Source organism: Mycobacterium europaeum, assembly GCF_002102155.1.
GTDB classification, from domain to species: domain Bacteria; phylum Actinomycetota; class Actinomycetes; order Mycobacteriales; family Mycobacteriaceae; genus Mycobacterium; species Mycobacterium europaeum.
This window is the reverse complement of the sequence record NZ_LQOU01000025.1, coordinates 1-114890: the sequence shown is the minus strand read 5'-3', so window position 1 is coordinate 114890 and position 114890 is coordinate 1. Positions and strand designations below refer to the sequence as shown.

The window sequence follows — 114890 nt, the reverse complement described above, 5'->3', positions numbered from 1 at the left end:
TGATGGACAAGTGGGTGGGCAGCTCGGAAAGGGCTGTGCGGGAACTGTTTCGGCGCGCCCGCGACTCGGCCCCGTCGCTGGTGTTCCTGGACGAGATCGACGCGCTGGCGCCCCGGCGGGGGCAGAGCTTCGACTCGGGCGTGACCGACCGGGTGGTGGCGGCGCTGCTGACCGAACTCGACGGCGTCAATCCGCTGCGTGACGTCGTCGTGCTGGGTGCCACCAACCGCCCGGACCTGATCGACCCGGCGCTGCTGCGCCCGGGCCGGCTGGAGCGGCGCGTGTTCGTCGAACCGCCCGACGCCGCCGCCCGTCGCGAAATCCTGCGCACCGCGGGCAAATCCGTCCCGCTGAGCGACGACGTCGATCTCGACGAGGTGGCCGCCGGGCTCGGCGGCTACAGCGCCGCGGACTGCGTGGCGCTGCTGCGGGAGGCGGCGCTGACGGCGATGCGGCGATCCATCGACGCCACCGACGTGACGGCCGCCGACATCGCGGCGGCGCGCCAAATCGTGCGCCCGTCACTGGATCCCGCCCAGGTCCAGGCGCTACGCGCCTTCGCCGAAGCTCCCTAGCACCGCCCGCGCGGACGCCGCGACATCGCGTTCCAGCCAGCCGGGCATCGGGTCGTCGTGGGCGTGGCGCCGGACCACGGCATACGGCAGGTCCGCGACCGCCCGCGCGACGGCGTCGACGGACCGGGGCCGGCTGTTCCCGTACAGCCGGCGGGCCAACACCCCGATCCGCTCCGTCAGCGGGGCGTTCATCGCGGCCAGCGTCTCGCGGAACGCCGCGTCGGGTTCCTCGTCGAGCAGGTCACCGGGCCGGATCGTCAGCAACAGCCGGGCGTCGTCGGGCAGCTCGCGCGCGAAGCTGACGGCGGCCACGGCCATCGCTATCGCCGTTTCCATGGCGCTGTCCGCGGGGTTCTCGCCGTCGGCCGCCAGCGCCCGCGCCTGGAACCGCTCCAGCGCCCGCAGCCACGCCGCCGTCAGGATGCCGTCGCGGTTGCCGAACCGGTGATACAGCGTGCCCGCGGGGGCGCCGCTGGCCTTGGCGATCGCCGCGACGCTCGCCGCGCGCGGCCCGCCGCCGAGCACCAGCGCCCGGGCGGCGTCGAGGATCACATCGGTTTCGTGCTTCCGCGGAGGTGCCACGATCTAGTACATTCCTTCTATATGGAACGATTACCCTATATCGATGAGCATGCCATAACCGTCGACGCGAATCGTGACGACACGTGGTCGGCGCTGCTTCAGGTGCTGTGCCGGGACCCGGGCGATCCGTCGACCGTGCCGGCCGGCTTCACGCTGGACGAGGCGCGCGCGCCGGAGCGGTTCGCGCTGAAGGGCCGGCACCCCTTCGCCGTGTACCGGTGGGTGTTCGAGCTGGAGGGAGCCGGCGCGGGCCGCAGCCGGGTGCGCGCGGCCACCTGGGCGGCCTTCCCGGGCGTGTACGGCAACGCCTACCGGGCGCTGGTCATCGGCACGGGCGGTCACCGCGTCGTCACGCGGTGGACGCTCAACCGCATCGCGAGGGCCGCCCAGCGGGCCGACTACACCGACGTCTTCGAAGTCCCCCTCCCGCAAGGAGACTCACGCACCGCCGAGGAGACCTTCCGCGACGCCCTCAGGGATGCGCCGGGCGGGGGCGCGGTCTGGTGGATCCACCGCCACGTGCTGAGGTTTGACCTCGGGCCAGCTTCGTCGGCGGATCACCTCATCGGCTGGACGATCGTGCGCTCGGATCACGACGAACTCGTGCTGACCGCGCGGGGGCCGCTGATGCGCGGCGAGCTGACGCTGCGGCGCGAGCACGATCGGCGGGCCAGCCTCACCACTCGCGTGCAGTACCGCCACCGGGTCACCGCCCGCACGGTCTGGGCCGTCGTCGGCCCGCTGCACAGGGTGGTGGCGCCGCGGCTGCTGGCCCGGGCCGCGGTGTGGCAACGTATTCCGGCATGAGCGAGCATCCGACCGCGCTGGACATCGTCGAGGGAATCGGCCTGTCCGGCAAGGTCTGCGTGATCACCGGCGCGTCGTCCGGGCTGGGGCGCGAGTCGGCCCGGGCGCTGGCCGCCGCGGGCGCCCACGTCGTCCTGGCCGCGCGCAACCCGGCGGCGCTGGCCGAGGCGGCCCAGTGGATCGCCGCGGAAGTGCCGCGCGCACACACCTCGACCGTCGGGCTCGACCTGACCTCGCTGGCGGCCGTGCGGGCGGCGGCGGCCGCCATCCGCGAGATCGCCCCGGCGGTCGACGTGCTGATGAACAACGCCGGGGTGATGTTCACCCCGTTCGGCAGGACGCGCGACGGCTTCGAGATGCAGACCGGCACCAACCATTTCGGGCACTTCGAGCTCACCCGGCTGCTGGTTCCGCAACTCGCCGCCGCCGGCGGGGCCCGCATCGTCAACCTGTCGTCCGCGGGCCACGTGCTCGGCGACGTCGACTTCGACGATCCCCACTGGGAGCGCCGCGAATACGACAAGTTCGCCGCGTACGGCGCCTCGAAAACGGCGAACATCCTGCACGCCGTGGCGGCCGACCGCCGCCTGCGCGACAAGGGAGTTCGCACGTATGCGGTCCATCCCGGCACGGTGGCGACGTCGCTGGCGCGGCACATGTCGCGTGCGGATTTCTCGCGGCTGCGCACACCGACCGGCGAGCGGCTCGACGTCACCACGCCCGACCGCGGTGCGGCGACCCAGGTGTGGGCCGCCGTGAGCCCGGAGCTCGCCGACCGCGGCGGGCTGTATCTCGAAGACTGCGGGGTCAGCGACAGGGCGGCGCCCTACGCCCGCGACGAGCAGCGGGCGGCGCGGTGGTGGGAGCTCTCCGAGGAGTTCACGGCTCGGGCAGCGGGGTCCACTCGCGGGACAGCCGCGACGTGAACAACGGGGGCCGGCGCTCGAGGAACGCGGCCACCCCCTCGCGCGCGTCGGCGCTGCCCATCACGCGATGGTGCAGCCGCGTTTCCAGCGCGGCGACCTGCCGCGGGCTGTAGTTGTTGATCGCGGTGTCCCACAGCAGCCGCTTGCTCAGCGCCGCCGACATCGGCGCGACGTTGACCGCGATGTCGCGGGCCACCCCGACCGCGTGGTCGAGCACCTGCCCGGCGGGCAGCGCCCGGTTGGCGATGCCGAGCGCCACCGCCTCGGCCCCGCCGAAGGTACGCCCGGTCAGCAAGATGTCCGCGGCCACCCCCAGCGTGGTCAGCTGCGCCAACGTCCAGTGCGACATGCAATCGGGCAGCACGCCCCGGCGCACCTGCACCACACCGTATTTCGCGTCTTCGGCGACGATGCGCAGGTCGGCCTGCAACGCGATGGTCAGCCCGATGCCGATCGCGTGCCCGTTGACGGCCGCGATCACCGGCTTGCGCAACTCGAACGCGGCCGGGGTGATCGGTGACGCCGAGAACCCGTCGGCCGGGGTGTCGAACGGGCCGGCATCGCCGGAGAAGTCCGCGCCGGCGCAGAAGGCGTCGCCCGCCCCGGTCACGACGACGGCCCGGACCTCGTCGTCGCCGTCGCAGTCGGAGTACGCCCGGCTCAGCAGCGCGCCCATCTCGGCGGTGTAGGCGTTGAGCCGCTCGGGCCGATTGAGCGTGAGCACCGCCACGCCCGCGTCGACGTCGACCGCCACGTCGGGGCTCATCGCAGGACGGGTGCCCGGTGCAGGGCGCCGATCAGGTCGGCGACGTCCGCCGCGCGCGGCGTGTAGCCCGGGAAGTAGCAGCACACCTCCGCCGCGTGCTCGCCGAACCGTTCGGCGATCTGCCGCGCGCACTCCTCGGGGGTGCCGACGATCCCGATCCGCGCCACCACCTCGTCGCCGATCAGCCGCCGCATCTCGGCGAACCGGCCCTGTTTGGACAGCGCGTTGAGCTCGGGCTGGATGTCGGCCCACCCCTCGGCCTCCAGCACGGGCAGGTAGGCCGGGGTGGAGCCGTAGAACGAAATCAGCGCCGCCACACCGTCGATCGCGGCCGCCAGGTCGGCCTGGTCGCGGCCGACGGCGACCATCGCCTGGGCGATGATCTGGAATCCGTCGGGGGTCCGGCCCGCGCGGCGCAGCCCCTCGGCGACCGCCGGGACGGTGCGTTCGGCGAAGTGGCGGGCGCTGTTGAACGGCATCACCAGCAGCCCGTCGGCCACCTCCGCGGCGGTGCGCGTCATCACCGGGCCCAGTGCGCCCAGCAGCACCGGCGGCGGCCCGAACGGGTTGGGCCCGGGGTTGAAGTTCGGCGCCATGATGGTGTGGGTGAAGAACTCGCCGCGAAAGTCCAGGCGGTCCTGCCCTTCCCAGGCGGCGAAGATGGCCTTGATCGCGCGCACGGTTTCGGCCATCAGCTTGGCCGGCTTCGCCCACCTACTGCCGTAACGCTTTTCGATGTGGGCCTGCACCTGCGAGCCGAGCCCCAGCCGGAACCGGCCACCGCTGTACAGTTGCAGGTCGTAGGCGGCGTGGGCCAGGTGCAGCGGGCTGCGCGGCGGGGCGACCGCCACGTTGGTCATCAGCCCGAGGTCGGTCGCGCCGGCGGCGATGAGCAGGGGGAAGAAGACGTCGTGCTGGCCCTCGAAGGTGAACAGGCCGTCGGCGCCCGTCGCGGCGATGTCGGCGGCACTGGCCGCGGCATCCACCGGTGAACCATTGACCTGCAGCTGTACCTTCATCTGAACCCCTGTCGCACAGTCCTATTCGGAGAGCTGGAACTCAACCACCTCGGCGACCGCGGCCACGGCATCGCGGACCGCGGCCAGGCGCGCGGCGGCCGACGGCGCCGCCAGCACCGAGTACCGGTCGGCCGTGCCGATGGGGATGCGAGAAGCCAAGTCCCACAAACGTTGCCCGGGATCACCGCCGGCGTGCTCGCCCAGCAGCGCCGCGCGGTCGGGCAGGCTCACCCCGCGCGCGTCGGCGATCCGCTCGAACAGGGCCATCACCCGGTCCTCGACCTCGAGCAGCTGGGCGGGGGTGACCGGATCGCCCGGCTCGTCGGGCCACAGCGTCACGGCGGCCCGCGGGTAGGGATCGTCGGGCAGCCATTCGGAGACCTTGATCCGCTCCCCGGTCCGGCAGCGCATCGAGTACCGGCCCGCGCCGTGCTCGACGCATTCGGTGATCCGGGACAACACCCCGACATCACAACGGGATTCGCCGCCGCCGACCTCGCGGCCCCGGGCGATCAGCACCACGCCGAACGGGTCCCCGGTGTCCAGGCAGTGCCGCACCAGCGCGCCGTAGCGCGGCTCGAAGATGCGCAACGGCAGCTCCTGGTCGGGCAGCAGCGCCGACTCCAGCGGAAACATCGCCAACTCGAGGGGTTCGAACATCAGATTTCCAACTCGGCCACCAGCGCGTCGACGACGGCCCCCAGGTCGCCGTCGTGTTCCTCGGCGACCCGGCGCTGCCGCTGATAGGACGCGCCGAGCCTGGGGATCTCGGCCACCGCGGCCAGCTCGTCGACGCAACCGAGCGACTTGGCGACGGGCTCCAGCCGGTTCAGCACGTCGTCGAGATCCTCGGTGACCAGCCGCTCGTTGCTATCGGCGTCCTGGATGATGATCGCGTCCAGCCCGTAGCGGGCGGCGCGCCACTTGTTCTCCTGGTTGTGCCACGGCGGCATGGTCGGCAACGTCTCGCCGGCCTCCAGCCTGCGGTCCAGGTCCACCACCAGGCAATGCGTCAACGCGACCAGCGCGCCCAGCTCGCGCAGGTTGGACACGCCGTCGCAGACCCGCACCTCGAGGGTGCCCAGGTGCGGCGAAGGCCTGATGTCCCAACGGACTTCGTCGACGTGATCGATGATGCCGGTCTTCTTCTGGTCGTAGACGAACCCTTCGAACTCCGCCCAGGTCTGGAACTGGAACGGCAGGCCGGCGGTGGGCAACTGCTGGAACATCATCGCGCGGTTGCTGGCGTAGCCGGTGTCCACACCGGTCCACCACGGCGAGGATGCCGACAGCGCCAGCAGGTGCGGGTAGTACTTCAGCAGCGACGTCATGATCGGCATCACCTTGTGCGCCGAGGAGATTCCGACGTGCACGTGCACGCCCCAGATCAACATCTGCCGGCCCCACCACTGGGTGCGCTTGATCAGTTCGGCGTAGCGGGGCGCGTCGGTGAGCTTCTGGGTCGACCACTGCGCGAACGGGTGGGCGCCGGCACTGAACAGCTCCATGCCCCGGTCCCGGACGATCCGGTGCGCGGGCCCCAGCGTCTGCCGCAGATCGTCCATCGCCTCCCCGGTGGAAGCGCACACCCCGCTGACCACCTCGACCGTGTTGCGCAGCAACTCCTTGTGCACGCGCGGGTTTTCGCCGATCTCGGCGATCACCGCCGTGGCCTCGTTGCTCAGGTCGCGGGTCTGCGCGTCGACGAGCGCGAACTCCCACTCCACGCCCAGGGTCGGCCGCGGAGAACGGGCGAAGTCGATGCGCGCGTTATCTCGGTTAGCCGGCACCGATCACACCGCACGCGACCCGCTTGCCGGCGTCACCGGTGCTCATCGTCGTCTGGTCGGGGCCCGGGGTTCCGTTGCTCTGGTTGTACCGCTCCGGCGGGATGTTGGCGAAGTTGTCGGCACCGGCGTGGATGATGATCGCGGTCTTCTCACCGGTCAGCAGGTCGTCCATGCCGAACGCGTCGGTGGTGGTCATCATCATCCCGGACCCGTCCTTGCGCACCTGCAGCGACGTCAGGTCACCGCTGGCGGGTTCGGCGGTGTGACCGGGCGTTTGGAAGTGCCCGCCGGCGGACAGGAAATCGCCCGGCGCGCCACCGGTCGGGGCGACGGAGTTGGGCTCACACTTGCCGGTTTTGTGGATGTGCACCCCGTGGAAGCCGGGCGTCAGCACCCCGTTGGCGGTCGTCTCGATGGTGACGGTGGCGTAGCCGTTGTTGAACTGGAACGTCGCGGTCGCGACCTCGGTGCCGTCGGGCGCCTTCAGGTGGGTGGTGATGTTCTTGCCCGACGGCGCGGCGACGGGCCCGCCCTCGGGTATCGGGGTGCCGGTCGGTGCCGGCGATCCGGTCCACACGGCCGGCGTGGTGCCCGGTGAGGTCGACGCGTGCTGAGGCGACGAGCACGCGCCCAGCAGTACGGCGCACGTGGCTGCGGAGAGCGCGGAAACGGTGACGGCGACTGTGCGGTGACCAGCGAGCGGAGGCATAGCGGAAGCCTAGCCGCTGACGGCTCACCCCGTAACGAGGACGATGACCCCGGGCGGTTCGCCGCTCAGCGCGGGGATGCGCGGTTCGACCGGCGCCCCCAGGCTCTTGCCAACCGCGTCGGCGGTCGCGTGCTCGTCGTCGGCGTCGGTGTAGTACACCGTCGTCGCCGTGACGTCCGGCACGGTCATGTTGTCGACCTTGGTGACGTTGAAACCGGCGGCGGTGAGCTGGTCCTTGGTCTTGGCGGCCACGCCCTCTTTCGAGGAGATGTTGTAGACCTGCACTTCGGCGCGGTTCGCCGCGGGCTTAGCGCTCGTCGGCGTGGGCGACGAGCTGGTGGCCGAGGACGTGGAGGCCGCCGACGCCGAGTCGTCGTCGGAGCTGCCGGACGAGCCCAGCGCCTGCCAGCCGAGCAACAGGAAAATGACCCCCAGGAACAACAGCACCATCACCATCGCCCGCAGGGGAAGCCCGGTGGAGTCGGGGACTCGCTCTTTCATCGAGCCCACTGTAGCGAGTCAGGTCACCTCGAAGCCCAGGCGCCGCGCCGCCCGCGCCTTCTGGCGGCTGGCGCGCAGCCGCCGCAACCGCTTCACCAGCATCGGGTCGGCGGCCAGCGCCTCGGGGCGGTCGACCAGCGCGTTGAGCACCTGGTAGTAGCGCGTCGCCGACATCGAGAACAACTCTTTGATCGCTTCTTCTTTTACGCCCGCAAATTTCCACCACTGACGTTCAAAGGCGAGGATGTCGTGTTCGCGGCGGGTGAGCCCATCTGCGATCTCGGCATCGTCCCCCGATCGATTTGCCCGCGCCATGGCGCTGTCCATATAGCTTCCCCTGGACCCTTCCGGCGAATTCTCGGCTGCACTAATGACTTGACTTACCTAAGGGCGTGTTTCGGCGAATATTGAACCACGGCCCAAACCCTCAAGCCGTCATCCAGACCCGCGAGTCGGCCGATTGGCTCAGATTGCCCGCACCGCGATCGCCGGCCCGGGCGCGCACGCGCGTGCGGTAGCTTAGCCGACCATGGCAGTCGTACCGATCCGGATCGTCGGCGATCCGGTCCTGCACACCCCGACCCAGCCGGTGCCCGTGGGCGCCGACGGTTCGCTGCCGGCGGACCTGCGTGAGCTGATCGCCGACATGTACGACACCATGGACGCCGCGCACGGAGTGGGCCTGGCCGCCAACCAGATCGGGGTCGGGCTGCGGGTCTTCGTCTACGACTGCGCCGACGACCGCGGCAGGACCGACCGCCGCCGCGGCGTGGTCGTCAACCCGGTGCTGGAAACCTCCGAAGTGCCCGAGACGATGCCCGATCCCGACACCGACGACGAGGGTTGCCTGTCGGTCCCGGGCGAGTCCTTTCCCACCGGCCGCGCCACCTGGGCGCGGGTCAGGGGTCTGGACGCCGACGGCCGGCCGGTCGAACTCGAGGGCACCGGCCTGTTCGCGCGCATGCTGCAACACGAGACCGGCCACCTGGATGGCTTCCTGTACCTGGACCGCCTCGTCGGCCGCCACGCGCGCAGCGCCAAGCGCGCCGTCAAGGCGCACGGGTGGGGCGTTCCCGGCCTGTCGTGGATGCCCGGCGAAGGACCGGACCCCTTCGGTCACTGATGATCTCGTGGCCGGACCCGGGCACGCGGGTGACGCTTCGCTACCGGCGCCCCGCCGGTTCGGTGCCCCCGCTGACCGACGCGGTGGGACACCTGCTGGCGGTCGAGCCGTCGGTGCGGGTGCGGACCAAGACGGGCGCGGTCGTCGAGGTGGCGGCCGGCGACGTGGTCGCACTGCGGGTGCTGACCGACGCGCCGGTCCGCACGTCCGAGATCCGGGCACTCGAGCACGCGGCCGCCGCGGCCGCGCCCGGCGCGGAACGGGCCTGGCTCGAGGGCTGGCTGCTGCGCGCCGGTGGCGGCGTCGATTACGCCGTGCCGCTTGATGTTTCGGCGCACGCCGGAACCGTCGCGGCCATCGCGGCCTGGTATGAGGCGCGCGGGTTGACCGCGCGGCTGATGATTCCGGATCGCCTGTTGCCGACGCCGGCGGGGCTGAACGCCGAACACACCGAGCGCGTCTGGGTGCGCGACCTGTCCGCTGCGGCCCCGCCCGAAGCCGACCCCGAGGACACGGCGCTCGCGCGCGCGGCCGTGACCGACGCGCCCGACGGCACGCGCTGGGTGGGCCTGACGGCGACGGGCCCCGCCGACGACCACGCCACCACGGCCGCGTGCGAAGCGCTGTTGGCGTGGGCCGCCGCGCGCGGCGCGACCCGCGGCTACCTGGTCGCGCCCGGCACCGGGTCGATGGCGCTGGCCGAGGCGCTCGGCTTCCGCGCGCATCATCGCCGCCGCTATTTCCCGGCGCGCTCGCCGGCCTGGGATACCGTCTAGCGATGACTGATGGCGGCGACCCGCAGCGCCCGGCTTCGCCGCGCTTGCGATCGCCGCTGACTGATGGCGGCGACCCGCAGCGCCCGGCTTCGCCGCGCTTGCGATCGCCGCTGCGGCTGGCCACCTGGAACGTGAATTCGATTCGCAGCCGCCTGCCCCGTGTCGTCGACTGGCTGGCCCGCGCCGACGTCGACGTGCTGGCCATGCAGGAGACCAAATGCTCCGACAGCCAATTTCCCGCGCTGCCGTTCTTCGAACTCGGCTACGAGGTGGCGCACGTCGGCTTCAACCAATGGAACGGCGTGGCGATCGCCTCCCGGGTGGGCCTCGACGACGTGCAGGTCGGCTTCGACGGCCAGCCCAGCTGGAGCAGCAAGCCGGAGGTGGCCGCGACGGCCGAGGCCCGCGCGCTCGGCGCCACCTGCGACGGGGTCCGGGTCTGGAGCCTTTACGTGCCCAACGGCCGCGCGGTGGGCGATCCGCATTACTTCTACAAGCTGGAGTGGCTTGCCGCGCTGCGTGATACGGCCGCCGGGTGGCTGCGCGACGATCCCACCGCCCAGATCGCGCTGGCCGGCGACTGGAACATCGCCCCGACCGACGATGACGTGTGGAGCACCGAATTCTATGCCGGCGCCACGCATGTCTCCGAGCCGGAGCGCCGCGCGTTCGACGCCATCGTCGACGCCCAATTCTCGGACGTGGTAAGGCCTTTCGCGCCCGGGCCCGGCGTCTACACCTACTGGGACTACACCCAGCTGCGCTTCCCGAAACGGCAGGGCATGCGCATCGACTTCATCCTCGCCTCCCCGGAATTGGCCCACCGCGTCACGGATGCCCAGATCGTCCGCGACGAGCGCAAGGGCAAGGCCGCCAGCGATCACGCACCTGTGCTGATCGACATAAGGCCTGCCTAATTCAAATTGCATCCGGTGGTGCGTTGTCTGCGCGTTTGCAAGATGGCAGGCTTTCTTCTGTTAGAAGCAGATACAATGTTTTTTTGCTGTTAACGATGCGTTCAGGCGGGTACACCTCGCGCGCGACGCGGAATTCGCGGCATGGACAGGAAGTCAGGGAGTCAGCATGAGTGTCATCGGCGGAGCGGTTCGGGGCGTGGGTCAGGCGGTGAGTCGCGTGGCGACCACGACGACCGCGGCCGCCGGCGCAGTGGGTGGCGCGGCGGTCAACGGGGTCATCGGAGGCGTCACCGGCGCCGCCGAGGGCATCAAGAAGGGCATGAGCAGCGGCAGCCATTCGGCGCCCGCGGCCGCGGTGGCCTTCGGCGCGCTTGGCGTCGCGGGGCTGGTCGAGTGGCCGGTGGTGCTCGCGGTCGGTGGCAGCGCCCTGTTGTTGCAGCGGCTGAGCCGCAAGCACGAACCCGCCAAGTCCACCAAGGCCAGCCTCAAGGCGGTGCCGGTGGAACCGGCGCCACAGAAGGCGGCGCCGCAAAAGGCGGCCGCCAAGTCGACCGCCAAGAAGGCAGCGGGGAGACGGGCCGGCAGCGCCGAGTTGCGTAGCACCAACTGACGCGACCCCTCGACAACGCTTTGGCCATTGCGACCGCAATACGGCAATCCTTGCCGTTGCGCGCCGTCGCGACCGGCATCCAGGCGACCACCTCGCTGGTCGAGTCCGGCATCACCATCGCCGCGATTCCGCTGCGCGAGGGCGCGCGGGCGATCTCGGGCGAGCTGCCCGGGGGCACGCCGGCGACACTGACCCGACGGTGCTGGCGCGGCCGGGACCGCGCCTGGATCGAGGTGCGCGGGCTGGACGGCGCTGGCGGCGACGACTTGGGGCGCACGGTCCTGCACGCGGTGCTGGCCCAGCCCGGGGTGGCGTCGGCCGCCCTGAACTACCCGCTGTCGCGGGTGGTGATCACCATCGGCGACGCGGAGACGTCGCTGCGCGACCTGTGCCGCGTCGTCGATGCCGCCGAGAAGCGTTGCGGGGCAAGGGCCCCCGCGAAGCCGTCGGCGCCCCCGACGAGCCTGCCGGGCGACGGCGTGGTGCTGGCCACCCGCGCCGCCACCGCGGCCGCCAGCGCGGCCGGGCTGGGCGTCGCCCTCACCGGCCGGGCCCTGCGCTGGCCGCGCATGCCCATCGGCGTCCTGGCGGGCGTGGTGGCCCTCGACTACCAGCCGTGGCTGCGCCGCCTGCTGGAGGACCGCATCGGCCGGCCCGCCACCGACACCGTGCTGGCGCTGGCGGTGACGGCCGCGGAAACCGTCACCCTGTCCCCCGCGTCGTTGTCGGTCGGCCTGCTGATGCAGTCGCTGAAAGCCGCCGAATGCCGCGCGGAGGCGCGCGCGTGGGTCCGCCACGAGCCGCAGCTCGCCGGCCACGCCGATCACCCGCACACCGACCCGTCCGCGGCGTCGAAGCCGCCGCGCGGCCGGCCCGCCGACCACTATGGACATCGATTCGCACTGGTTCAGGCCGTCAGTGCCGGGATCGTCGGCGCCACCACCCGCAACCTGCACCAGGCGGCCCTGGCCGTCCTGGTGACCACCCCGGCGGCCAACCGCACCACCCCGGAGGCCTTCGCCGCCGCGCTCGGCCAGGGGCTGGCCGAGCGGCACGCGGTGCTGTCGTTGCGCCCGGAGGCGCTGCGCCGCCTGGACCGGGTGGACGCGATCGTCGTCGACCCCCGGGTGTTGTGCACCCGCAGCCTGCGGGTGTCGATCATCCGCGGCGCGAAGGAGGCCGAGCTGCCCGCGGCGTGGTCGCGCGCCCAGCTGATGCTGGAAAACCAGCGCCTACGTCCCGGCTGGCACCCGGTGCCCGGGATCTCGGCCAGTAAGCCGAATGGCGAAGTGGAGGCGCTGTTCTGCTTCACGCATGACCCGTTGGCGTCGGCCGTCGTCGCCGAGGCGCACCGGACGAAGGCCGAACTGGTTTCCGTCGAGGACGACTCGCTGGGCGAATTGCGGCCGGCGTTCGACGACATCAGGCCGCTGGAGCGGGGCTCCATCGACGACGCGCTGGCCGGTGCCGTCACGGCTCTGCAGGAGGCGGGCCGCACGGTCGCGGTGCTGTCTTCGGCCGGCGCGCAAGCGGTTTGGTCGGCCGACGTGGCGCTGGGCATGATGCCCGAGCCGGGGGACGGCCCGCCGCCGTGGTACGCCGACCTGATGCTGCCCGACCTCGCGGCGGCCTGGCGGGTGCTGCACGCGCTCCCGGCGGCGCGGGCCGCCGCCCAACGCGGCGTCGGGATCTCCGCCGGCGCAACGGCGATGGGTTCGCTGCTGATGATCCCCGGCGTCCGCGGTATCGGGCGCGGACCGGTGACCAGCGGGGCGGCGGCCGGCCTGTTGTCGGGATATCTGCTGGCGCGCGGCATCATCCGGGCGGACGCGCCGCGCCCGGCTCCCGTTCAGGAATGGCACGCGATGGCGGCCGAGCATGTCCGCAGGGCGTTGCCGCCGCCCGACTCGGAGCCCGCCGGCGATCCCAGGGCGCTCGCGCTGGCCACCCTGGGGGCGGCGCAGCCCGAAACCCGCGCGCACGCCGTGCTGCAGTTCCTGGGCGCCGTGCGCGCCGAGTTGACCGACCCGCTGACCCCGGTGCTGGCGCTCGGCTCGGCGGCCAGCGCGGTGCTCGGCTCGCCGGTCGACGCCGTCCTGGTGTTCTCGGTGCTGACCGGCAACTCCATGCTCGCCGCGAGCCAGCGGCTGCGCGCCGAGAACCGGCTCAATCATCTTCTGGCACAACAGATCCCACCCGCCCGCAAGGTGGTGTCCGACGTGGACGGGGAGCGGGTGTACACCGAGGTCATCGCGGCGCAGCTGCAGCCCGGTGACGTCATCGAGGTGCGCACCCACGAGGTGGTGCCCGCCGACGCCCGGATCATCGAGGAAGTCGACGTCGAGGTCGACGAGTCGACGCTGACCGGTGAGTCGCTGTCGGTGGAGAAGCAGGTCGAGCCGACGCCCGGCGCCACCCTCGCCGAACGCCGCTGCATGCTGTACGCCGGGACGACCATGGTGGCGGGCACCGCGGTGGCGGTGGTGACCGCGGTCGGGGCCGACACGCAGGAACGCCGTGCCGCCGAACTGGTGTCGGGCGACCTGTCCTCCGACGTCGGTCTGCAGCACCAGCTCAGCCAGCTCACCAACCGGGCCTTCCCGGTCAGCATGACCGGCGGCACGCTGGTCGGCGCGCTGGGGCTGTTGCGAGGGTCGGTCCTGCGTCAGGCGGTCGCCAGCGGGATCGCCATCGCCGTCGCGGCGGTTCCCGAGGGGATGCCGCTGGTGGCGACCCTGGCGCAGGCCGCGTCGGCACGGCGGCTGACCCGGTTCGGCGCGCTGGTCCGCGTCCCGCGTTCGGTGGAGGCGCTCGGCCGCATCGACGTGGTCTGCTTCGACAAGACCGGGACGCTCAGCCAGAACCGGCTGCGGGTGGTCGAAGTGGTTGCGGTGCAAGGAAGTTCGTGCGACGAGGTGTTGCTCTGCGCCGCGCACGCCGCGCCGCCGTCCAACGGCGAGCCGCACGTGCACGCCACCGACGTCGCCATCGTGGAGGCCGCCTCGGCCGCATTGGGGGCCGCTTCGGCCGTCAATGGCCACAACGCGACCGCACCCGTCGCGCACCTGCCGTTCCGCTCCGGCCGATCCTTCTCCGCCTCCGTGACGGACACCGAGCTGGCCGTCAAGGGTGCCCCCGAAGTGGTGTTGGCCGCCTGCGGGGACGTGAGCCCCGCCATGGAGGAGACCGTCGCTCACATGGCAAGCAGCGGCCTGCGGGTGATCGCGGTGGCGCGCCGGCAGCTGAGCCCCGCCCAGGCGCGGGCCATCCGGCACGAGCCCGACGACATCGCCGACTTCGCCGGCGACGGGCTGACCCTCACCGGGTTCCTGGGCTTGTCCGACACCCCCCGCGCCGAGGCGGCCGGGCTGCTGGCGGATCTGCGCCGGCTTTCGGTGGGCGTCAAGCTGATCACCGGCGACCATCCGATCACCGCGAAGGCCATCGCCGAGGAACTCGGGATGAGCGTGCCCGCCGGACAGGTGATCAGCGGCGCCGAATGGGACGCGTTGTCGCGCAAGGATCAAGAGCGCGTCGTGACCGAGCGGGTGATCTTCGCCCGGATGACGCCGGAGAACAAGGTCCAGGTCGTTCAGACGCTGGAGAGCGCGGGCGTGCGCACCGCGATGGTCGGCGACGGGGCGAACGATGCGGCGGCCATCCGGGCCGCCACGGTCGGCATCGGCGTCGTCGCCGGCGGGAGCGACCCGGCGCACATGGCGGCCGACGTGGTGCTGGTCGACGCCCGCATCGAGGGCCTGCGCAACGCCATCGAGGAGGGCCGCCAGCTCTGGCAGCGGGTGCAGGCGGCCGTGTCGGTGCTGCTGGGCGGCAATGCCGGCGAGGTGTTGTTCGCCATCGTCGGCAGCGCGATCACCGGGACCTCGCCGCTGAACACGCGGCAGCTGCTGTTGGTGAACATGATGACCGACGCGCTGCCGGCGGCGGCGCTGGCGGTGAGCAAGCCCAGCGGCCCGGTCGACCCCGGCATCCGGGGCCCCGACCAGCCCGCGCTGTGGCGTGCCGTCGCCATCCGCGGCGTCACGACGGCCGCCGCGACCACGGCGGCATGGGCGATGGGCAGCGTCACCGGCCGCCCGCAACGGGCGTCCACCGTCGCGCTGGTCGCCCTGGTGGGCGCCGAGCTGGGTCAGACGCTGCTGGACTCACATGCCCCGTTGGTGGTGGTCACCGCGGCGGGCTCGCTGGCCGCAATGGGGACGCTGATCAGTATCCCGGCGGTCAGCCAACTGCTGGGATGCACACCGCTGGGTCCGGTCGGCTGGGCGCAGGGGCTGGGATCCGCTGCCGCGGCGACCGTGGCGATCGGTGTGCTGAATCGTGCGCTGACGGGTCCGGACAGACCTGCCGATGCACCCGCCCCGGCGGGCGAACCTCGACGACCCCGACCCGCCACAGCAGCGCATAGAGTTCCAGTAACGGCACCTTCAGCACCACAGCAATAGATGAAACCAGCGGATCGCCCCCGGTGTCTGTCATCGTCGACATAGGTCCGACGGTGGCCGGAGTACCCGGCGGGTCGGCAAACCCTCCGTTACTGAAAGGCAAATGATGGCGGAAAAGAAGTCGCGCAGAGGGACGACGCAGCGCGAGGCGGTGCAGAAGATCCGCGAGGGCGAAACCTTTCACGTGAACCTGCCGGTGCTCGGGCAGATGGAGATTCCCCGGCCCGAACAGCTGGCCTATTTCGGGGGCCTGGCCGCCCTGGCGGCACTGGAACTCATCGACTGGCCGGTGGCCGTCGTCATCGCCGCCGGACACCTGCTGGCCAGCAACCACCACAACAAGGTCTTGGAGGAGCTCGGCGAGGCCATGGAGGAGGCCTAGCGAACCTGGTCGAAGCGCAGCGTGACCCGGGTGCCGGCGAGCGTGCGGAGGGTGTCGACGTGGTCGGCCAGCCCGCCGATCAGGGAAAGACCGCGGCCGCGGCGCCGGCTGCGCAGGCTGGCCGAGGAATCGCCCGCCCACCGCCCGGTGTCGCTGACCGTGACCGCGACCGTCCGCTGGTGCGCAAAGGCCTCGACGGAGACGGTCCGGCGGGGCTCGCCGTCACTGCCGTGCTCGATCGCGTTGGTCACGGCTTCGCCGGTCGCCAGCAGGATGTCCAGCTCGCGTTTCGGGGCGACGCCGATTCGGGACAGCCATGCGCGTAGCCGCTCGCGCACGACGGGAATCTGACCCGAAGCGGCCGTCACCACGGTGGCGAAGCTGCCCGGGGCCTCGTGACTCGTACGCAGCGCCAGCACGACGACGTCGTCACGGTAGCCGGTGGGCGGCGCCAGCCGGGACAGCAGCTCTTTGCAGATGGTCTCGACCGGCAGGTCGGCGCATTCGGCGGCCGCGGCCCTGAGCCGGGCCAGCCCCCGGTCGAGCGTCTCGCCGGCGCGCTCGACCAGTCCATCGGTGTAGAGCAGGATCAGGCTGCCCGGCGGCATGTTCGCCGTCGCGGTGGCGTCGGCCGGATAGCTTTGCGCATCGTGTTCCTTGATGGCGACCGGGAGACGCCGGCCGGCCGTCAGGAAGATCGCGCGACGATCGGGCAAGACCAGCAAGGGATAGGGGTGTCCGGCGCAGCTGTAGTTGACGGTGGCGCAGCCGGTGTCCGGCTCGGCCTCGATCAGGGCGTAGGCCACCGTCGCGCAGCGCGCCCCGGCGACGCTGGCCCCGTACCGGTCCAGCGCGCCCAGCACCGCGCCCGGTTCGCCCGCGGTGAGGGCCGAGGCCGCCACCGCGGCGCGCAGCCGGCTCATCACGATCGCCGCGGGCAACCCGTGGCCGACGACGTCGCCGACCGAGATCGCGACCCGGCCGCCGCGGTCCAGCGGCGTGACCGAATACCAGTCGCCGCCGACCCGCATCGCCTCACCGGCGGGCTCGTACACGGCGGCCACCACCGCGGCCGTCGATCCCCGATCCAGATCCAGCAGGTGCTCCTGGAAGTCGACGGCGATGCGGTGCTCGCGCTCCATCACGCGGACCCGGTCCAGGGCCGAGGACGTCAGCTCCGCCATGCGACCGAACACGTCGAGTTCGGCGGCATCGAACTGGCGCGGCGTGGACCACAGCAGGCCCAGCATTCCGACGACGCGGCCCGAGGGGTCCCGCAACGGGTGGGCGACGCACGCGCGGACGCTGGCGGCGGTGTCGTGCACCGCGTGCTCGTAGCGCGGGGGCAGGTCGAAGGTGTCGGTGATGACCATCGACTCGCCGGTGCGCACGACGTCGGCGCCCACCACCGGGGAGTCCAGCCCGGTCACGTGGTAGCGGTCGCGCAGTTCCCCGGGCAGGTGGCCGGCGTACTCGAACCGGATGTGGCGTTCGCCGTCGAGGACGCCGATGGTGACGGTGGCGGCATCGGCCGAGCCGAACGAGGATTCCAGCAACGCGTCCAGGATCCCGGCGACCGAGTCGGAGGCCTGCAGCGCGGAGTCGAGCTGCACCAGGTCCGAGGCCGCCGCGCGGCGCTGGCGATCGCGCTCGCGGGCCACCGCGGACAGCCGCGACTTCACCCGGTCGACGAGCTCCTGGGACCGGAACGGCTTGGGCAGGTAGTCGTCGGCCCCGGCGGCGTAGCCCTCGTCGACCGCCTCCACCCCGGCCCGCGCGGACAGCATCAGGACCGGTGTGGCCGCCAGTTCCGGGTCGGCGCGGATGGCCGCCACCAGTCCGAAGCCGTCGATGCCCGGCATCATGACGTCGGTGACGATCGCGTCGGGGCGCAAGGTCCTGGCCGCCGCGAGCGCCGACTCCCCGTCCGCGGCCAGGACGGTCTCCCATTGGGCCGACAGCACCCGGTCGAGATGGTCCCGCATGTCGGCGTTGTCGTCCGCGATCAACACCAGCGGGCGCGACCTCTCGGGAACCGCCGTCGCCCCGTCGGGTTGGTCGACCGGCGTCAGCCACTGCCGGGCCTCCGCCACGTAGGGGTTGGTCTCGTCCAGCAGGCCGGCGGGTGACTGGCCGGCCGGCGTGCCGATCGATTGCGGCAGCCGGATGGTCACCGTCGTCCCGCGGTCCAGTTCGCTGGAGATGCCGACGGTCCCGTCGTGCAGCTCGACGAGCCCGCGCACCAGCGAGAGGCCGATCCCGGTGCCCTCGACGCTGCGGCCGCGGTAGTTGTCGGCCCGGTAGAAGCGGTCGAACAGGCGGTCCAGGTCCTCGGCGGCGATCCCCACCCCGGTGTCGCGCATGGTGACGACGCAGTGGCCCGGCTCGGCGCGCACCTCGACCGAGATCGAGCCGCGCAGCGTGTATTTGACCGCGTTCGACAGGAGGTTGAGGATGATCGTCTCCCACATGCCCGGGTCGACATCGGCCAGCACCGGCGCGCAGTCCACCACGAGGTCGAGCCCGGCCCGGTGGCACAGCTCCGTGAAGGACGACGCGATGTGGGCGGTCAGCGCGCCGACGTCGGTGCACGCCAGTTTCGCGTTGGCGCGGCCGGCCTCGATCCGGGAGAAGTCGAGCAACGAGTCGACCAGGCGCTGCAGGCGGCGCGCGTTGCGGCCCGCGGTGCTCAGCCGGTCGGCCAGCACGCTCGCCGGCGCCGCCTCGGACAGCGCATCGTCGAGCGGCCCGAGCAGCAGCGTCAGTGGGGTGCGGAACTCGTGGCTGACGTTGGTCAGGAACGCGGTCTTCGCCCGGTCCATCTCGGCCAGCGCATCGGCCCGCTGCCGCTGTTGTTCGTAGGAGACCGCCGAGGCGAACGCCGCGGAAAGCTGGTCGGCGAGCAGTTGGCAGAACCCGCGGTACATCGCATCGAGGGGGCGCCGCGGATTCACCCCGATCACCACCGCCCCGCCGCCCAGGGTTTCCCCGAGCGGCAACACCAGGGCCTGCCGGGGGCAGTTCTCGCCGAAAAGCGCCGTGATGCCGGGGATTACGTCCTCGAGCCGGCCGATGACGCGCGCGGCGCGGGCCCGTGGCGCCGTGTCCCAATCCGTGAGCTCGGCCAGCGAACCGGGCAGCAGCGAACGAACGGCGGGCGTGGCCCCGCGCAGCGCACTGTCGCGTGCCCCCTTCCCGGGGCCCGCCACGTAGACGGCGATGAACGGCAAATCCGGTGGCTGCGCGTCGCACACGGCGACGGCGCTGCTCACCGCGTCGTCGATGGTGTGCGCGTCCATCACGGCGGCCGCCACCGAGTTGAGCAGGTGGAGCCGCCGCTCGCTCAGCACCCGGTCGGTCGTTTCGATCACCGCGCAGAAGACGGCGGTGACCGCGCCCTCGCCGCCGATGATGGGGCTGTAGGTGAACGTGAAGTACCGCTCCTGAGACTGGCCGCCGGTCATCAGCGGCAACATCAGGTCGTCGGACCAGGTCGCGACGCCGGTGTCGATCACGCTGGTCAGCATCGGCGAGATCTGCGGCCAGATCTCCCACCAGACCTGCTGCGCCGGGCGGCCCAGGGCGGCCGGATGTTTGTCCGCCAGGATCTGGGCGTAGGCGTCGTTGTACATCAAGAACAGATCCCCCGGCCCCAACCAGAGCACGATGGGGAACCGCGAGGTCAAGGCGACGGCCACGGCCACCCGCACCTCGGCCGGCCAGTCCCGCGGCGCGCCCAATGGGTGGGCGTCCCAGTCGAATTCGGCGAACCGGCGCCCCATCTCGCCGCCCAACCCGACCGCAGCCGCAAGATCGGCCGGCAGCGCCGGGTTCATTGCCGTCGCTTGTGTTGCAACGCCTCGGGCAGCGTGGGGTAGATGTCGAGGATGCGATCGAGTTCGGTCACCTCGATCGGGCGGAGCACTTGGTCGTGGTCCGCGATCAGCCGGACCGCCGTCCCGGCTTCCTTGCCCGCGTCGTGACAGTCGAGCACGGCGTTCAGCGCCGCGCTGCCGAAGAAGTCGACCGCTTGCAGGTCGACCAGGACCAGCCGGGACGGGTGGGTCTCGGCCAGCTTGAGCGCGGCGGTCAGGTGGGCGGTTACCTCATCGACGGTACTGGAGTCGACGCCGCCCTTAACGCGTACGACCACAGCGTCCTCGAGTGCCTCGTGTTCGACCGCCAACACCTTCGATGCCTTTCGCCGCTCGCCCGGATGCGCGGCGATCGCCGCCCCGAGTGTCTAGGAACACTAACGGTTTGCGGGCCGCCGCGCCCACGTATCACGCTGGTTACCCAGCAGACTCGGCGGATATCCGTTCGTGCACCGTGAGCAGCACGTGATCAAACTGACTTTGCAGGGCCGCGGTCGAACCGTCTAGGGTTGTCACCTCGGCGAGCAGTTGCCTGGCCAGCGCCCGCAGCTTCACGTTGGTCTCCTGCGACCGCCACTGCAGCACGCGAAATGCCTGCTCGGCGTTGACCCGGTAGACGTACATCAGCACGCCCTTGGCCTGTTCGATCGCCGCCCGGTTTTCCAAGAGGTCCGGCAGCGCCTCGTCGAGCACCTCCTGCCGGGCCTCGTCGAAGGTATCGGTGAGGTCGATGTAATACCCCGCGGTGCCGACCACGGCGCCCGACTCGTCGTGCATGCGGTCGGCCACGACAATTGCGTCGTGCACCTTGCCGGCGGTGTCGATGAACCGGTGCCGGCTGGAGAACGACTCCGCCGACTGCAGCGCGTAGTCGAGCACCTCCTGAACGTGCGCGCGGTCGTCGGGGTGCTTGTGCGACAACAACAACTTCGTCGTCGGCTCCACGGTGCCCGGTTCGTAGCCGTGCATTCTGGCCACCTCGTCGGACCACTCCCAGCGCTCACCGATGAACCAGAAGCGGAACGTTCCCACGTTCAGATGCCGGGCCACCGCCTCCACCGGGCTGAGCTGCCGGCCGCGGGGTCCGGCGGGCGTCGCCCCGTCCGCTTCCCCTTGCTCGTGCACGTTTGCATCCTCGCACCCGGGGGATACCACCGGCTACCACCCTGGCCAAATGGGGGTAACGTCGCGTGCGGACCATCCACAACGCGGGAGCGCACGTCCAATGCGCTGAGAGGACGGCTCGGGGCCGTCGACCGTACGAACCTGACCGGGTAATGCCGGCGTAGGGAGATGAGCAATGACCTTGGAACAAACCCCCGTCCTGTCCACAGCCGTCGAGGCCGCCGTGACCACCGGACCCATCGCGGGCAGCAGCAAGGCCTACCGCGAGGTGGAGGCACCCGGCACCGGTGCCCGCCTTCAGGTTCCGTTCCGGCGCGTGCACCTGTCCACCGGCGACCACTTCGACCTGTACGACACCTCCGGCCCCTACACCGATCCGGACGCGGTGATCGACCTGACGGCCGGGCTGCCGGCTCGGGCCGGCGTGGTCCGCGACCGCGGCACCCAGCTGCAGCGGGCCCGGGCCGGGGAGATCACCGCCGAGATGGCGTTCATCTCCGCCCGCGAGGGCGTGCCCGCCGAGCTGGTGCGCGACGAGGTCGCCCGCGGCCGCGCGGTGATCCCGGCCAACCACAACCACCCCGAGAGCGAGCCGATGATCATCGGCAAGGCCTTCGCGGTCAAGGTCAACGCCAACATCGGCAACTCGGCGGTGACCAGCTCGATCGCCGAGGAGGTCGACAAGATGGTGTGGGCCACCCGCTGGGGCGCGGACACCATCATGGACCTGTCCACCGGGAAGAACATTCACGAGACGCGCGAGTGGATCCTGCGCAACTCCCCCGTGCCGGTCGGCACGGTGCCGATCTACCAGGCGCTGGAAAAGGTCAAGGGCGATCCCACGGAGCTGACCTGGGAGATCTACCGCGACACCGTGATCGAGCAGTGCGAGCAGGGCGTGGACTACATGACCGTGCACGCCGGCGTGCTGCTGCGCTACGTCCCCCTGACCGCCAAACGGGTCACCGGCATCGTGTCCCGCGGCGGTTCCATCATGGCGGCATGGTGCCTGGCGCATCACCGGGAGTCGTTCCTCTACACCAACTTCGAGGAGCTCTGCGACATCTTCGCGCGCTACGACGTCACCTTCTCCCTCGGTGACGGCCTGCGGCCCGGCTCGATCGCCGACGCCAACGACGCCGCCCAGTTCGCCGAGCTGCGCACCCTGGGCGAGCTCACGAAGATCGCGAAATCCCATGGCGCGCAGGTGATGATCGAGGGCCCCGGGCACGTCCCGATGCACAAGATCGTCGAGAACGTGCGGCTGGAAGAGGAGCTGTGCGAGGAGGCGCCGTTCTACACGCTGGGCCCGCTCGCCACTGACATCGCGCCGGCCTACGACCACATCACCTCGGCGATCGGCGCGGCGATCATCGCCCAGGCCGGCACCGCGATGCTGTGCTACGTGACCCCCAAGGAGCACCTGGGGCTGCCGGACCGCAAGGACGTCAAGGACGGGGTGATCGCGTACAAGATCGCCGCCCACTCCGCCGACCTGGCCAAGGGGCATCCACACGCCCAGGAGCGGGACAACGCACTTTCGCAGGCGCGCTTCGAGTTCCGCTGGAACGACCAGTTCGCATTGTCGCTGGACCCGGACACCGCCAAGGAATTCCACGACGAGACGCTGCCCGCGGAGCCCGCCAAGACCGCGCACTTCTGCTCGATGTGCGGGCCCAAGTTCTGCTCGATGCGGATCACCGCCGACGTCCGGGCCTACGCCGCCGAGCACGGGCTGGACAGCGAGGAGGCGATCGAGGCCGCCATGCAGGCCGGGATGGCCGAGAAGTCACAGGAGTTCGCCGAGCACGGCAACCGGGTGTACCTGCCCATCACCCAGTGAGCTACCTGCCGCTGCCTGCGCCCGGCACCACGCCGCTGCGCGTGCTGACGATCGCCGGGTCCGACTCGGGCGGCGGCGCGGGCATCGAGGCCGACATGCGCACCATGGCGCTGCTGGGGGTGCATGCCTGCGTCGCGGTCTCCGCGGTGACCGTGCAGAACACGCTGGGCGTCAACGGCTTTCACGAGGTACCCGGCGAGGTCGTCGCCGGCCAGATCGACGCGGTGGTCACCGACATCGGCGTCCATGCCGCCAAGACCGGGATGCTGGCGTCGTCGGCCATCGTCGACACGGTCGCGGCCACCTGGCGGCGGTTGCGGCTGACGGTGCCGCTCGTCGTCGATCCGGTCTGCGCGTCCATGCACGGTGACGCGCTGCTGGAGGCGTCCGCGTTGGATTCCCTTCGCGACCAACTGTTTCCGTTGGCCACGCTGGTGACGCCCAACCTCGACGAGGTCCGGTTGCTGGTCGGCATCGACGTCGTGGACGTGGAGTCGCAGCGGGCGGCCGCCAAGGCGCTGCACGCGCTGGGACCGCGCTGGGTGCTGGTCAAGGGCGGGCACCTCCGATCGTCCGACCGCAGTTGCGACCTGCTCTATGACGGCGCCGGGTTCCACGAGTTCGACTCGGAGCGCCTGCCCGGCGGCAATGACCACGGCGGCGGCGACACGCTGGCCTCCGCCGTGGCGTGCGCGTTGGCGCACGGGTACTCGGTTCCCGACGCGGTCGGGTTCGGGAAGCGATGGGTGACCGAATGCCTGCGCGCCGCCTATCCGCTGGGCCACGGCCACGGCCCCGTCTCCCCCCTGTTCCGGCTGACATGATCGCCCGCTTCTCCCCCGCAAGCGGGCGGTGCCCCCACCTCGATCCGATCGCCGGTGTCGCGCACCAACCCGACGGGCAACCCGCCGGAGTGGTGGTGCTGACCCACGGGGCCGGTGGCAACCGGGATTCGCCGTTGCTGCAGCAGGTTTGCGACGAATGGGCGCGCCGCGGCTGGCTCGCGGTCCGCTACAACCTGCCGTACCGGCGACGCCGGCCCACCGGCCCACCTTCAGGCTCGGCGGCCGCCGACCGCGCCGGGATCGTCGAGGCGATCACGCTGTGCCGCGGCCTGGCCGACGGTCCGTTGATCGCCGGCGGGCACTCCTACGGCGGGCGGCAGACGTCGATGGTGGTGGCCGCCCGCGAAGCTTTTCCTGTTGAAGTCGACATGCTGACACTGTTCTCCTACCCGGTGCATCCGCCGGGGAAGCCGGAGCGGACCCGCACCGAGCACCTGCCCGACATCAGGGTGCCGACGGTGTTTACGCACGGGACGTCGGACCCCTTCGGCACGCCCGACGAGTTGCGCGCCGCCGCCGCGCTGGTCACCGGCACGACCGCCGTTGTCGAGATCGCCGGCGCGCGACACGATCTGCGGTCCAAGACCCTGAACGTGCCCGCACTGGCGGTCGATGCCGCGCTGCAGCTGCTCGGCCGCAATTAGACAGCCTGGACTGGACAGTTTCAGCTGTCTAATTTAGGCTGGTGTGGTGGACGGCATCACCGAATCGGCAGCCGCGGCGGCCCGCGATCTGCGGGTGGTTGTCAGCCGGCTGCGACGCCGACTGAAGGACCTCGCCACCGACGACGACCTGAGTCCGTCGCAGACGGCGGTGCTCAACCGGCTCTGGAAAGAGGGCGCCTCATCGGCGAGCGTCCTGGCTTCGGCCGAGCGGGTACGTCCACAGTCCATGGCCACGATAGTGGCCGCCCTCGAGCAGCGCGGGCTCATCGCGCGCACACCCGACCCGGAAGACCGTCGGCGACAACTGATTTCGTTGACGGCGGCGGGCCGGCGGCGCGCCGAGAGCAACCGGCAGGTCCGGGAGGAGTGGCTGGCGCGCGCCATTCACGAGCGGTATTCCGAACGCGAGCGTCGCGTCATCCTCGACGCGTTGGCGCTGCTCGAGCGCTTGACCGATTGACGAGAAGGGCAAGGGCCGCAATGGAACTGGCAATACACTTCATCGACTTTCTACCCGGCGACCCCGCGGCGCTGGGCCCCACGCTGGCCGACGCGGCGAAGGCCGCCGAGCAGGGCGGGGCGACGCTGTTCACGCTGGCCGACCATTTCTTTCAGATGGAGGCCGTGGGACGCGCCGAGGACCCGTTCCTCGAGGGCTACACGTCGCTGGGTTTCCTGGCGGGGCAGACCGCCAGCATCGACCTGAGCCTGCTGGTCACCGGGGTCACCTACCGCTATCCGGGGATGCTGGCCAAGGCGGTCACCACGCTCGACGTCCTGTCGCAGGGCCGCTCGATGCTGGGGCTCGGCGCGGCCTGGTACGACCGCGAGCACGCCGCCCTCGGCTTCCCCTATCCCCCGGTGAGCCAGCGCTTCGAGATGCTCGAAGAGACGCTGCAGATCTGCCGGCAGATGTGGAGCGACGACGACGGGCCCTACCACGGCAAGCATTACCAGCTGGCCGAGACGATCTGTTCACCCCAACCGATTCGGCGCCCGCCGATCCTGATCGGTGGGAACGGCGAGAAGAAGACGCTGCGCCTGGTGGCCCAGTACGCCGACGTCTGGAACAGCACCACGAGCGACGCCGACGAACTCGGGCACAAGATCGAGGTGCTGCACCGCCATTGCGAGACGGTCGGCCGGGACCCGAGCGAAATCCGCAAGACCGTGGGCCATTTCGTGAATCCCTTCGAGGACCCCGACGGCTACCTCAAGACCGCCGAGCGCTACGCCGAACTGGGCGTCGAGATGGTCAACGGCGGCCCGTTCCCGGGTAACCCGGATCCGGTCGGCTTCATCCGCCGCCTCGGCGACGAGGTGATACCCAGGCTCGCGGAAATCGGCTGACAGGGCGGCCGTTCGCTCACCCCGGATAGCGGGAGTAGCACGCGTCCATGTTGCCGGCCACGCCGCCGCGAAAGGCCGCTATCCGGGTGAAACCGGCCGGCACGCTGGTGCCGTCGGCGTCACTGGCGACGACGGGGTTGGTGAGCAAGCCCGCCACCGCCTCGTCGAGATCGCCGGCCGTGAGCAGCAACTGCTTCTGCGACGACAACTCGATGGGTTCGGCCATCTTGCGGTGCACCACGCCGGTCAGGCACGCGGTGCGCAGCGCGGTCCACGGGCTCTGCATGGCCAGCCCGCGTTCGTGCTGCACGGCCAGCGCGTACCGCGACATCACGATCGAGAGCGCGGTGTCGTCGCCCTGCGGCAGGGTCTGTTCGTTCTCGTCGGCGACCTTGCCCATCGCCGCCAGCTTGGGCAGGTCGACGACGATCGTGTTGCTGGCCGGGCAGTAGGACGCCGGCGGGCTGGCCTTGGCGTCCGGGCAGCCGGCCGCCCGGTAGGACAACGCGGGCGGATTCTTCGGGGAGAACACCTTTCCCAGGAGTTCCATCAGGGTGGACAGGGTGTCCCGGTCGAGCGGGACTTCACCGGTCTCCGGGTTCCCGGTGCTGGTGTCGACCCGCAGCGCGTTGGGCAGGTCGCCGCGGCGCTGCTCGATTTCCGCCTTGTCGATCCCCGCGCAGGCCTGGGCGCCGTCGATGAAGCCCATCTGGAAGGCGCTGACGCGGTCCAGGGCCGACCCATGTTCGTCGTCGTTGTCGATGTCGTTGTCCAGGACGGGGTCCCGGGTGGTGATGATGCCCGCCAGCACGTGGTCGAGCCCGTCGGCGGTGCTCAGCGTGAACCGCGGCGACTTGCCGTCGGCCACCCAGAACAGGTAGACACCCGCGAAGCAGTCGGCCTGCTGCTCGCGCACGATCGTCGGGTCACGCCTGGTCACCAGCTTCGCCATGGCCTGCAGGGCGTGGCCGAATTCGTGGGCCAGCACACCGTTGACGGACATGTCGCCGAAATACCGCTGCGCGACGGGCATGAACACCCCGCGGTCCCAGGCGATCAGGTTGCACCGCGACGTGTAGAAGGCGTTGACGAGTTCGTAAGTGTCGTTGTGGCAAACGATGGGGCTGGCCGGATCCTTGGAGTTGTACGAGACCATCTTGCCGACCGGAACGAAACGCCCTTTCAGCGATTGGCCGTACACCGACTTCCAGTATTCCTCGATATCGTTGACCGACAGCAACGACAATTTGTCGATCTCGCCGTTGTCGGTGTTGACCACCGTGCCGGTCGGGTCGGGCGCGTTGGTGCGGATCCCACTGGGGCCGTTCGTCGCGGGCAGGCCGCCCACCCGGAACGGGTCGTTGAGCATCGACAACGCGCGCCCGTCGACGAAGGATGTGCAGCCCGCCAGCACGATCGCCGCCGCCGCGCAGCTCCACGCCGCCCGCAGCAAGGCGGCCGCCCGGTGGGGGCGGCGGCCGTCCGGCCGACGTCGACTGCGCGCGCGGCTGTTCATACCAACCCCATCCCGACCGGCTGCAGGGCAGCACCAAAGGGATTCATTCTAGAGCGGTTGGCTAACTACGACAGCACGAATGCGTACGCCAGTGAATGCCGGCCCCGCAGCGGATGCCCGCCGTCGCGCGCCGGTGACCACCGAGGAACGGGCAATCTTCCGGCGGGCGGTCCCGGCGCAGACAGCGAACTCTCCTACGGGCGCGGCGTGGGCGTCTGCTGGGGTCCCATCGGGCCGCCCGGACCCATGCCGCCCGGGCCCATCATGCCGCCCGGACCCATCATTCCGCCGGGGCCCATCATCGGGCAGGTGCCGGCACGGCCGGGGCCGTACCCGTGGTGCCACCCGTCGTGGTGGGCCGAGGACCAGCCCAGGAGCAGCCCCGAGAAGAAGATCACCGCGACGACGAACACGATGCCGGCGACGATGACCACCCACGCGGCCACTTGACCCAGCCGACTGTGCGCGCCCAAGCGATGTTCAACACTGGTTTCAGGAGTTTGTGTCATATCCCGAACGATGTCACACGCATACCCACCGGGGGTAGGGACCATTGGCCCTAGAAGGGCGGCGGTTCATCGTCGTCCGGTGGTGCTGGGCCGGCGGGTGACGGTTGGGTGGCCAGTCGGCGCCGACGGTTGCGCCGGCGTTCGGCGGCGACGTGGTGGGCCCGGTTCTGGGCGCGGGTGCGGACGCGGAGGGGCATCCTCGCGGTGCGCTGGCCGCAGCGCTCGCGCGGTGTCGGGGCGGGCACGTCGCCGGTGGGCGCGCACAAGCCGGGGAACAGCAACGCGCTACCGGGTGTGGTGACGTAGCCGTGCCCGTCGGGGAGCCGCCAGATGACGGTGCCGTCGGGCAGCTGTTCGTCGTGCCAGCCCCAGAACGTCTTGAGTAAATGATGTTGGCGGCAAAGGGCTTTCAGGTTGGATGGATGAGTCAAGCCGCCCTCGGCGTACGGGATCGTGTGGTCGATGTCGCAGTCGGCGGCGGGCCGGTCACACCCCGGCGCCCGGCAGGTCAGGTCGCGGCAGCGTACGAAGTCGGCCAGCCGGGTCGAGGGGGTGTAGCGCTGTTCGGGCTGGGTGGGGATGCTCAGCGGGACCAGCTTGGCCGAGCGCGCCAGTTCGACGATCAGCTCGGCAGAGATCAGTCCGTCGGCACCCAACTCCGAGCCCGGAGCCGACCCGTGTCCCCGGATGCTGGCCTGCTCGGCGATGACATGGATGACGACCGGCGTTGCCGGGGGCCGCTTTCCGGCCGCACAGTCGAGGCGGCCGCAGCGGCAGCCCAGCCGATCGGCTGCGGCCGCCAGCGCCCCCAGCGCGTCGGCGCGCCGCTGGTCGCGGCTGCGCGGGTCATGCGCGCACACCGTGTCCGCGACCGCGTCCAACCGCCGCTCCAGGGCATGGGCGTCCGGGCTGGACAGGCTGCCGTGAATCTCGGACATGCCCCCCTCGAGATCGTCGATCCACACCCCGCGCTCGGTCTGGCACTGCTCGCGACGGCGCACCGCATCGACATCGGCCTTCGTCACGACCTTGTCGACCTCGCCCGCCAGCCGGCCCCGGGTCATCGAGGGCCACCGCGCCGCGCGCGCCGCCAGCTCGGCGTCCACCGCGGCCAGCACCTCGGCATCGGTGATCAGATCGGTGCGATACACGATGGTCTGAAACAGGCGGAAACCAATGTCGCCGGCCCGAAACACCGCCGCCACCCGCGGCAGCCGCTCGCGCATGGCCAGCGCATAGCGCATGAAGCTGCCGGCCATCGCCAAGCTGACCCGGAACGCCGCGGCCACCTCGGCCCCCACCGCCGCCCAGGTGTCCACCGCCCAGTCCGCTTCCTCGCCCCGCTGAGCGCGGCGCAGCTCGAACAGATCCCCGATGGCGTCCAACCGATCCGCCACCGCCTGGGCCTCCAAGCGCCATGACGCACACATCCGGTCCACCAGCGCGCGCGACCGCTCGCAGCGCGGTGGCTCCCAGTACTCATGCGTCCGGCTATCGAACATGTGTTCGAGCGTAACCGATGCCACTGACGGTCAGATCGGGAAAGCCGCGGGTTGTGGATAACCCCGCCGATCACATCCCCGCGCCGAAGCCCATCGCGACGAGCGCCGCGGCCACCAACGCGACCAGCATCAGGATTTCAGGCCACGGTCGCCACGGCCGGGCTTCGATGGCGTACGACATGACCTTGATCGGCCCGGCCGGCGACGGGGGTTCCTGCTCGCGGGTCAACGGTGCGTAGAACTGGTGAAAGTACAGCTGGATCAGCGTCGCGCCGACCCAAAGCCCGATGAGGAAACTCACCGGCTTCACCCCCGCGAGGAACAGCACGATCACCATCGCGGCGGCGAGCATGAGTGACGCCGCATCCGATTTCGCCGTCGCCCGGACCTTACCGCCGTAAGCCTTGTCCAGCGCGGCGCGGCGACGCCGGTACGGCAGCATGAAGAAGGTGAACTTACCGAGAATGTGCGCACCGGCCAGGACGGCGAGCACGGTAGCCGCGATGGTCACCGACACAGTCTCACAAAACGGGAGTCCGATTGCGCTACGGCACCCGGGTCCGATGCCGTTTGTCGTGCGGGGGCACGCCGTTGACGCCGCCGATCGACTGGGCGTAGCTGCCCACCGCGTATGCGACGCCGGAACCCATGACGGCCAACGCATCCCGGTTGATGTTGTCGACGGTCTCGCGGGGGCCCTGGTAGTTGGGATCGAACGGGACGCCGGCCTGACCGCCCCATAGCCGGGCCTGCACCGTGGTCTTCTGCTGCGTGGCGCCCGCGGTCATGCCTCCGATCGGCACCCCCGCGACCATGAAGGGGTGATAGTCGGCACGAGTGCTCAGCGGCATGTCAGCGGGTCGCTTCCCGGCCAGGTTCAGATAGGCGGCCAGGGTGCGCTCGATGCCGGCCGACCCGTCGGGCACGTCCGCGTAGGTCACCCCCGGCGCAGGCGGGCCGGACTGGTCACCGTCTTCGGTGAAGAAGCCCGCGTTGGGTGAACCCAGCGTGGTGAAGTTCAGGTACAGCGCGATGTCGTTGAGCTGGTCGCTGTTCATGCCGAACACGTAGTCCATCACGCCGTTGAGCCCGTCCTCGTCGGCACCCCAGAACGCGAACCTGACCGCGTTGTTCACCGGCGCCAGCGGGCCCAGCTGCAACGCCGTCTCCAGCACCGCGGCCACACCGGTCCCGTCGTCGTTGATGCCGGGACCGCCGCGGGGGCCGTCGAGATGCGCGCCGACCATGACCACTTCGTGCGGCGATCCGGTCTTGGTCTGCGCCAACACGTTTCGCGATGTGATCGTCATGTTGCGGGCGTCGAGCACCAGGCGGATGGGAGCGCTTGCGCCGGCGAGCGAACTCGCGGCGTACGGACCGGCGACGGCGACCGGCACGGTCAGCTGCTTGAAGTAACCCGGGGTGAACAACGTGGGCGGGGCGCCCTGGCCGGCCGGGGCGCTGAGCACGACCAGCGCGGCCGCCCCCTTGGCCACCGCGACGTTCTGCTTGTCCACCACCGAGCAACGCGCGTCGTCGACGACGGCGATCGAGCCCTTGGGCAGCCCGGAAGGGTAATCGCCGGCCGCACAGCCCGAGGGCTGGCTGGGCCGGACCGGTTGGCCGCTCAGGCCGCCGGGCGGGGTCTGCACCAGCAGCGAGGCCTGGTCGACGGCATAACTGCGGCCGGCCACGGTCATCGCCGGCCTGCCCGGGGAAACGGTGTACACCCGGTCGAACTGGGGCGTCACCACCTCGAAACCCCTGTCGCGCAAGGCCTTCGCCACGTAGTCGACGCTGGCGTCGTAGCCGGGTGTGTCGTCCGCGCGGTTCCCCTTGTTGGCGTCGGCGATGTTCTGCAACGCGTGCAGGTGGGCGAGCATCCGGTCGGCGGTCACCTTCTCCGCCAGCGCCCGACCCAGGTCCGGTGCGGCCGCGGGCGCCCCCGGCCGGTGCGACGAGCAGCCGGCCAGCAGCGCGGCCACCAGCAGCAGTGTCACCCCCAGGCGGCGGGTCATGGCTTGCTCAGCGTGTGACGTGTGCGGTCCTCCCGCACGGGAACCCCGTTGCGACCGTTGACGTCCTGGGCGTACAGACCCACGGCGTAGGCGACCCCGCCGCCGTTGACCCCCAGTGCCGACCGGTCGATGTGCTCGAGGGTGTCGGTCTTCTGGTGATAGTTGGGGTCGAACGGCTGGTCGGCCGCCCCGCCCCACAGCTTGGCCTGGTCGGCGGACATCTTCGCCTCGGCGCCGGAGAACAGGCCGCCGGCGGGGACGCCCGCAAGGGTGAATCCGTCGTAGTCGGAGCGTCCGTCGAACGCGGTGTCCTGGGCGGTCTTCCCGGCGGACTTCAGGTAGGCCACCAGCGTGCGCTCGATGCCGGCCGACCCCTCCGGTACCACCGGCTGGCCACGGGCGTCGGCCGGCAGCGATTGGTCCCCGTCATAGGTGAAGTAGCCGGGATTCGGGGACGCGAGCATGTCGAAATTCAGGTAGAGCGCAATGCTTTTGAGCGCGGCCAGGTCCAGCGACTCGACGTAGTTGCGCGAGCCGATCAGGCCGAGTTCCTCCGCGCCCCAGAACCCGAACCGTACCGCGTTGCGCACCTGTGGCGAACTCCCCAGCCGAAGCGCGGTTTCCAGCACCGCGGCCACCCCCGAACCGTCGTCGTTGATGCCCGGCCCGTCGGGCACGCTGTCCAGGTGCGCGCCCGCCATGACGACGTTGGCCGTCGACCCCGTCTTGGTCTGCGCAATCACGTTGCGGGCCTTGAAGCTCTGGACGCTCGCGTTCAGTTTGATGGTGGCGGGCCCGGGCCGGGTGCGCAATTGCACGCCCACGGACTTGGTCACGCCCACCACCGGGATCTTGACGTACGTGTCCGGCCCCAGGGTGCCACCCATCTGTTGTTCGTCGACGTTGTCGGCGACGATCATCGCGGCCACCCCGTGTTGCGCCGCGACGTCCTCCTTCTGGGCGAAGGGGCAGGTGCCGCGGTCCACGAGCACCACGGCCCCCTGCACCGGGAGGTTGCCGTAATCCGATGCCGCGCACCCGAGGGCGTTGCTGGCGGGCAGGGCCACCAGCGGCCCGCTCACCCCCTCCGGGGGGGTGCCGAGGCTGAAGTCGAGCGCGCGCGCCTCCACCTCCAGGCCACCGACGGTCACCACCGGCTTGTCCCCGTGGAACACCCGCGCCGAGAACTCGGGGGTGGCCACGTCGAAACCGCTGCCGCGCAACGCGTTTACCACGTAGTCGACGCTCGCCTCGTAGCCGGGGGTGCCCACCGCCCGGGTCCCGTTGTTGGCGTTGGCAATGTCCTGGAGCTTTGCCAGGTGGGCCATCATCGCGTCGGTCGTGACTTTGTCGTGCAGGGCGCCGGCGAACTTGACCGCGTCGGGGTCACCGGTCGCCGGTTGCGAGGTCCGATGGAAGCAGCCGGCCGAGAATGCGGTCACGGCGACCATGACGAGCGCCGCCGGGATCGTCGCGCGTTTCTTCACCATCGCGCCCCAGGTTAGACCGCGTCACCAGCGGCCGGGTTCAGGACACGGCGGTGTCAGACGTAGAGCGCATTGAAAGGCGCAACGGGAACGTTGCGCGCCACAAACCACGCCGCGACCAGCGCCAGCGTCACGGCCGCGGCCCAGCGGCGGTGTTGCCAGCTGCGGACCCGCCGGCCCGCCAGGCGTCCATAGGTCCAGGCGAGGTACGCCCACACCAACAGCACGACGGCCGCCAGGCCCAACGCGTTGAACCTGGCGGCCGCCATCACATTGCCGTGCATCAGGGAATACAGCATGCGCAGGCTGCCGCATCCCGGGCAGTCGATTCCCAACAGCGCCTTGGTGGGACACACGGGCAGCGGTCCGTTGGGGGTGGTCGGGTCACCCGCCCAGATGGCGGCGCACATCAACGTCGTGGAAGCCGCCACCACCAGTGGCGCGCCCAGACTCTGCGGCACCGATACCGGGCGGGTCACCATGGTCGCGAGCCGGGCCTAGAACATCGCGGCCAGCGCCGCATTGGTGTTCGTGTTCAGCGCGCCGACCGCCATCAAGATGCCGTAGATGATGCCGACGACGACGCCGATGACCGCCGACCAGATCACCCACTTCTTGGCGCTGTCGGCGGATGCCTGCGCCTCGGCATAACGGCCTTGTGCCCAAAGACCGTTGACCTGGCTGGACTTGACGATCGCCACGATCCCGAACGGGAGACAGCAGAACAGGGTCACCAGGATGGACCACACCAAGTAGTTGTTCGGTGCTTGTCCGGCGGGCTGCGGCGGCGGATAACCAGGCGGCGGTGGGGGTGGTGCCGGCGGCTGTGTCATGGATTCTCCAGTCCCGAGAAGTTAGCTGGCGTGAAGCGGTGCTAACCATACCCGAGCACACTCACGGCGGCACTGGCAATTTGAAAATCTCCCCTGCACGCGCCGGCGCGCGGCACAACGCTCTCGAGGGGCTCAAGCCCCGGCCGGCCCCGCCGCCTTCCCGGCGATCGCCGGAAGCACACGTGAGACACGTGCATTAGCAAGGCTTTTGGTGACCAACGATTCGTCGGCACCGCGCCGCGGTGTCGAGAAGGATGCCCAGACAGACAATTTCCGGCGGAATGTGTTGCTTTGTCACGACATAGCTCTACGATCCCTACATAGCGGACGCGTGTTTCTCCGGTGAGCGACGCCGGTTCGACAACCGCCTAGGAGTCACAGGATGGTGCATTCCAGCAACGCGCTGCGGGCCGCGACGGCCGCGGTGCTGGCGGGCGGTTTCGCCTTAGCGGGCGCGGCCACCGCAACCGCGGATCCCGCCAATACGGGTAGTACGTCGGACATCAACACGCTCGCGGCATCGCTGTCGAAGGGCTACGGCCTGAACAACTGCACCACCCAGAGCATCACCACCGGCGAACTGGCTTCGCTGACCTGCGGGCAGAGCCCCGACCCGAGCGGACCGGTCCAGGCCAAGTACATCCTGTTCAACAACGCCGACAACCTGGCCGGCTCGTTCAAGGCGAGCATCAATGACGACGTGCTGGGCGCCTGCGGGGACAGCGGCCAATCGCCCACCAACTGGCACCAGGGCAGCAACAGCGGCAACGCCGGGCGGGTGGCGTGTGGGACGTATCGAAACGCCGCCGAGATCATCTGGACCACCGAAGCCAAGAACATCTTGAGCTACATCCGCGGATCCAACGCCGACGCCGCGGCGCTGTACCAGTGGTGGCGGGCCAACGGCTGAGATTTTCGTTGGGGGGCAACGGTTTTCTGCACCACCCATCCAACAACCGCAAGGAGTCAACCACATGTCACATCCCACCACCGCGCTGCGCGCCGTGTCCGCCGCAGTGCTCACCGGCAGCCTGGCCCTGGCGGGTAGCGCACCCGCGGCCGCCGAACCCAACACCGGCAGCGCCGCCGACATGAACACGCTGGCCGCCAACCTCTCGAAGGGTTACGGCCTGAACAACTGCAAGCCGCAGGAGCTGACCGAATCGGGCGAACTGGCCGAACTGCTGTGCGGTCAGAGCCCCGACCCGAGCGGACCGGGCTCCGGTGTCTACGCCCTCTTCTCCAACGGCACGAACCTGGCCTCCGCGTTCAGCTCCACCATCAAGGACGTGTCGCTGGCCGCGTGCGGGGACGCCGGGCAGTCACCGGGGACCTGGAAGCAGAACGGCCAGACGGGCGGGCAGATCGCCTGCGGCACCTACAAGAACTACGCGACGTTGACCTGGACCACCGACGCCAAGAACGTGCTGGGCCACCTCACCTCGTCCAGCTCCGACGTCAACGCGCTCTACCAGTGGTGGCGCACGAACGGCTGACCCGTCACCACAGCGCGGCCACCAGTCCGGCGACGGCGCGCATCCCGGCGGCGTTCGGGTGCAGCGGCGCCGCCCGACCCGGCAGCGGTACACCGGGTCTGGTGGTCCACGGCTCGGCCGACCACGCGTGGTGTTCGCGGCTGGCCGCCGCGGCGCGGACCACCTCGCACCCCGTTGCGCTCGCCGCGTCGGCCGTGAGCCCTTCCAGCGTCGCGGCCACGTGGCGACCGAGGTCGGCGTCCGCGCCCGAAAGCGGGGCGGCCGGCGTGCCCGCGGGCGGCAGGACGGTCAGGTAGTCGACGAACATCACCCGGGCCCGCGGGGCACGCCCGCGCGCCGCGTGACCGACCGTGCACAGCGATTCGAACACCGCGTCCAGGGCCCGATTCCGCGCGTCGGTGTCCAGCAACTCGGAGATGCGCGCACCCAGCAGCGGCAGCCGCCGGAACGGGCGCGGCAGGGCGGCGGCCATCAGCAGCGGGATGTAGCCGACGTCGTTGCCGCCGATCGTGATGGTCACCAGGCTTTCCGAACCGTTCAGGGCGGTGATCTGTGGCGGCGCGCCGCGCTGGCGGTCGGCGAGGACGTGGGCGGTGGTCGCGCCGGAAAAGGTGACGTCTACCAGTTCGAGGCCGCACCGGCGCGCGACCAGGTGCGGATAGTTGCGCGCGGACCGGCCCGAGCCCCAGGGAGCGCCCGTGGCCCTGGGCCGGATGCCGGGACCGGCCGCCATCGAACTCCCCAGCGCCACATACCGTTTCATCGTTGCGGGCTGGAGGCCTGCGCCCAGAAGCGTTTGGGAATCCGCCCGGCCCGGCGGGCCAGGTAGCCGGCGGTGACGGCGGCGGCCATCGCGGCCGCCATCGCCGCCGGGTCGGCTGCCCGGGTCACGGCGGTGGCCAAAAGCACGGCGTCGCAACCCAGTTCCATCGCCAGCGCGGCGTCGCTGGCGGTGCCGATGCCGGCGTCGAGCACCACCGGGACGCCGGCCCGGGCGACGATCATCTCGATGTTGTGCGGGTTGGTGATGCCCAGCCCGGTGCCGATCGGCGAACCGAGCGGCATGACCGCCGCGCACCCGGCGTCTTCGAGCCGGCGCGCCAACACCGGGTCGTCGTTGGTGTAGGGCAGCACGACGAACCCGTCATCGACCAATTGCTCTGCCGCCCGGACCAATTCGACCGCATCGGGCAGCAGCGTGCGTTCGTCGGCGATGACCTCCAGCTTGACCCAGTTCGTGTTCAGCGCCTCGCGGGCCAGTTGCGCGGTGAGCACCGCCTCGGCCGCGCCGCGGCACCCCGCGGTATTGGGCAGCGGCGTGATGCCAAGCCGGTTGAGCAGGTCCAGCAGCCCCGTCCCGCCGTCGGCGTCGACGCGCCGCATCGCGACGGTGGTCAACTCGGTGCCCGAGGCGACCAGCGCCTCTTCCAGCGCCGCCAGGCTGCTCGCTCCCCCGGTGCCCATGATGAGCCGCGAGGCGAAGCTGCGGTCGCCGATCGTGAGTTTCGCTTCAGCCACCCTGCACCGCCGTCACCACCTCGAGTCGAGCGCCATCGAAAAGTGTTGTTGTCCAGCTGGATCGGGGCAGGACGGCGTCGCCCATCGCCACCGCGACGCCCCGGTCCGGGTAGCCCAGCGACGCCAGCAGCGCGGCCACCGTGGTCTGCTCGTCGATCTCGACCTGCTGCTCGTTCACCACGACGATCATGACGGGGCTCCGACCGGGGCCAACTGGGAGACGATTTCTTCCGCGGTCCACGGCGCCAGCAGAAACCCGGACCGGCCGTGGCCGCCGGCGACCAGGGTTCGCTCGTCCAGGCGCCGCACCAGCGGCAAGTTGTCGGGTGTCATCGGGCGCAGCCCGGCGGCGCACTCGGCCAGCTCGTACTCGCCCAGCGCCGGCAGCACCGCGCAGGCGTCGTCGAGCAGGTCGCGCACCCCGGACACGACCGGGGCGGTGTCGCGCCCGTGTTCGTACTGGGTGGCCCCGACGACCACCCCGTCCGGGCGCGGCACCAGGTAGACCTGCCGCCCGCGCACGCGGGCGCGAATGACGCGCTGCGGCACCGGCATACAGCCGCGCCGCCAGCGCAGGCGCAGCACCTCCCCCTTGACCGGGCGCACAGGCAGGCCGGGCCACAACGCGGGGGCGTCGATGCCGTTGGCGATCACCACGGCGTCGCCCTCGACCGCGGACAGCTCGTGCGCCGGCGCCGCCCAGCACACCCCCAGGCGCTCGCACTCCGCCGAGAGGGCTTGCAGCACCGCGCGGTTGTCCACCGCCAGCTCCGTGGGCGCCCGGAAGCCGTGCCGGATGCCCTGGGCCAGCAGCGGTTCGATGTCCCGGGCGGCCGACTCCCAGATCACCGGGTGCCCCTGCGCGGACAACCACTCGGCGACGGTGCGCAGGTCCGCGACGTCGGCCCGGTCGACGGCCACCACCAGCGACTCCCGGGCGGTGACCACCTGCGGCGGCAGGCCATCGAGGAAACCCTCACGCCACAGCCGCAGCGACTCGCACCCCAGCCGCAACAGCCGTTCCTCGCCGGGCCAGCCTTCGCTGTGCGGGGCCAGCATGCCGCCGGCGACCCACGACGCGCCCTTGTCGGCGGTGCGGTGCACCCGCACCGACCAGCCGGCCTGCGCAGCGCGGCGCGCCACCGCGAGCCCGATGACGCCGCCGCCGATGACCGCCAACGACCCAGGGTCTGTTGGCATCCTTGGCCTCCCTTCGCCGGCATGACCCGGATCAGGTGTGACGGTAAGGGCGGGCGCGCCCACTCTCAGACCCCGTTCCTGGGACTCCCGTGTCTCACTGAGTTCTTCGGCTTCCACGCTAGCGCGCTAGCGTCGCGGTGTGCATCAGCGAGTTAGGCGGCTGGCGGCCGCGCGCCTGTATTTGTGCACCGACGCGCGCCGGGAGCGTGGTGATCTGGCCCAATTCGCCGACGCCGCCCTGGCCGGCGGTGTCGACGTCATCCAGCTGCGCGACAAGGGGTCGCCCGGCGAGCAGCGGTTCGGGCCCCTCGAGGCGCGCGAGGAGCTGGCCGCGTGCGAGGTCCTGGCCGACGCGGCCCGGCGGCACGGCGCCCTGTTCGCGGTCAACGACCGGGCGGACATCGCGCGCGCGGCCGGCGCCGACGTGCTGCACCTCGGGCAGGGTGACCTGCCGCTGGACATCGCGCGCGGGATCGTCGGCCCGGACACGCTGCTCGGCCTGTCCAGCCATGACGTCGACCAGGCCGCCGCGGCCAGTTCTTCGGGACCCGCGGGGCCGGACTACTTCTGCGTCGGCCCGTGCTGGCCCACGCCGACCAAACCGGGCCGCGAGGCGCCGGGCCTGGAGCTGGTGCGGGCCGCCGCGCGGCTCGCACCCGACAAGCCGTGGTTCGCGATCGGCGGGATCGACGAGCAGCGGCTGCCGGAGGTGCTCGCAGCCGGCGCCCGCCGCATCGTGGTGGTGCGCGCGATCACCGCGGCCGATGACCCGCGGGCCGCGGCGGAGCGGCTCAGCTCAGCGCTTGCAGCAGCGAGTTGATCCGGGGATGCATGGGCGTCTCGTCGGCGTCACCCGGCACGCACCAGACGAAGACGCCGGCCTCGATCTCCAGGGTGCGGGGCAGGTGCCGCCGCCGCTCGTCGCCGTGATGCAGCGGCACCAGGGCCGTCGCCGTGCGCAGCCGGTGCCAGCTGGCCGCGAAACCGGGATGCAGTGGCAGCCCGGCCACCTCGTCCTCGGCGACCCAGCGCATCTCGGAGCTCTCCCCGTTGGGCACGGTGTGCAGCAACTCGGGCGCGTCGGCGACGACCGTGGTGTAGGTCCAGCGCGCGCCGCCGGGCCCCGCGACGTCGGCGGTGACCAACGTCGACCGCACCGTCACCAGCTCGCCCGCCAGGCCGGCCTCCTCGTGGGCCTCGCGGACCGCGGTCTCCTCCGGGGTCTCGTGGCTGTCGCGGGCACCGCCCGGCAGACCCCAGGTACCGCCCTGATGGCTCCACACCGCGCGGTGCTGCAGCAGCACGGCGGGGGTGCCGTCCGGCCGCGGGGCCCGCAGCAGCAGACCGGCCGCGCCGAAGCGGCCCCAGTACGGGGTGCCGCTGCTGGAAACCACCCAACCGTCGCCGTCGCCGTGCACGCGTTCAGGATATGCGGGTGATCGCCTGGTCAATCGGTCTGCCTCCGCCCATCCGCCGGAAGATTCTCTTAGAATTCGCTTATAGAGTTTCGTGCAGCGTTCCAGTGGCCGCGAAAGATGAGGGCTGATCACACGTGACGGTTGAGCTGGCGCACCCGTCGACGGAGCCGCAGGGGTCGCGGTCGCCGGCGGAGCCAGCCCATCCCCGCTGGTGGTTCATCTCCACCACGCCGGGCCGGATCCTGACCATCGGCATCGTGCTGGCGGTGCTCGGCGGCATCTGCGCCTTCGCCACGTCGACCACCATCAACCACCGCCAGCAGGTGCTGACGACCGTGCTCAACCACACCGAGCCGCTGTCGTTCGCCGCCGGACGGCTGTACACCACCCTGTCGGTGGCCGACGCGGCGGCGGCCACGGCGTTCATCGCCGAGGCCGAGCCGCCGCCGGTGCGGCAGCGCTACGAGCAGGCCATCACCGACGCGGCGGTGGCGGTGACCCGGGCGTCGAGCGGGCTCACCGACGAACCGCTGGTGCAGCTGCTGGGCCGGATCAACGCCGAACTGGCCGTTTACACCGGCCTGATCGAAATAGCGCGGACCAACAACCGGGAGGGCAACCCGGTCGGGTCGTCGTACCTGTCGGAAGCCTCGGGACTGATGCAATCGACGATCCTGCCGGACGCCGCGCAGCTGTATCAGGCCACGTCCGAGCGGGTGGACGCGGAAACCACCGCGTCCACGCAGATCCCCGCGCCGGTCATCCTGGTGGTCACCGCCACCGCGGTCTTCGGCGCCTTCGCCCATCGCTGGCTGGCCAGGCGCACCCGGCGCCGGATCAATCCGGGCCTGGTCGTGGGCGGCCTCGCTATTCTCGTCATGGTGGTATGGGTCGGAACAGCGCTGACCATCTCCACGACCGCCAGCCGTAGCGCCAAGAACACCGCCGCCGACTCGCTGCGGATCGTGACCAACGTCGCGATCACCGCCCAGCAGGCGCGGGCCGACGAGACGCTATCGCTGATCCGTCGCGGGGACGAGGAGAAGCGCAAGCAGTCGTTCTATGAGCGGATCGACTCCATGCACCAACAGCTCGACCAGTACATGGTGCGCAGCGACGCCGTCGACAAACCCGACCTGCAGGGCGCCGACCAGCTGCTGCTGCGCTGGCGGCAGGCCAACGACCGGATCAACTCCTACATCTCGGTCGGCAACTACCGGGCGGCCACGCAGGTCGCCCTGGGCAGCAGCGAAGACGATTCCACCCCGGCGTTCGACAAGCTGGAGGGCCAGCTGGGCAAGGCCATGGATCAGAGCCGCACCCACCTGCGCAACGACGTCCTGAACGCCCGCAGCGGGCTGTCCGGCGCCCAGGTCGGCGGCGTGGTGCTCAGCCTCGGCGCCGCCATCGCGGTGGCGCTGGGCCTGTGGCCGCGGCTGAAAGAGTATCGATAATGACGCGGCCGGCCCGGTTGCGGCGGGCGGGCGCCGCGCTCGCCGCGGTGGCCGTGCTGGCGGGCTGCTCGCACACCGAGTCGCTGACGGTGGCCAAAGTGCCGACGCTGCCGCCGCCCACCCCGGTCGGCATGCAGCAGTTGGCGCCGGAGCCGCCGCTGCCGCCGGACGACCCGAGCCAGGGCTGCGACCTGACCGCGAGCCTGCGGCCCTTCCCCACCAAGGCCGAGGCGGACGCCGCGGTCGCCGACATCCGCGCCCGCGGCCGGCTGATCGTCGGGCTGGACATCGGCAGCAACCTGTTCAGCTTCCGCGACCCCATCACCGGGGAGATCACCGGTTTCGACGTCGACATCGCCGGGGAGATCGCGCGCGACATCTTCGGCGCCCCGTCGCACGTGGAATACCGCATCCTGTCGTCCGACGAGCGTGTCACCGCGCTGAAGCACTCCGAGGTCGACGTGGTGGTCAAGACCATGACCATCACCTGCGAGCGGCGCAAGGAGGTCAACTTCTCCACCGTCTACCTGGACGCCAACCAGCGCATCCTGGTCCCGCGGGACTCGCCCATCGCCAAGGTCAGCGATTTGTCCGGCAGGCGGGTCTGCGTGGCGAAGGGGACCACGTCGCTGCACCGGATCCGCCAGATCGACCCGCAGCCCATCATCATCTCGGTGGTCAACTGGGCCGACTGCCTGGTGGCGATGCAGCAGCGCGAGATCGACGCCGTCAGCACCGATGACTCCATCCTGGCCGGGCTGGTCGAGGAGGACCCCTACCTGCACATCGTCGGGCCCAACATGGCCACCCAGCCCTACGGCATCGGGGTCAACCTCACCAACACCGGCCTGGTGCGGTTCGTCAACGGCACGCTCGAGCGGATCCGCCGGGACGGGACGTGGAACACGTTGTACCGCAAGTGGTTGACGGTGCTGGGCCCCGCGCCCGCCCCGCCCACGCCAAGGTATCTGGACTGATGACCGAGTCGGAGAAGACCCAACGGCCGGAACCGGGCTCCGAAGACGTGAGCCCGGGCACCCAACCGCCGGACACCCAGGGCGGCGGCCCGACGACGGGCCGGATCCAGGCGACGCAGGCGCTGTTCCGTCCCGATTTCGACGATGACGACGACGACGATTTTCCGCACATCTCGCTCGGCGCCCTGGACAGCGATTCGCAAGACCGGGTGACGATCGGGACGCGGGTGCTGCCGCCGGTCAGACAGCTCGGCGGTGGGCTGGTCGAGATCCCCCGGGTGCGCGACATCGACCCGCTCGAGGCGTTGATGACCAACCCGGTAGTGCCGGAGGCCAAGCGGTTCTGCTGGAACTGCGGCAAGCCGGTCGGCCGGTCGAAGAAGGGCGTCAAGGGCGAGTCGGAGGGTTGGTGCCCCGCCTGCGGCAGCGCGTATTCGTTTCTGCCACAGCTGAATCCGGGAGACATCGTCGCCTACCAGTACGAGGTCAAGGGCTGCATCGCGCACGGCGGACTGGGCTGGGTGTACCTGGCGGTCGACCACAACGTCAACGACCGCCCGGTGGTGCTCAAGGGCTTGGTGCACTCCGGTGACGCCGAGGCGCAGGCGATCGCGATGGCCGAACGGCAGTTCCTCGCCGAGGTGGTGCACCCGCAGATCGTGCAGATCTTCAACTTCGTCGAGCACAAGGACCGGAACGGCAACCCGGTCGGCTACATCGTCATGGAGTACATCGGCGGGCAGCCGCTCAAGCACGGCAAGGACCAGAAGCTGCCCGTCGCCGAGGCCATCGCCTACCTGCTGGAGATCCTGCCGGCCCTGACCTATCTGCACTCGATCGGCCTGGTCTACAACGACCTCAAGCCGGAGAACATCATGCTCACCGAGGAGCAACTCAAGCTCATCGACCTGGGCGCGGTGTCGCGGGTCAATTCGTTCGGCTATCTCTACGGCACCCCCGGCTTCCAGGCGCCCGAGATCGTGCGCACCGGCCCGACGATCGCCACCGACATCTACACCGTCGGCCGCACCCTGGCCGCGCTCACGGTGAACCTGCCCACCCGCAACGGCCGCTACGTCGACGGCCTGCCCGAAGACGATCCCGTGCTGACGAAGTACGACTCCTACCGCCGGCTGCTGCGCCGGGCCACCGACCCCGACCCGCGGCGCCGCTTCGCCACCACGGAGGAGATGTCCGCGCAGCTGATGGGCGTGCTGCGGGAGGTGGTGGCCCAGGACACCGGGGTGCCACGGCCCGGGCTGTCGACCATCTTCAGCCCCAGCCGCTCGACGTTCGGGGTGGACCTGCTGGTCGCACACACCGACGTCTACCTGGACGGCCAGGTCCACTCGGAGCGGCTGACGGCCCGCGAGATCGTGACCGCGCTGCAGGTGCCGCTGGTGGACCCGGCCGACGTCGCCGCCCCGGTCCTGCAGGCGACGGTGCTCTCCCAGCCGGTGCAGACCCTGGATTCGCTGCGCGCCGCCCGCCACGGCACGCTGGACGCCGACGGCGTCGAGGTGTCCGAGTCGATCGAGTTGCCGCTGATGGAGGTCCGCGCGCTGCTGGACCTGGGCGACGTGGCCAAGGCCACCAGGAAGCTGGACGACCTGGCCGAGCGGGTGGGCTGGCAGTGGCGGTTGGTCTGGTACCGGGCCGTCTCGGAGCTTCTGACCGGCGACTACGACTCCGCCACAACGCATTTCACCGAGGTGCTGGACACGTTCCCGGGCGAGCTGGCGCCCAAGCTGGCACTGGCCGCCACCGCCGAGCTGGCCGGCAACGTCGACGATCAGAAGTATTACCAGACCGTGTGGAATACCAACGACGGGGTGATCTCGGCCGCCTTCGGTCTGGCCAGATGGCTTTCCGCCGAAGGCGATCGAGCCGCCGCCGTGCGCACGCTGGACGAGGTGCCGCCCACCTCAAGGCATTTCACCACCGCGCGGCTGACCAGTGCGGTGACGTTGCTGTCCGGGCGGACGAAGAGCGAGATCACCGAGGAGGACATCCGCGACGCCGCCCGGCGTGTAGAGGCACTGCCGCCCACCGAACCACGCGTGCTGCAGATCCGCGCGCTGGTGCTGGGCTGCGCCATGGACTGGCTGGAGGACAACAAGGCCAGCACCAACCACATCCTCGGCTTCCCGTTCACCGAGCACGGGCTGCGGCTGGGCGTGGAGGCGGCGCTGCGCAACCTGGCCCGCGTCGCCCCCACCCAACGGCACCGCTACGCGCTGGTCGACATGGCGAACAAGGTACGGCCCACGAGCACGTTCTAAGGCTGCGCCGGTGCGTGCCATCGTCTTTCCCCTTCGCCTCGAGTGTGCGTCCAGGGCTTTGCGTGTGCATGGTGGGCGGAAAAATCGCCCGGATCCCGCCATGGGCGCACACTCAAAGCCGTGAACGCACACGTGATTCGGCCAGCGCGGCGCGCACCCGGCGAATGATGCTGGCGGGGCGGTCCTCCGCGATGACCCGGACAATGATCCACCCCATCTGCTCGAGCATCTCGATCCGCCGAATGTCTTTGACGTACTGGCGTCGGTCGCTGCGGTGTTGGTCGCCGTCGTATTCGACGGCGACCATCTGTTCCTCCCAGCCGAGGTCGAGGTAGGCGAAAGGAATTCCGTCCACACCGCACACCGGTATCTGGGTCTGCGGCCGCGGGAGCCCGGCATCGATGAGAAGCAGGCGTAGATAGCTCTCGCGCGGCGACTGCGCCCCCGGGTCGAGGAGTTCCAGCGCGGTCTCGAGCCGCCGCAGCCCGGGCGAGTGGGGGTGGCACTTCGCCATGCGCAGTACGTCGTCGACTTTGAAACCCGTTGCCCGCGCCAGCGCATCCAGCCGGACGACCGCCGAGCGGATGGCCCCGCGCCGGCCGATGTCGAAGGCGGTTCGCTCGGGTGTGGACACGGTCCGCCCGTCCATGACCTGCGTTTCGCCGTCCAGCAGTCGATCGCGCCGCGTCAGCACGCCCCGAGGCGGACGGGCGTTGGTGTGGTTCAACTCGACCGGCACATCGTCGGGAATCCATTCGGCGCCATGCAATCTGGCGGCGGCGGCCCCCACGATGGTCGCCGCCCGCCCTGACCACAGCCACGCCGCGCAGATTCGCCGCTCAAGCGACAGCTGGGTGTCGTTGGACACGTAGACGTTCGGGAAGACCGCACGGTAACGCGCCCGCAGTTGATGACGGCTCAACACACACGACTCCAGAGCCTCGCTGCCGATAAACGGTTCGCCCGGTTCCATGCCGGAACGGTCGCACATCGACGACCCTTCGCGACTGCCGCTATGCACAGGGCAACCGAGTGTGTACTCAGGCCTTTGCGTGTGCACTGGCGGCGGAATTCGGCCGCATTTTCCGCCGTGAGCGCACACGCAAAGCCGTGAACGCACACTGGGCGGCTTCCTAACCGCTTAGCGCGCTCACGCAGTCGCGGGCGATGGCCAACTCTTCGTTGGTCGGGATCACCAGCACGGCGATCGGGGATTCGTCGGCGGAGATCTGCCGGGCGCCCCTGCCGCCGCCGAGGTTGCGGCGCTCGTCGAGCACCACGCCCAGCTCCTCCAGCCCCGACACTGCGTCGCGGCGGACCGCCGCGTCGTTCTCCCCGATGCCGGCGGTGAAGGTGATGACATCGGCGTGCCCGAGCACCGCCAGGTAGGCGCCGATGTACTTGCGCAGCCGGTGGGTGAACACGCTGTAGGCCAATTGCGCTGCGGTGTCACCGGATTCGATCATAGCGCGCAGCCGGCGGAAGTCGCGCTCGCCGGACAGGCCGAGCACCCCCGACCGTTGGTTGAGCATGGACTCGACCTCGTCGACGCCCATCTTGGCCATGTGGCACAGGTAGCTGACGATGCTGGGGTCGATGTCGCCGCTGCGGGTGCCCATCACCAGGCCCTCCAGCGGCGTCAGGCCCATCGAGGTGTCCAGCGGCCGGGTGCCGGCGATCGCGGAGGCCGAGCAGCCGTTACCCAGGTGCAGCACAATCTGTTTCAGGCTCTGCAGCGGCCGGCCCAGGAATGCGGCGGCCTGCTGGCTCACGTACCGGTGCGACGTGCCGTGAAACCCGTAGCGGCGGATCTTCCAGCGCTCGGCCAACCCGCGGTCGATGGCGTAGGTCGCGGCCGCGGGCGGCATGTCGTGGAAGAACGCGGTGTCGAAGACCGCGATGTGCGGAACGTCGGGCAGCAGCTTGCGCGCCACCTCGATGCCCTTGACCGCGGGCGGATTGTGCAGCGGCGCCAGCTCCGACAACTCGTCGAGCTTGTCGATCACCGCGTCATCCACCGGCGTGGGCCGGTAGAAGGTGTTGCCGCCGTGCACCACTCGGTGGCCCACCGCCACCAGGCCGCAGGCACGCAGGTCGATGCCCTGCCGCGACAGCGTGTCGAACGCCTGACGCAGTGCGGCGTCGTGGTCGCGGACGGGCGAGGACTGCTCGCCGATCCGCTCGACGTTCCCGGTCGCCCGGGCCGTGCCGGAGTCGGGGTCGAGCAACTGGTATTTCAGCGAGGACGAGCCGGAGTTGATGACCAGCACGACCCGGTCGGCGCTAGCCACGGACGCCCTGCGCCTGAATCGCGGTGATGGCGACGGTGTTCACGATGTCCTCGACCAAAGCGCCGCGGGACAGGTCGTTCACCGGCTTGCGCAGGCCCTGCAGCACCGGCCCGATCGCGATCGCCCCGGCGCTGCGCTGAACGGCCTTGTAGGTGTTGTTGCCGGTGTTCAGGTCGGGGAAGACCAGCACCGTGGCGCGGCCGGCGACCGCCGAGTCACGCAGCTTGGTGGCCGCGACCGACGGCTCTATCGCGGCGTCGTACTGGATGGGCCCCTCGACGGGCAGTTGCGGCTCCCTGCGCCGAACCAATTCCGTTGCCTTCCTGACCTTTTCGACATCAGCGCCGGTGCCGGACTCACCGGTGGAGTAGGACAGCATCGCGACCCGCGGCTCGATGCCGAATTGTGCCGCGGTGCGCGCGGAGGAGATCGCGATGTCGGCCAGCTGCTCGGGCGTCGGATTGGGGATGATCGCACAGTCGCCGTAGGCCAGTACCCGATCGGGCAGGCACATCAGGAAGATGCTGGACACGGTGGAGACGTCGGGGACGGTCTTGATGATCTCGAAGGCCGGGCGCACGGTGTGCGCCGTGGTGTGGGCGGCGCCGGACACCATGCCGTCGACCATGCCGTTGTACACCATCATCGTGCCGAAATAGGTGGCGTCGCGCATGATCTCGCGGGCGTGCTCGACGGTGACACCCTTGGCCTTGCGCAATTCGGCGTACTGGTCGGCGAACCGGAAGCGCAGATCGCTGGTGCGCGGGTCGATCACCTGCGCGCCGTCGAGGTCCACGCCGAGTTCGCCGGAGCGCTGGCGGATCTGCGCCTCGTCGCCCAGCACGGTCAGGTCGGCGACGCGGCGCTGCAGCACGCGGCCGGCCGACTTGAGGATGCGGTCGTCGTCCCCCTCGGGCAGCACGATGTGCTTGCGATCCGCCCGGGCCTGGAGCGTCAGCCGGTGGATGAACATCTGCGGCGTGGTCACGGTCGGTATCGGAATAGCAAGCTGCTCAAGTAGATCCGAGACGTCGACGTATCGTTCCATCAACTCCAGCGCGGTGTCGATCTTGCGCTGGGAGTTCGCCGTGACGCGGCCGCGGGCCGCGGCGGCCGCGCTGGCGGCGTCGTAGGTGCCCAGCGCGGTGGCGACGATCGGTAGCCGCAGCCGCAGGCCGGCGACCAGCGCCGCGATGGACGGGTGCAGCGCGAAGCCGCCGTTGAGGACGATGCATGACAGCGACGGAAAGCCTTCGGCAGCATGGGCGCTGGCCACGGCGAGCACCACGTCCGACCGGTCACCGGGGGTGATGACCGCCATGCCGTCGCGAAGCCGCTCCAGGACGTGGTCGGCGGTCATCCCGGCGACCAGCACGCCGGTGACCTCGCGCTCGCGCAGCGACGCCTCGCCGCTGACCGGCCTTCCGTCGACCGCCCTTTCGAGTTCGGCCACCGTCGGCGCGGACAGCAGCGGCTCCTCGGGCAGCACGTAGCTGCGCTGGGTGAAGGCCTCCAGCGCCTCGGCGACCTCCCCCAGCCGCGCCGGGTCGCAGCGGTTGGCCACCACCGCCGCGGCGTGGGCGCGCTGGACGGTCAACTCGGCCAGGCACGCCTCGACGACGCGCGCCACCTCGTCGGGGGTGCGGCCCCGGCCGCTGACCGTGAGCAGCACCGGCGCGCCGAGGTTGACGGCGATCCGGGCGTTGACCGAGAGCTCGGCGGGCCGCGCGACGTCGGTGTAGTCGCTGCCGACGATCACCACCGCGTCGCAGTCGTCGGCCATCGCGTGATAGGCGTCGACGATGGTGGCGATCGCGGCGTCGCTGTCGGCGTGCAACTGCTGATACGTCACGCCGACGCACTGCTCGTAGGACAGGCCCGCGGTGGTGTGCCGCAGCAGCAGGTCCAGGATGTAGTCGCGATCCTTGCCGTCGGTGACCCGGGTGATGGGCCGGAACACGCCGACCTTGGCGACGGTCGCGGTCAACCGGTGCAGCAGCGCCAGCGCGACCGTCGACTTGCCGGTCTCCGGTTCCGGAGCGGCGATGTAGATAGCCGAGGGCTCAGGCAAGTCGCCGCAGCCTGGGGGCCAGGTCCTTCTCGAAGAGCTCCAGGAACCGGCGCTGGTCGTGGCCCGGGGCGTGGAACACCAGGTGGTTGAGCCCCCAGTCGACGTACTGCTTGACCTTCTCGACGGCCTCGTCGGGATCGGACGCGACGATCCAGCGCTTGGCGACCTGCTCGATCGGCAACGCGTCGGCGGCCTTCTCCATCTCGATCGGGTCGTCGATGCTGTGCTTCTGCTCTGCGGTCAGCGACAGCGGCGCCCAGAACCGGGTGTTCTCCAGCGCCAGCTCGGGGTCCGGGTCGTAGGAGATCTTGATCTCGATCATCTTGTCGATGTCGTCGACATTGCGCTCGGCGGCCGCCGCGCCCTCTTGCACCGCCGGCATCAGCTTGTCCTGGTACAGCTCCTCGCCCTTGCCGGAGGTGCAGATGAAGCCGTCCCCGGCCCGCCCGGCGTACTTGGCCACCGCCGGGCCGCCCGCGGCGATGTAGATGGGCACGCCGCCCTGGGGCACGTCGTAGATCGAGGCGCCCTTGAGCCGGTAGTACTCGCCGTCGAAGTCGACGCGGTCGCCGCGCCACAGCTCGCGCATCAGCCGGACCGATTCGCGCAGCCGGGCGAACCGCTCCTTGAACTCCGGCCACTCGCCCTCGTATCCGGTGGCGATCTCGTTGAGCGCCTCGCCGGTGCCCACACCGAGGAAGATCCGGTCTGGGTACAGGCAGGCCATGGTGGCGAAGGCCTGCGCGACGACGGCGGGGTTGTAGCGGAAGGTCGGCGTGAGCACCGAGGTGCCCAGCACGATCCGCTCGGTGCGTTCGCCGACGGCGGTCATCCACGCCAGCGAGAACGGCGCGTGCCCGCCCTCGTGCCGCCACGGCTGGAAGTGGTCGCTGACGGTCGCGCTGTCCATGCCGTGACCTTCGGCGGCGACGGCGAGTTCGACGAGTTCACGCGGTGCGAATTGTTCCGCGGATGCCTTGTACCCAAGTTTCAGTTCAGCCACGGGTCATTTCTACTCCTACGCTGATGGGCATGGCGCAGCTAGTTCAGGTCACCGACACCGTGTACCTCGCTCAGGGGCACGCGGTGAACTGGACGCTGGTCGCCGACGGCGCCGGCGTCATGCTGATCGACGCCGGCTATCCCGGGGACCGCGAGGACGTGCTGGCCTCGCTGGCCAAGCTGGGCTACGGCGTGGCCGACGTGCGCGCCATCCTGTTGACCCACGCCCACATCGACCACCTGGGTTCGGCGATCTGGTTCGCCCGCGAGCACGGCGTGCCGGTGTACTGCCACGCCGACGAGGTGGGCCACGCCAAGCGGGAGTACCTGGAGCAGGTGTCGACCATCGATGTGGCACTGCGGATTTGGCGCCCGCGCTGGGCGCGGTGGACCGCCCACGTGGTCCGCAGCGGCGGCCTGATCCGCGACGGCATCCCCACCGCCCAGCCGCTGACCGCCGAGGCGGCCGCCGGCCTGCCCGGTCAACCCCGCCCCGTTTTCAGTCCCGGCCACACCAACGGGCACTGCTCGTACCTGGTCGACGGCGTGCTGGTCAGCGGCGACGCGCTGATCACCGGCCATCCCCTGTTGCGGCACCGCGGACCGCAGCTGCTGCCGGCGATTTTCAGCTACAGCCAACAGGATTGCCTGCGCACCCTGTCCGCGCTGGCGCTGCTGGACACCGAGGTCCTGCTGCCGGGGCACGGCGACGTGTGGCGGGGCCCGATCCGGGAGGCGACGGTCGCGGCGCTCGCGCTGGCCGGCGCCTGAGGAAGGTGCGCCTACACTCGGCTGGGGGTGGGCGCGAAAGGGCACGGATGACCACCGTGGACGAGCATGACCTGATCTTTGCCGGGGTGGCGCTGCAGGCGCGGTTGGTGCGCGATCGTGAGGTTTCGCCGCGGGAGCTGGTGGCGCTGCACCTGGAGCGGATCGCGCGGCTGGACCCGGTGCTGAACGCGTTTCGCGTGGTGCTGGCCGATCGGGCGATGGCGGAGGCGGCGCACGTCGAACGCCGGCTGGCCGCCGGGGAGACGATGCCGCTGGCCGGCGTCCCGATCGCGGTCAAGGACGACACCGACGTCGCGGGCGTTTCGTCGATGTGCGGCACCGGGATTGACACGGGGCCGGCGAGCACCGACAGCGCCGCCGTGCGGCGGCTGCGGGCCGCCGGGGCGGTGATCGTCGGCAAGACGCACCTGCCCGAGTTCGGCGCCTACCCCATGTGCGAGTCGCCGACGTGGGGGGTGACCCGCAACCCGTGGCACCCGCACCGGACGGCGGGAGGTTCCAGCGGCGGTTCGGCGGCCGCGGTGGCGGCCGGCATGGTGCCCGGGGCCCTGGGCACCGACGGGGGCGGGTCGATCCGCATCCCGGCCGCCTGCTGCGGACTGGTGGGCCTCAAGGGCCAGCGCGGATGGATCAGCACCAAGCAGTCGCCCGAGCGGGCCTACCGTTTCCACGGGCTGCATCACATCGGGACGCTGGCCCGCAGCGTGGCCGACGCGGCGCTGCTGCACGACGCGATGACCGGTCCGGAGCCCGACGACGAGATCCCCTTCCCGCCGCCGGTGCCGCCGCTGACCGACGCCGTCTCGCGCGCGCCGCGCCCGCTGCGGATCGCCATGTCGTTCAAGCCGGTGGTGCCCGTGCCGGTCAGCGAGGAGGTGCGCCGGCCGGTGCTCGAGACCGCCGAGTTGCTGCGCTCGCTCGGCCACGAGGTCGTCGAGCTCGACCCCCGCTACCCGCCGGCCGCGGTCCTCTCGGTGTTCGCGCTGATGATGAATGGCCTCGCTCACGAAATCGACCGGCTGCCCACACCGGAGCTGCTGGAGCGCAGGATCCGGGCGGAGGGTCGCACCGCCCGGCTGGTCCCCGACTGGCTGGCGCGCCGCGCGCTCGCGGCGCGCGACCGACTGAGCGAGCGCGGGCTGCGGCCCGTCGCCGGCTGCGACATGCTGATGACGCCCGTGCTGGGCAAGCCGCCGGTGCCGGTCGGGCATCTCGAGGGGCTGGGACCCGGCCGCGCCCTGGCACGGACCCTGGCCTTCATGCCGTTCACCCCGCCGCAGAACTTCACCGGGCAACCCGCCATGTCGATCCCGGCCGGGATCTCGCCCGACGGCCTGCCCGAAGCCGTCCATCTGGTGGGCCGTCCCCACGACGGATCCACCCTCGTTTCGCTTGCCGCGCAACTGGAATCGGCGCGGCCCTGGGCCCACCGCCAGCCGCCGGCCGCGCGGTACCGCGCCCCGGCCTGAACCGGACCCCCGAAGCGATGTCGCACGCCGTGATCACCGGAGCAAGCGGGCTGCTGGGAGCCAACCTGGCCACCGAGCTGATCGCGGGGGGCCACACCGTCACCGCGACGCGGCGGGCGAGCACCGATACCGGTTCGCTGTCCGACCTCCCGGTCACGTGGGTCCGCGCCGACCTCGGTTCGGCCGCCGAACTCCGCGACGTGTTCGCCGGCGCCGACGTCGTATTTCATTGCGCCGCATGCGTTTCGACCAGGCGAACGGTCACGCCCGCCGTTTCGGCCGTCAACGTCGACGCGACGCGGGCCGTGGTCGAAGCCGCGATCGCCGTCGGTACCCCACGGCTCGTGCACACCTCGACGGCGAACACGATCGGACCCACCTCCGACGGCTCACCCGCCGACGAGCAGACCCCGTGGGGATGGGACCAGGCCGGGCTGGCGGGGGCCTATCCGGTCACCAAACGGCGCGGCGAACTCCTGGTGCGCGCGGCGTGCGACGACCTGGATGCGGTCATCGTCAACCCCACCTACCTGGTCGGCCCGCGCGACGCCAGGCCCAGCTCCGGCCGCCTGATCATCGAGATCGCGAACCGCAAAATACCTTACTGGACACCGGGATACAACAATTTCGCCGACGTCGGCGAGGTGGCGCGCGGGATGATCGCCGCCTGGCTGCGCGGCAAACGCGGTGAACGCTACATCCTGGGCGGCCAGGAGCTGACGTATCGCGACTACATCGAGCGGGTGGCACGCGTCGTCGGCGTCGACCCGCCGCGCCGACAGCTGCCCTACCCGGTCGCCTGGCTCGGGGGCAAGGCCGGCGACCTGATCGAGGCCGTCACCGGCCGGGAAACCACGGTGAACTCGATGTCGGTCGGATACGCCTACACCGACCGTTACCGGTACCGCAGCGACAAGGCGGTGCGGGAACTGGGCTACGTGCTGGCCCCGATCGAGCCCGCGATCCGCAACGCCGTCAGCTGGTTTCGCGCCCGCGGCATGATCCGGTCCCCAAAAGACGCCTGACGCGCCGGCCGGGAATCAGAACCGGTAGGTGGCGCAGCCGACCTGGACGCCCGAGCCGGCGGCGAGGATCAGCGCGACGTCGCCCGGGTGCACCAGCCCGCTGCTCCTGGCCCGCTGCAGCCCGTAGGGCAGGGCCGAGGTGAACGGGTCGAGTTCCCCGTCGGAGCCGAGGTCGACGAACCGCGACCTCGCGATGCCGGTCTGGGCTGCCAGTTCGTCGAGCGCCGACGGGGACAGATACGGCGGGAACACGACCGCGACGTCCGAGGGGTCGAGCCCCTCGACCGTCAGGAGTTCCTTGGCCGCGGCGGGCAGACAGCTCAGATAGATGGCCTCGAGGTTGGGGTCCCGGTCGATGTGCAGCCGGGTCCGGCCGTCCTGTGGCTGCGTGTAGGTGGCCAGGGCCGCGCCGTGCTCGGGGTGATACTGAAAGACGAACCGGCCGAAGCCTTCCGCGCCCCGGCTCGGGCTCAGCAGCACCGCCGAGCCCGTCTGGCTGAACCCGTTGCGCGGATAGCCGCTGCCGGGGGCGTTGTTTTCGATCTCCGAGGCGACCACCATCGCGTGTTCGGCCTTTCCCGCCGCCATCATGGCGGCGGCGACCTGGCAGGCGTTGAGGAAGCCGACCGCGCCGTTGACGACGTCGAAGGCGAGGGTCTTGGGGCCGTCCGGGGACTGCACCTCGCCGTTGACCCCGAGTTCGCCGGCGACCAACGAGGCAATCGCCGGTTCGCTGAGGAAGTCGTCGCGGTAGACGCCGGTGTGGATGATCAGATCCAGCGCGCTCCGGTCGAGACCGCTGCGGTCCAGGCAGTCCGCCGCCGCCTGCGCCGCGAGCCGGATCGAACTCGGATGCGCCGATTGCTCAGCGGGGGCGATGCCCACGCTGTCGATGCGCACGCGCGGCGTTGCCGGCGCCTCGTGCCGGTAGCCGTCGCCCCGCGCACCGCGGCCGCGTGGGTCGCCGGCGCCGCCCCGGCGCATCCGGTCGGGCAGGTCGTCGAAGGTGTACAGTGCGGCGCCGACCGTCTGGCCCGAACCGGTGATGGAGAACACCACGTTGTCCCCGGACTTGATCCGGCCGCTGCGGATGTGGTCGTCGAGCGCCACGAAATGCGTTGTGGTCGCGGTGTTTCCCCGCTCGGCGACGTTGTAGATGGTGTTGTCCCGGCTGGCCGCGCCCGGTCCGAACATCCCGTTGACGGCGACGACCGCGTCGTTGAGGGACGCCTCCGAGGTCTGGTGCATCACCAGGTGGTCGGTGGTCTCCGGCCGCCAGCCGTGCCGCCGCATGACCGCGGCGACGTAGGGCACCGCGTGCTTGACCGCGATGGCGGTCTGCGTGACGGAGTCGGTGAGCATGATGGCGCCCCCGTGCGGGCCGTCGGTCGCCTTGGCGATGCACAGCTTGCTGTAGTTGCTCAGGGTGGCCATGTCGATGTCGTGGAAGCCGACCCGGCCGTTGGGGCCGCGCTCGAGGACCACGGCCGCACCCGCGTCACCGAGGGTCAGGCAGGCCAGCCGCGGGTCCATCGGACCCTCGATCTCCTGCTGCGCGGTCTCGGTCAGGTGGCTGATGTATTCGCCGCTGACCACCAATGCGTTTCGCGCCAGCCCGGTCTGCAGGAAGGCGTCGGCCACCGTGATGCCGGTGAACATGCCGGCGCACGCGTTGCCGATGTCGAAGGCCAGCGCATTGTCCAACCCGCATTGACCTCGCAGCCGCGACGCCGTGCTGGGCTCGAAGGTGAACCGGTGCCCCATCCCGTCGCGACGGGAGATGTTGCAGGCGATCACCAGGTCGATCTCCTCGCGGCGATAGCTCGAGCGGGACAGGCAGTCGTCCGCGGCCTTCCTGGCCAGGTCGATCGAGAACTCGTCCTCGCCGACCACCCGGCGGTTCCTGATACCGGTGAGACGTTCCAGGGGTATGCGAATCTCGTTGGCGCACTCCGCCATCACCGTCGCGGTCGACACCGTCCGCGCCGGCAGGTACACGCCGAGGCTTTCGATCACCGTGTTGCGCTTCTCGTCGGGTGGGGCCGGCGCCAGCTGCGTGCCGTCGCCGGGGAGCGGGCCGTACTCGGCGGCGAGCTCGGCGATGGTGCCGTAGACGAACATCGACTCGGGGCGCAGCGGCAGGCCGGCCGCGTTCGCCCGCATCGCGACCTCGAGGCTCTGGGTCGAGGCGCCGCCGAGCGCGAAGAAGTCGTCGTTGACGCCGACCCGGTCCAAACCCAGTACCGCACACCAGATCTCGGCGAGCACCCGTTCGGTCGGTGTGCGCGGAGCGATGAATGCCGACTCCTGCAGCCCGACGGCGGTGCCGGCGGCCATCAGGGCGCGGCGGTCCACCTTTCCGCTCGTGGTGAGCGGCAGCGTGTCGGCCATTTCGAAGACGGCCGGCACCATGGCGGCGGGAAGCAGCTCGAGCAGGAAGCGGCGCAGCTCGGTCGTCGAGGGTGCGGCGCCCCCCGCCGCCACGATGTGGGCGACCAGGATGGTGTTCCCGCGGCTGTCGGTTCTGGTCACCACCGCGTTCTCGGCCACCCCGGGGTGTTGCGCCAGCGCGGCCTCCACCTCGCCGGGCTCGATCCGGAAGCCGCGGATCTTGACCTGGAAGTCCAGGCGGCCGAGGTAGTCGATGTTGCCGTCGGGCAGGTACCTGGCCCGGTCTCCGGTGCGGTAGAGCCGGTCACCGCCGAACGGGTCGGCGACGAAGATGGCGGCGGTCAGGTCCGGCCGGTTGAGGTAGCCGCGGCCCAGCCCGACACCGCCGATGAACAGCTCGCCGGGCACACCGACGGGCACCGGCTGCAGATGGGCGTCCAGGATGTGCGCGCGGATGTTGGCGATCGGGCGGCCGATCGGCACCACGGTCCCGGATTCGCCACGGCAGCAGTGGAATCCGGTGACGTCGATCGCCGCCTCGGTGGGCCCGTAGAGGTTGTAGAGCTCGGCGCGCAGCGCGGTCAGGAAGTGGTCGCGCAGGTCATACGGCAGCGCCTCGCCGCTGCAGAACACCCGGCGCAGCGAGGTGCAGGCGGCCACGCCGGGCTCGGCGAGGAAGCGGCGCAGCATCGACGGCACGAAATGCATTGTGGTGACGCCCCGCTCGACGATGGTCGCGACCAGGTACGCCGCGTCCTTGTGGCCCTCCGGTTTGGCCATCACCACCCGGGCGCCGACGATCAACGGCCAGAAGATCTCCCAGACCGACGGGTCGAAGCTCACCGGGGTCTTGTGCAGCACGCGGTCGTCGCCGGTCAGCCGGTAGGCGTCTTGCATCCACAGCAGCCGGTTGCGGATCCCGGCGTGGGTGTTCAGCGTGCCCTTGGGCTTCCCGGTGGACCCCGAGGTGTGGATGACGTAGGCGAGGTTGAGCGAGGTCGCGCCGGCCGCGACGGGTACGGCCGGACCCTCGTCCGAGGGGTCCGGCGGCACGTCCAGGCAGAGCCGGTGGCCGGTGAACTCGGGCGGCAGGTGCACCAGCTTGTCCTGGCGGGTGACGCAGACCGGCGCGTCCGGCACGTCGGCCAGCATCACGGCCATGCGCTGCGCGGGCTGCGCAGAGTCCAGCGGCAGGAAGGCGCCACCCGCCTTGAGGACGCCCAGCAGCGCCACCACCAGGTCTTCGGAGCGGTCCAGCAGGACCGGCACGATCACCTCGGGCCCCACCCCGAGCCGCCGCAGCAGCCGCGCGAGTTCCTCGGCCCGGCGGTCGAGTTCGGCATAGGTCAGCTCGCGGTCGTCACATGTCACCGCGACGGCGTCCGGGACGCGCGCGACGGTCGCCGCCACCATCTCGTGCAGGCAGGCCGGGCCGTCGTAGGCGACCTCGGTCCGGTTCCAGGCGGCCCGCCGGCGGTCTTCCGCCTCGGTGAGCAGCGGCAGCCGCGAGACCGGCCGGTCGGGATCGGCGACGGCACTGCGCAGCAGCGTGGCGAAGTGCCCGGCCATCCGCTCGATCGTGGTGCCGTCGAAGAGGTCGGTGTTGTATTGCAGGACGCCCGACAGCTTCCCGCCGTGTTCGCCGATCTCCATCATCAGGTCGAACGGCGCGCCGCCCTGCCCGACGTGCAGGGTCTGCAGGTGCAGTCCACCCGGTGCTGCGCCGGGCTCGGCGGAGAAGCGGCGCGTTTGTTCCCAGGCGAAGGAGACTGAAAACAGCGGCGTGCGGCCCGGGTCGCGCGCCGGCCGGAGCCGCTCGACCAGCAGCGCGAACGGGTAGTCCTGGTGTTCCAGGGCGCCCTGCACGGTGTCCTTGACACGCTCGAGCAGCGACCTGAACGTCGGGTCGTCGTGCAGGTCGGCGCGCAGGGCCACCGGATTGGTGAGGTAGCCGACCAGACCCTCCACCGCGACCCGGTCGCGGCACGCGAACGGCGAGCCCACGACCACCTCGCCCTGGCCGCTGTAGCGGTGCAGCAACGCGGCGTAGGCCGCCAACAGCGTCATGTAGGGCGTCGCACCCATGCTGCGGCCCAGCTGCTTGATCCCGGCCGTCACCGTGTCGTCGACGGTGAATCGGTGCACGGTGCCCGCATAGGTCTGCACGCCCGGTCGCGGCCGGTCGGTGGGCAGCTCGAGGACCGGCAGCTCGCCGGCGAGCTGGTCGCGCCAGTACTCCCAGAGGCGTTCGCCGTCCGCGCCGGCCAGCATCCGGGCCTGCCGGTCGGCGTAGTCGACGAAGCTTTCCGTCGGCGGCGGGGGCAGGGTCGCGCCGTGCTCGGCGGCGTACAGCAGGCGCAGCTCGTCGAGGATGATGTCGATGGACCAGAAGTCGACGGCGATGTGGTGCAGACCCAGCAGCAGCACGTGCTCGTCGGGGGTGCGCTCCAGCAGGGTGAGCCGGAAGACCGGCCCGGTGTACAGGTCGAAGGGCCGATCGGCCTCCCGGCGGATCCAGTCGTCGAGCTCGCCCTCGCCGGCGCCGACGTGGTGGCGGGCGATCCGCACCGGCCAGTGCGGATGAACCAGTTGCACCGGCTGCCCGTCGCGTTCGGCGTAGGTGGTCCGCAGCATCGGGTGCCGGTCGACGAGTGCCTGGGCCGCGCCCTCCAGGGCCGGCACGTCCAGCGGGCCGACGATCCGGCCGGCGTAGGTGATGGTGTACGCGGCGCTGGCCGGTGCGAGTTTGTGGATGAACCACATGGACCGCTGCCCATACGACAGCGGATAGACCGAGGCCGACTCCTCCGCCTCCTGCATGAGCAGCTGGGACAGCAGCGCCCGCTTCTTCTCGGGAGACAGGCCGGAGATGTCGATCGACTCATCCGTCATTGCTCGGCTCCCCTTTCGGCCAGGACCTGTTGGAGCAGTTCGTCGACGGCTTCGTCGGACAGCTCGGGCAGGCGGGCCAGCAGGTCCACACCGCGCGCGGGTGTGCCGCCGGCCTGCTGCGGGGACGCTTGCCGTGGGGCGGTCGGCGCCGGCGGCGCCGCGTCGGGTTGCGGTGCGCCTGCCGCGACCTGCTCGGCGAGCCAGCCGGCGAGGTCGGCCACGCTGGGCCCCTTCATCAGCCGGGAGACCGGCACGACGACGCCCAGATCGCGTTCGACCTGCATGCGCAGCTCCAGCGTGATGAGGGAGTCGACGCCGAGGCTGCCCAGCGGGGCCTGAATGTCGAGGGTCGACGGGGACAGGCCGAGTTTGCCGGCGGCGAGTTCGCACAGGTAGGACTCGAGCAGCCGCCGGCGCTGCTCCGGCACGGCTTCCCGCAGCGCGTCGCGCAGGCCGCTTCCGGGCCCGGGCGCATCCCCGTCGCGCGGCTTCTCGTCCGGGCGCGCGACGCCCAGCTCCGCCAGCAGCGGTGGCCGCAGGTCGGTTTCCCAACGCGCCCAGTCGATGTCGAGGACCACGGCCTGGGTGGCCGAGTCCGCCAGCAAAGACGACAGCGCCCGCAGGTTGTCGGTCGCGGACATGGCCTCGACGCCGTATTGGGCGAAGTAGCTTTGCAGTTCGGTCCGGGCGAAGAAGCCGAGCTGCGCCCATGGACCCCAGTCGACGCTCAGCGCGGGCCGGCCTTCGGCGCGGCGCTGCCACGCCAGCGCGTCCAGGAAAGCGTTGGCCGCCGCGTAGTTCGCCGCCCCGGGCGGGCCGAGCAACGAGGCGGCCGACGAAAACAGCACGAAGAAGTCGAGTTTCGCGTCCTTGGTCTGCTCGTGCAGGTTCCAGGCGCCCTGAACCTTGGGCGCCAACACCTTTCGCAGCTTCGGCTCGTCGAGGCATTGCAGGATGGCATCGTCGGTGGTCCCGGCCGCATGGACCACGCCGCGCAGCGGTGGCATGGTCGTGCGGATCGACTCGAGGACGGCCGCGACCTGGTCGGCTTTGGCGACGTCGCCGTGCGCGACCGTCACCTCGGTGCCGCCGGCTCGCAGCGCGTCCAGCGCCTCCTGCGCCGGCGCCGTGGGCTCGCCACGGCCCATCACGACCAGATGCCGGGCGCCGTGTTCGGCCAGCCATCGGGCCACCACGAGCCCAAGCGCGCCGAGCCCGCCGGTGACGAGATAGGTGCCGTCGTCCCCGAATTCGGGGGTCGCGGCTTGCTGGGGTGCGTCGTAGCGGGTGAGCCGCTCGACGTAGCGGTTGCCGCCCCGCAGCGCCACGGCGCCGTCGCGGTGGTCGGCCCACACCTCCCGGGGCAGGGCCTGCACCTCTCGTGCGACGTCGTCCGGGCCGCCACCCGCGGACAGGTCGACACACGTGCACCGCAGTTCCGGGTGCTCGTGTTCGATGGTGCGGGCCATCCCCCACACCGGCGCCTGGGCGATCGACACGGGCTCGGTGCCGGTCTGTGTCACCTGCGCCCCGCGGGTCACCAGCCACAGCCGCGGCGAGGGCGACCAATCCGCGTGGGCCAGCGCCTGCACGAGGTGCAGCACGCTCACCGGGCCCAGCGTGGTGGCGGACTCCAGCGACTCGAGCGTCGTGTCGGCCGGCGGTGCGGCCAGCAGGTCCCACAGGTGCACCACGCCGCGGCACGGCGGCCGCCGGTCGGTGAACGCGTCGGCGAGCAGCTGGTCGAAGTGTTGGGGCCGCGCCGGGTCGACCCGATAACGGTCGGGTGCCAGCCGCTCGAAGCCCCGGCCGGCCTCGACCAGCACGCATGTCTGGGAAAGGGATTCGAGATGATCCCGGAGGGCCTGCGCGGCCACGCCGCCGTCATCGAGGATGAGCCAGCTTCCCGGTTCGGCCGGCCGGCTCGCCCCGTTGCGCTCCGGCGCGCCGGCGGCGGGCTGCCACCGCACGTGGTACATGCGGTCGCGCAGACCCGCCGGCCGCTGCGGCGGGCCGGCGCCGCGAGGCGGCGCGCTGACCGTACCGCCGTCCAACCACGAGTGGACGCGCTGCCACGGGTAGGTCGGTGCCGCCACGCAGTGGCTGCCCGCGGGGTACAGCCGCTCCCAGGCGACCGGTTGACCGAGGGTGTACAGCGTGCCGAGCGACGCCAGTGCGGTCGTCCGTCCCCCGTCGTCGCGGCGCATGGACGGCAGCGCGGTACAACTGCACCCCATGTCCTGGGCATCCTCGCGGACAGCGGTCAACAGGACGGGGTGGGGGCTGATCTCGACAATCGTGTGATGCCCGCTGTCCAGCAGCCTTCGCAGTGCGGTCGAGAACTGCACCGGCGAGCGCAGGTTCTGCGCCCAGTAGTCGGCGTCGGGCACGCGGTCGGTGAGCAGGTCGCCGGTCACGGTGGAGTAGACGGGTATCGCCGGTGCGGTGGCCCGCAGCCCGGCGAGGCCGGCGCGCAGCGCGGGAACCAATGCGTCCATCTGCGGGCTGTGGGCGGCCACGTCGACGTCGACCCACCGGCAGAACCGGTCGCGCTGCTGCAGCACCGCCATCAGCTCCGCCAAAACCGTTTGGTCCCCGGACAGCACGGTCGATCGGTGGCCGTTGCTCGCGGCGATCGAGACCTCGTTCTCCCGGCCGGTGATGAGCTCCTGCGCTTCGTCGAGGCTCAGCTCCGCCGCCATCATGGTTCCGCGACCCCGCACCGTGCGCAGCATCAGCGCTCGGGTGCAGATCACCCGGGCGGCGTCGTCGAGGCTCAGAGCGCCGGCGACGTGCGCCGCCGCCACTTCCCCCATGCTGTGCCCCACCACCGCGGCCGGCTCGACGCCCCATGAGCGCCACAGCGCGGCCAGCGCCACCTGGATGGCGAAAATTGCGGGCTGGATCAGGCCGATGTCGGTGAGTTCGGTGTCCTCGGCCAGCGCCTCGAGCACCGAGCTGCCCAGATAGGGCTGGATCGCGCGGTCGCACGCTGTCAGGGCTTCGTGGAAGACCGGTTCCTCGGCCTGCAGTCGCTGCCCCATGCCGTGCCACTGTGAGCCCTGGCCGGGGAAGACGAAGACCACGTCGGGCCGCTCGTCGGGACGGCGCTGTCCGACGGAGATCCCGGGTCGGGACTCCCCGCGCCTGTAGGCGGCCAGGGACTCCGACATCGCGGTCGGGGAGCCTGCGATCACGGACAACCGATGCTCGTAGTGGCCGCGACGCGCACCGGCTGTGTAGCACAGGTCGGCGAGCCCCACCCCGGATGCCACGGCCGACTCGTAGCGCTCGGCCAGTGCGGCCAGGGCCTCAGGGGACCGTGCGGAAAGCGGCAGCAGCTCAGCGCGATCCGGTGCCAGGCCGGGCCGGGCCGCGACCCGAACCTGCGGGGCTTCGGTGAGCACGACGTGCGCGTTGGTGCCCCCCATGCCGAATGAGCTGACGCCCGCGACCGCCCGCCCGCCGTTTTCCGGCCACGGGGTCAAGGTTTGCGCCACCCGCACCGGCAGGGTGTCGAAGGGGATCTCGGGATTAGGCTCTGTGAAGTTCAAACTTGGCGGAATCGCCTTGTGCTGCAACGCCAACGCCACCTTGATGAGCCCGGCCACCCCGGCGGCCGCCTCCAGGTGGCCGATGTTGGTCTTGACCGAGCCGATCAGGCACGAGCTACCCGGCGGACGGCCGTCCGCCAGGACGGTGCCCAGCGCGTTCGCCTCGATCGCGTCGCCGAGAAAAGTGCCGGTGCCGTGCGCTTCCACGTATTGGGCGGTGCCGGGGGAAAGACCGGCGCGACGGTACGCCGCGGCCAACACGGCTTCCTGCGACTGCCGGCTGGGTGCGATCAGCCCGTTCGTCCGGCCGTCCTGGTTGATCGCGGTGCCGCGGATTACCGCATAGATCGGGTCCTTGTCGGCCAGTGCCCGGCTGAGCGGCTTGAGGACGACGACCCCAGCGCCCTCACCCCGGACGTAGCCGTCCGCGCCCGCGTCGAAAGTCTTGGAATGACCGTCCGGGGCCATCAGCCTGGCCTTGGTGAAGTTGATCATCAGCGCCGGCGACAGGATGACGTTCACGCCTCCGGCGAGGGCCAGTGAGCACTCGCCGTCGCGCAGGCTGCGGCAGGCCAGGTGCACGGCGACCAACGACGACGAGCAGGCGGTGTCGATCGCCATGCTCGGTCCGTGGAAGTCGTAGAAGTAGGAGAGCCGGTTGGCCGCGATGCTCAAGGCGTTTCCGGTGCCCGTGTAGGCGTTGACAAGCTGTAGCTGGCCGGCGTGCAGATTGGCGTAGTCGCTGGTGGAGATGCCGACGAAGACGCCGGTGTCGCTGCCGGCGAGCCGCTCGGGCACCTGCCCGGCGTCTTCCAAAGCCTCCCAGGCGGTTTCGAGGATGAGGCGCTGCTGGGGGTCCATCTGCGCCGACTCCCGCGGCGAGATGCCGAAGAACTGGAAGTCGAATTCGTCGATTCCGGGCACGAAACCGGCCCGTCGGGTCACCGAGGTGCCCGGCACGGACGGATCCGGGTTGTAGAAGGCGTCGGCGTCCCAGCGGTCCGCCGGGATTTCGCTGATCGCCTCCACGCCGCCGGACAGCTCCCGCCAGAAGGCCGCCGGCCCGTCGGCGCCCGGGAACCGGCAGCCGATGCCGATGATGGCGATCGGCTCGTCCGTGGGGGGCGCGCCATCGCTCTGTGCGGCCGGTGCGGCGATGCGCTCGCGGTCGGCGCCCTCGTCGGCCAGATGACGGGAAAGCAGGTCGATCGTGGGGTATTCGTACGGGAGAGTTGGCGAAAGTTCGCGCCCGAGCCACGATTCCAGTGCGGCGGTGAGCCGGATGGCATGGACGGAATCGAGGCCGTAGTAGGCGAACGGACGGGATGGGTCGATATCCGTTGCCGGGACGCCGAGTTCTCCGGAGAGCTGGGAGACGAACCAGTCCGCGATCTCCGCGCCGGTGCGCCCGTGGTGCTCGGACGGGGTGGTGACGGGAGCGCCGTCGGGCCGCGGTGCGCGCCATTCGACGACCGCTTCGAGCCGGCCGTCGAGGAACTGCTGCCGGCAGGCGGACCGCTGGATCTTGCCGCTGGACGTCGTCGGAATCCGCAACGGCTCCAACAGAATAACGGCGTCCGCTCGGACCTCGTGGTGCTCGGTGATGGCGGTCCGGATTGCGTCGACGATTTCGTTGAGTTCGGCCTGACCGAGCTGTTGGTGGCTCACCTCCTGCACGACGACGAGCTGCTCGGCGGCGTCCGGTCCGGGACCGACCGAGAAGACCGCAGCCCTGCCGCGCAGCAGCGCCGGATGGCAGGCCTGCACGGTGAGCTCGATGTCCTCGGGGTAATGATTGCTGCCGCGGATGATGATCAGATCCTTGCGGCGTCCGGTCACGAACAACTCCCCGGAACGCAGGAAACCAAGGTCCCCAGTACGCAGGAACGGGCCGTCCCCACTGTCGGCAAGATGCGCCGAGAACGCCGCTTCGGTCTCTTCGGGCTTTCGCCAGTAACCCTGTGCAACGCTCGGCCCGGCGATCCAGATCTCGCCGACCTCGTCAGACCCGCACGGCCGCCGGGTTTCCGGGTCGACGATGACGACCTGCTGGCCACCTTGCGGCGGACCGCAACCGACCAACGTTGTAGCGCTAGGGTTTTCCGGCGCGACCTCCGCGACCCGCCGTTCGCGCAGTTCGATGCGATCGATGTGCCGAACCAACGGTAGCGGGGCGTCCGATCCCCCGGAGACCAACAGCGTCGCCTCCGCCAACCCATACACCGGATAAAACGCCTCCGGCCGAAAACCGGCCGGGGCGAATGCCTCGGCGAAACCCTGCAGGGTGGCGCTACGCACCGGCTCCGCACCGCACATGGCGATCGACCAGCTGGACAGATCGAGCGCCGCACGCTCTTGCGGGGTAGTGAGTTCGACGCACAGATCGTAGGAGAAGTTGGGTGCGGCGGTGATCACGGCGCGATGCCGCGACATCGCTTCCAGCCAACGCATGGGGCGCTTGATGAACGCGCCCGGCGGCATGAGGGCAGAAGTACCCCCGACGTAGAGCGTCTCGAGGATACCGCCGATGAGACCCATGTCGTGGTAGGGCGGCAACCAGAACACACCGTGGGCGTTCGTGTCGAATCCCGACTTCCACGTCCGCCGAATGGTTTCCAGATTGTGGACCAGGTTACCGTGGGACAGCACAACGCCTTTCGGTGTGGCCGTGGAGCCCGAGGTGTACTGCAGCATGGCGACCGAGCCGCCGTCGATGTCCGGTGGGACCCACGGCCGGTCGTCCCCCGCCGTGTCGGTGACGAGCCAGCGCAACGGATGCCCCGTGACCAGACCGTCCACCGTGCCCTTGATCCTCGCCTGAATCTCGGTGGTGGACAGAGCGAAGCCAGGTTGCGCGTCCGCGATGATCGCCTCGACGCGCGGGACCAGGTGATCGCGTACCGGCGGATGCATCGGTACAGCAACGGCTCCGGCGTAAAGACACCCGAACAAGCCGGCGATGAAGTCCAGGCCCGGCGGGCACAGGACAAGTACGCGCTCGCCCGCGGCGCCCAGCCGCTGGAGATTCGACGCGATCTGCCGCGCGTGAGCATCCAGTTCCTGATAGCTCAGGCGGCTGACCTCTTTTTCCTCACCATCGCGAGAGTAGGTGAACGCAAGCTTGTCGCGGTAGCGCGCGGCCCGCTGCTGCAGCTGCCCGACCAGCGTCGGCGCGGTGAGCGGCGGATAATCGGCCATCTTCCAGCCTGACTGGACGCGATGGTCCGCGGGTCCGGAATGGTGTGTATCGGCGGTCCTCATCTCCTCGCCCCGATCGGCCTTGGGGTGGCTGCTTTTTCGAGGGACTTGCGACATCAGGGTTGCTCCGTCAGGTGGGCCGTTAGGCTCGGTGTTGGTCTCGAGCAGTCCGCGGAATGCCTCCACGGTGTAGCAGGTAACGATCGCGTCGGTGCGCGCGCGTACCGTCGCCGAGCGGGCCATGCGGAACAACGGCTCGAGCTCGCCGACGTACTGACCGGCGGTGGCGACCTTGAGCAGCTCCTGGGTCCCGTCCGCCGATTCGCGCACGACTTCCAGTTCGCCGTCCGCGACGACGTAGATCAACTCCCCCATGCTGCCCTGCTCGAACAACACCGAACCGCTTGTCAGGCTGACGGTTTGGGGTTCCTGTTCAACCGGGGCGGCGTCCGGCAGCAGCCGGACCACCTGATCGGCGAAGGGCAGGATCCGCGTGTCGTGGGTGGCGACCACCACGATGCGATCGCCGCTGGCGAGTTCCCGGAGCAACCTCAGCACCGCCTGCACCTGGGCCTGGTCCAGGTGCGCGGTGGGCTCGTCAGCCAGGATCAGCGACGGGTTCAGCGCGATCGCGCGCGCCACCGCCACCCGTTCCCGCTGACCCCCGCTGAGATCACCGGGGCGATGCGACATGCGGTCCCGCAGCCCGAATTCGGTCAACAGTTCCTCGGCGCGCTCACGCGCCGCCCGCCGCGACCACCCGGCCGCCCACAGCGGCACCGCCACGTTCTCGACTGCCGTGAGGCTGGGAACCAGGTTGAACGATTGAAAGACGAAACCGACGGTGTCTCGCCGGTAGGTGGTCAGCCTGCGGCGGTCGAGCGTGGTGACGTCGACGTCGCCGACCTGGATGCTCCCGCTGGTGGGGCTAAGAATGCCGCCGATACACGACAGCAGCGTCGTCTTCCCACATCCGCTGGGGCCCAACAAGATCACCAGGGACCCCGCCTCCACCTGCAGGTCCAGGCCGTCGATGACGCGGAGCGCCTCCCCGCCGACCGAGTATTCGACGACGAGGTCTTTGATGCGCAGATCTCCCACCACTACGACCCCCCGAAGGCCAGGACCGGGTCGATCGCCACCGCGCGCCGCAACCCCGCCAGGCTCGCCAGCAAGCCGATGACCACCGCGGTCCCCATCAACGACAGGAATGTCGATGCGGTCACCGCCACCAGCATCGGGAACAGCGGGCCGATCAGCACCGCCAGCAGCCCGCCGAGCATCGCCGCGACCGACGCGACGAGGACCGCCTGCAGGACGAGCCCGGCCAGCACCGAGTGCGTGGCCACACCGACGGCTTTGAACACCGCGAAGTCGCGGGTCCGCTCCAACGCGGACAGATAGACCAAGGATCCGACGATCTGCGCCGCCACCGCCCACAGCAGAATCGCCAGGTACGACATCGCCAGGCGGGCACCGTGCAACGGGCGCACCATGTCGTCGACCGCGGCGCGGCGATCGACGAGACGGTAGCCGTCCGGTATCTGCTTGGGCTGGCCGCGCAGACCGATCGCGGAGATCACCGGCTGCCCGGAAAACATCAACCGCTGGGCTCCCGCGACGGTCAGAAACGCGTTGGGCTGACCCGCGAGCGTGGTCGATTTGTCGACCAGCCCCACGATCCGCAGCCGCTGCGGGCCCACCTCGACGTCGTCGCCGATCGATCGTCCCAGCGTGTTCGAGACGACGGCCTCGCCGGGATTCGCCGGCGGCCGCCCCGCCGCGATCCGCGGCATCGCCTGCTCGGGCACACCGTAGACGTTCAGGTTTTCCGGAGAGCGCCGATCTTGCATGATCGTGTTCCCGTAAACGACGGGGATCGCCGATTCCACCCCCGGGAGCCGGGCGACCCGCTGCGCTTCCGCCTCCGGGAACCTGGTCGACCCGAGAAACGGACCCACCGCGCCCGTCTGGATCAGGTAGCTGTCGATGCCCATCGAGTCGACGACGCGCTTGGCCTCGACCCGAAAGCCCAGCGTCAGTCCGGTGAGGATGAGGGTCATCGCGAATACCATGCCGGTGCCGACGACCGCGATGATGAAGCGTCGCTGACGAAACTGGATGTCGCGTATCGCGGTGATGAGCATGGGCGTGCGCGCCCGCTGTTGCAGAACCCCGACATGCGGCACGAATCGACCTCCGATCTGACTTTCCTAAGCCAGAATCCCCAGATCCGGGGCCAGCCCGTAGAGCCGAAGGGCCTTGATCGGGGGTTACTTATGCCCCCGATCGCGCAGCGGCCGGCGAATTTTGAGCGGGCCCGGTCCGTGAGTATCCTCACACCGGCCACAGCGGCCCCTACTCCTGTGCTATGGGTCGACGCAGTTTTCGATATCGCCCGCGATATCAAGAATCCGGAACCGAACATGCCTCCAAATCCGTTGGGGCGCGGCGAAGTCACCGACTGCCGGCAACCAGGATCTTCTCGAACGCGATCGGGACAAACGACCCCCAGGACGGCTGCGGGTCGGCAGGCACCCGGATGTAACCCGTCGCGTCGTACAGCGCCTCGGCCTCGGGCTGGCGGTTGCCGGTGATCAGGTAGAGCCGCCGGTATCCGCGCGCAGCGGCCTCGGCCTCGAGGGCCGCCAACAGGACGCGGGCGTAACCGCGGCGCCGATGGGTGCGGTCGGTCCAGATCCGCTTGAGCTCGGCGGTCTCGGCGTCGTAGCGCAAAAATGCGCCGCCGGTCACGGGCAAACCGTCCAGCACGCCGATCAGCAGGCCGCCGTCCGGCGGCGCCAACAGGCTCGCCGGTACGGGCAGCCAGGACAGGTGCGTGTTCGGCGTGCCGCCGTAGCGCTGCGCGTACTCGTCGGCCAGCTCGGCCAGCAGTGGCCGCGCCAACAGATCATCGTGGGTGGCCGACACGAACCGCAGCTCGCGGTCCGCGGCCGGCGCGCTGGACGGTTGCACCACATCACCATCCAACGCCTCCGACCGCACCACATTCCATCCGGCTCACCCGACCGGGTCGGCTGCGCGCGGTGCGTCCGTCGGCCGGACATCCGCTCGGCGGCGGAGCCGGGCCAGCGGTGCGGGCGCCCACCAATTCAGGCGGCCGAACACGTGCATGAAGGCCGGGACGAGCAGCACTCGCACCAACGTCGCGTCCACCAGGACCGCAAGCGTCAGCCCGACCCCGAACATCCGCATGAACGAGACGTCCGCTGACGTCAGGGCGGCGAACGAGATCGACATCAGCAGCGCCGCCGCCGTGATGATCCGGCCCGTCCGGGCGACGCCCAACGCAATGCTCTCGTCGTTGTCGGAACGGGTGCGCGGCGACTCCAGCCAGTACTCCCGGATGCGGGCCAGCAGGAAGACCTCGTAGTCCATCGACAATCCGAATGCGATGCAGAACATCAACACCGGGATGTTGGCGACCAGCGTGCCGGTCGGGGTGGTGCCCAGCGCCCCCAGATGGCCGTCCTGGAAGATCCACACCAAAGCGCCGAACCCCGTGGTCAGCGACAGCACGTTGAGCACCACCGCTTTGACGGGCAGCACCACGCTGCCCGTGAGCGCGAAGAGCAGCACCAGCGTGACGCACGCGACGAAGCCGAACAGCAAGGGCAATCGCGACGTAATCGCTTGAACCGAATCACGATTCATCTGGGCCATGCCGGTCATCTCGGCCCGCCGGTCCCCGGGCGCCGGGATCGCGTGCAGGCGGTCCAGCTGGGCCTCGGAGGCCGCGGAATACAGCGGCGCCCCGCTGGCCACGGTGAGGTAGGCGCTCCCGCCCGCCAGGCCGGCCGGCGCGGACGCCGGTCCCCTGCGCTCGCCGGCGACGAAGGTCGCCGTCGGCGACGACACCACCGACACGGCGGGAACCCGCGACAGGCGCGCGGCGTACTCCTCGAGTTCGCCCGTCGTCAGACCCTCGGCGCGCGCGATGACGACCCGCACCGTCGTCGCGGTGTCGGCACCGAAGTCTTGCCGGATCCGGTCACTGACTGCCCGCGCCGACGAGGACGCCGGGAGCACCCGATCGTCGGGATAACCCCATTTGATGCCGAGGAACGGCGCCCCCAGCGCCAGCAGGAGGGCGATGATCGCCAGGCCGACCGGGAGCGCGTGCCGCATGGCAAGCGTGGCGGTGCGGTACCAAAAGGTCTGTTCGATGGCTACCGGCGGCGGCGCCGGGCGCCGAAACAGCTTGCGCCCCAGATCCCAGACGTTGAGCGCGTCGAGCCGGTCGCCCAACACCACGATCACCGCGGGCGCGATCACCATCGCGGCCAGCGCCGCGAACGCCACCACCGCGACCCCGGCGTAGGCGAACGACCGGAGGAAGTACATGGGGAAGATCACCAGCGCCGAAAGCGCGAGGGCCACCGTCATCGCGGAGAACAGCACGGTGCGGCCGGCCGTGGCCATGGTGCGGGCGAGGGCGTCGTCGGGGCACCGCCCCTCGGCCAGCTCGTCGCGGTAGCGACTGATGATCAGCAGGGTGTAGTCGATGCCCAGCGCCAACGCCAGCGCCACCGAGACGTTGACCGCGAAGATCGACACGTCCGCGACCACCGCCACCGCACGCAACACCGCGAGCGCCCCCAGGATGGCGAAGCCGCCCACCAGGATCGGCAGCGCCGCGGCGAGCAGCCCGCCGAATACCCATACCAGCGCGGCGAAACTCAACGGTATGGCGACGAATTCCATTCGCAGTAGGTCATTTTCGGTCTGCCGGTTGAGTTCTTCGTAGATCATGGCCATCCCGCCGGCCTGCACGGTCACACCGTCGCGGTCGCGCACCAGCCGGTCCGCCAGTTCCCGGGCGTGCTTCGGCGCGCTGCTTTCCCCGCCGTTGAGCGCGGCCACGATCAGCGCGGACCTGCCGTCGGCGCTGATCAACCCGGGCCGCGGCGCGTTCCAGGGGGATGCCACCTGGGCCACGAACGGTGACCGGGCCAGTTGTTCGACGATGTCCGTGCCCACCATCCGGGCGGGGCCTTCGTTGACGCCGCCCGGAGAGCTCACCAGCAGGGTCATCTCCATGTCACCCTGGCCGAACTTCTCCCCCAGAATGGCCGCCGCGCGCGCGGATTCGGCCGTCTGGTCCAGAAATCCGCCGCCGGGCAGGGTCGCCGCGGCCGGGACACCGAAGACGGCGGCCAGGACGGCGACGAAGAGCGCGCCCGCGATCACCCGTCGCGGAGCGGCGATGGCGATCAGGGCCAGTCGCGTCAGCATGGGCTCGGACCCCTTCTCGTCGCGGCTCACACAGCGTGTTACGACGGTAGGCCGCACGGGGTTCACGGATCGGGCCGACGAATTTAAGTTAATTAAACGTTAACCAACTTAAACAGGGCTGGCGCCGCGACTAGGAGCGCGTCGCGGTGAGGTATTCCGGCACGAACTCGGTGCCGCCGCCCTGCCGGCCCGGCAGCCCCATGCCGCCGAGCAGGCCGGCGACGTTGCGCTGCACCGTCTCCCAGCCGCGGGCGGCCAGATAGTCGGGGACGTAGTGGTACTGCCCGGCATGGGTGAGGCTGGCCAGGTCGACGTCCAGCCCGTGGCGGTGCCAGCCCTCGACGAACGACCGCTCCGCCTCCAGCTGCAACGGCGTCCACGTCGGCATGTGGTCGGCGGCCAACCGGCTGCCCGCGGCGCTCATCGCGGTGACCCCCTGCAGCACGCGGTCCTGGACGCCGGGCGTCAGGTACCCGATCAGCACCTGCTCGGCGATCCACACCGTGGGCGCGGCGGCGTCGAAACCGACCCGCAGCAGCGCGGCCGGCCAATCCCGGTGCAGGTCGACGCCGACGGCGCGCCGGCTCGCGGTCAGCTCGGCACCCAGCCCGCGCAGCACCTCGGACTTGAAGTCGAGCGCCTCGGCCCGGTCGACCTCGTAGACGGTCGTTCCGGGCGGCCACCACAGCCGGTAGGCCCGGGTGTCGAGCCCCGCCGCCAGGATCACCACCTGGCGCAGGCCCGCCCTCCCGGCCTCGGCGGCGAACTCGTCGACGGACCGGCACCAGGCAGCGCAGACGTCCAGGAAGCGCGGACCGGTGCTGTCGTCAGCGGCGAACCGGTCGTCGTCGACCACCCGGACGAGGCGGTCGACGCCGGCGGCGCGCAGCAACGGCTCGGCGAAGGGATCGCTCAACTGCCCCTTGTTGGTGGCGACGGCCCGGGCTGCGGCACCGAATGCCGCGGTCGCCGCCACGCCCACCGTCGCCGCCATGCGTCAGACGCCGGACCGGCGCCGCAGGGCCAGCCCGGCGAGCGCGCGCCAGCCGAGCAACAACAACGCGGTGACCGACGCCGCCACCACCACGAAGCTGGCCGCCACGCCCGCGGAAGTGACCTTGCGCAACACCATGCCGACGACGACGGTGCACAGCCAGACCACCACCCCGGTCGGCACCACCGCCGTGGGGCGCCGCCACGCGCGCGACGCCAGCCACCCGACGACGGTTCCGGTGAGAAACGGCCAGGCGGTGGTGGCGACGCCGGCGACGTTGAGTCCCTCGTCGTGGCTGCGACGGCCGACCGCGCAGAAGACCACCACACCGATGACGTCCAGGCCCAGCCACACCAGCCGCCGCATGTCGCGAGACTACCGGGGCGGGCGCCGGCCTTGACCCCACCGCCACGCTGAACTTAGATTCGTCGGCAATGAATGCGCATTCACCGGGGCGCCTGGCCCTCGTGACCGGTGCCGGCTCGGGCATCGGCAGGGCGATAGCGCTGGCGTTCGCCGCACAAGGCGACCGGGTGATCGCCGCCGACCTGGACGAGGCCGCCGCGGCGGCCACCGCCGGACAGCGCCCCGAGCTGGTCACCGCGCTGCCGGTCGATGTCGCCGACCCCGCCCGGGTCGACGCCCTGCGGGATGCCACCCACGCCCAGGCCGGGGTCCCCGACATCGTGGTCAACGCCGCCGGCTGGGACCGCACCGATCAATTCCTCAATGCCACACCGGAATTCGCGGCGAAGGTGGTCGCGATCAACTATTTGGGGCCGGTGCACGTCTGCGCCGCGTTCCTGCCGGGGATGATCGAAACCCACGGCGGCGGGCGCGTGGTCAACCTGGCCAGCGATGCAGGCCGCGTCGGCAGCGCCGGGGAATCCATCTACGCGGGCGCCAAGGGCGGGGTGATCGCGCTGACCAAGTCGCTGGCCCGGGAGATGGCCCGCCACCGGATCACGGTCAACTGCGTGTGTCCCGGCCCGACGGACACACCGCTGTTCCACGCCCAGCCGGAGAAGCTGAAAGAGGCGCTGGTCAAGGCCATCCCGTTTCGCCGGCTGGCCCGGCCCGAGGAGGTCGCGGCGCCCGTCCTGTTCTTCGCCTCGCCCGCCGCGTCGTTCATCACCGGACAGGTGATCAGCGTCAGCGGCGGCCTGACGATGGCTGGTTGAGGGCCGGCCGAAGGCGCGGTGGTGGCAGGCTGAGACCCATGAGCACGCACCAACCTCCCGCCTTCGACCGGTACGACCCGCTGGGCCTGGACGCCTCCCTGTCGGACGACGAGCGCGCGCTGCGCGACACCGTCCGAAGGTTCTGCGCCGAGCACGTCGCGCCCCACATCGCGGACTGGTTCGAGATCGGCGACCTCCCGGTCCGCGAACTGGCCAAGGGTTTCGGCCAGCTCGGGCTGCTCGGCATGCACCTGGAGGGCTACGGCTGCGGCGGGTCCTCCGCCGTGCACTACGGCCTGGCCTGCGTCGAGCTGGAGGCCGCCGACTCCGGCCTGCGCTCGATGGTCTCGGTGCAGGGCTCGCTGGCGATGTTCGCGATCTGGAATTTCGGATCCGAGGAACAGAAGCAGGAGTGGCTGCCGGCCATGGCCACCGGCGAACTGCTGGGCTGCTTCGGGCTGACCGAGCCGGACGTGGGATCCGACCCCGCCGCGATGAAAACCCGTGCGCGGCGCGACGGTTCGGATTGGGTGCTGGACGGCCGCAAACTGTGGATCACCAACGGCTCGGTCGCCGACGTCGCGGTCGTGTGGGCCGCCACCGACGACGGGATCCGCGGCTTCGTCGTCCCCACCAAGACGCCGGGCTTCTCCGCCAACACCATTCACCACAAGCTGTCGCTGCGGGCCTCGATCACCAGCGAATTGGTGCTCGACGGCGTGCGGCTGCCCGCCGACGCGATGCTGCCCGGGGCGAGAGGGCTGCGGGGACCGTTGTCGTGTCTGTCCGAGGCGCGTTACGGGATCATCTGGGGTTCGATGGGCGCGGCGCGGTCGGCCTGGCAGGCCGCCCTCGACTACGCCACCCAGCGCACCCAGTTCGGGCGCCCGATCGCCGGGTTCCAGCTGACCCAGGCCAAGCTCGTCGACATGGCGGTGGAGCTGCACAAGGGCCAACTGCTGTCGCTGCACCTCGGCCGCCTCAAGGACAGCGCGGGGCTGCGCCCCGAGCAGGTGAGCTTCGGCAAGCTGAACAACACCCGGGAGGCCATCAAGATCTGCCGCACCGCTCGAACCATTTTGGGCGGCAATGGGATATCGCTGGAGTACCCGGTGATCCGGCACATGGTCAACCTGGAATCGGTGCTCACCTACGAGGGCACGCCCGAGATGCACCAGCTGGTCCTCGGCCAGGCGTTCACCGGCAGCGACGCCTTCCGGTAAAGGGGGAAAGACATGGCACGCCTGGAATACACGTCGGAGCACCGGCAATTCCGGGCGCTGGTCCGCGACTTCGTGCGGCGGGTGGTGGTCCCGGCGCACGAGCGGGCCGAACGGCAAGGCCAGTGGGACCGCTCGCTGTTCGTCGAGGCGGGCCGGCTCGGCCTGCTCGGCTTCTCGGTGCCCGAGCACCTCGGCGGCCCCGGGGTCAGCGACTTCCGCTATAACGCGATCCTGATCGACGAGTTGCAGCGGGCGGGAGCGGCGGCCGAGGCCATCGCGTTCACGCTGCAAAACGACGTGGTGCTGCCCTATCTCACCGACCTGACCACGCCCGAGCAGCAACGGCGCTGGCTGCCCGGCGTGGTGACCGGCGAGACGGTGCTGGGCATCGCCATGACCGAGCCCGGCACCGGCAGCGACCTGGCCGGGATCCGCACCGCGGCGGTCCGGGACGGGGACCACTACGTGGTCAACGGCGCCAAGACATTCATCTCCAACGGCCAGTGCGGCGACCTGTTCGTCGTCGCGGTGCGGACGTCACCCGATCGGCACCACGGGCTGTCGCTGCTGGTCATCGACGCGGACATCCCGGGATTCGCCCGGGGCCGCAACCTGGAGAAGATCGGCCTGCACGCCCAGGACACCAGCGAGCTGACCTTCACCGACCTGCGGGTGCCGGCGGCCAACCTGCTCGGCGAGGAGGGCAGGGGCTTCTACCAGCTGATGCAGAACCTGCCGCAGGAGCGGCTCGCGCTGGGGGTGGGGGCGGTCGCCGCCGCCGAGGCCATCCTGGCTGAAACGCTGGACTACGTGCGCGAGCGCACCGCCTTCGGGGCGCCCATCGGCGGGTTTCAGCACAGCCAGTTCGTGCTCGCCGAGGTGGCGACCGAAATCGACGTCGCCCGAACGTATCTCGACGACTGTTTGGCCCAGCACCTGGCCGGCGAGCTGACGGCCGCGCGGGCCGCGCGACTGAAGTGGTGGACCACCGACCTGCAGGTGCGGACCGCCGACCGCTGCCTGCAACTGCACGGCGGCTACGGCTACATGCGCGAGTACGCCGTCGCGCGCGCCTTCGTCGACGCCCGCATCCAGACCATCTACGGCGGCACCAACGAAATCATGAAGACGATCATCGCCAAGGACCTGGGCATCTGATGGCCCTCGATTACGGCGAGCTCCCGGTACATGAGGCCGTCCGCGCGGCCCGGGCCACCGCGCGCCGGCGCCAGCTGCTCGACGCCGCGGTCAAGGTCATGGGAACGCACGGCTTCCACCAGACGTCCATGCAGGACCTGGCCGCCGAGGCCAAGGTCAGCGTCGGCCTCATCTACACCTACTTCGGCGGCAAGGAGGACCTGCTGCTCGCCACGATCGTGCGGATCCTCGACGTGTTTCGCGACCAACTGGCGCCGGTCATGGCCGCCGCCGGCGACGACGTGGTGGACCAGCTGGCCGCCGGCATCCGCCGCTACATCGAGATCGTGGACGAGAACCTCGACGGGGTGGTGCTGACCTATCGGGAGAGCCGGACGCTGGCGCCCGCCGACCGGGCGCGGATCAAGGAACTCGAAATCGCCACCGCCACACCGCTGCGCGCGGTCATCCAGGCCGGCATCGGCCTGGGCGTCTTCCGCGACGTCGACATCGACCTCACCGTGGTCGACATCATGCTGCTGGCCCACGGCTGGGCGCTCAAGCACTGGCATTTCGGGCCGGCCTACACCTGCGAGCAGTACATCCGGCTGCAGACCCGCCACCTGCTGGACTCCTTGGTGCGCGAAGACCGTCGCGCCGAGTACGCGCACGTGCTGGAATGGGAGGCATGACAGGCACCGCGCACCGGATCGGCGGCATCATCGCGGCGTTGGCCCTGGGTGCCGTGGCCATCGTGCCCCCGGCCGGCGCCGACCCCACCGCCGCGCTGCCCCCGATGACGTCGACCGGCGGCGGGCCGATCATCGGCGGCGGCAGCAACGCCGGCATCGCGGCGCAGCTGTTCAGCTTCGGCACCCCCAACGTGCAGGAGGTCGACGGGTCGGACGCGGCCCAATTCGTCACTGCGGCCGCCGGCACCGCCAATCAGCAACTGGCCGCGCCCTTCTCGCTCATGCGCCGGGCGCTGGCCTGCCAGACCAACAATGCCGGGTTCGGGGCGCGCGCCTATCGGCGCAGCGACGGGCAATGGGGAGGCGTGATGGTGGTCGCCGCCAAGAGCGCGACACCCAACGTCGACGGGCTGGTGGGCTGCGTCAAGACCAACTGGCGCAGGGCCACGGTCGGCACGCAGAGTTCGCTCTGCAACAGCGGCTGGAGTACCCCCAACACCTACGAGAGCCGCCGCGGCGAGACCTACTACGTCCTGCTGGCCGGCACCGCCGACGACTTCTGCACCGCCGTCAACGACAAATTCAAGGACAATTCCAACGGATGGCCGTTCTAGCGGCAGCGCGAAACTCATTGCGCACGTGGCCAATTGGTCCACTGTGCGCTGGCCGCCGACGATGACGCGGCGCGGGCGGGCGCCATTTTTCGAAATCCGTTCGCGCAACGGGAATCACAACGTACACTTCCGCCATCGGGCAATCAGGTAGCCAATGAAATTGGCCTCTCAGAACGGGTGGTGTTGTGTCAAGATTCACCGGAAAAATTCTTCTCGCAGCGATGCTCGGCTTCACCGTATGCGCGGCTTCGGGTTGTACGACGCCGGTAACGGTTAATTGCGGGCCATCCTTGACCTGCCAATAATTCAGCGTGGCGGCCTGGTGCCGGATTGTCCTGTGCGACAGCCGGTTCTGTCGACCCTTGGGCCGATCGGGGTCGCGCCGTGACGTTCCCCCGGTCGAAGTCGTACGGTGGACATACATTCTGCGTCCAGAACGACACGGCCAATAAGGGGTGAGCATGTCTCGTCATCGCGTCGTCATCATCGGAAGTGGGTTCGGTGGCCTGAACGCCGCGAAGGCACTGAAACGCGCCGACGTCGACGTCACCCTGGTCTCGAAGACCACGACCCACCTGTTCCAGCCGTTGTTGTACCAGGTCGCCACCGGCATCCTGTCCGAAGGCGACATCGCCCCGACCACCCGGCTGATCCTGCGTCGGCAGAAGAACGTCCGGGTGCTGTGGGGGGAGGTCACCGACATCGACCTGACCGCCAAGACCGTGACGTCGCACCTGATGGGCATGGAGACGGTGACTCCGTTCGACAGCCTCATCGTGGCCGCCGGCGCCCAGCAGTCCTACTTCGGCAACGACCAGTACGCCGCCTTTGCGCCCGGCATGAAGAGCGTCGACGACGCCCTCGAGCTGCGGGCCCGCATCCTCGGCGCGTTCGAGGCCGCCGAGGTCGCCACCGACCCCGAGGAACGGCGGCGCCGGCTGACGTTCGTCGTCGTGGGCGCCGGGCCGACGGGCGTCGAGCTGGCCGGCGAGATCGTCCAACTCGCCGAGCGCACCCTGGCCGGGGCGTTCCGGACCATCACTCCCAGCGAATGCCGGGTCATCCTGCTCGACGCGGCGCCGGCGGTGTTGCCGCCGATGGGCGAGAACCTGGGCCTCAAGGCGCAACGCCGGCTGGAGAAGATGGACGTCGAGATCCAGCTCAACGCGATGGTGACCGCGGTGGACTACATGGGCATCACGGTCAAGGACTCCGACGGCACCGAGCGGCGCATCGAGTGCGCCTGCAAGGTGTGGGCGGCCGGCGTGCAGGCCAGCGGCCTAGGCAAGATGCTGGCCGAGCAGTCCGACGGCACCGAGACCGACCGCGCCGGGCGGGTGATCGTCGAGCCGGACCTCACCGTCAAGGGCCACCCCTACGTGTTCGTCGTCGGCGACCTGATGTCCGTCCCCGGGGTGCCGGGAATGGCCCAGGGCGCGATCCAGGGAGCGCACTACGTCAGCGCGCTGATCAAGGACGCGGTGAAGGGCCACGACGACCCGGCCAACCGCAAACCGTTCAAGTACTTCGACAAGGGCAGCATGGCCCTCATCTCGCGGTACAGCGCCGTCGCGAAGGTCGGCAAGCTGGAGTTCGGCGGTTTCATCGCCTGGCTGGCGTGGCTGCTGCTGCACCTGTACTACCTGATCGGCCACCGCAACCGCATCGCCGCGATGTTCGCCTGGGGCATCTCCTTTTTGGGGCGCAGCCGCGGCCAGATGGCCATCACCAGCCAGATGATGTACGCCCGCCCGGTGGTGGACTGGGTGGAGCGGCAAGCGCAGGAGGGCACGCTGGCCGCGGCCGAACGCATCGAAGCGGCCGAGAAGCAGGCCGGCTAGCTCAGCGCCCGGTCGAGGTCGGCGATCAGGTCGTCGGTGCCTTCCAGCCCGACGGAGATCCGGACCACGTTGTCGCCGAGGCCGATCGCCGCGCGACCCTCCGGGCCCATCGCGCGGTGGGTGGTGGTGGCGGGATGTGTGACAAGGGATTTGGCGTCGCCCAGGTTGTTGGAGATGTCGATCAGCCGCAGCTTGTCCAGCACCTCGAAGGCCCGCTGTTTGGCCTTGGCGTCGGGGCAGTCCAGCGCGAAGGTGATCACCGTGCCGCCACCGGACATCTGGCGCTTGGCCAGGTCGTATTGTGGGTGCGACGGCAGATACGGGTAGCGCACCCAACTCACCGCGGGATGGGTCTCCAAGAATTCCGCGATGCGGTGCGCCGAGGAATTGCTGTGCTGGACCCGGATAGCCAGCGTCTCAAGGCCTTTCACCAATACCCAGGCGTTGAACGCGCTCATCGCCGGTCCGGTGTGCCGCATCAGCTTCTGCACCGGGCCGTCGATGTACTCCTTGTCGCCGAGGATCGCGCCGCCCAGCACCCGGCCCTGACCGTCGATGTGCTTGGTGCCCGAGTACACCACCACGTCGACGCCCAGCGGGAGGCCCTGCTGCAGCAGCGGCGTGGCGAAGACGTTGTCCAGCACCACCTTTGCCCCCGCGGTGTGCGCGAGCTCGACCACCGCGGCGATGTCCACCAGCGACTGCATCGGGTTCGACGGGGTCTCGAAGAACACGGCCTGGGCGGGGACGGACAGCGTCCGCTCCCACTGCGCCAGGTCGTCGCCGTCGACGAAGACGGTCTCGACACCCCAGCGCGGCAGGATCTCGCTGCACACCACGAAGCAGGACCCGAACAGGCTGCGCGAGGCGACCAGCCGGTCCCCGGCGGCCAGCAGCGCGCCCAGCGAGGTGAACACCGCCGCCATCCCGCTCGCGGTGGCGAACGCCGCGGGCGCGCCCTCGATGAGGCGCAGCCGCTCCTCGAACATGGTCACGGTCGGGTTGCCGTACCGCGAGTACACGAAGTGGTCCAGCTCACCGGTGAACGAGCGCTCCGCGACGGCCGCCGAGGAGTAGACGTAGCCGGACGTCAAGAACATCGCCTCGGCGGTCTCGTCGAACTGCGACCGCAGCAGCCCGCCGCGCACGCCGATGGTGGCCGGGCTCACGCCGTCGGGCAGCGCCTTGGCCGCGCGGACGGGGTCGCCCGGCGGCGAGCTCACAGCTGCTTCCAGGGCAATCCGATGGCGCGCCAGCCGGACTCTCCGGCGGCGGCCGCGTGCCCTTCAAACCCTTCCAGCACGTTGTAGGCCGGGGTGATGCCGGCCCGGGTGGCGGCCTCGGCCGCGCCGATGGAGCGGTTGCCCGAGCGGCACAGGAAGACCACCGGCCGATCGGCCTCGGTGTCGGGGACGCGGTCGCGGAGCTCGTCGGTGAAGTTGGCGTTGAGCCTGCCGTCGGAGGTGTTCCATTCGATGAACACCGCCTCGCGGCCCAGGCTGGACAGGTCGGGCACGCCGACGAACCGCCATTCGGCGTCGGTGCGCACGTCGACCAGCACCGCATCGGGGTTGTCGCTGAGCAGCTGCCATGCCTGCTGGGGCGTGATGTCTCCGGCGTAGGGGCCCGGGCGCTCTGTGCTCATGACCCCGAATCGTAACGAGGTGACCGCGCCGGGGGATAACTCAGTGCGCGGGGTCGCGCGCGGCCAGCCGGCTGGCGACCTCACGGGCGCGGTCGCGGGCCGCCGCCACCTCGGGGGCCGTCGCCAACGCCTGGAACCCCCGCCCGACGACGCGCAGGTCGCTCTCCGGCACGCTCAGCGCCCGGCCCAGCGCGGCCGCCGGCGCGTCGGCGCGCTCCACCCGGTGCGCCGCGCCCGGCGAAATCATCATGGTGTCCACCGGCAGGCCCAGGACGGCGCGGGCCTGCAGCTCGAACGCCGACAGCCGCTGGCTGCGCACCGTCGCCCAGACGCTGTCGGCGGGGCCGGGCGCGACGTCGGCGAAGTACACCTCGTCGCCGTTGACCATCAACTCGACGGCGAACACGCCGCGCCCGCCGAGCGCCTTGACGATGCGCGCGGCAATCGACTTGGCGGCGTCCATCGCCGCCGGGCTCATCTTCTGCGGTTGCCACGACTCCAGCCCGTCGTCATGGCCGCCGCGATGGCCGATGGGCGAGCAGAACTCGATCACCGGCCCGTGCGGCCCGTCGCTGCGGACCGCCAGCAAGGTGACGTAGAACTCGACCTCGACCACGGATTCGGCCAGCACGCGGTGCTGTTCGCCCGGGCCTGAAGTGGCGCGCTGCCAGGCCGGCGCGATGTCGTCGGGCCCCGACGCCACCGACTGCCCCCGCCCGGCGGCCGCATGCGCCGGGCGCACCAGCAGCGGGTAACCGGCGTGGGCGCCCACCGCCTCGAGTTCCGCGACGGAGCCGACGAACCAGAACGGCGCCGTGGGCAGCCCCAGCTCGTCGGCGGCCAGCCGGCGCAGGCCCTCGCGATCGCCGGTGAGCCGCACGGCGCGGGCGCTGGGCACCAACTGGGTGTGCGCGTCCTCGAGGGCCTCGAGCGCCCGGGGCGCGACCGCGTCGGTGGCGGTGACGACGACGTCGGGCCGCAGCCCCCGGACCGCGGCGGCCAGCTCGTCGGCACCGGTCATCGGGACCACCAGCGCCTGATCGGCCACCCCGTGCGCGGGCGCGTCCGCGCGCTCGTCGACGGCGATCACCCGAGCGCCCAGGCGCCGCAGGGCGATCGCCAGTTCCCGGCTGAGCTCACCGGCACCCAGCAACACCACCCGGGGCCCGGCGGCGGCCCGGTCGGCCGGGGCTTGCGGGGGCACGGCGAGCACCGTCGTCCTGTCGTCTTGTCCTTGGGTCGGGCCGTCAGTCACCGCTCAAGGATAGGTCGGCGGCGCGGGTGGCAGGCCCGAGCGCGCTAGGGCTGACCCGGCAGCAGCCGCACCATCAGCCCGTTTGCCTCGGCCAGGACCGCGTCGGCGCCGTCGAGCAGTTCCGCGGCCACGAACGCCTTGCGGCCCTCGGTGCTCGTGACGCGGCCGCGCACCACCAGCGGCGCGTCGATCGGGGTGACCTTGCGGTAGTCCACGTGCAGGAAGGCCGTCCGGCTGATCGGCCGCCCCGCGGCGTGCGAAATCATGCCGAACATGTGGTCGAACAGCAGCGGCAGCACGCCGCCGTGCACGGCGTGGTTTCCGCCGACGTGAAACCGGCTGAAGTGCCCGGTCATCTCGACCCCGTCCGGCGCGTAGCGGGTCAGCGTCCACGGCGGCAGCAACAGGCTGCCCATGCCGGGCAGGTCGGGTGTGCGCCCGGCCGGCGCCTTACCCTCGTCGGCCTCGAACGGGGTGAGCAGCCGCACCAGGGCGGCGGCGCGGTCGGCCGCGTCGTCCCACACATCGTCGCCGGGGTCGGCGGACACGGCGAGGTCCTGTAGCGCGCGCATGGCCGCGACGAAGCGGCCGAATCCGGGGCCGGGGCTGGCCGGTCCGTATTCGGGAAAGCCGCCGTGGTGGTCGTATTCGGGATCGAGCTGTTTGGGATCCGGCTCCGTCACGGGCGGGCCGCCAGGACGTCGCGGCGCACGATCGTCTGTTCCCGTCCCGGGCCGACGCCGATGCACGAAACATGAGCGCCCGCAAGCTCTTCCAGCCGCAGCACGTAGTCGCGCGCCTTGGCGGGCAGGTCGTCGAATTCGCGCGCCGTCGAGATGTCCTCCCACCAGCCCGGCAGCTCCTCGTAGATCGGCTCGGCGCGGTGCAGGTCGGTCTGCGTCATCGGCATGTCGTTGGTGCGCTCGCCGTCGATCCGGTAACCGACGCAGATCGGGACCGTTTCCAGGCTGGACAGCACGTCGAGCTTGGTCAGGAAGAAGTCGGTGATGCCGTTGACCCGCGTGGCGTAGCGAGCGACGACGGCGTCGAACCAGCCGCAGCGGCGCCGCCGCCCGGTGGTGACGCCGAACTCGCCGCCGGTCTTGGACAGGTATTCGCCGTTCTCGTCGAACAGCTCGGTGGGGAACGGCCCGGAGCCCACCCGGGTGGTGTAGGCCTTGAGGATCCCGAGCACGGTGGTGATGCGGGTGGGGCCGATGCCCGACCCGACCGCGGCGCCGCCGGCGGTCGGATTCGACGACGTCACATAGGGATACGTGCCGTGGTCGACGTCGAGCAGGGTGCCCTGCGAACCCTCCAGCAGCACCGTTTCGCCGGTCTCGAGCGCGGCGTTGAGCAGCCGCCGGGTGTCGCGGATGCGGTGGCGGAAGCCCTCCGCCTGCTCCAGGAGGGACTCGACGACCTGCTGCGGGTCCAGCGCCTTGCGGTTGTAGATCTTGACCAGGATCTGGTTCTTCAGCTCGAGTGCGGCCTCGACCTTGTGGGTCAGCTGCTCGGGGTCGAGCACGTCGGCGACCCGGATGCCCTGGCGGGCGATCTTGTCCTGGTAGCACGGCCCGATGCCGCGGCCGGTGGTGCCGATCTTCTTGTTGCCCATGTAGCGCTCGGTGACCTTGTCGATGGCCACGTGGTAGGGCAACAGCAGGTGGGCGTCGGCGGAGATGAGCAGCTTGGTGGTGTCCACGCCGCGGTCCTCGAGGCCCTGGAGCTCGTCGAGCAGCACCCCGGGGTCGACCACCACCCCGTTGCCGATGACGTTGGTGACGCCCGGGGTGAGCACCCCCGACGGGATCAGGTGCAGCGCGAAGTTCTCGCCGCTGGGCAGGACGACGGTGTGGCCGGCGTTGTTGCCCCCCTGATAGCGCACCACCCACTGCACGCGCCCACCGAGCAGGTCAGTGGCCTTACCTTTGCCCTCGTCGCCCCATTGGGCGCCGATGAGGACGATTGCCGGCATGACTCGCTCCCGCCTGCTTACTGTGGTTCGACTGGCAACGCGCCGTATCTTGCGGCGCTGCAACGGTTTGCGGCATCACCCGGTGGCTCGAGCTGCCGACCCGCACCGGCGCCTCGGTTGACCACTGCGGGACCGTGCGCGTAGCTGGAGGCATCTTTGCTTGCCGCGCTCACGTGGCGATCCTAAACGTCGGGCGGCGACGTACCTGCGCCAAGGGCCGTTTGGCCCCGACTCGTGTCCCGGGTCGGGCCCGGCTCACGGCGTCGCGGGCGGTTTAGCCGCGCATACCCCGCCGGCGGTCGGCTCGTCCAACATCAGGCACAGGGGCTGCCTGGGGTCGCGGCCGGTCCGCTTGGCGGCCCAGCCCGGCCACACCGGTTTCCCGTTCCAGCTGACCAGCCTCCAGCCATCGTGCGGGTTGCCCTGGATCACGACGATGCCGGCGTTGGGCAGCGGGTCGAAGAGCAGGAGCAGCGGATCGGGGTTCTTGACGGTCATCATCGTCCCGACGCCGATCGCGAACTCGCTGGAGAACGCCACTTCGGTGATCTGACCGCCCGCGGTCCGGACCGGGTTGGCCATGGCGTTGCCGTACATCAGTTGCAGGGTGTCGTTGAAGCGGCCCGCGTCGGTGACGGCGTTGCCGTACATCGTTTGCAGCGCGCCGTTGAAGCGGTTGTGGAATTCGAACCCGTTGGTGTCGGCGGAGCCCGGGGCCAGCATCGGCACGATGCGCAGCCCCAGCAGCCACGCCACCGGGCCCAGCAGGTAAACCAGCCCCGCGAGGCTGAACTGCGGGCGTCCGTTGAAAACGCCGGCGTCGATCTCGTTGAGCCCGGGCAGTGCCTGAACGTTCATCCCCAACGTGGCCGCCAGCGGCGCCGCGGTCTGCTGCGTCCTGATCAACTGCGAAGCGAAGATCCCGGCGAACGGGGCCTGTGCGGCGAGCACGTTGCCGACGTTCTGCGCCTGCTGCTGGCCGAGCGCAGTGAGTAGCGTTCCCGGCACCGCCGTGTCGATCACGCGCGCCGCGTTGGCCTCCGACTGCCCATGCCGCACCAGGTCGATCACGATCGATTCGTCGGCCGAGGCCGTCGCCGGCCCGACGCACAGCAGGACAGCCGACAGCGCCACCGCGCCAACACCGCGGAGTTGCTTGGTCAGCAATGGACGCGCGTGGGGCCGGTACCGGAGAGGGGCGGCGCGGTTCGCGCGGTTGAGAAGACGGCGATGAGGCGGCGAATGGCAGTTCTCCGTTCTGTTGGCCACCCATTCGTTGACCCCGTGGCAGGAGTAAAGTATCCGGCTGTTACCGTGCGGCGGCGCAACAACTTTCGTAGTCCGAAACCATGTTGTGACTGTGTCGTGACGACGAGATCATGGCGCGCCCAAATGGTCTGGCCGCCCAGCGGACGAGAAGCATTGGAATACAAGGGTATTGGCTGATGAGGCAAGAAGATCGCGCCGTAGCGGTGTTGCTGTTCGGCGATCGTCGTGCGCCGCGCCCATTGACCGGTTCGCCCCTGCGCCGCGTCGTCGATGTGGCCGACGTGGACGCCGCGATCGGGCCGCACCGACGGCTGGTGGTGGTCGGCGGCGACGCCGACCTGGCGACCGTGCTGACCCGGCTGCTGCGCGCCGGCCGGCTCGACGTGGAGGTGGCCTACGTGCCGCGCCGCCGCACGCGAGCGAGCCGCGTCTACCGCCTGCCCGCCGGGCGGCGGGCGGCGCGGCGCGCCCGGCGGGGGGCCGCCCGGCGGGTGACCCTGGTCCGCGACGAGACCGGGTCGGTGGTCGTCGGGCGGGCCGGCTGGGTGCCCGCGCAGGGGCCGCTCCTGCACGGCGAGGCGGTCGTCGACGACACCACATTGTTCGACGGCGACGCCCCCGCCGTCGACATCGAGCCGACGCTGGCCCTGCCGGGCCTGCGCGCCCGCGTGCCGACGGGCTGGCGCCGCTGGGTGGCCGGGCGCGCGGTCCAGCTGGGCAGCACCGGCGTCACCGTGGTGCGCGATGGCGTGCCCGCGCCGCGCCCGGCGCGCCGGTCGTCGTTCTACCGCAACGTCGAAGGCTGGTTGGCGGTCCGCTAGTTTCGACCGGTGAGCCTGCCCGCCCGGCGTGAATCGGTGCGCCCCAGTCCCATCTTCCTGGCCCTGCTGGCCCTGACGGCGACCGGCGGCGTGCTGGCGTGGCTGGCGGGCAGCACCGTGCGGCCCCTGGCGTACTTCGGGGTGTTCACCTTCGTCATCGCCGGCTGGCTGGTGTCGCTGTGCCTGCACGAATTCGGCCACGCCGTGACCGCTTGGCGATTCGGCGACCACGACGCCGCCGTCCGCGGGTACCTGACGCTGGATCCGCGCCGCTACAGCCATCCGGCGCTGTCGCTCCTGCTGCCGATGGTGGTCATCGCGCTGGGCGGGATCGGCCTGCCCGGCGCCGCGGTGTACGTGCGGACCTGGTTCATGACGCCGCGCCGGCGCACCATGGTCAGCCTGGCGGGCCCGGCGGCCAACCTGGTGCTGGCGGTGCTGCTGCTGGCACTGACGCGGCTGTTCTATGACCCGTTCCACCAGGTGCTGTGGGCCGGGGTGGCGTTCCTGGGGTTCCTGCAGCTGACGGCGGTGGTGCTGAACGTGCTGCCCATCCCGGGCCTGGACGGCTACGACGCCCTGGAACCGCACCTGAGCCCCGAGACGCAGCGCGCGGTGGCGCCGGCCAAACAGTGGGGCTTCGTCATCGTGCTGTTCCTGCTGTTGCCGGCCAGCCACTGGTTCTTCCAGCTGGTGCTCTGGCTGTTCGAGTTCTCCGGGGTGCAGCCCTGGCTGGTGTCCGCGGGCAACCTGCTGACCCGGTTCTGGAGCCGCTGGATTTGACCCTTGCCATATATGCGTGGATCCGCATATATTGCACGCCATGGGTGCCGGTCACAACCACAGTCCCGCCGAGACCGACGGGTCCCGGCTGATTCCCCGCATGATCGCCGCCGCCGCGATACTGGCGGCGTTTTTCGTGGTGGAGCTGACCACCTCGTTGCTGATCAACTCCATCGCGCTGCTGGCCGACGCCGGGCACATGCTGACCGACGTCGTCGCCGTCTTCATGGGCCTGGCCGCGGTGACGCTGGCCCGCCGGGGCAGCTCGTCGCCGTCGCGGACCTACGGCTGGCACCGGGCCGAGGTGTTCACCGCGGTCGCCAACGCGGGGCTGCTGATGGGCGTCGCCCTGTTCATCCTCTGGGAGGCGATCCAGCGGCTCAGGGAGACGCCGTCGATCCCCGGCGTGCCGATGATCGTGGTCGCGCTGGCGGGGCTGCTGGCCAACCTGGTGGTCGCGCTGCTGCTGCGGTCCCACTCGGGGCAGAGCCTGGCGGTCAAGGGCGCCTACATGGAGGTGGTCGCCGACAGCGTCGGCAGCCTGGGCGTGCTGATCGCCGGTGTGGTGACCGTGACGACGCACTGGCCCTACGCCGACGTGGTGGTCGCCGTGCTCGTCGCGCTGTGGGTGCTGCCGCGGGCGATCTCGCTGGCCCGCGACGCGTTGCGCATCCTCTCCGAATCGTCACCGACCCACATCGACGTCGAGGAGCTGCGCTCCGCGCTGGGCGCCCTCAACAGCGTGACCGAGGTGCACGACCTGCATGTCTGGACGCTGTCGCCCGGCAAGGACATGTGCACCGCGCACCTGCGCAGCGACGGCGACTCCGCCCGGGTGCTGCAGGACGCCCGGGCGGTGCTGTCGGCCCGCGGGCTGGAACACGCCACCGTCCAGATCGACACCCCGGGCGACACGGGGTGTTCGGAGACCTTCTAGAGCCCCAGCGCCGGGCGCGCCGCGGGGTCGCAATCGTCGAGCAGGTCCAGGCAGCGCTGGTACTCGTCGGACTCGCCGATCGTGTCGGCGGCCCGGGCCAGCGCCGCCACGCAGCGCAGGAACCCGCGGTTGGGTTCGTGCGCATACGGGACCGGGCCGAAACCCTTCCAGCCGTTTCGCCGCAGCTGGTCCAGGCCCCGGTGATAGCCGGTGCGGGCGTAGGCGTAAGCGGTGATGGCCCGGTCGTCGGCCAGCGCCTGCTCGGCCAGCGCCGCCCAGGCCACCGACGCCGACGGGTGCGCGGCGGCGACGATCCCGGGCTTCTCGCCGGCGAGCAGTTCCGCCTCGGCGTCGGGATCGCCCGGCAGCAGGGTCGGTTCTGGTCCAAGAAGGTCTCGCATCGGCGTCATGGCTCTTATACTCCCAGCCGCCCCTTTTCCCGGGGCCGCCGGACCTCGACGATCACCCCATCCAGGGGCGATGGTCGCTAAGCTCTCCAACTAGCCCACCCGATAGCGGAGGACAGCTGTACTCATGCCCCAGCCACCCGAGCCCGACCGCGGCGGCACGCCGAATCCGCGCGGGCACGAATGGGCCGCGTCGTCAGGCGAGGACGCGACCGAGAGCGTCCCGCTGGTACCGAGCGACTCCGAGACCGAGACCGTGGTGATCAGACCCGAATCGGGCGGCGATCCGGTGGATCCCGCCGACGACCCGGACGGCGCGCAGCGCGAACGGCGCTTCACCGCGCCGGGTTTCGATGCGAAAGAGACCACGGTGATCGCCACCACGCCGGAGCCCGCCACCGAGGTCTTCGCCTCGCCGCCACAGGGCATGCCCGCACAGCCCGGCCTGCATCCCAAACCCGCTGTGCCGCAGTCGATCCCGCCGCGCCTCGGCGCGAAGCTGCGCACCTCCCGGCAGTTCAACTGGGGCTGGGTGCTGGCGCTGGTGCTGATCGTTTTGGCGCTGGCCGCGATCGCGATCCTGGGCACCGTGCTGCTCACCCGCGGCAAGCACACGAAAGTGTCGCAGGAGGACCAGGTTCGGACCACCATCCAGAGCTTCGACACCGCGATCCAGAAGGGCGACCTGACCACGCTGCGCACCATCACCTGCGGCACCACCCGCGACGGCTATGCGGACTACGACGAGCACCAGTGGGACGAGACCTACCGTCGCGTCTCGGTGGCCAAGCAGTACCCGGTGATCGCCAGCATCGACCAGGTGGTGGTCAACGGCCAGCACGCCGAGGCCAACGTCACCACGTTCATGGCCTACGACCCGTCGCTGCGCTCGACGCGCAGCCTGGACCTGCAGTACCGCGACGACCAGTGGAAGATCTGCCAGTCGGCCAGCGGCTAACTCGATTCCCGCGCCGAGTGTGAAGCTAGCTTCACGTTGGGCGCCGAATGTGAAGCTAGCTTCACACTCGAGCGGTTCGGGCATGTGCTCCTCCTGGCGACCGGCCCATCCGGTATCGCAACACCGGTATGTTGAACCATCGTGAGCACCACGGTGACGGCCCTGCCCCACATCTTCGACCCGATGTACTGGCTGGGCGCCGACGGCGTCTTCGGGTCCGCGGTGCTGCCCGGCATCCTGCTCATCGTCTTCATCGAGACCGGCCTGCTGTTCCCGCTGCTGCCCGGCGAATCGCTGCTGTTCACCGGCGGTCTGCTGGCCGCGCACCCCAACCCGCCGGCCAGCATCTGGGTGCTGGCCCCGGCCGTGGCCACCGTGGCGATCCTGGGCGACCAAACCGGGTATTTCATCGGCCGGCGGATCGGGCCGGCGCTGTTCAAGAAGGAAGATTCCCGGTTCTTCAAGAAGCACTACGTGACCGAGTCGCACGCCTTCTTCGAGAAATACGGGCCGTGGGCGATCATCCTGGCGCGGTTCGCGCCGTTCGTGCGGACGTACGTCCCGGTGGTCGCCGGGGTGTCCTACATGCGCTACCCGGTGTACCTGGGCTTCGACATCGTCGGCGGCATCCTGTGGGGCGGCGGCGTCACGCTGGCCGGCTACTTCCTGGGCTCCGTGCCGTTCGTGCACCACAACCTGCAGAAGATCCTGCTGGCCATCCTGGTCATCTCCCTGATGCCGGCGTTGATCGCGGCCTGGCGGACCTACCGGGGCCGGCGGCATGTGGCGGCCGAGCCCGACAAGCACCCCGAGCGGCTGACGGCACCCGAGTAGCCGGCGGTGTTCGGCTCAGATCGCGACGTTGAAATCGCAGCCGGTTTTGGCGCGGACCTCCTCGACCGTCACCCCGGGATGCAGTTCGGTCAGCGTCAGCCCCTGTCCCGGCTCGACGTCGAAAACGCACAGGTTGGTGATGATCATGTCGACCACGCCCTTGCCGGTCAGCGGCAGCGAGCATTGCCGCAGGATCTTGGGGCTGCCGTCTTTGGCGGTGTGGTCCATGGTCACGATCACCCGCTTGACACCCGACACCAGGTCCATCGCGCCGCCCGGCCCCTTGACCATCTTGCCCGGCACCATCCAGTTGGCCAGGTCGCCGTTCTCCGCGACCTCCAGGGCGCCCAGGATGGAAAGGTCGATGTGGCCACCGCGGATCATCGCGAACGAATCGGCGCTGCTGAAGAAGCTGGATCCGGGGAGGGTGGTGATGGTCTGCTTCCCCGCGTTGATGAGATCGGGGTCGACGGCGTCCTCGCTCGGGTAGGCCCCGATGCCGAGTAGGCCGTTCTCGGATTGCAGCGTGACGCTGATGTCGTCGGGAATGAAGTTGGCCACCAACGTCGGAATCCCGATCCCCAGGTTGACGTAGTAGCCGTCGCGCAACTCCCGGGCGGCGCGTTGGGCCATCCGCTCGCGGATGGGGCTGTCGTGCTTGAGCGCGGCGCCGCCGCTGGTGGTGCGGAACTCGATGCGCTTCTCGTAGTCGGTGCCCTGGATGATCCGGTCCACGTAGATGCCGGGGGTATGGATCAGGTCAGGGTCGAGCTCGCCGACCTCGACCAGCTCTTCCACCTCGGCGACCGTCACGGCGCCGCAGGTGGCGATCATCGGGTTGAAGTTGCGCGCGGTCTTGCGGTAGACGAGGTTGCCGGCCTTGTCGCCCTTCCAGGCCTTGACGAGCGCCACGTCGGCCCGGATGCCCTCTTCCAGAACGTATTCGGTGCCGTCGAAGACCCGGGTGTCCTTGCCTTCAGCGAGATTGGTTCCGTAGGCCGTGCGGGTGTAGAAGCCGGGGATGCCGGCGCCGCCGGCGCGCAACTTCTCCGCGAGCGTGCCCTGCGGCGTCAGCACCAGGTCCAGCTCGCCGGCCAAGACCTGGCGCTCGAATTCCTTGTTCTCGCCGACATAGGAGGCGATGACCTTCCGCACCTGCCTGCCCTTGAGCAGCAGACCCATCCCGAAATCGTCCACTCCGGCGTTGTTTCCGACGATGGTGAGGTCCTTGATGCCGCTGTCGACCAGCGCCTGGATCAGCTTCTCCGGAATGCCGCACAGACCGAAACCGCCGGACGCGACGGTGATGCCGTCGTGCAGCAGCCCGTGCAGAGCCGACTCGGCGTCGGGGTGGACTTTACTCACTGAGCGCTCCTGTCCTGGTGCGACGGTTCGGCGGTGACGTTACAGGCGGCCTCCATCAGCATCCACGCCGACAGCTGCACCGACAGGTCCCGTTCGGCGACCTCGGAACTGTTCACCGCGCCGTCGACGGACCGGGCCTCCTCGCCGGCCCGGGTGGGCAGCTGCGCGTCGCGGTCCCAGAACGGCCCGAACAGCGGCAGCCCGTCCACGGTTTGCCGGTAGTCCCACGCCGACTTCGCGCTGGCCAGCACGATCCGGCGCGCGGTCTCGCGGGCGGCGGCGTCCTCGGCCGAATCGCCCGGCAGGGTGGTGGCCACCAGCGCGAGGTAGCGCGCGGTGATGCCGGCGAACAGGCCGCCGTCCCCGCCGCCGGCGCCGGCCAGCACGCCCGCCGGGGCCATGTGCTCGCCGACGGCCGCGACCAGCCGGTGCACCCGGGGCGCGTGTCGGTCGTCATGGGTGCGCGCCGCGAGTTCGGTTTCCAGCCCGAGCACCACGCCCTGGCAATAGGTGTACTGGGCGCGGACCAGGGAGCCGGCCTTGATGCCGTCGAACACCAGGTGCGTCTCCGGGTCGATCAGGGTCTCGTCGATCCAGTCGGCCATCTGCTGGGCGCGCCGCATCCGGTCGGAGTAGCGGGCCAGGAAGATCCCGGCCGGGCCGTTGGCCGGGGCGTTGAAGAACTGCTCCCCCTTGCGCCACGGGATGCCGCCGCCGTCCTCGGGCACCCAGGCGTCGAGGAACTGCTCGGCCAGCTTGGGCAGGGCGCGGTGGCGCTCGACGCCCGCGATGCGGGCGGCGCGTTCCAGCGCCAGCGCCAGCCACGCCATGTCGTCGTAGTAGTTGTTGGTCCAGCGGAAGTTGTTGCGCAGCCGGTGCGAGCGGACCTGCCGGTTGATGCTGGTGTGCCGCTGCGGTTGCGGGTCACGCAGCTGCGCGTCGACCAGGCAGTCCAGCAGGTGCGCCTGCCACCAGTAGTGCCACGTCCCGAACGACGAGTCGCGCCGCGTCGGCGGCCAGGCCACCACGCCCAGCTGGGTCCCGGGCAGCCCCCACAGGCGTTTCAGGTGTCGTTGCGCGACAGCGGCTTCGGCGCTGGCCGCCCGGTTGGCCCATAGCTGATCCATAGTCCCCGATCCTGCCTCATACTGAAATATGCGCTACCGGCAAACCATTTCGGGGACCACGCACACCTTCTCCGGCCTGGTCGACGTGATGGCGAAGGCGACGCCGGTGCGCTCCGGCGACCAGCTCGCGGGGTGCGCCGCCGGTTCCGACGCCGAACGGGCCGCGGCCGCCTGGGTGCTGGCCGACCTGCCGCTGGCGACGTTCCTCACCGAGGCGGTCGTGCCGTACGAGACCGACGAGGTCACCCGGCTGATCATCGACGGTCACGATCGCGGGGCGTTCGGACCGATCGCGGGCCTGACCGTGGGCGGCTTCCGCGACTGGCTGCTGGACGCCGCCTGCCGCGACGACGCCGCGGCGCGGATCGCCGCGGTCTCCCCCGGGCTGACACCGGAAATGGTTGCGGCGGTGTCGAAGATCATGCGCAACCAGGACTTGATCCTGGTGGCCGCCGCGGCCGCGGCCACCGCGGCCTTCCGGACCACGATCGGATTGCCGGGCACGCTGGCGACCCGCCTGCAGCCCAACCACCCCACCGACGACCCGCGCGGGATCGCCGCGGCGGTGCTCGACGGCCTGTTGATGGGCTGCGGTGACGCGGTGATCGGCGTCAACCCCGCGACCGACTCGCCGCAGGCGGCGGCGGACCTGCTGCACCTGCTCGACGACATTCGCCAGCGGTTCGCGATTCCGGTCCAGTCGTGCGTGCTGTGCCACGTCACGACCACGATGGAGCTGATCGACCGGGGCGCGCCGGTCGACCTGGTCTTCCAGTCGATCGGCGGCACCGAGGGCGCCAATTCGTCGTTCGGGACGTCCGTCGCGATGTTGACCGAGGCCGACGAGGCCGCCCGGTCGTTGCGCCGCGGCACCGTCGGCGACAACGTCATGTACCTGGAGACGGGTCAGGGCGCGGCCCTGTCGGCCGGGGCCCACCTGGGGGTGGGCAACCAGCCGGTCGATCAGCAGACGCTGGAGGTGCGCGCCTACGGGGTGGCCCGCGCGCTGCAGCCGCTGCTGATCGACACCGTCGTCGGCTTCATCGGCCCGGAGTACCTCTACGACGGCAAGCAGATCATCCGCGCCGGGCTCGAGGACAACTTCTGCGGCAAACTGCTCGGCCTGCCGATGGGCGTCGACGTGTGCTACACCAACCACGCCGAGGCCGACCAGGACGACATGGACACGCTGCTCACCCTGCTGGGCGCGGCGGGCACCGCGTTCGTGATCACGGTGCCCGGCGCCGACGACATCATGCTGGGCTATCAGAGCCTGTCGTTTCACGACGCGCTGTACGTGCGAAAAGCGTTGGGGCTGCGGCCCGCACCCGAATTCGAGGCCTGGCTGGCCGGCCTGGGCATGGCCGACGCCGCCGGCCGGATCCTTCCCGTCGACCTCTCGACGTCGCCGCTGCGCGCGCTGGCGGGGGGCTGATGAGCGACCTGTGGGCGCCCCTGCGGGCCACCACGCAGGCGCGCATCGGGCTCGGGCGGGCGGGAAACTCGCTGCCGACCCGGCGCCTGCTGGAGTTCCAGGCCGCGCACGCCGCGGCGCGCGACGCCGTCCACGAGCCGCTCGACGTCGACGCGCTCACGGTGCGGCTGCGCGACATCGGCGCCGGACTCGGCGAGCCGCTGCGGGTGTGCAGCCGGGCGGCCTCGCGCGCCGAGTACCTGCGCCGGCCCGACCTCGGTCGCAGCCCGGCCGACCTGCCCAGCCTGCCGCACACCGGGGCGGACATCGGGATCGTCCTGGCCGACGGGCTCTCGCCGCGGGCGTTGACCGACCACGCCGCCGGCACGGTCGGCGCGCTGGTCCGCGAATTCGGCGGCCGCTACCGCATCGCGCCGCCGGTCATCGCCACCCAGGCGCGCGTCGCGCTGGGCGACCACATCGGCCAGGCCCTGGGCGTCACCACGGTTCTCGTGCTCATCGGCGAGCGCCCGGGCCTGTCGGTGGCCGACAGCCTGGGCATCTACCTGACGCACCGGCCGGCGCCGGGGCTCACCGACGCCGACCGCAACTGCGTGTCCAACATCCACCCGCCCGACGGCCTCGACTACGCGGCGGCGGCCGCGGTCACCGCCGCGCTGGTGGCCGCGGCCCGCAAGCTCGGCCGGTCGGGTGTCGTCCTCAAGGACACAACGCGAGCAGCAATTGGCGTAGCCCGGCCAGCGAACGCGCCGGCAGGAATAGATCGCAGTACGGCAGGGCCGCGGCCATCGAGCCGGCCAGCGGCTGGAACTCCTGCTGCGCCGCACGCGGATTGAGCCACACCACCACCTCGGCTCGGCGCCGCAGCCGTTCCATCGCGTGCGCGAGCGCATCGGGCGCAGCGCTGTCCCAGCCGTCCGAGGCGATGATCACCACGGCGCCGCGCAGCGCGTTGCCATGTGGCGGGGCCAGGAGGGCGGCCACGCTGCGTCCGATGAAGGTGCCGCCGTAGCGGTCGGTGACTTTGGCGTTGGCCCGTTGCAGCGCCACCTCGGCCGACCGGTGCGACAGCACCGGGGTGAGCCGGGTCAGCGACGTCGAGAACGCGAAGACCTCGGCGCGGGTTTGCGCCTGGCGCGACACCGCCCGCATCAAGTGCAGATACACCGCGGCATAGGGCTGCATCGAGCGGCTCACGTCGCAGACCAAGACGATTCGCCGGGGCTTGCGGCGGGGTCGCGCGCGGGCCAGCAGCACCGATTCCCAGCCGGTCTTGCGCGACGCGTTCATGGTGGCCCGCAGGTCGATTCGCTTGCCGGCGTGGCTGGGCTCGAATCGCAGGGTGCGCCGCTGCGGCCAACGCGCGACGGTCGCCTCCAGCCAGGTGCCGAGCAGGCGAAGGTCTTGCGCGTCGAAGCGGTCGAAGGGTTCGTCGGCCAGGGCGGCGATCCGGCTGGGCAGCACGTCCGGCAGCCGCAGGCTCGAGCCCGCGGTGTCGTCGGCGGCCGCCACCGCCCGCGTCGCCCACGGCAGCTTGTGGACGGAAGCAGACCCACTGGCGGCCGACCGCGGCGTGCCGGCCGCGGGCGTTTTGGGACCGGGCAGCGGCAGGGGGGGCTCCGGGCGGCCGGTGCCGTCGGGTTCGGCCGCGCCGAAGACCGCCGCGAAGAGCGCGTCGAAGGCGCCGAGATCCTCCATCCGGTTGACCAACGTCAGCCTGGCCGCCCAATACAGGTCGGTGGTGTTGCCCGGCGCCAGCACGCGCAGCGCCTGCACGAAGCTCGCGGGGCCGCTGGCGGACACCAGCACTCCCGCACCGCGCAGTCGCGCGACCAGTGCCGCCGCGAACGCCGCCAGATCGACGCCCCGCAACAACACGGGAGTGCCCACGGGGCGCTAACGCCTCCGGCCGAGCAACCAGCCCAGCACCAGCCCGACGAGCACGGCCAGCAGCAGCGGGGCGTACTTCTTGAGCTGATCTCCCCCGGCGAGCTCGAGCAGATCGATGGGCTCGGGCTCGGCGGCGGGGGCGGCGTGACGCGGCTCCGGGACGCGCCCGACCTGCGGGGGGCCCTCCGGGGTGGCCGGCGCCGCCCCTGATTCGGCGGCCAGCTTGGCTTCGAGCGACTCCACGAACTGCCCCAGCAGCTTCTCCGACACCTGCTGCAGCATGCCGCTGCCGAACTGGGCCAGCTTGCCGACGATCTTCAGATCGGTGTCAACGGAGACGCTGGTCTTATCGCCGTCCGGCTGTAGCTGGGCGGTGACCGTCGCGGCCGCGTTGCCGGTGCCGCGCGTCTCCTTGCCCTTGGCGTCGATGACCGCGCGGTACTGGCCGCGGTCCTGCTCGACGAAGCGCACCTTGCCGCTGAACTCGCTGGTCACCGGCCCCACCTTGACCTTGACCTTGCCGGAGTAGTCCTCGCCCTCGTGGCCGGTGAGCTGCGCGCCAGGCATCAGCGGGATCACCTGCTCCAGGTCGCACAGCACGTCCCACGCCTGGTCGATCGGCGCGCTGACGGTGAACCGGTTGGCGATCTTCATGCTGCGGGTCCTCTCACGTAAGGCGGCATTGCGCAAAACTCTTGTACGCGTCGCGGATCAGCGTACGGTCGTCCGGCGTCTTGGCCAGCGCCCCCAGGGTCATCAGTGCGGCCGGGTCCACCAGGTCCGCGACCCCGAGCGAGACCAGCGCGGCGACCCAGTCGATGGTCTCGGCCACCCCGGGCGGCTTGTCCAGGTCGAGATCGCGTGCGCTGCGGACGAATTGGGTGACATGCTCGATCAGCGGGGTGGCGGCGCCCGGCACCGTCCGGCGCACGATCGCGGCCGCCCGGGAAGCCTCCGGGTAGTCGATCCAGTGGTAAAGGCAGCGGCGGCGCAACGCGTCGTGCAAGTCGCGGCTGCGGTTGGAGGTGAGCACCGCGATGGGTGGCCGCTCGGCGACGAAGGTGCCCAGCTCGGGGACGGTGACGGCGGCTTCGCCGAGGAACTCCAGCAGCAGCGCCTCGAATTCGTCGTCGGCCCGATCGATCTCGTCGATCAGCAGCACCGGTGGGGTGGGGCCGCGGTGCCGCACGCAGCGCAGGATGGGCCGGTCAACGAGGTAGGCCTCGGTGTACAGATCGGCCTCGTCGAGCGCGTCCCCGCGGGCCTCGGCCAGCCGGATGGATAGCAACTGGCGCTGGTAGTTCCAGTCGTAGAGGGCCTCGTTCGCCGTCAGGCCCTCATAGCACTGCAGCCGGACCAACGGTGTATCCAACACCGCCGCAAGGGTTTTCGCCGCGGTGGTCTTGCCGACGCCCGGCTCGCCTTCCAGCAGCAACGGCCGGCCCAGCGTGACTGCCAGATAGATGGCGGATGCGGTCCCGGTGTCGAGCAGGTAGTCCCGCGCATCGAACCGGGCGATCACGTCACCGACGTCGCTGAACACCGCCGGCGTCATGCGCCGGCTTTCCCCGCGAACGCCGTGCGGCATCCGGGGCCGCAGAACCAGTAGTCGGTGCCGGCCAGCCGCAGATGCTCGGCGGCGGGGCCGATCGGCACGGTCATGCCGCAGACCGGGTCGACAGCCTCGTGGCGGCCGCACTCGGCCACCACCGCGCGGCCCAGGCCGCCGCGCACGCCGGCGACGAGTTCGGCGGCGATGGACACGGCGATCTCCGCCGGGGTCTTGGCGCCGATGTCCAGTCCGACCGGTGTGTGTATGCGGGCCCGTTCGGCGTCGGACGGTTCGACTGCGTTGAGGATCGCGGCGCCGCGTATCTTGCCGGCCACCAAGCCGATATACCCGACGCCGTTGTCCAGTGCGGTCCGGATGATTTCGGCTTCCGGGCCGCCATGGCTGGCGATCACTATGGCGGTTGCCAAGGCGGTGGCGTCGGCCATGTGTGCGTCGCGATCGACTTCATAACCCAGCACACCGCAGATCTGAGCCAAGGCGTCGGCGATCGGCGTCGCGCCGTAGATCCGGATCAGCGGGGCAGGCAGTTGCGGCGCCAGGAAGATCTCCAGCGACCCGCCGGACAGGCACGGGTTGACGACCACGCACGCCCCGGGCGCCTCGGGGAAGTGCACGTCGCCGTCGGGCAGCACCCGCAGCAGCACGCTTTCGTTCGTCTGCAGCGCGCCCAGCGCCGCCTTGCGCACGGAGTTCTGCGCGCACTGGCCGCCGACGAAACCCTCGATCGTGCCGTCCGCCAACAGGATCGCCTCGTCGCCGGGGTAGGCCGAGGTGGGCGGCTGGGCGCGCACCACGGTCGCGTGCACGAACGGTGTGCGCGCGGCCAGCAGTTGCTGGGCCCTTTCGCTGATGACGCTCATCAGATCGGGGGCCTCGCTCTGCCCTGCATGGCCTCCCACACCCGCGACGGCGTCAGCGGCATGTCGGCGTGGCGAACCCCGAACGGCGCCAACGCATCCACCACCGCGTTCACCACGGCGGGCGGGGAGCCGACGGTGGCCGACTCGCCGATCCCCTTCGCACCGATCGGGTGGTGCGGCGACGGCGTCACGGTGTGCCCGGTCTCCAGGTGCGGCACCTCCATGGCGGTCGGGATCAGGTAGTCCATCAGCGACCCGCCCAGGCAGTTGCCGTCGTCGTCGAAGGCGATCCACTCCATCAGTGCCATCCCGATGCCGTCGACGATGCCGCCGTGCACCTGCCCCTCGATGATCATCGGGTTGATCCGGGTGCCGCAGTCGTCGACGGCCAAAAAGCGCCGCACCTTGACCACCGCGGTGCCCGGATCGACGTCCACCACACAGAAATACGCCCCGTAGGGGTAGGTGAGGTTCGAGGGGTTGTAACACACCTCGGCGTCCAGGCCGCCCTCGATGCCCTCGGGCAGGTCGCCGGCCCCGTGCGCGCGCATCGCGATGTCGGCGATCGTCACCGACGCCGACGGGTCGCCCTTGACTCTGAACGTGCCCTTCTCCCACTCCAGGTCGGCGACCGAGACCTCGAGCATGCCCGAGGCGATGATCTTCGCCTTGTCGCGGACCTTGCGGGCCACCAGCGCCGCGGCCGCGCCCGACACCGGCGTCGAGCGGCTGCCGTAGGTGCCCAGGCCGAACGGGGTCTGGTCGGTGTCGCCGTGCACCACGTCGATGTCGTCGGGCGGGATGCCCAGCTCCTCGGCGACGATCTGGGCGAACGTCGTCTCGTGGCCCTGCCCCTGGCTCTGGACGGACAGCCGCACCACGGCCTTGCCGGTCGGGTGCACGCGCAGCTCGCAGCCGTCGGCCATGCCCAGGCCCAGGATGTCCATGTCCTTGCGCGGGCCGGCGCCGACGGCCTCGGTGAAGAACGACATCCCGATGCCCATCAGCTCACCACGGGCGCGGCGCTCCTGCTGCTCAGCGCGCAGCGCGTCGTAACCGACCATGTCCATGGCCTTGCGCAGCGTGGTCTCGTAGTCACCCGAGTCGTACACCCAGCCGGTCTTGGTGGTGTACGGGAACTGGTCGGGGCGCAACAGGTTTCGCAGCCGCAGCTCGGCGGGGTCCATCTTGAGCTCGTAGGCCAGGCAGTCCACCAGCCGCTCCACCAGGTACACCGCCTCGGTGATCCGGAAGGAGCACGCGTAGGCCACCCCGCCGGGCGCCTTGTTGGTGTACACCCCGGTCACCCGCGAGTACGCCGCCTCCAGGTCGTAGCTGCCGGTGAACACCCCGTAGAACCCGGCCGGGTACTTCGTCGGGGCGGCCTGGCCGTTGAACGCGCCGTGGTCGGCCAGCACATTCGACCGCACCGCAAGGATTTTGCCGTCCTCGGTGGCCGCGATCTCGCCGACCATGATGTAGTCGCGCGCGAAGCTGGTCGACGTCAGGTTCTCGCTGCGGTCCTCCATCCACTTGACCGGCTTGCCCAGCACCAGCGAGGCCACGATCGCACACACGTAGCCGGGATAGATCGGCACCTTGTTGCCGAAGCCGCCGCCCACGTCGGGGGAGATCACCCGGATCTTGTGTTCGGGCAGGCCGGCGACCAGCGCGTAGAGGGTGCGGTGGGCGTGCGGGGCCTGCGAGGTGGTCCACAGCGTCAGCTTGCCGGTGACCGGGTCCAAATCCGCGACCGCGCCACAGGTTTCCATCGGGGCGGGATGCACGCGCGGATAGACCATCTCCTGCTTGACGACCACGTCGGCCGTCGCGAACACCGCCTCGGTGGCGGCGGCGTCGCCGGTCTCCCAGTCGAAGATGTGGTTGTCCTTTTTGCCGTCGAGGTCGGTGCGGATGACGGGCGCGGACGGATCGAGCGCGGTGCGCACGTCGATGACGGGATCCAGGGGGTCGTAGTCGACGTCGATGAGCTCCAGGGCGTCACGCGCCGAATAGCGGTCCTCGGCGACGACGAACGCCACCTCCTGGCCCTGGAAGCGGACCTTGTCGGTGGCCAGCACCGCCTGCACGTCATTCGACAGCGTCGGCATCCAGGCCAGGCCCTTCTCGGCCAGGTCCGCACCGGTGACGACGGCTTTGACCTTCGGATGGGCGAGGGCGGCGGTCACGTCGACGCCGGCGATGCGGGCGTGCGCGTACGGCGAGCGCAGGATGGCCAGGTGCAGCATGCCCGGCAGCGCGACGTCGTCGACGTAGGTGCCGCGCCCACGGATGAAGCGGGGATCCTCCTTGCGCAGCATCCGGCCGTGGCCGCAGGGCTTTTGGTCGTTGTCGGCCGTGTCTTCGGGTGAGGGGGGCCGTGATTCGATCGTGGTCATGAGGTGGCCTCCGCAGTTTGGGATGTCGCGCCGTTCTTGGCGGCCCATTGGATCGAGCGCACGATCGTGGTGTATCCGGTGCACCGGCAGATCTGACCGGAGATCGCCTCGCGGATGGTTTCCTCGTCGGGATCGGGGTCGCGGTCGAGCAGCGCGCGGGCGGTGATCATCATTCCCGGTGTGCAGAAACCGCACTGCAACCCGTGACAGCGCATGAACCCCTCCTGCACCGGGTCGAGTTGGCCGTTCACGGCCAACCCTTCCACGGTTCGCACGGTGTGCCCGGAGGCCATCACGGCCAGCATCGTGCAGGACTTCACCGGCACACCGTCGACGTCGACCACGCACGTCCCGCAATTGCTGGTGTCGCAGCCCCAGTGAGTTCCGGTGAGCCGCAGCTGATCCCGCAGGAAATGCACCAGCAGCATCCGGGGTTCGACATCGGCGCTCACCTGCTCGCCGTTGACCGTCATGTTCACCTGCATGGTCAATTCCCTCCTGCGCGAGCGCGTTGCGCGGCGGTGCGCAAGGTGCGGGTGGTCAGTTCGGCGGCCAGGTGGCGCTTGTACTCGGCCGTGCCGCGGATGTCGGAAACCGGCTCGCAGGCCTGTGCGGCGCGCCGGCCCGCCTCGGCGAAGGTCTCCTCGGTGGCCGGCCGGCCGACCAGGGCCGCCGAAAGCTCGGCCAACGCGGCGGGATCGGAGTTCACCGCCGTCAGGTCGACGCGTGCGGCGGCGATCTGTTCGCCGTCGAGGGCGATGGCCGCCCCGGCGGCCGTGACCGCCCAGTCGCCCACCCGTCGTTCGACTTTGGCATATGCGCTGGAGCTGTTGTGCCGCAACGGGATCCGGACCTCGATGAGCATCTCGTTGGGGGCGAGCGTGGTCTCGTACGGCCCGGCCAGGAAGTCGTCGATCGCGATCTCGCGTTCACCGGACGGCCCCCGGGCCAGACACACCGCGTCCAGCACGGTGCAGACCGTCGACAGGTCCTCGGCGGGATCCGCCTGGCAGAGCGAACCGCCGAGGGTGCCGCGATTGCGCACCACCGGGTCGGCGATCACGCGCTCGGCGTCCCGGAAGATCGGGCACACGGCGGCCAGGGTGTCGGACTCCAGGATCTCGCGGTGCCGAGTCATCGCTCCGATGCGCACCAGGGTCGGATCGGTGATCACGTATCCCAGCTCGAGCGCAAGATCGTTGATGTCGACGAGGTATTCCGGGTTGGCGATGCGCAGCTTCATCATCGGCAGCAGGCTGTGCCCGCCGGCGACGATGCGCGCACCCTCCCCCAATCGATCCAGCAGGCCGATGGCGTGGTCGACGCTGGTCGCGCGTTCATATTCGAAGGGCCCGGGTACTTGCATGCGCCACAGTGTCAGCCGCGCTGACAGGGGCGTCAATAGCGAGTTAAGTAATCCCTGAACTAGCCGTGAAGTCGTCCTCCACCTGCGCGTCGTGGTGGATCCTCCCGACGATCTGGGCCAGCGGGCGGCCCCCGCCGCCCCAGCGCTTGGCGATGATGTCGGCGGCGATCGAGACCGCCGTCTCCTCCGGGGTGCGCGCGCCGAGGTCCAGCCCGATGGGGCTGGACAGCCGGCTCAGCTCGGCGTCGGTCAGCCCGGCGGCTTTGATCCGGTTCACGCGATCGTCGTGGGTGCGGCGCGACCCCATCGCCCCGACGTAGCCGACCTCGGGCAGGCGCAGCGCCACCTCGAGGACCGGCACGTCGAACTTCGGGTCGTGGGTGAGCACGCAGATCACCGTGTGGCGGTCGATGGCGCCCGCCTCGGCCTGCGCGGCCAGATAGCGGTGGGGCCAGTCGACGACGACGTCGTCGGCCGTCGGGAAGCGCGCCCGGGTGGCGAACACCGGGCGGGCGTCGCACACCGTGACGCGGTAGCCGAGGAACGAACCCTGCCGCGCCAGCGCGGCCGCGAAGTCGATCGCGCCGAACACCAGCATGCGCGGCGGCGGCGCATAGCTGCAGACGAAGACCTCCATGCCGTCGCCGAGCCGCTGCCCGTCCGGCCCGTACTTGAGGACCTCGCTGCGGCCCAGCGCGAGCAGGCCGCGCGCGTCGTCGGCGACCGCGGCGTCGGCTCGCGCCGAACCCAGCGAACCCGCCATCCCGTCGGGCCGGATGACGACCCGCCGGCCGATCCACGCCGGGTCCGGGTGGGCGATGACCGTCGCGGTCGCCACCGCGCGCCGCTCGGCGATGTCGTCGGCCACCGCGCCGAGGTCGGGAAACGACGCGCGCGAAACCGGCTCGACGAACACGTCGATGATCCCGCCGCACGTCAGGCCGACGGCGAACGCGTCGTCGTCGCTGACGCCGTAGCGTTCCAGCCGCGGCGAGCCGGTCTTCGCCGCCTCGGTGGCCAGGTCGTACACGGCGCCCTCCACGCAGCCGCCCGACACCGACCCGGTGACCGCGCCGTCCGGCGCCACCACCATCGCGGCTCCCGGCGCACGCGGCGCGGACCGGAAGGTGCGCACCACGGTGCCCAGCCCCGCGGTTTCGCCGGCGCGCCAGATCGACATCAGCTCGGCAAGCACGTCACGCACTCTTTTAAATTAGGCTGCCTTCCATGACCCCGGCTCAACTTCGGGCCTATTCGGCGGTGGTTCGCCTCGGCTCGGTGCGGGCCGCGGCCGCGGAGCTGGGTGTTTCCGATGCCGGCGTCTCGATGCTGGTGGCGGCGCTGCGCAAGGAGCTCGACGACCCGCTGTTCACCCGGACCGGCGCCGGGTTGGCGTTCACGCCCGGGGGGCTGCGCCTGGCCAGCCGTGCGGTCGAAATCCTGGGCCTGCAGCAACAAACCGCGATCGAAGTCACCGAGGCCGCCCACGGGCGCCGGCTGCTGCGGATCGCGGCGTCCACCACCTTCGCCGAGCACGCCGCGCCAGGGCTGATCGAGCTCTTCTCGTCGCGGGCCGACGACCTGTCGGTCGAGTTGAGCGTGCATCCGACGAGCCGGTTTCGCGACCTGATCTGCTCGCGCGCGGTGGACATCGCGATCGGCCCGGCCAGCGAGAGTTCGATCGGCGCGGACGACTCGCTGTTTGTGCGACCCTTCCTGAAGTATCAGATCATCGCCGTCGTGGCGCCCAATAGCCCTCTGGCCCTTGGCGTTCCGACTGCCGCGTTGCTGCGTCAGCAGCAGTGGATGCTGGGCCCGTCGGCGGGCGGGGTGGACGGCGAGATCGCAACGATGTTGCGCGGCTTGGCGATTCCGGAGTCGCAACAGCGGATCTTTCAGAGCGACGCGGCCGCCCTCGAGGAGGTGCAGCGGGTCGGCGGGGTCTCGTTGACCATCGGCTTTGCGGTCGCCAAGGACCTGGCCGCCGGGCGGCTGACCCATGTGCCCGGTCCGGGGCTGGACCGGTCGGGCGAGTGGTGCGCTGCGACGCTGGCGCCCTCGGCGCGTCAGCCGGCCGTCTCGGAACTGGTCCGCTTCATCACCACCCCGCGCTGCACGCAGGCGATGATCCGCGGATCCGGCGTCGGCGTCACCCGGTTTCGTCCGAAGGTGCACGTAACGCTGTGGAGCTGAACGGGTTCAAGCCCACCCGTCACAGCAGCACCAGATTCCGGACCGCATGTGGTCTGCGGATTTGATATCGCATGCGATATCACGTTTGACGATGAGCGCATGGTGCCCCAAGCCATTTCGAGTGTGAATCGTTGGCATTGACCCGACGCCGCGCACCCGCGACGGCTCAGCTACCAGGCCTCGGACAGGTCGGCGTGCTGCCGAATCCAGGCGTGCATCGCGATCCCCGCGGCCACGGCGGCGTTGATACTGCGGGTCGAGCCGAACTGGGCGATCGACACCGTCGTCGCCGCGCCCGCCCGGGTGTCGTCGGTGATGCCCGGGCCCTCCTGCCCGAACACCAGCAGGCACTCCCGCGGCAGCGCGGTCTCCTCGAGACGGGCCGCCCCCGGGACGTTGTCCACCGCGACCACCGCCAGCCCGGCACCGGCCGCGAAGCCCATCAGGTCGGCGGCGCTGTCGTGATGGCACAGCCGCTGATAACGGTCGGTCACCATGGCGCCGCGGCGATTCCAGCGTCGCCGGCCCACGATGTGCACGGTGTGCACCGCAAAGGCGTTGGCGGTGCGCACCACCGAGCCGATGTTGGCGTCGTACCCGAAATTCTCGATCGCCACGTGCAGCGGATGCCGGCGCCGGTCGATGTCGGCGATGATCGCCTCGCGCGTCCAGTACCGGTAGGCGTCGACGACGTTGCGGGTGTCGCCCTCGCGCAACAGGACCGGGTCGTAGCGCGGGTCGTCGGGCAACTCGCCCGCCCACGGCCCCACCCCGCCGGCCGATGCGCCCCACTCGGTCGGCCCGGGATCGCTCATCGCGGCGTCCACACGCCGGCGTGGGTGCCGTCGACCGCCACCGTCGCGTAGAGCAGCGCCTCGTTGATCTCGCCCTGGGTGCACAGCGAGGCGCTGACGTGTACCGCGTCCAGCGCGGCGTCGGGCAGGACCAACACCGACGACCCGTACGCCGCGCAGGCCGGATTCAGGCCGGCGCCCGGCAGGGTGGGCGACACGAGCAGCATCAACGGGCCGCCGCGTTTGGCCGAGTCGTCGCGATAACGGGCCGCCAGGCCGTCGGCCTCCAGGCCGAGCAGCATGTAGCCGTTGCCGCTGAAGGCCCCGGGATCACCGAGCTGCGCCTTGGTCATCGGGGCGCCGTCGGCGCGCCACGCCGACAGGCTGGTGGTCTTGACCGCGAGCCCGGTGTCGTTGGCGTTGGTGGGCATGAGCCCCACCGGGAACGCGGCCGGGTAGGCCGCCGACGTGTTCGGGATCCGGTCCCGCGGCGAGTAGACGTACACGCCGCGGACCTGACTCCGATCCTTCAGCGGCCCAAGGCAAACCGTGCCGGTGAGCCGGTCGCCGGGCGCCGACAGCGGCGAGTGGACGTCGGGCACCTTGGCCGTCGCGCGGTCACAACTGCCCACCCCGGTCGACTCGATCGGGTGCGAAAGCGCGCCGTAGAGCCCGAACCGGATGTCGCCGGGCTTGGCGTGCGGCGCGTGCGGGTCCGCCGCGGAGGCGTCGATGTCGACGAGCACGTAGTCGTCGCCCCAGCGCAGGTTCGACACCGACATGTTCCAGCCGAGCAGCGACAGCGATTCCCCCAACCATGCGCCCTGGGCGCCGTAGGGGCGCACCGGATGGCTGGAGCCCGAGCAGGCCGTCAGGCAGGCCAGCACGCAGGCCGCTATCGCGAGAAGGCTAGCGCGGCAATGCAACTAGCTGAGCCCCAGATCGGCGAGGGCCAGCACGCTGCGGTACGGCAGGCCCTCGGCCTCGATGGCCTCGGCGGCGCCGGTGGACCGGTCCACGACCGTGGCCACGCCGACCACCTGTCCGCCGGCCTCTTGGACCGCGCGCACCGCGGTCAGCGCCGACGCGCCCGTGGTGCTGGTGTCCTCGACCACCAGCACCCGCTTGCCGGCAACCTCGGAGCCCTCGATGAGCCGTTGCAGCCCATGGGTTTTCGCGGACTTGCGCACCACGAACGCGTCGATCGGGCGTCCCGGCGCGTGCATGACGGCCGTGGCCACCGGGTCGGCGCCCAGGGTCAGCCCGCCGACCACCTCGTAGTCCCAGTCGCTGGTCAGGTCGCGCATCAGCGCGCCGATCAAGGCCGAGGCCCGGTGGTGCAGGGTCGCGCGGCGCAGGTCGACGTAGTAGTCGGCCTCCTTGCCCGACGAGAGCGTCACCCGGCCGTGCACCACCGACAACCGGCGCACCAGCTCGGCCAGTTCCTCGCGCGGGGATGACTCAGGTTCGGCCACGGCCGCCCCCGATTCGCTTGGTCACGGCCCGCATCAGGCTCCGCGGAATCATCCGCTCGGCGGCGATGATCGCCTTGTATTGCAGGCCCGGGATGCTGATCACCTTGCCGCGGGCGACGTCGGCCAGGCTCTGGTTCACCACGTCGTCCACCTCGAGCCACATGAACGACGGCGACTTGGCCATGTCGATGCCGGCCCTGGCGTGGAATTCGGTGTGCACGTATCCCGGGCAGACGGCGTGCACGCCCACACCGGTGCCCTGCAGGCCGACGGACAGGCCCTCGCTGAAGGAGATCACCCACGCCTTGGACGCCGAATAGGTCGATCCACGGCCCGGCACCAGCCCGGCGACGCTGGCGATGTTGATGACGGTGCCTGCGCCGGCGTCGAGCATGGCCGGCAGGGCCGCACGGGTCAGGTGCATGACCGCCGTGACGTTGACGTCGAGCTGTGACTGCAGCACCGCGGGATCGGTCGCCCAGAAGTCGCCGGAGGTGCCGAACCCGGCATTGTTCACCAGCACGCGGACGCCGCGCGCCAGGCGCTCGCACACCTGGTCGCGACCGGCGGGATCGGCCAGGTCGGCCGGCAGCACCTCGACGCTGCCGGCCTCACCTTCGAGTTCGCCGGCCAGCTGCGTCAGGCGGTCGACGTCGCGGGCGACCAGGACCAGGTCGTAGCCGTCGCGGGCGAAGCGGCGCGCGTAGCCGGCGCCGATCCCGGACGTGGGCCCGGTGATCAGGGCTACGGGACGAGGCATGAGCGACATCCTAATGACGGCGGCCGCGCCGCCCGCCCGGCGCCCGGCGGGCCGTCAGTGCTGATAGTTCGTGGCTTGATGGCCGTTGCGGCCGCCCGGCGGCGGTCGGCGAACGGCGTCCGAGCCGCGCTGCTCCCGGCGGATCGGTTCGGCCGGCCGGCGAGGCGCCTGGGCATCCGAGCCCAGCAGCCCCGCGACGTCCTGCTGGGGGCGCCGGGGCGGCAGCTCCGCGCGGCCGGCGGGGGCGAGCGGGCGGCTCGGCGACGCGTTGCGCAGCCCCGCGGGCGCGCCCGCCTCCTGCTGGGTCTCCTCCGGCAGCGGCGGCAGCACCCGCAGCAGGTCGTTGAACTGCCGCACGGTGCGCAGCCCCTCGTCCCACTGGGTGCGGGTGCTGGTGATGGGCATCGCGACCAGCGTCCAGTTCTGCTCGTTCCACATGATCTCGGCGCAGTCCGGTGCGGTGTGCGCGAAGGTGACCATGCGGCGGTCGCAGGCCCGCCGGGCCGCGTCCAGGTTGGTGGAGTACACCATCCGCGGGCCGATCGCGCCCAGCAGCCAGATGTCGCTCTCCCGTGGCTCTTTGAGTCCCTTGAGCCGCAGGTCCACCACCACGTTGGTGCCCACCTTGCGGTGCAGCGCGATGACGGTGGCGACCTCCTCGAGGTCGAAGATGTACACCGCCTCGCCGCGGATCTGCCCCAGCACGACGTTATCGGCGGCGATGTCGCCCACCGTCGAGATCACCCCGCGCTTCCAGCGCTTGAGGATGTCGGCGGATTCACGCTCGTAGTCGAAGCCGTGCGACCGCGCCCATGACTTGCGGCGCCTGCTGCGGCCGCGGCGCCGATCGAGGTCGACGTACAGCAACACGCCCGCGCCGACGAAGCACAGCGCGGACAGCGTGAACCAAAGGGGGACCATCCCACACAGGGTATCCGGAATTGCGCCGGAATAAAGAAGTCCGCCTGGTCACAACCGCGCATCAGGCTCATGACAACCAGCGCCACGGCGGACCGGGCGGCGCCGCGGGCGGATGCCGCCCTCCGCGGACCGCGGAGCGATCGGCGGCTTTCGGGCCGAAACGGCGCACATTCGTGGGAGAATCGCCGCGTTCCCAGCACCCGGCGATCGGGCCGGCCACCCCGGAGGAACCGTTGCGATGAAGGCGTTTCGCCACTCATTCACGCTCCCCAGGGCCGTAAAGAAGCTTTTCGCGTCGCTGGTGCTCATCGCCCTGTCGTGCCTCGGCGTGTTCTGGCCGCTGGCACTGGGGGCGGGCTCGAAGTCCGCAGCCGCGGTGGATTGGCAGTCGGAGATCACCGACTACGCCGCGACCTATCGCGTGGCCGCCGACGGTCGCATCGCCGCCACGGAGGCGCTGACGGTGCGAATGGGCGCATACCGGCACGGCATCTTCAGGTTCTTCCCCGTCGCCGACCCCACCGACCCGCACGCGCGGATGCTCCCCACCATCACCGGCATCACGATGGACAACCAGTCGGTACCGGTCAGCTATGAATGGCGCAACAACCGCCGTTTCTACGTCGCCCGGATCGGCGATCCGGACGTGACCGTGAGTGCGGGGGTGCACACCTACTCGATCAGCTACACCGTCGACGGCGGACTCGTGCGGCCACCATCCGCGCCCGGACACTTCACCACCCGCGCCGGGGCCAACCCGAGCGCACCCACCGCGTCGTTCTATTACAACGTGGTCGGCTTCTGGGCGATGAAGATCGATGCCGCGCACGTGGATATCGAGCTGCCCGGACCGTCCGGGCTGGTGCAGTGCGCCGCCGACAACACCGGGGCGATCCCGTGCGCAATCGCGGGAGCCGGAACCGACCACGTCACGGTGACCGCGACGGGCCTACCGCCGCAGAACCCGGTCACCGTGCGGCTCGATCTGCAGGTTCCGCTGCCGCACCGGTCGACGCTGCCGTGGACGGCGCCCTTCGACAAGGTCTTCGGCCGGTCGGTTCCGGTGGTCGGCGTGGTGGCCCTGTTGTCGGTGCTCGCCGCGCTGGGCGGTTACCTGTGGGACCGACGGTCGCGCGAGGCGCCCCCCGGCACTCCGGTGCTCTACGTCCCGCCCGAGGGGCTCGGACCCGTCCAGACCGCCTACATCGTCAACGAGAACGTCGGCGACCACGCCCTGGTGGCGACGTTGCTGTACATGGCCGAGCGCAAACTGGTGCGGCTCGAGCGCGCCAGGGCGACGCGCTGGACCCTCACCGGGCTTGGCACGCCCGAGCAGTGGGCCGCCGTGGACCCGGTGACCCGGGCGGTCGGCGACGCGCTGGGCGTCAGCACCGCGGGCGCCACGTTGCGCGTCACCGGCAGCCAGGCGGCCGGAGAGAAGCTGTCGGAAGCCAAGGGTCGGCTGGTATCCAGTTGCCGATCCTGGGCGCGCACCCAGGCACTCGTGGTGACCGCCGCCGCGGAGTGGGCCGGCCGGGTGCTGGTCGTCGTCGGCATCGCATTGGCCGTCGTCGGGTTCGCGGGCTTTTTCACGTGGACCATGTGGGGCCTGCCGTTCGCGGCGTTCGCGATCGCCGGCATCGGGTTGCTCGCCGGCGGCGTCGGCACCCGCCGCACTCCGTCGGGTCGCCGGCTGTGGTCCCACGCGGCCGGCTTCGAGCGGCTGCTGGCCACACCGTCGGCCGAGGACCGGTTCGACTACGCCGCGCACCGCGACCTGTTCATCGCCTACATCCCCTATGCCGTGGCCCTGGGCGCCGCCGAGGCGTGGGCCGCCAAATACCGCACTGCGACGGGGACGGAGCCGCCGATCCCCGACTGGTACCCGGCGTCCCGCGACAGCAGCCCGGCCACGCTGTACTCGTCGTCCGGCGGGTTCACCAGCTTCGACTCCGCGGTGTCGGCGTCGATCAGCGCCTACACGGCTGCGCAGAGTTCCTCCTCGAGCTCGGGCGGGTCAAGCTTCAGCAGCAGCGGCGGCAGCTGGGGCGGCGGCGGTGGCGGGGGCGGCGGTACGTGGTAGACCGGACCGGCTTGGGCCGAAGGAGGTAGGGACATGTCAATCGGTATCACCGTGATCATCGTTGCGATCGTGCTGGCCGGGCTGGTCATGCTCGGCATCGTCGCGTTCAACTCGCTGCGCACGCTCGACGTGAAAGCGCAGGAGGCGCTCGGCGGCATCGACGTCCAGCTGACCCGCCGTGCCGACCTGGTGCCCAACCTGGTCAACACGGTCAAGGGTTACGCGGCGCACGAGAAGTCGGTGTTCGAGGAGGTCACCGCCGCCCGCGCGGGGGTGGCGCATGCCGCGGCGTCGAGCAGCGTCGACGAGAAGGCCCAGGCGCAGGGCCGGCTGGACCGCGCGATCGCCAACGTGCTCGCCGTCGCCGAGAACTACCCGGACCTGAAGGCCTCGACCAACTTCCTGCAGCTGCAGGAGCAGCTCGCCGACACCGAGAACCAGTTGGCGTTCGCGCGCCAGTACTACAACGACGCGGCGGCCAGCCTGAACCAGCGTGTGGTGACCATCCCGTGGACGTTCTTCACCGGCATCGCGGGAGTGCACAAGCGGCCGTTCTACCAGTCGCCGGAAGGGCAGCAGGCCCCGCCGCAGGTGCAGTTCTAGGCGCGAGCGGACGGAGAACTCAGCCCAGGATCAGCGAGTCGCCGTCCGGGCTGACGTTCACCGGGACGGTGTCGCCGTCGTGCACGTCGCCGGACAGCAGCTGCTTGGCCAGCTGGTCGCCGATGGCCTGCTGCACGAGCCTGCGCAACGGCCGGGCGCCGTAGACCGGGTCGAACCCGCGCTGGGCGAGCCACTGCTTGGCCGGCAGCGACACCTCCAGCGTGAGGCGGCGCTGGGCCAGCCGCTTCTGCAGCTGCGCCAGCTGGATGTCGACGATCGACACCAGCTCGCCGGGCTCGAGGCCGTGGAAGATGATCACGTCGTCGAGCCGGTTGATGAACTCCGGCTTGAACGCCGAGCGCACCGCGGCCATCACCTGCTCCTCGCTGCCGCCCGACCCGAGGTTGGACGTCAGGATCAGGATGGTGTTGCGGAAGTCGACCGTGCGGCCCTGGCCATCCGTCAAACGGCCCTCGTCGAGCACCTGCAGCAGCACGTCGAACACGTCCGGGTGCGCCTTCTCGATCTCGTCGAACAGGATCACCGTGTACGGCCGGCGGCGCACCGCCTCGGTCAGCTGGCCGCCCTGGTCGTAGCCGATGTAGCCCGGAGGCGCACCGACCAGGCGGGCGACCGAGTGCTTCTCGCCGTACTCGCTCATGTCGATGCGGACCATCGCGCGCTCGTCGTCGAAGAGGAACTCCGCCAGCGCCTTGGCCAGCTCGGTCTTACCGACACCGGTCGGCCCGAGGAACATGAACGACCCGGTCGGCCGGTTCGGGTCGGCGACGCCGGCCCGGCTGCGCCGCACCGCGTCGGACACCGCGGTCACCGCCTTCTTCTGGCCGATGACGCGCTTGCCCAGCTCGTCCTCCATGCGCAGCAGCTTGGCGGTCTCGCCCTCGAGCATGCGGCCGGCGGGGATGCCGGTCCACGCCGACACCACGTCGGCGATGTCGTCGGGTCCGACCTCCTCCTTGAGCATCACGTTCTCGCGCGCCTCGGCGTGCGGCAGCGCGGCGTCGAGTTTCTTCTCGACCTCGGGGATGCGGCCGTACCGCAGCTCGGCGGCCTTGGCCAGGTCGCCGTCGCGCTCGGCGCGCTCGGACTCCCCGCGCAGCGCCTCCAGCTGCTCCTTGAGCTCGCGGACCACGTCGATCGCGCTCTTCTCGTTCTGCCAGCGGGTGGTGAGCTCGGCGAGCTTCTCCTTCTGGTCGGCCAGCTCGGAGCGCAGCTTCTCCAGCCGCTCCTTGGACGCCTCGTCCTCCTCCTTGGCCAGCGCCATCTCCTCGATCTCGAGGCGGCGCACCAGGCGCTCGACCTCGTCGATCTCGACGGGCCGGGAGTCGATCTCCATCTTCAGCCGGCTGGCGGCCTCGTCGACCAGGTCGATGGCCTTGTCCGGCAGGAAGCGGGCGGTGATGTAGCGGTCACTCAAAGTGGCCGCGGCCACCAGGGCCGAGTCGGTGATGCGCACGCCGTGGTGCACCTCGTAGCGGTCCTTCAGCCCGCGCAGGATGCCGACGGTGTCCTCCACCGACGGCTCGCCCACCAGCACCTGCTGGAAGCGCCGCTCCAGGGCGGCGTCCTTCTCGATGTACTTGCGGTACTCGTCGAGCGTGGTGGCGCCGACCAACCGCAGCTCGCCGCGGGCCAGCATCGGCTTGATCATGTTGCCGGCGTCCATCGCGCCCTCGCCGGTCGCGCCGGCACCGACGATGGTGTGCAGCTCGTCGATGAACGTGATGATCTGGCCGGCCGAGTTCTTGATGTCGTCGAGGACGGCCTTCAGCCGCTCCTCGAACTCGCCGCGGTACTTGGCCCCGGCCACCATCGAGCCGAGGTCCAGGCTGATGACGGTCTTGTCGCGCAGGCTCTCGGGCACGTCGCCGGCGACGATGCGCTGGGCCAGGCCCTCGACGATCGCGGTCTTACCCACACCGGGCTCGCCGATCAGCACCGGGTTGTTCTTGGTGCGGCGGCTCAGCACCTGCACGACGCGACGGATCTCGTTGTCGCGGCCGATGACCGGGTCGAGCTTGCCTTCGCGGGCGCGGGCGGTCAGGTCGGTGGAGTACTTCTCCAGCGCCTGGTAGGTGGCCTCCGGCTCGGGGCTGGTGACCCGGGCGCTGCCGCGCACCTTGACGAATGCGTCGCGCAGGGCCTGCGGAGAGGCGCCGTGGCCGGTCAGCAGCTTGGCGACGTCGGAGTCGCCGGTGGCCAGGCCGACCATCACGTGTTCGGTGGAGACGTACTCGTCGTCCATCTCGGTGGCCAGCTGCTGGGCGGTGGTGATGGCGGCCAGCGATTCGCGCGACAGCTGCGGCTGCGAGCTGGCGCCGCTGGTTTGCGGGAGCCGTTCGACCAGGTGCTCGGCCTCGGTGCGGATGGTCGCGGGCTGGACACCGACAGCCTCCAACAGCGGTCCCGCGATCCCGTCGGCCTGCGTCAACAGGGCCATCAGCAGGTGCGCGGGGCGGATCTCGGGGTTACCGGCGGCCGAGGCCGCCTGGAGCGCCGAGGTCAGCGCCGCCTGGGTCTTGGTTGTCGGGTTGAAAGAGTCCACGACGCCTCCGTTCGCATAGGTAGGGAAAATGCTTGTCGCGTTGTTCAACGCCGTCAAGGTTGAGTGTGTTCCGCTCAACTCTAACGAGTTTTGGAGACCGCGGCGCACGGGGTACCCCCCGAAGCGATGACGCAGATGCAGATGACGCAGACCGAGCAGCACCGAGACCCACCCGGCGGCCAGAGCCGGCCCCGCACCGCCCTCAGGCTCGCCATCGCCGCCGGGGCGCTGGCGCTGGCCGGCCTGGCCGTCGCCGCGTTCCACACCGACCTCGCCGGCGCCGGCCCGTCGGCGACGACCGTCCCGGAGTCGGGCACCTTGCAGGTCAACGGGACCGGCACGACGAAGACCATCGGCTGCCACGGCGGCTACCTGTCGGTCAGCGGCCAGACCAACACCGTCACCGTCACCGGCCACTGCACCAGCCTGAGCGTCTCCGGCCACGGCAACCGCGTCGCGGTCGACAGCGCGGACGCGGTCAGCGCCTCGGGAACCGGCAACGCGGTCACCTATCACTGGGGCTCACCGAACGTCGTCAGCACCGGGACGGCCAACACCGTCGGTCAGGGCTGAGAGCGGGCTCGGCGGCGCGCGACCAGCCTAGAATCGGGCCCCGTGGGGCTCGAGGACACCGATGCGTTGCGGGTACTGCGCGACGCCTTCGCACAGGACGACTCGGGGCCCGGCAACGAGCTCGTGAGCCGGTTCTACACCCAGTGGTTCGGCCTCGACGTCTCGGTGCGTGACCTCTTCCCGCCCGAAATGGGCGGGCAGCGGGCCGCTTTCGCGCACGCCATGCACTGGGTGTACGGCGAACTCGTCGCCCAGCGCGCCCAGGAGCCGGTGGCGCTTCTCGCCCAGCTCGGCCGGGACCACCGCAAATACGGTGTGCTGCCAGAGCATTACGACACGTTGCGCCGCGCGTTGCTGTCGACGCTGCGGACCCGGCTCGGCGACGCCTGGACCGACGCCGTCGACGACGCCGCCCGCCAGTCGCTCAACCTGATCACCGGGGTGATGAGGGGTGCCGCGGAGGCCGACGAGGGGCCGGCGTGGTGGGACGGCACGGTGATCGAGCACATGCGGGTGTCCCGCGACATCGCGGTGATCCGGCTGCAACTCGACCGGCCGATGGATTACCACCCGGGTCAGTACGTGAATGTCCAGGTCCCGCAATGCCCGCGCCGCTGGCGCTACCTGTCGCCCGCCATCCCGGCGGATCCGGGCGGCGGCATCGAGTTCCACGTCCGCGTGGTCCCCGGCGGATTGGTCAGCACCGCCATCGTCGGCGAAACGCGGCCCGGCGACCGGTGGCGGCTGTCCAGCCCGCACGGCGGCCTGCGGGTCGACCGGGACGGCGGCGACGTCCTGATGGTCGCCGGCAGCACCGGCCTGGCGCCGCTGCGGGCGCTGATCATGGACCTGTGCCGGTTCGCGGTGAACCCACGGGTGCACCTGTTCTTCGGTGCGCGCTACCGCTGCGAGCTCTACGACCTGCCGACCCTGTGGCAGGTGGCCTCCCACAATCCGTGGCTGTCGGTCTCGCCGGTCTCGGAGTACAGCGCCGACCCGGCGTGGGCCGCCGACTATCCCGACGTCACGCCGCCACGCGGCCTGCACGTGCGCCAGACCGGGCGGCTGCCCGACGTGGTGACCAAATACGGTGGGTGGGGCGACCGGCAGATCCTGATCTGCGGGGGGCCGGCGATGGTGCGGGCCACCAAGGCCGCGCTGATCGCCAAAGGTGCTCCGCCGGAGAGCATTCAGCACGACCCGCTGTCGAGGTGAGTGGAGGAAGCATGCGCGTCGTCACCCTGCGCGACCCGGCCTCGTCGGTGGCCGCGCAGTTCGTGCCCGAGGCGGGCATGATCGGCACCTCCCTGAGCGATGCCGGCATCGAGCTGCTGGGGCAACGGCGCGGGCTGGACGCCTACGTGACGGCCGGCAAGACGATGGGCATCCCGATCCTGTATCCCTGGGCGAACCGGTTGGGCGCGAACACCTATACCGCCGAAGGCGTGACGGCAACGCTGGCGCCGGGCGAAAACGGCGTCCGCGCCGACCCCAACGGGTTGCCGATCCACGGGGTGCTGGCCGGCCACCCGGGCTGGCGGGTGACCACCGAAGCGGCCGACGAGTTGATCGCCGAGCTCGATTTCGGCGCCGACCCGCAACTGCTGGCCACCTTCCCGTACCCGCATGTGCTGACGGTGTCGGTGCGGCTGGCCGCCCGGACGTTGACGGTGCGCGCCACGGTGACCGCCACCGGCGCCCAGCCCGTCCCGCTGTGCTTCGGGTTTCACCCCTACCTACAGCTCCCCGACGTACCGCGCGCCGAATGGGTGATCGAGACACCGCCGCTGCGGCATCTGCAGCTCGACCACCTCGGGCTGCCCACCGGCGAATCCGAACCCCAGCCGGCGCTGTCAGAGCCCTTGGGGGACAAGGCCTTCGACGACGCCTATGACCAGGTGCCCGACGGCGCGGTGTTCGCGGTGTCGGGCGGCGGGCGGCGCGTGGAGGTGCACTTCGAACGCGGCTATCCGGCGACGCAGATCTTCGCGCCGAAGGCCGAAGAAATCGTCTGCTTCGAGCCGATGACCGCGCCGACGGACGCCCTGCGCCGCGGTGGCTACCATCGCGCGCGGCCGGGCGAGCCTGCGGTCGCGCAGTTTTCGATCCGGGTCTGATCAGGGTCTGATCAGCCGCGCCGTCTGCGCGGCTGCCACACCACCACGGCGGTGCTCTTGGGCACCACCGCCAGATCGCGGCGCTGGCCGGCGCGCACCTGCGTCAACTCCTCGGTGAGCTCCTGCACGCGGGCCTGCAACGCCTCGACCTGGTTGGTCAGCTCGATGATGCGTTTGATGCCGGCCAGGTTGACGCCCTCGTCCTGGGACAGCCGCTGCACCTCGCGCAGCAGGTCGACGTCGTGCTCCGAATAACGCCGTCCCCCACCGGAAGTGCGGCGCGGGCTGACCAGACCGAGGCGGTCATAGGTGCGCAGGGTCTGGGCGTGCATGCCGGCCAGTTCGGCGGCCACCGAGATCAGGAACGTCCGGGATTCCTCCCGTGAATTCTTGGCCATCAGCGATTGCCCGCCCATCC

The 114890-nt window shown here is 70.5% G+C and carries 99 protein-coding genes, 3 pseudogenes and 2 riboswitches (1 of these 104 running past the window's edge); of the genes and pseudogenes, 42 read left to right on the top strand and 60 right to left on the bottom strand.

What is annotated here, in order from left to right; translation table 11 throughout:
* Nucleotides 1-575, top strand: partial view of an AAA family ATPase gene (locus AWC03_RS12435; protein ID WP_085240769.1) — the end only. 1615 nt of this gene lie to the left of the window's left edge; only the last 575 of its 2190 coding nucleotides appear in the window; its start codon lies off the left edge, out of view; its stop codon occupies nucleotides 573-575.
* On the opposite strand, the gene AWC03_RS12430 is transcribed toward AWC03_RS12435, so the two are convergent.
* Nucleotides 549-1157, bottom strand: a complete 609-nt coding sequence (locus AWC03_RS12430) for a TetR/AcrR family transcriptional regulator (RefSeq protein WP_085240768.1) — start codon at nucleotides 1155-1157, stop codon at nucleotides 549-551. The genes AWC03_RS12435 and AWC03_RS12430 overlap by 27 nt on opposite strands.
* 21 nt (nucleotides 1158-1178) lie before the next feature.
* On the opposite strand from AWC03_RS12430, the gene AWC03_RS12425 reads away from it, so the two are divergent.
* Both AWC03_RS12425 and AWC03_RS12420 read left to right on the top strand, forming a co-directional pair.
* A complete protein-coding gene (locus tag AWC03_RS12425; protein WP_085240767.1) occupies nucleotides 1179-1964 on the top strand; it encodes a DUF2867 domain-containing protein in 786 nt (261 codons plus the stop codon).
* On the top strand, nucleotides 1961-2890 hold the full coding sequence (locus AWC03_RS12420) for an SDR family NAD(P)-dependent oxidoreductase (protein ID WP_085240766.1): 930 nt from the start codon (nucleotides 1961-1963) through the stop codon (nucleotides 2888-2890). Before AWC03_RS12425 ends, AWC03_RS12420 begins: the two co-directional genes overlap by 4 nt.
* On the opposite strand, the gene AWC03_RS12415 is transcribed toward AWC03_RS12420, so the two are convergent.
* Genes AWC03_RS12415 through AWC03_RS12385 form a run of 7 tightly spaced genes read right to left on the bottom strand, consistent with a single transcriptional unit; the run spans nucleotide 2844 to nucleotide 8002 of the window.
* Entirely contained in the window at nucleotides 2844-3656 is an 813-nt protein-coding gene (locus AWC03_RS12415; RefSeq protein ID WP_085240765.1) for an enoyl-CoA hydratase/isomerase family protein, read from the bottom strand. The two genes, AWC03_RS12420 and AWC03_RS12415, sit on opposite strands and share 47 nt — an antisense overlap.
* Nucleotides 3653-4675: a TIGR03617 family F420-dependent LLM class oxidoreductase gene (locus tag AWC03_RS12410; RefSeq protein ID WP_085240764.1), complete on the bottom strand. Its 1023-nt coding sequence runs from the start codon at nucleotides 4673-4675 to the stop codon at nucleotides 3653-3655. Before AWC03_RS12410 ends, AWC03_RS12415 begins: the two co-directional genes overlap by 4 nt.
* A 21-nt stretch (nucleotides 4676-4696) precedes the next feature.
* A complete protein-coding gene (locus AWC03_RS12405; protein ID WP_085240763.1) occupies nucleotides 4697-5335 on the bottom strand; it encodes an LON peptidase substrate-binding domain-containing protein in 639 nt (212 codons plus the stop codon).
* On the bottom strand, nucleotides 5335-6465 hold the full coding sequence (locus AWC03_RS12400) for a glutamate--cysteine ligase (RefSeq protein WP_085240762.1): 1131 nt from the start codon (nucleotides 6463-6465) through the stop codon (nucleotides 5335-5337). Before AWC03_RS12400 ends, AWC03_RS12405 begins: the two co-directional genes overlap by 1 nt.
* Nucleotides 6455-7174 carry a superoxide dismutase[Cu-Zn] gene (gene sodC, locus AWC03_RS12395; protein ID WP_085240761.1) on the bottom strand — a complete coding sequence of 240 codons (720 nt, stop codon included), beginning with the start codon at nucleotides 7172-7174 and terminating at the stop codon, nucleotides 6455-6457. Before sodC ends, AWC03_RS12400 begins: the two co-directional genes overlap by 11 nt.
* A gap of 24 nt (nucleotides 7175-7198) precedes the next feature.
* Nucleotides 7199-7675, bottom strand: a complete 477-nt coding sequence (locus tag AWC03_RS12390; protein WP_085240760.1) for a LytR C-terminal domain-containing protein — start codon at nucleotides 7673-7675, stop codon at nucleotides 7199-7201.
* Nucleotides 7676-7693: 18 nt separating this feature from the next.
* Nucleotides 7694-8002, bottom strand: a complete 309-nt coding sequence (locus AWC03_RS12385) for a DUF3263 domain-containing protein (protein ID WP_007167558.1) — start codon at nucleotides 8000-8002, stop codon at nucleotides 7694-7696.
* A 202-nt stretch (nucleotides 8003-8204) separates the two neighbouring features.
* On the opposite strand from AWC03_RS12385, the gene AWC03_RS12380 reads away from it, so the two are divergent.
* From AWC03_RS12380 to AWC03_RS28230, 5 genes are all read left to right on the top strand, one after another.
* On the top strand, nucleotides 8205-8798 hold the full coding sequence (locus AWC03_RS12380) for a peptide deformylase (RefSeq protein ID WP_085240759.1): 594 nt from the start codon (nucleotides 8205-8207) through the stop codon (nucleotides 8796-8798).
* Nucleotides 8798-9574 carry a GNAT family N-acetyltransferase, cg3035/Rv0428c family gene (locus AWC03_RS12375; RefSeq protein WP_085240758.1) on the top strand — a complete coding sequence of 259 codons (777 nt, stop codon included), beginning with the start codon at nucleotides 8798-8800 and terminating at the stop codon, nucleotides 9572-9574. Before AWC03_RS12380 ends, AWC03_RS12375 begins: the two co-directional genes overlap by 1 nt.
* A 110-nt stretch (nucleotides 9575-9684) precedes the next feature.
* The gene (locus tag AWC03_RS12370) at nucleotides 9685-10491 is read left to right on the top strand and encodes an exodeoxyribonuclease III (protein WP_085240940.1); all 807 of its coding nucleotides are present in this window, start codon (nucleotides 9685-9687) and stop codon (nucleotides 10489-10491) included.
* A 166-nt stretch (nucleotides 10492-10657) separates the two neighbouring features.
* The gene (locus AWC03_RS12365) at nucleotides 10658-11101 is read left to right on the top strand and encodes a hypothetical protein (RefSeq protein WP_085240757.1); all 444 of its coding nucleotides are present in this window, start codon (nucleotides 10658-10660) and stop codon (nucleotides 11099-11101) included.
* A gap of 50 nt (nucleotides 11102-11151) precedes the next feature.
* Nucleotides 11152-15567: an HAD-IC family P-type ATPase gene (locus tag AWC03_RS28230; protein ID WP_090420192.1), complete on the top strand. Its 4416-nt coding sequence runs from the start codon at nucleotides 11152-11154 to the stop codon at nucleotides 15565-15567.
* Here the strand turns inward: AWC03_RS28230 and AWC03_RS28225 are convergent.
* A pseudogene (locus AWC03_RS28225) lies at nucleotides 15533-15610 on the bottom strand (hypothetical protein); the annotation flags it as partial. The gene AWC03_RS28230 and the pseudogene AWC03_RS28225 overlap by 35 nt on opposite strands.
* A gap of 63 nt (nucleotides 15611-15673) precedes the next feature.
* Here AWC03_RS28225 and AWC03_RS12355 point away from each other — a divergent pair.
* Nucleotides 15674-15949, top strand: coding sequence for a hypothetical protein (locus tag AWC03_RS12355; RefSeq protein WP_090421510.1), 276 nt, complete (start codon nucleotides 15674-15676; stop codon nucleotides 15947-15949).
* Here AWC03_RS12355 and AWC03_RS12350 read toward each other — a convergent pair.
* The 3 genes from AWC03_RS12350 to AWC03_RS12340 all read right to left on the bottom strand — a co-directional run bounded on the left by AWC03_RS12350 (nucleotide 15946) and on the right by AWC03_RS12340 (nucleotide 20883).
* Nucleotides 15946-19785 (bottom strand): SpoIIE family protein phosphatase, encoded by a 3840-nt coding sequence (locus AWC03_RS12350; protein ID WP_085240754.1) that lies wholly within the window; start codon nucleotides 19783-19785, stop codon nucleotides 15946-15948. The two genes, AWC03_RS12355 and AWC03_RS12350, sit on opposite strands and share 4 nt — an antisense overlap.
* Nucleotides 19782-20138, bottom strand: coding sequence for an STAS domain-containing protein (locus tag AWC03_RS12345; RefSeq protein ID WP_085240753.1), 357 nt, complete (start codon nucleotides 20136-20138; stop codon nucleotides 19782-19784). The genes AWC03_RS12350 and AWC03_RS12345 overlap by 4 nt, the downstream gene beginning before the upstream one ends.
* Nucleotides 20139-20241: 103 nt before the next feature.
* Entirely contained in the window at nucleotides 20242-20883 is a 642-nt protein-coding gene (locus AWC03_RS12340) for a PAS and ANTAR domain-containing protein (RefSeq protein WP_244275253.1), read from the bottom strand.
* 139 nt (nucleotides 20884-21022) lie between these two features.
* Nucleotides 21023-21133, top strand: a riboswitch (TPP riboswitch).
* Between AWC03_RS12340 and thiC the strand changes: the two genes are divergently transcribed.
* The 5 genes from thiC (at nucleotide 21125) to AWC03_RS12315 (ending at nucleotide 25652) form a co-directional block, all read left to right on the top strand.
* Nucleotides 21125-22792, top strand: a complete 1668-nt coding sequence (thiC, locus tag AWC03_RS12335; RefSeq protein ID WP_420845671.1) for a phosphomethylpyrimidine synthase ThiC — start codon at nucleotides 21125-21127, stop codon at nucleotides 22790-22792. (Overlaps the previous riboswitch by 9 nt.)
* Nucleotides 22789-23616, top strand: a complete 828-nt coding sequence (gene thiD / locus AWC03_RS12330) for a bifunctional hydroxymethylpyrimidine kinase/phosphomethylpyrimidine kinase (protein WP_085240751.1) — start codon at nucleotides 22789-22791, stop codon at nucleotides 23614-23616. Before thiC ends, thiD begins: the two co-directional genes overlap by 4 nt.
* Nucleotides 23613-24281 carry an alpha/beta hydrolase family protein gene (locus tag AWC03_RS12325; protein ID WP_085240750.1) on the top strand — a complete coding sequence of 223 codons (669 nt, stop codon included), beginning with the start codon at nucleotides 23613-23615 and terminating at the stop codon, nucleotides 24279-24281. The genes thiD and AWC03_RS12325 overlap by 4 nt, the downstream gene beginning before the upstream one ends.
* Before the next feature lie 46 nt (nucleotides 24282-24327).
* The gene (locus tag AWC03_RS12320) at nucleotides 24328-24762 is read left to right on the top strand and encodes a MarR family transcriptional regulator (protein ID WP_085240936.1); all 435 of its coding nucleotides are present in this window, start codon (nucleotides 24328-24330) and stop codon (nucleotides 24760-24762) included.
* 20 nt (nucleotides 24763-24782) lie between these two features.
* Nucleotides 24783-25652 (top strand): LLM class F420-dependent oxidoreductase, encoded by an 870-nt coding sequence (locus AWC03_RS12315; protein WP_085240749.1) that lies wholly within the window; start codon nucleotides 24783-24785, stop codon nucleotides 25650-25652.
* A 16-nt stretch (nucleotides 25653-25668) separates the two neighbouring features.
* On the opposite strand, the gene AWC03_RS12310 is transcribed toward AWC03_RS12315, so the two are convergent.
* From AWC03_RS12310 to AWC03_RS12275, 8 genes are all read right to left on the bottom strand, one after another.
* Nucleotides 25669-27168, bottom strand: coding sequence for a neutral zinc metallopeptidase (locus AWC03_RS12310; protein WP_142278377.1), 1500 nt, complete (start codon nucleotides 27166-27168; stop codon nucleotides 25669-25671).
* A 194-nt stretch (nucleotides 27169-27362) separates the two neighbouring features.
* Complete coding sequence (locus tag AWC03_RS12305) at nucleotides 27363-27614, bottom strand: hypothetical protein (RefSeq protein ID WP_208859332.1); 252 nt, start codon at nucleotides 27612-27614, stop codon at nucleotides 27363-27365.
* Nucleotides 27615-27727: 113 nt separating this feature from the next.
* Nucleotides 27728-29179, bottom strand: coding sequence for an HNH endonuclease signature motif containing protein (locus tag AWC03_RS12300; protein ID WP_085240746.1), 1452 nt, complete (start codon nucleotides 29177-29179; stop codon nucleotides 27728-27730).
* Nucleotides 29180-29249: 70 nt separating this feature from the next.
* Nucleotides 29250-29690, bottom strand: a complete 441-nt coding sequence (locus tag AWC03_RS12295) for a hypothetical protein (RefSeq protein ID WP_141659167.1) — start codon at nucleotides 29688-29690, stop codon at nucleotides 29250-29252.
* A 34-nt stretch (nucleotides 29691-29724) separates the two neighbouring features.
* Nucleotides 29725-31197 (bottom strand): M28 family peptidase, encoded by a 1473-nt coding sequence (locus AWC03_RS12290; protein ID WP_085240744.1) that lies wholly within the window; start codon nucleotides 31195-31197, stop codon nucleotides 29725-29727.
* On the bottom strand, nucleotides 31194-32687 hold the full coding sequence (locus AWC03_RS12285; RefSeq protein WP_085240743.1) for a M28 family metallopeptidase: 1494 nt from the start codon (nucleotides 32685-32687) through the stop codon (nucleotides 31194-31196). The genes AWC03_RS12290 and AWC03_RS12285 overlap by 4 nt, the downstream gene beginning before the upstream one ends.
* A 53-nt stretch (nucleotides 32688-32740) precedes the next feature.
* The gene (locus AWC03_RS12280; RefSeq protein WP_085240742.1) at nucleotides 32741-33166 is read right to left on the bottom strand and encodes a DUF2752 domain-containing protein; all 426 of its coding nucleotides are present in this window, start codon (nucleotides 33164-33166) and stop codon (nucleotides 32741-32743) included.
* Nucleotides 33167-33181: 15 nt separating this feature from the next.
* Nucleotides 33182-33517 carry a CD225/dispanin family protein gene (locus AWC03_RS12275; RefSeq protein ID WP_085240741.1) on the bottom strand — a complete coding sequence of 112 codons (336 nt, stop codon included), beginning with the start codon at nucleotides 33515-33517 and terminating at the stop codon, nucleotides 33182-33184.
* Between the two features lie 382 nt (nucleotides 33518-33899).
* Here AWC03_RS12275 and AWC03_RS12270 point away from each other — a divergent pair, with 382 nt between their 5' ends.
* On the top strand, nucleotides 33900-34427 hold the full coding sequence (locus AWC03_RS12270) for a serine/threonine protein kinase (protein ID WP_085240740.1): 528 nt from the start codon (nucleotides 33900-33902) through the stop codon (nucleotides 34425-34427).
* A gap of 64 nt (nucleotides 34428-34491) precedes the next feature.
* On the top strand, nucleotides 34492-35013 hold the full coding sequence (locus tag AWC03_RS12265; RefSeq protein WP_085240739.1) for a serine/threonine protein kinase: 522 nt from the start codon (nucleotides 34492-34494) through the stop codon (nucleotides 35011-35013).
* Nucleotides 35014-35017: 4 nt separating this feature from the next.
* Here AWC03_RS12265 and AWC03_RS12260 read toward each other — a convergent pair whose 3' ends face one another.
* The 4 genes from AWC03_RS12260 to thiO all read right to left on the bottom strand — a co-directional run bounded on the left by AWC03_RS12260 (nucleotide 35018) and on the right by thiO (nucleotide 37731).
* The gene (locus tag AWC03_RS12260) at nucleotides 35018-35776 is read right to left on the bottom strand and encodes an SGNH/GDSL hydrolase family protein (protein WP_085240738.1); all 759 of its coding nucleotides are present in this window, start codon (nucleotides 35774-35776) and stop codon (nucleotides 35018-35020) included.
* On the bottom strand, nucleotides 35773-36531 hold the full coding sequence (gene thiG / locus AWC03_RS12255; protein ID WP_085240737.1) for a thiazole synthase: 759 nt from the start codon (nucleotides 36529-36531) through the stop codon (nucleotides 35773-35775). Before thiG ends, AWC03_RS12260 begins: the two co-directional genes overlap by 4 nt.
* Complete coding sequence (gene thiS, locus AWC03_RS12250) at nucleotides 36524-36721, bottom strand: sulfur carrier protein ThiS (RefSeq protein WP_085240736.1); 198 nt, start codon at nucleotides 36719-36721, stop codon at nucleotides 36524-36526. Before thiS ends, thiG begins: the two co-directional genes overlap by 8 nt.
* Nucleotides 36718-37731, bottom strand: a complete 1014-nt coding sequence (gene thiO / locus AWC03_RS12245; protein ID WP_085240735.1) for a glycine oxidase ThiO — start codon at nucleotides 37729-37731, stop codon at nucleotides 36718-36720. Before thiO ends, thiS begins: the two co-directional genes overlap by 4 nt.
* A riboswitch (TPP riboswitch) is annotated at nucleotides 37723-37832 on the bottom strand. Its footprint overlaps the gene before it by 9 nt.
* Nucleotides 37833-37870: 38 nt before the next feature.
* Here thiO and thiE point away from each other — a divergent pair.
* A complete protein-coding gene (gene thiE / locus AWC03_RS12240; RefSeq protein ID WP_085240734.1) occupies nucleotides 37871-38551 on the top strand; it encodes a thiamine phosphate synthase in 681 nt (226 codons plus the stop codon).
* Here thiE and AWC03_RS12235 read toward each other — a convergent pair.
* Complete coding sequence (locus AWC03_RS12235) at nucleotides 38523-39149, bottom strand: NUDIX hydrolase (RefSeq protein WP_085240733.1); 627 nt, start codon at nucleotides 39147-39149, stop codon at nucleotides 38523-38525. The genes thiE and AWC03_RS12235 overlap by 29 nt on opposite strands.
* Nucleotides 39150-39283: 134 nt before the next feature.
* On the opposite strand from AWC03_RS12235, the gene glnX reads away from it, so the two are divergent.
* Genes glnX through AWC03_RS12220 form a run of 3 tightly spaced genes read left to right on the top strand, consistent with a single transcriptional unit; the run spans nucleotide 39284 to nucleotide 43862 of the window.
* Nucleotides 39284-40603, top strand: coding sequence for a protein kinase G-activating protein GlnX (gene glnX, locus AWC03_RS12230; RefSeq protein ID WP_085240732.1), 1320 nt, complete (start codon nucleotides 39284-39286; stop codon nucleotides 40601-40603).
* A complete protein-coding gene (locus AWC03_RS12225) occupies nucleotides 40603-41580 on the top strand; it encodes a glutamate ABC transporter substrate-binding protein (protein WP_085240731.1) in 978 nt (325 codons plus the stop codon). The genes glnX and AWC03_RS12225 overlap by 1 nt, the downstream gene beginning before the upstream one ends.
* The gene (locus AWC03_RS12220) at nucleotides 41580-43862 is read left to right on the top strand and encodes a serine/threonine-protein kinase PknG (RefSeq protein WP_085240730.1); all 2283 of its coding nucleotides are present in this window, start codon (nucleotides 41580-41582) and stop codon (nucleotides 43860-43862) included. The genes AWC03_RS12225 and AWC03_RS12220 overlap by 1 nt, the downstream gene beginning before the upstream one ends.
* A gap of 112 nt (nucleotides 43863-43974) precedes the next feature.
* Here the strand turns inward: AWC03_RS12220 and AWC03_RS12215 are convergent, their stop codons facing one another.
* From AWC03_RS12215 to fgd, 4 genes are all read right to left on the bottom strand, one after another.
* Nucleotides 43975-44853, bottom strand: a complete 879-nt coding sequence (locus AWC03_RS12215) for a hypothetical protein (protein ID WP_085240729.1) — start codon at nucleotides 44851-44853, stop codon at nucleotides 43975-43977.
* Nucleotides 44854-44995: 142 nt separating this feature from the next.
* Nucleotides 44996-46153, bottom strand: coding sequence for an acetate kinase (locus AWC03_RS12210; RefSeq protein WP_420845670.1), 1158 nt, complete (start codon nucleotides 46151-46153; stop codon nucleotides 44996-44998).
* Nucleotides 46146-48224: a phosphate acetyltransferase gene (pta, locus tag AWC03_RS12205; protein WP_085240728.1), complete on the bottom strand. Its 2079-nt coding sequence runs from the start codon at nucleotides 48222-48224 to the stop codon at nucleotides 46146-46148. Before pta ends, AWC03_RS12210 begins: the two co-directional genes overlap by 8 nt.
* Complete coding sequence (gene fgd / locus AWC03_RS12200; protein ID WP_085240727.1) at nucleotides 48217-49227, bottom strand: glucose-6-phosphate dehydrogenase (coenzyme-F420); 1011 nt, start codon at nucleotides 49225-49227, stop codon at nucleotides 48217-48219. The genes pta and fgd overlap by 8 nt, the downstream gene beginning before the upstream one ends.
* 29 nt (nucleotides 49228-49256) lie before the next feature.
* Between fgd and AWC03_RS12195 the strand changes: the two genes are divergently transcribed.
* Genes AWC03_RS12195 through AWC03_RS12185 form a run of 3 tightly spaced genes read left to right on the top strand, consistent with a single transcriptional unit; the run spans nucleotide 49257 to nucleotide 52512 of the window.
* Nucleotides 49257-49997 carry an MBL fold metallo-hydrolase gene (locus tag AWC03_RS12195; RefSeq protein ID WP_085240933.1) on the top strand — a complete coding sequence of 247 codons (741 nt, stop codon included), beginning with the start codon at nucleotides 49257-49259 and terminating at the stop codon, nucleotides 49995-49997.
* 47 nt (nucleotides 49998-50044) lie between these two features.
* Entirely contained in the window at nucleotides 50045-51487 is a 1443-nt protein-coding gene (locus AWC03_RS12190; RefSeq protein WP_085240726.1) for an amidase family protein, read from the top strand.
* A gap of 29 nt (nucleotides 51488-51516) precedes the next feature.
* On the top strand, nucleotides 51517-52512 hold the full coding sequence (locus AWC03_RS12185) for an NAD-dependent epimerase/dehydratase family protein (protein WP_158089968.1): 996 nt from the start codon (nucleotides 51517-51519) through the stop codon (nucleotides 52510-52512).
* Nucleotides 52513-52527: 15 nt separating this feature from the next.
* Here AWC03_RS12185 and AWC03_RS12180 read toward each other — a convergent pair whose 3' ends face one another.
* The 7 genes from AWC03_RS12180 to AWC03_RS12150 form a co-directional block, all read right to left on the bottom strand.
* A complete protein-coding gene (locus AWC03_RS12180) occupies nucleotides 52528-57795 on the bottom strand; it encodes a non-ribosomal peptide synthetase (RefSeq protein WP_085240724.1) in 5268 nt (1755 codons plus the stop codon).
* Nucleotides 57792-65648, bottom strand: coding sequence for a type I polyketide synthase (locus AWC03_RS12175; RefSeq protein ID WP_158089967.1), 7857 nt, complete (start codon nucleotides 65646-65648; stop codon nucleotides 57792-57794). The genes AWC03_RS12180 and AWC03_RS12175 overlap by 4 nt, the downstream gene beginning before the upstream one ends.
* Nucleotides 65649-65650: 2 nt before the next feature.
* Complete coding sequence (locus tag AWC03_RS12170) at nucleotides 65651-66694, bottom strand: ABC transporter permease (RefSeq protein WP_085240931.1); 1044 nt, start codon at nucleotides 66692-66694, stop codon at nucleotides 65651-65653.
* Nucleotides 66695-67004: 310 nt separating this feature from the next.
* Complete coding sequence (locus AWC03_RS12165) at nucleotides 67005-67523, bottom strand: GNAT family N-acetyltransferase (protein ID WP_085240929.1); 519 nt, start codon at nucleotides 67521-67523, stop codon at nucleotides 67005-67007.
* A gap of 45 nt (nucleotides 67524-67568) precedes the next feature.
* Nucleotides 67569-69803 carry an MMPL family transporter gene (locus AWC03_RS12160; RefSeq protein WP_085240928.1) on the bottom strand — a complete coding sequence of 745 codons (2235 nt, stop codon included), beginning with the start codon at nucleotides 69801-69803 and terminating at the stop codon, nucleotides 67569-67571.
* A 130-nt stretch (nucleotides 69804-69933) separates the two neighbouring features.
* Nucleotides 69934-70797 (bottom strand): SAM-dependent methyltransferase, encoded by an 864-nt coding sequence (locus AWC03_RS12155; protein WP_085240722.1) that lies wholly within the window; start codon nucleotides 70795-70797, stop codon nucleotides 69934-69936.
* A 3-nt stretch (nucleotides 70798-70800) separates the two neighbouring features.
* On the bottom strand, nucleotides 70801-71163 hold the full coding sequence (locus AWC03_RS12150; RefSeq protein WP_085240721.1) for a DUF3054 domain-containing protein: 363 nt from the start codon (nucleotides 71161-71163) through the stop codon (nucleotides 70801-70803).
* 68 nt (nucleotides 71164-71231) lie between these two features.
* Between AWC03_RS12150 and AWC03_RS12145 the strand changes: the two genes are divergently transcribed.
* The 6 genes from AWC03_RS12145 (at nucleotide 71232) to AWC03_RS12120 (ending at nucleotide 77485) form a co-directional block, all read left to right on the top strand.
* Nucleotides 71232-71978 (top strand): SDR family NAD(P)-dependent oxidoreductase, encoded by a 747-nt coding sequence (locus AWC03_RS12145; RefSeq protein ID WP_085240720.1) that lies wholly within the window; start codon nucleotides 71232-71234, stop codon nucleotides 71976-71978.
* 38 nt (nucleotides 71979-72016) lie between these two features.
* Nucleotides 72017-73201, top strand: coding sequence for an acyl-CoA dehydrogenase family protein (locus AWC03_RS12140; RefSeq protein ID WP_085240719.1), 1185 nt, complete (start codon nucleotides 72017-72019; stop codon nucleotides 73199-73201).
* Nucleotides 73202-73213: 12 nt separating this feature from the next.
* Nucleotides 73214-74359 carry an acyl-CoA dehydrogenase family protein gene (locus AWC03_RS12135; protein ID WP_085240718.1) on the top strand — a complete coding sequence of 382 codons (1146 nt, stop codon included), beginning with the start codon at nucleotides 73214-73216 and terminating at the stop codon, nucleotides 74357-74359.
* Nucleotides 74359-75030 (top strand): TetR/AcrR family transcriptional regulator, encoded by a 672-nt coding sequence (locus AWC03_RS12130; protein WP_085240717.1) that lies wholly within the window; start codon nucleotides 74359-74361, stop codon nucleotides 75028-75030. Before AWC03_RS12135 ends, AWC03_RS12130 begins: the two co-directional genes overlap by 1 nt.
* Nucleotides 75027-75644: a hypothetical protein gene (locus AWC03_RS12125; RefSeq protein WP_085240716.1), complete on the top strand. Its 618-nt coding sequence runs from the start codon at nucleotides 75027-75029 to the stop codon at nucleotides 75642-75644. Before AWC03_RS12130 ends, AWC03_RS12125 begins: the two co-directional genes overlap by 4 nt.
* Nucleotides 75645-76105: 461 nt before the next feature.
* Entirely contained in the window at nucleotides 76106-77485 is a 1380-nt protein-coding gene (locus tag AWC03_RS12120; protein ID WP_085240715.1) for an NAD(P)/FAD-dependent oxidoreductase, read from the top strand.
* Here the strand turns inward: AWC03_RS12120 and AWC03_RS12115 are convergent.
* The 6 genes from AWC03_RS12115 to AWC03_RS12090 all read right to left on the bottom strand — a co-directional run bounded on the left by AWC03_RS12115 (nucleotide 77482) and on the right by AWC03_RS12090 (nucleotide 83497).
* Entirely contained in the window at nucleotides 77482-78708 is a 1227-nt protein-coding gene (locus AWC03_RS12115; RefSeq protein ID WP_085240714.1) for an O-succinylhomoserine sulfhydrylase, read from the bottom strand. The two genes, AWC03_RS12120 and AWC03_RS12115, sit on opposite strands and share 4 nt — an antisense overlap.
* A complete protein-coding gene (locus tag AWC03_RS12110; RefSeq protein WP_085240713.1) occupies nucleotides 78705-79130 on the bottom strand; it encodes a rhodanese-like domain-containing protein in 426 nt (141 codons plus the stop codon). The genes AWC03_RS12115 and AWC03_RS12110 overlap by 4 nt, the downstream gene beginning before the upstream one ends.
* A gap of 40 nt (nucleotides 79131-79170) precedes the next feature.
* A complete protein-coding gene (gene purT, locus AWC03_RS12105; protein WP_085240712.1) occupies nucleotides 79171-80385 on the bottom strand; it encodes a formate-dependent phosphoribosylglycinamide formyltransferase in 1215 nt (404 codons plus the stop codon).
* A 44-nt stretch (nucleotides 80386-80429) separates the two neighbouring features.
* Nucleotides 80430-81068 carry a PaaI family thioesterase gene (locus tag AWC03_RS12100; RefSeq protein ID WP_085240711.1) on the bottom strand — a complete coding sequence of 213 codons (639 nt, stop codon included), beginning with the start codon at nucleotides 81066-81068 and terminating at the stop codon, nucleotides 80430-80432.
* The gene (locus AWC03_RS12095; protein WP_085240710.1) at nucleotides 81065-82363 is read right to left on the bottom strand and encodes an adenylosuccinate synthase; all 1299 of its coding nucleotides are present in this window, start codon (nucleotides 82361-82363) and stop codon (nucleotides 81065-81067) included. The genes AWC03_RS12100 and AWC03_RS12095 overlap by 4 nt, the downstream gene beginning before the upstream one ends.
* 255 nt (nucleotides 82364-82618) lie before the next feature.
* Nucleotides 82619-83497, bottom strand: a complete 879-nt coding sequence (locus tag AWC03_RS12090) for a histidine phosphatase family protein (protein WP_085240709.1) — start codon at nucleotides 83495-83497, stop codon at nucleotides 82619-82621.
* Nucleotides 83498-83808: 311 nt separating this feature from the next.
* On the opposite strand from AWC03_RS12090, the gene AWC03_RS12085 reads away from it, so the two are divergent.
* From AWC03_RS12085 to AWC03_RS12075, 3 genes are read left to right on the top strand one after another with little or no spacing between them, the layout of a single operon-like run.
* The gene (locus AWC03_RS12085) at nucleotides 83809-84453 is read left to right on the top strand and encodes a peptidase M50 (RefSeq protein ID WP_085240708.1); all 645 of its coding nucleotides are present in this window, start codon (nucleotides 83809-83811) and stop codon (nucleotides 84451-84453) included.
* Nucleotides 84454-84462: 9 nt separating this feature from the next.
* Nucleotides 84463-85236: a site-2 protease family protein gene (locus tag AWC03_RS12080; RefSeq protein ID WP_085240707.1), complete on the top strand. Its 774-nt coding sequence runs from the start codon at nucleotides 84463-84465 to the stop codon at nucleotides 85234-85236.
* A 40-nt stretch (nucleotides 85237-85276) separates the two neighbouring features.
* The gene (locus AWC03_RS12075; RefSeq protein ID WP_085240926.1) at nucleotides 85277-86173 is read left to right on the top strand and encodes a cation diffusion facilitator family transporter; all 897 of its coding nucleotides are present in this window, start codon (nucleotides 85277-85279) and stop codon (nucleotides 86171-86173) included.
* On the opposite strand, the gene AWC03_RS12070 is transcribed toward AWC03_RS12075, so the two are convergent.
* Nucleotides 86170-86583 carry a DUF3151 domain-containing protein gene (locus AWC03_RS12070; protein WP_085240706.1) on the bottom strand — a complete coding sequence of 138 codons (414 nt, stop codon included), beginning with the start codon at nucleotides 86581-86583 and terminating at the stop codon, nucleotides 86170-86172. The two genes, AWC03_RS12075 and AWC03_RS12070, sit on opposite strands and share 4 nt — an antisense overlap.
* A 124-nt stretch (nucleotides 86584-86707) precedes the next feature.
* On the opposite strand from AWC03_RS12070, the gene AWC03_RS12065 reads away from it, so the two are divergent.
* Together AWC03_RS12065 and AWC03_RS12060 are read left to right on the top strand one after the other, a co-directional pair.
* On the top strand, nucleotides 86708-87538 hold the full coding sequence (locus AWC03_RS12065; protein WP_085240705.1) for an Rv0361 family membrane protein: 831 nt from the start codon (nucleotides 86708-86710) through the stop codon (nucleotides 87536-87538).
* 141 nt (nucleotides 87539-87679) lie between these two features.
* Nucleotides 87680-88372 carry a DedA family protein gene (locus tag AWC03_RS12060; RefSeq protein ID WP_085240704.1) on the top strand — a complete coding sequence of 231 codons (693 nt, stop codon included), beginning with the start codon at nucleotides 87680-87682 and terminating at the stop codon, nucleotides 88370-88372.
* A 15-nt stretch (nucleotides 88373-88387) separates the two neighbouring features.
* Here AWC03_RS12060 and AWC03_RS28110 read toward each other — a convergent pair whose 3' ends face one another.
* Together AWC03_RS28110 and AWC03_RS12050 are read right to left on the bottom strand one after the other, a co-directional pair.
* Entirely contained in the window at nucleotides 88388-89737 is a 1350-nt protein-coding gene (locus AWC03_RS28110; protein ID WP_085240703.1) for a 3-oxoacid CoA-transferase, read from the bottom strand.
* Nucleotides 89734-90864, bottom strand: coding sequence for a glycoside hydrolase family 76 protein (locus AWC03_RS12050; protein WP_085240702.1), 1131 nt, complete (start codon nucleotides 90862-90864; stop codon nucleotides 89734-89736). The genes AWC03_RS28110 and AWC03_RS12050 overlap by 4 nt, the downstream gene beginning before the upstream one ends.
* 28 nt (nucleotides 90865-90892) lie before the next feature.
* Between AWC03_RS12050 and AWC03_RS12045 the strand changes: the two genes are divergently transcribed.
* Nucleotides 90893-92299, top strand: a complete 1407-nt coding sequence (locus tag AWC03_RS12045; protein ID WP_085240701.1) for an ethanolamine ammonia-lyase subunit EutB — start codon at nucleotides 90893-90895, stop codon at nucleotides 92297-92299.
* A pseudogene (gene eutC, locus AWC03_RS12040) lies at nucleotides 92299-93024 on the top strand (ethanolamine ammonia-lyase subunit EutC); the annotation flags it as partial. The gene AWC03_RS12045 and the pseudogene eutC, both read left to right, overlap by 1 nt.
* Here the strand turns inward: eutC and AWC03_RS12035 are convergent.
* The 8 genes and pseudogenes from AWC03_RS12035 to AWC03_RS12000 all read right to left on the bottom strand — a co-directional run bounded on the left by AWC03_RS12035 (nucleotide 92999) and on the right by AWC03_RS12000 (nucleotide 101591).
* Nucleotides 92999-94189: a vWA domain-containing protein gene (locus AWC03_RS12035; RefSeq protein WP_249025869.1), complete on the bottom strand. Its 1191-nt coding sequence runs from the start codon at nucleotides 94187-94189 to the stop codon at nucleotides 92999-93001. The pseudogene eutC and the gene AWC03_RS12035 sit on opposite strands and share 26 nt — an antisense overlap.
* Before the next feature lie 6 nt (nucleotides 94190-94195).
* A complete protein-coding gene (locus tag AWC03_RS12030; RefSeq protein ID WP_085240698.1) occupies nucleotides 94196-94843 on the bottom strand; it encodes an SRPBCC family protein in 648 nt (215 codons plus the stop codon).
* A gap of 13 nt (nucleotides 94844-94856) precedes the next feature.
* Entirely contained in the window at nucleotides 94857-95744 is an 888-nt protein-coding gene (locus AWC03_RS12025; RefSeq protein WP_085240923.1) for an AAA family ATPase, read from the bottom strand.
* Between the two features lie 143 nt (nucleotides 95745-95887).
* A pseudogene (locus AWC03_RS12020) lies at nucleotides 95888-96622 on the bottom strand (XdhC family protein); the annotation flags it as partial.
* Complete coding sequence (locus AWC03_RS12015) at nucleotides 96622-99021, bottom strand: aerobic carbon-monoxide dehydrogenase large subunit (RefSeq protein ID WP_085240696.1); 2400 nt, start codon at nucleotides 99019-99021, stop codon at nucleotides 96622-96624. The pseudogene AWC03_RS12020 and the gene AWC03_RS12015, both read right to left, overlap by 1 nt.
* Nucleotides 99018-99506, bottom strand: a complete 489-nt coding sequence (locus AWC03_RS12010) for a (2Fe-2S)-binding protein (protein WP_085240695.1) — start codon at nucleotides 99504-99506, stop codon at nucleotides 99018-99020. Before AWC03_RS12010 ends, AWC03_RS12015 begins: the two co-directional genes overlap by 4 nt.
* 2 nt (nucleotides 99507-99508) lie before the next feature.
* Nucleotides 99509-100387, bottom strand: coding sequence for an FAD binding domain-containing protein (locus AWC03_RS12005; protein WP_085240694.1), 879 nt, complete (start codon nucleotides 100385-100387; stop codon nucleotides 99509-99511).
* Nucleotides 100388-100430: 43 nt separating this feature from the next.
* Nucleotides 100431-101591, bottom strand: coding sequence for an XdhC family protein (locus AWC03_RS12000; RefSeq protein WP_169716520.1), 1161 nt, complete (start codon nucleotides 101589-101591; stop codon nucleotides 100431-100433).
* Nucleotides 101592-101614: 23 nt separating this feature from the next.
* Between AWC03_RS12000 and AWC03_RS11995 the strand changes: the two genes are divergently transcribed.
* Nucleotides 101615-102580 (top strand): LysR family transcriptional regulator, encoded by a 966-nt coding sequence (locus AWC03_RS11995; protein ID WP_085240693.1) that lies wholly within the window; start codon nucleotides 101615-101617, stop codon nucleotides 102578-102580.
* 170 nt (nucleotides 102581-102750) lie between these two features.
* On the opposite strand, the gene AWC03_RS11990 is transcribed toward AWC03_RS11995, so the two are convergent.
* The 5 genes from AWC03_RS11990 to ttfA are packed head-to-tail and all read right to left on the bottom strand — an operon-like array spanning nucleotide 102751 to nucleotide 106530.
* Nucleotides 102751-103395 (bottom strand): TrmH family RNA methyltransferase, encoded by a 645-nt coding sequence (locus AWC03_RS11990; protein ID WP_085240922.1) that lies wholly within the window; start codon nucleotides 103393-103395, stop codon nucleotides 102751-102753.
* Nucleotides 103392-104300 carry a hypothetical protein gene (locus AWC03_RS11985; protein WP_085240692.1) on the bottom strand — a complete coding sequence of 303 codons (909 nt, stop codon included), beginning with the start codon at nucleotides 104298-104300 and terminating at the stop codon, nucleotides 103392-103394. The genes AWC03_RS11990 and AWC03_RS11985 overlap by 4 nt, the downstream gene beginning before the upstream one ends.
* Nucleotides 104301-104849: an orotate phosphoribosyltransferase gene (gene pyrE / locus AWC03_RS11980; RefSeq protein ID WP_085240691.1), complete on the bottom strand. Its 549-nt coding sequence runs from the start codon at nucleotides 104847-104849 to the stop codon at nucleotides 104301-104303.
* Complete coding sequence (locus tag AWC03_RS11975; RefSeq protein ID WP_085240690.1) at nucleotides 104836-105609, bottom strand: SDR family NAD(P)-dependent oxidoreductase; 774 nt, start codon at nucleotides 105607-105609, stop codon at nucleotides 104836-104838. The genes pyrE and AWC03_RS11975 overlap by 14 nt, the downstream gene beginning before the upstream one ends.
* Nucleotides 105610-105663: 54 nt before the next feature.
* On the bottom strand, nucleotides 105664-106530 hold the full coding sequence (ttfA, locus tag AWC03_RS11970; protein ID WP_085240689.1) for a trehalose monomycolate transport factor TtfA: 867 nt from the start codon (nucleotides 106528-106530) through the stop codon (nucleotides 105664-105666).
* A gap of 238 nt (nucleotides 106531-106768) precedes the next feature.
* Between ttfA and AWC03_RS11965 the strand changes: the two genes are divergently transcribed.
* On the top strand, nucleotides 106769-108613 hold the full coding sequence (locus AWC03_RS11965; RefSeq protein WP_085240688.1) for a DUF2207 domain-containing protein: 1845 nt from the start codon (nucleotides 106769-106771) through the stop codon (nucleotides 108611-108613).
* Nucleotides 108614-108646: 33 nt separating this feature from the next.
* Nucleotides 108647-109216 carry a LemA family protein gene (locus AWC03_RS11960; RefSeq protein WP_085240687.1) on the top strand — a complete coding sequence of 190 codons (570 nt, stop codon included), beginning with the start codon at nucleotides 108647-108649 and terminating at the stop codon, nucleotides 109214-109216.
* Nucleotides 109217-109235: 19 nt separating this feature from the next.
* Here AWC03_RS11960 and clpB read toward each other — a convergent pair whose 3' ends face one another.
* Nucleotides 109236-111782, bottom strand: a complete 2547-nt coding sequence (gene clpB, locus AWC03_RS11955; RefSeq protein ID WP_085240686.1) for an ATP-dependent chaperone ClpB — start codon at nucleotides 111780-111782, stop codon at nucleotides 109236-109238.
* A gap of 126 nt (nucleotides 111783-111908) precedes the next feature.
* Between clpB and AWC03_RS11950 the strand changes: the two genes are divergently transcribed.
* The 3 genes from AWC03_RS11950 to AWC03_RS11940 are packed head-to-tail and all read left to right on the top strand — an operon-like array spanning nucleotide 111909 to nucleotide 114472.
* Nucleotides 111909-112355, top strand: coding sequence for a DUF3060 domain-containing protein (locus tag AWC03_RS11950; RefSeq protein ID WP_244275163.1), 447 nt, complete (start codon nucleotides 111909-111911; stop codon nucleotides 112353-112355).
* 42 nt (nucleotides 112356-112397) lie between these two features.
* A complete protein-coding gene (locus AWC03_RS11945) occupies nucleotides 112398-113570 on the top strand; it encodes an FAD-binding oxidoreductase (protein WP_085240685.1) in 1173 nt (390 codons plus the stop codon).
* Between the two features lie 11 nt (nucleotides 113571-113581).
* Nucleotides 113582-114472 carry an aldose 1-epimerase gene (locus AWC03_RS11940; protein ID WP_085240684.1) on the top strand — a complete coding sequence of 297 codons (891 nt, stop codon included), beginning with the start codon at nucleotides 113582-113584 and terminating at the stop codon, nucleotides 114470-114472.
* Between the two features lie 11 nt (nucleotides 114473-114483).
* Here AWC03_RS11940 and AWC03_RS11935 read toward each other — a convergent pair whose 3' ends face one another.
* The gene (locus tag AWC03_RS11935) at nucleotides 114484-114870 is read right to left on the bottom strand and encodes a heat shock protein transcriptional repressor HspR (RefSeq protein WP_085240918.1); all 387 of its coding nucleotides are present in this window, start codon (nucleotides 114868-114870) and stop codon (nucleotides 114484-114486) included.
* Between the last annotated feature and the right edge of the window lie 20 nt (nucleotides 114871-114890).

Coding starts and splice junctions, on each gene's coding strand:
- AWC03_RS12425 (WP_085240767.1), top strand. CDS start 1,179: ATGGAACGATTACCCTATATCGATGAGCATGCCATAACCGTCGACGCG.
- AWC03_RS12420 (WP_085240766.1), top strand. CDS start 1,961: ATGAGCGAGCATCCGACCGCGCTGGACATCGTCGAGGGAATCGGCCTG.
- AWC03_RS12415 (WP_085240765.1), bottom strand. CDS start 3,656: ATGAGCCCCGACGTGGCGGTCGACGTCGACGCGGGCGTGGCGGTGCTC.
- AWC03_RS12410 (WP_085240764.1), bottom strand. CDS start 4,675: ATGAAGGTACAGCTGCAGGTCAATGGTTCACCGGTGGATGCCGCGGCC.
- AWC03_RS12405 (WP_085240763.1), bottom strand. CDS start 5,335: ATGTTCGAACCCCTCGAGTTGGCGATGTTTCCGCTGGAGTCGGCGCTG.
- sodC (WP_085240761.1), bottom strand. CDS start 7,174: ATGCCTCCGCTCGCTGGTCACCGCACAGTCGCCGTCACCGTTTCCGCG.
- AWC03_RS12390 (WP_085240760.1), bottom strand. CDS start 7,675: ATGAAAGAGCGAGTCCCCGACTCCACCGGGCTTCCCCTGCGGGCGATG.
- AWC03_RS12385 (WP_007167558.1), bottom strand. CDS start 8,002: ATGGACAGCGCCATGGCGCGGGCAAATCGATCGGGGGACGATGCCGAG.
- AWC03_RS12380 (WP_085240759.1), top strand. CDS start 8,205: ATGGCAGTCGTACCGATCCGGATCGTCGGCGATCCGGTCCTGCACACC.
- AWC03_RS12375 (WP_085240758.1), top strand. CDS start 8,798: ATGATCTCGTGGCCGGACCCGGGCACGCGGGTGACGCTTCGCTACCGG.
- AWC03_RS12365 (WP_085240757.1), top strand. CDS start 10,658: ATGAGTGTCATCGGCGGAGCGGTTCGGGGCGTGGGTCAGGCGGTGAGT.
- AWC03_RS12355 (WP_090421510.1), top strand. CDS start 15,674: ATGGCGGAAAAGAAGTCGCGCAGAGGGACGACGCAGCGCGAGGCGGTG.
- AWC03_RS12350 (WP_085240754.1), bottom strand. CDS start 19,785: ATGAACCCGGCGCTGCCGGCCGATCTTGCGGCTGCGGTCGGGTTGGGC.
- thiC (WP_420845671.1), top strand. CDS start 21,125: ATGACCTTGGAACAAACCCCCGTCCTGTCCACAGCCGTCGAGGCCGCC.
- AWC03_RS12325 (WP_085240750.1), top strand. CDS start 23,613: ATGATCGCCCGCTTCTCCCCCGCAAGCGGGCGGTGCCCCCACCTCGAT.
- AWC03_RS12315 (WP_085240749.1), top strand. CDS start 24,783: ATGGAACTGGCAATACACTTCATCGACTTTCTACCCGGCGACCCCGCG.
- AWC03_RS12310 (WP_142278377.1), bottom strand. CDS start 27,168: ATGAACAGCCGCGCGCGCAGTCGACGTCGGCCGGACGGCCGCCGCCCC.
- AWC03_RS12300 (WP_085240746.1), bottom strand. CDS start 29,179: ATGTTCGATAGCCGGACGCATGAGTACTGGGAGCCACCGCGCTGCGAG.
- AWC03_RS12290 (WP_085240744.1), bottom strand. CDS start 31,197: ATGACCCGCCGCCTGGGGGTGACACTGCTGCTGGTGGCCGCGCTGCTG.
- AWC03_RS12285 (WP_085240743.1), bottom strand. CDS start 32,687: ATGGTGAAGAAACGCGCGACGATCCCGGCGGCGCTCGTCATGGTCGCC.
- AWC03_RS12280 (WP_085240742.1), bottom strand. CDS start 33,166: ATGGTGACCCGCCCGGTATCGGTGCCGCAGAGTCTGGGCGCGCCACTG.
- AWC03_RS12275 (WP_085240741.1), bottom strand. CDS start 33,517: ATGACACAGCCGCCGGCACCACCCCCACCGCCGCCTGGTTATCCGCCG.
- AWC03_RS12270 (WP_085240740.1), top strand. CDS start 33,900: ATGGTGCATTCCAGCAACGCGCTGCGGGCCGCGACGGCCGCGGTGCTG.
- AWC03_RS12265 (WP_085240739.1), top strand. CDS start 34,492: ATGTCACATCCCACCACCGCGCTGCGCGCCGTGTCCGCCGCAGTGCTC.
- AWC03_RS12260 (WP_085240738.1), bottom strand. CDS start 35,776: ATGAAACGGTATGTGGCGCTGGGGAGTTCGATGGCGGCCGGTCCCGGC.
- thiS (WP_085240736.1), bottom strand. CDS start 36,721: ATGATCGTCGTGGTGAACGAGCAGCAGGTCGAGATCGACGAGCAGACC.
- thiO (WP_085240735.1), bottom strand. CDS start 37,731: ATGCCAACAGACCCTGGGTCGTTGGCGGTCATCGGCGGCGGCGTCATC.
- AWC03_RS12225 (WP_085240731.1), top strand. CDS start 40,603: ATGACGCGGCCGGCCCGGTTGCGGCGGGCGGGCGCCGCGCTCGCCGCG.
- AWC03_RS12220 (WP_085240730.1), top strand. CDS start 41,580: ATGACCGAGTCGGAGAAGACCCAACGGCCGGAACCGGGCTCCGAAGAC.
- AWC03_RS12215 (WP_085240729.1), bottom strand. CDS start 44,853: ATGTGCGACCGTTCCGGCATGGAACCGGGCGAACCGTTTATCGGCAGC.
- AWC03_RS12195 (WP_085240933.1), top strand. CDS start 49,257: ATGGCGCAGCTAGTTCAGGTCACCGACACCGTGTACCTCGCTCAGGGG.
- AWC03_RS12190 (WP_085240726.1), top strand. CDS start 50,045: ATGACCACCGTGGACGAGCATGACCTGATCTTTGCCGGGGTGGCGCTG.
- AWC03_RS12180 (WP_085240724.1), bottom strand. CDS start 57,795: ATGACGGATGAGTCGATCGACATCTCCGGCCTGTCTCCCGAGAAGAAG.
- AWC03_RS12170 (WP_085240931.1), bottom strand. CDS start 66,694: ATGCTCATCACCGCGATACGCGACATCCAGTTTCGTCAGCGACGCTTC.
- AWC03_RS12160 (WP_085240928.1), bottom strand. CDS start 69,803: ATGCTGACGCGACTGGCCCTGATCGCCATCGCCGCTCCGCGACGGGTG.
- AWC03_RS12155 (WP_085240722.1), bottom strand. CDS start 70,797: ATGGCGGCGACGGTGGGCGTGGCGGCGACCGCGGCATTCGGTGCCGCA.
- AWC03_RS12150 (WP_085240721.1), bottom strand. CDS start 71,163: ATGCGGCGGCTGGTGTGGCTGGGCCTGGACGTCATCGGTGTGGTGGTC.
- AWC03_RS12145 (WP_085240720.1), top strand. CDS start 71,232: ATGAATGCGCATTCACCGGGGCGCCTGGCCCTCGTGACCGGTGCCGGC.
- AWC03_RS12140 (WP_085240719.1), top strand. CDS start 72,017: ATGAGCACGCACCAACCTCCCGCCTTCGACCGGTACGACCCGCTGGGC.
- AWC03_RS12135 (WP_085240718.1), top strand. CDS start 73,214: ATGGCACGCCTGGAATACACGTCGGAGCACCGGCAATTCCGGGCGCTG.
- AWC03_RS12130 (WP_085240717.1), top strand. CDS start 74,359: ATGGCCCTCGATTACGGCGAGCTCCCGGTACATGAGGCCGTCCGCGCG.
- AWC03_RS12125 (WP_085240716.1), top strand. CDS start 75,027: ATGACAGGCACCGCGCACCGGATCGGCGGCATCATCGCGGCGTTGGCC.
- AWC03_RS12120 (WP_085240715.1), top strand. CDS start 76,106: ATGTCTCGTCATCGCGTCGTCATCATCGGAAGTGGGTTCGGTGGCCTG.
- AWC03_RS12110 (WP_085240713.1), bottom strand. CDS start 79,130: ATGAGCACAGAGCGCCCGGGCCCCTACGCCGGAGACATCACGCCCCAG.
- AWC03_RS12095 (WP_085240710.1), bottom strand. CDS start 82,363: ATGCCGGCAATCGTCCTCATCGGCGCCCAATGGGGCGACGAGGGCAAA.
- AWC03_RS12085 (WP_085240708.1), top strand. CDS start 83,809: ATGAGGCAAGAAGATCGCGCCGTAGCGGTGTTGCTGTTCGGCGATCGT.
- AWC03_RS12075 (WP_085240926.1), top strand. CDS start 85,277: ATGGGTGCCGGTCACAACCACAGTCCCGCCGAGACCGACGGGTCCCGG.
- AWC03_RS12070 (WP_085240706.1), bottom strand. CDS start 86,583: ATGACGCCGATGCGAGACCTTCTTGGACCAGAACCGACCCTGCTGCCG.
- AWC03_RS12065 (WP_085240705.1), top strand. CDS start 86,708: ATGCCCCAGCCACCCGAGCCCGACCGCGGCGGCACGCCGAATCCGCGC.
- AWC03_RS12050 (WP_085240702.1), bottom strand. CDS start 90,864: ATGGATCAGCTATGGGCCAACCGGGCGGCCAGCGCCGAAGCCGCTGTC.
- AWC03_RS12045 (WP_085240701.1), top strand. CDS start 90,893: ATGCGCTACCGGCAAACCATTTCGGGGACCACGCACACCTTCTCCGGC.
- AWC03_RS12030 (WP_085240698.1), bottom strand. CDS start 94,843: ATGAAGATCGCCAACCGGTTCACCGTCAGCGCGCCGATCGACCAGGCG.
- AWC03_RS12025 (WP_085240923.1), bottom strand. CDS start 95,744: ATGACGCCGGCGGTGTTCAGCGACGTCGGTGACGTGATCGCCCGGTTC.
- AWC03_RS12015 (WP_085240696.1), bottom strand. CDS start 99,021: ATGACCACGATCGAATCACGGCCCCCCTCACCCGAAGACACGGCCGAC.
- AWC03_RS12010 (WP_085240695.1), bottom strand. CDS start 99,506: ATGCAGGTGAACATGACGGTCAACGGCGAGCAGGTGAGCGCCGATGTC.
- AWC03_RS12005 (WP_085240694.1), bottom strand. CDS start 100,387: ATGCAAGTACCCGGGCCCTTCGAATATGAACGCGCGACCAGCGTCGAC.
- AWC03_RS11995 (WP_085240693.1), top strand. CDS start 101,615: ATGACCCCGGCTCAACTTCGGGCCTATTCGGCGGTGGTTCGCCTCGGC.
- AWC03_RS11990 (WP_085240922.1), bottom strand. CDS start 103,395: ATGAGCGATCCCGGGCCGACCGAGTGGGGCGCATCGGCCGGCGGGGTG.
- AWC03_RS11975 (WP_085240690.1), bottom strand. CDS start 105,609: ATGCCTCGTCCCGTAGCCCTGATCACCGGGCCCACGTCCGGGATCGGC.
- ttfA (WP_085240689.1), bottom strand. CDS start 106,530: ATGGTCCCCCTTTGGTTCACGCTGTCCGCGCTGTGCTTCGTCGGCGCG.
- AWC03_RS11965 (WP_085240688.1), top strand. CDS start 106,769: ATGAAGGCGTTTCGCCACTCATTCACGCTCCCCAGGGCCGTAAAGAAG.
- AWC03_RS11960 (WP_085240687.1), top strand. CDS start 108,647: ATGTCAATCGGTATCACCGTGATCATCGTTGCGATCGTGCTGGCCGGG.
- AWC03_RS11950 (WP_244275163.1), top strand. CDS start 111,909: ATGACGCAGATGCAGATGACGCAGACCGAGCAGCACCGAGACCCACCC.
- AWC03_RS11940 (WP_085240684.1), top strand. CDS start 113,582: ATGCGCGTCGTCACCCTGCGCGACCCGGCCTCGTCGGTGGCCGCGCAG.
- AWC03_RS11935 (WP_085240918.1), bottom strand. CDS start 114,870: ATGGCCAAGAATTCACGGGAGGAATCCCGGACGTTCCTGATCTCGGTG.